At 50.1% G+C, this 115,343-nt stretch carries 107 protein-coding genes and 1 pseudogene (1 of these 108 cut by a window edge); 65 read left to right on the plus strand and 43 right to left on the minus strand.

The window, feature by feature from the left end:
* The 3 genes from CVU71_05420 to CVU71_05430 form a co-directional block, all read left to right on the plus strand.
* Positions 1 to 298, plus strand: partial view of an ABC transporter permease gene (locus tag CVU71_05420; GenBank protein ID PKN19807.1) — the final stretch only. Its footprint begins 623 nt before the window's first position; 298 of the gene's 921 nt are visible here — the last part of the coding sequence; its start codon lies beyond the left edge, outside the window; the stop codon is at positions 296 to 298.
* Positions 299 to 358: 60 nt separating this feature from the next.
* Positions 359 to 2,908: a hypothetical protein gene (locus CVU71_05425; GenBank protein PKN19808.1), complete on the plus strand. Its 2,550-nt coding sequence runs from the start codon at positions 359 to 361 to the stop codon at positions 2,906 to 2,908.
* A gap of 77 nt (positions 2,909 to 2,985) precedes the next feature.
* Positions 2,986 to 3,858: a hypothetical protein gene (locus CVU71_05430; protein PKN19809.1), complete on the plus strand. Its 873-nt coding sequence runs from the start codon at positions 2,986 to 2,988 to the stop codon at positions 3,856 to 3,858.
* Between the two features lie 198 nt (positions 3,859 to 4,056).
* On the opposite strand, the gene CVU71_05435 is transcribed toward CVU71_05430, so the two are convergent.
* The gene (locus CVU71_05435; protein PKN19810.1) at positions 4,057 to 4,374 is read right to left on the minus strand and encodes a hypothetical protein; all 318 of its coding nucleotides are present in this window, start codon (positions 4,372 to 4,374) and stop codon (positions 4,057 to 4,059) included.
* Positions 4,375 to 4,542: 168 nt separating this feature from the next.
* Between CVU71_05435 and CVU71_05440 the strand changes: the two genes are divergently transcribed.
* The 7 genes from CVU71_05440 to CVU71_05470 all read left to right on the plus strand — a co-directional run bounded on the left by CVU71_05440 (position 4,543) and on the right by CVU71_05470 (position 9,731).
* Positions 4,543 to 4,854 (plus strand): hypothetical protein, encoded by a 312-nt coding sequence (locus CVU71_05440; GenBank protein ID PKN19811.1) that lies wholly within the window; start codon positions 4,543 to 4,545, stop codon positions 4,852 to 4,854.
* Positions 4,855 to 4,876: 22 nt separating this feature from the next.
* Entirely contained in the window at positions 4,877 to 5,374 is a 498-nt protein-coding gene (locus CVU71_05445) for a rubrerythrin (GenBank protein PKN19812.1), read from the plus strand.
* 146 nt (positions 5,375 to 5,520) lie between these two features.
* Positions 5,521 to 7,143, plus strand: coding sequence for a hypothetical protein (locus CVU71_05450; GenBank protein ID PKN19813.1), 1,623 nt, complete (start codon positions 5,521 to 5,523; stop codon positions 7,141 to 7,143).
* Complete coding sequence (locus CVU71_05455) at positions 7,094 to 7,720, plus strand: hypothetical protein (GenBank protein ID PKN20087.1); 627 nt, start codon at positions 7,094 to 7,096, stop codon at positions 7,718 to 7,720. Before CVU71_05450 ends, CVU71_05455 begins: the two co-directional genes overlap by 50 nt.
* Positions 7,721 to 8,038: 318 nt before the next feature.
* Positions 8,039 to 8,848, plus strand: coding sequence for a hypothetical protein (locus CVU71_05460; protein ID PKN19814.1), 810 nt, complete (start codon positions 8,039 to 8,041; stop codon positions 8,846 to 8,848).
* A gap of 18 nt (positions 8,849 to 8,866) precedes the next feature.
* Positions 8,867 to 9,319: a hypothetical protein gene (locus CVU71_05465; GenBank protein PKN19815.1), complete on the plus strand. Its 453-nt coding sequence runs from the start codon at positions 8,867 to 8,869 to the stop codon at positions 9,317 to 9,319.
* 37 nt (positions 9,320 to 9,356) lie between these two features.
* Positions 9,357 to 9,731, plus strand: a complete 375-nt coding sequence (locus CVU71_05470) for a hypothetical protein (protein ID PKN19816.1) — start codon at positions 9,357 to 9,359, stop codon at positions 9,729 to 9,731.
* 380 nt (positions 9,732 to 10,111) lie between these two features.
* Here the strand turns inward: CVU71_05470 and CVU71_05475 are convergent, their stop codons facing one another.
* The 6 genes from CVU71_05475 to CVU71_05500 form a co-directional block, all read right to left on the minus strand.
* Positions 10,112 to 12,070, minus strand: a complete 1,959-nt coding sequence (locus CVU71_05475) for an ABC transporter ATP-binding protein (protein ID PKN19817.1) — start codon at positions 12,068 to 12,070, stop codon at positions 10,112 to 10,114.
* Positions 12,071 to 12,277: 207 nt separating this feature from the next.
* Positions 12,278 to 12,745, minus strand: a complete 468-nt coding sequence (locus CVU71_05480; GenBank protein PKN19818.1) for a chemotaxis protein CheX — start codon at positions 12,743 to 12,745, stop codon at positions 12,278 to 12,280.
* A 25-nt stretch (positions 12,746 to 12,770) separates the two neighbouring features.
* Positions 12,771 to 13,154, minus strand: coding sequence for a response regulator (locus tag CVU71_05485; GenBank protein ID PKN19819.1), 384 nt, complete (start codon positions 13,152 to 13,154; stop codon positions 12,771 to 12,773).
* A 399-nt stretch (positions 13,155 to 13,553) separates the two neighbouring features.
* Positions 13,554 to 16,301: a hypothetical protein gene (locus tag CVU71_05490; protein PKN19820.1), complete on the minus strand. Its 2,748-nt coding sequence runs from the start codon at positions 16,299 to 16,301 to the stop codon at positions 13,554 to 13,556.
* Positions 16,302 to 16,492: 191 nt separating this feature from the next.
* Complete coding sequence (gene rfbD, locus CVU71_05495; protein ID PKN19821.1) at positions 16,493 to 17,344, minus strand: dTDP-4-dehydrorhamnose reductase; 852 nt, start codon at positions 17,342 to 17,344, stop codon at positions 16,493 to 16,495.
* Positions 17,345 to 17,377: 33 nt separating this feature from the next.
* Positions 17,378 to 18,115, minus strand: a complete 738-nt coding sequence (locus CVU71_05500) for a tRNA pseudouridine(38-40) synthase TruA (protein PKN19822.1) — start codon at positions 18,113 to 18,115, stop codon at positions 17,378 to 17,380.
* Between the two features lie 175 nt (positions 18,116 to 18,290).
* Here CVU71_05500 and CVU71_05505 point away from each other — a divergent pair, with 175 nt between their 5' ends.
* Positions 18,291 to 19,862, plus strand: coding sequence for a methylmalonyl-CoA carboxyltransferase (locus tag CVU71_05505; GenBank protein PKN19823.1), 1,572 nt, complete (start codon positions 18,291 to 18,293; stop codon positions 19,860 to 19,862).
* A gap of 164 nt (positions 19,863 to 20,026) precedes the next feature.
* Here CVU71_05505 and CVU71_05510 read toward each other — a convergent pair whose 3' ends face one another.
* The 3 genes from CVU71_05510 to CVU71_05520 form a co-directional block, all read right to left on the minus strand.
* The gene (locus CVU71_05510) at positions 20,027 to 21,217 is read right to left on the minus strand and encodes a hypothetical protein (protein ID PKN19824.1); all 1,191 of its coding nucleotides are present in this window, start codon (positions 21,215 to 21,217) and stop codon (positions 20,027 to 20,029) included.
* Between the two features lie 72 nt (positions 21,218 to 21,289).
* A complete protein-coding gene (locus CVU71_05515; protein PKN19825.1) occupies positions 21,290 to 22,261 on the minus strand; it encodes a hypothetical protein in 972 nt (323 codons plus the stop codon).
* Positions 22,254 to 22,556 carry a hypothetical protein gene (locus CVU71_05520; GenBank protein PKN19826.1) on the minus strand — a complete coding sequence of 101 codons (303 nt, stop codon included), beginning with the start codon at positions 22,554 to 22,556 and terminating at the stop codon, positions 22,254 to 22,256. Before CVU71_05520 ends, CVU71_05515 begins: the two co-directional genes overlap by 8 nt.
* Before the next feature lie 40 nt (positions 22,557 to 22,596).
* Between CVU71_05520 and CVU71_05525 the strand changes: the two genes are divergently transcribed.
* The 10 genes from CVU71_05525 (at position 22,597) to CVU71_05570 (ending at position 36,107) form a co-directional block, all read left to right on the plus strand.
* Entirely contained in the window at positions 22,597 to 24,621 is a 2,025-nt protein-coding gene (locus CVU71_05525) for an acyl-CoA dehydrogenase (GenBank protein ID PKN19827.1), read from the plus strand.
* A gap of 453 nt (positions 24,622 to 25,074) precedes the next feature.
* Positions 25,075 to 26,745, plus strand: a complete 1,671-nt coding sequence (locus tag CVU71_05530) for a long-chain fatty acid--CoA ligase (GenBank protein ID PKN19828.1) — start codon at positions 25,075 to 25,077, stop codon at positions 26,743 to 26,745.
* A gap of 41 nt (positions 26,746 to 26,786) precedes the next feature.
* Positions 26,787 to 27,938, plus strand: a complete 1,152-nt coding sequence (locus tag CVU71_05535) for a 3-hydroxybutyryl-CoA dehydrogenase (protein ID PKN19829.1) — start codon at positions 26,787 to 26,789, stop codon at positions 27,936 to 27,938.
* A gap of 93 nt (positions 27,939 to 28,031) precedes the next feature.
* Positions 28,032 to 28,649, plus strand: a complete 618-nt coding sequence (locus tag CVU71_05540; GenBank protein ID PKN19830.1) for a hypothetical protein — start codon at positions 28,032 to 28,034, stop codon at positions 28,647 to 28,649.
* Between the two features lie 155 nt (positions 28,650 to 28,804).
* The gene (locus CVU71_05545) at positions 28,805 to 29,875 is read left to right on the plus strand and encodes a histidinol-phosphate transaminase (protein ID PKN19831.1); all 1,071 of its coding nucleotides are present in this window, start codon (positions 28,805 to 28,807) and stop codon (positions 29,873 to 29,875) included.
* Between the two features lie 99 nt (positions 29,876 to 29,974).
* A complete protein-coding gene (locus CVU71_05550; protein PKN19832.1) occupies positions 29,975 to 32,185 on the plus strand; it encodes a hypothetical protein in 2,211 nt (736 codons plus the stop codon).
* 75 nt (positions 32,186 to 32,260) lie between these two features.
* A complete protein-coding gene (locus CVU71_05555; GenBank protein PKN19833.1) occupies positions 32,261 to 32,884 on the plus strand; it encodes a peptidylprolyl isomerase in 624 nt (207 codons plus the stop codon).
* Positions 32,885 to 32,960: 76 nt separating this feature from the next.
* Positions 32,961 to 34,598, plus strand: coding sequence for an AMP-dependent synthetase (locus tag CVU71_05560; GenBank protein PKN19834.1), 1,638 nt, complete (start codon positions 32,961 to 32,963; stop codon positions 34,596 to 34,598).
* 348 nt (positions 34,599 to 34,946) lie between these two features.
* Positions 34,947 to 35,288, plus strand: coding sequence for a toxin-antitoxin system HicB family antitoxin (locus CVU71_05565; GenBank protein ID PKN19835.1), 342 nt, complete (start codon positions 34,947 to 34,949; stop codon positions 35,286 to 35,288).
* Positions 35,289 to 35,681: 393 nt separating this feature from the next.
* Positions 35,682 to 36,107 (plus strand): hypothetical protein, encoded by a 426-nt coding sequence (locus tag CVU71_05570; protein PKN19836.1) that lies wholly within the window; start codon positions 35,682 to 35,684, stop codon positions 36,105 to 36,107.
* On the opposite strand, the gene CVU71_05575 is transcribed toward CVU71_05570, so the two are convergent.
* Complete coding sequence (locus CVU71_05575; GenBank protein PKN19837.1) at positions 36,104 to 36,397, minus strand: hypothetical protein; 294 nt, start codon at positions 36,395 to 36,397, stop codon at positions 36,104 to 36,106. The two genes, CVU71_05570 and CVU71_05575, sit on opposite strands and share 4 nt — an antisense overlap.
* Positions 36,398 to 36,427: 30 nt before the next feature.
* Between CVU71_05575 and CVU71_05580 the strand changes: the two are divergent.
* The 7 genes and pseudogenes from CVU71_05580 (at position 36,428) to CVU71_05610 (ending at position 46,318) form a co-directional block, all read left to right on the plus strand.
* Positions 36,428 to 38,503: pseudogene (locus CVU71_05580) on the plus strand (hypothetical protein).
* Positions 38,504 to 38,730: 227 nt separating this feature from the next.
* On the plus strand, positions 38,731 to 39,630 hold the full coding sequence (locus tag CVU71_05585; GenBank protein ID PKN19838.1) for an MBL fold metallo-hydrolase: 900 nt from the start codon (positions 38,731 to 38,733) through the stop codon (positions 39,628 to 39,630).
* Between the two features lie 72 nt (positions 39,631 to 39,702).
* Positions 39,703 to 40,134 (plus strand): hypothetical protein, encoded by a 432-nt coding sequence (locus CVU71_05590; GenBank protein PKN19839.1) that lies wholly within the window; start codon positions 39,703 to 39,705, stop codon positions 40,132 to 40,134.
* A 15-nt stretch (positions 40,135 to 40,149) separates the two neighbouring features.
* Positions 40,150 to 40,584, plus strand: a complete 435-nt coding sequence (locus CVU71_05595) for a hypothetical protein (GenBank protein PKN19840.1) — start codon at positions 40,150 to 40,152, stop codon at positions 40,582 to 40,584.
* A gap of 80 nt (positions 40,585 to 40,664) precedes the next feature.
* A complete protein-coding gene (locus CVU71_05600) occupies positions 40,665 to 42,533 on the plus strand; it encodes a 4-hydroxybutyrate CoA-transferase (GenBank protein PKN19841.1) in 1,869 nt (622 codons plus the stop codon).
* A gap of 168 nt (positions 42,534 to 42,701) precedes the next feature.
* A complete protein-coding gene (locus CVU71_05605; GenBank protein ID PKN19842.1) occupies positions 42,702 to 44,885 on the plus strand; it encodes a CoA-binding protein in 2,184 nt (727 codons plus the stop codon).
* Between the two features lie 128 nt (positions 44,886 to 45,013).
* Positions 45,014 to 46,318 (plus strand): hemolysin, encoded by a 1,305-nt coding sequence (locus CVU71_05610; protein PKN19843.1) that lies wholly within the window; start codon positions 45,014 to 45,016, stop codon positions 46,316 to 46,318.
* Positions 46,319 to 46,336: 18 nt separating this feature from the next.
* On the opposite strand, the gene CVU71_05615 is transcribed toward CVU71_05610, so the two are convergent.
* The gene (locus tag CVU71_05615; GenBank protein PKN19844.1) at positions 46,337 to 47,044 is read right to left on the minus strand and encodes a hypothetical protein; all 708 of its coding nucleotides are present in this window, start codon (positions 47,042 to 47,044) and stop codon (positions 46,337 to 46,339) included.
* Positions 47,045 to 47,270: 226 nt separating this feature from the next.
* Here CVU71_05615 and trxA point away from each other — a divergent pair, with 226 nt between their 5' ends.
* Both trxA and CVU71_05625 read left to right on the plus strand, forming a co-directional pair.
* Positions 47,271 to 47,600: a thioredoxin gene (gene trxA, locus CVU71_05620; protein PKN19845.1), complete on the plus strand. Its 330-nt coding sequence runs from the start codon at positions 47,271 to 47,273 to the stop codon at positions 47,598 to 47,600.
* Positions 47,601 to 47,644: 44 nt separating this feature from the next.
* Positions 47,645 to 48,415, plus strand: a complete 771-nt coding sequence (locus tag CVU71_05625) for an outer membrane protein assembly factor BamD (GenBank protein ID PKN19846.1) — start codon at positions 47,645 to 47,647, stop codon at positions 48,413 to 48,415.
* A gap of 60 nt (positions 48,416 to 48,475) precedes the next feature.
* Here CVU71_05625 and CVU71_05630 read toward each other — a convergent pair whose 3' ends face one another.
* The gene (locus CVU71_05630) at positions 48,476 to 50,050 is read right to left on the minus strand and encodes a hypothetical protein (GenBank protein ID PKN19847.1); all 1,575 of its coding nucleotides are present in this window, start codon (positions 50,048 to 50,050) and stop codon (positions 48,476 to 48,478) included.
* A 168-nt stretch (positions 50,051 to 50,218) separates the two neighbouring features.
* Here CVU71_05630 and CVU71_05635 point away from each other — a divergent pair, with 168 nt between their 5' ends.
* A complete protein-coding gene (locus tag CVU71_05635; protein PKN19848.1) occupies positions 50,219 to 50,869 on the plus strand; it encodes a hypothetical protein in 651 nt (216 codons plus the stop codon).
* A gap of 66 nt (positions 50,870 to 50,935) precedes the next feature.
* On the opposite strand, the gene CVU71_05640 is transcribed toward CVU71_05635, so the two are convergent.
* The 5 genes from CVU71_05640 to CVU71_05660 form a co-directional block, all read right to left on the minus strand.
* Positions 50,936 to 51,199, minus strand: coding sequence for a hypothetical protein (locus tag CVU71_05640; protein PKN19849.1), 264 nt, complete (start codon positions 51,197 to 51,199; stop codon positions 50,936 to 50,938).
* A 24-nt stretch (positions 51,200 to 51,223) separates the two neighbouring features.
* Positions 51,224 to 51,508: a hypothetical protein gene (locus tag CVU71_05645; GenBank protein ID PKN19850.1), complete on the minus strand. Its 285-nt coding sequence runs from the start codon at positions 51,506 to 51,508 to the stop codon at positions 51,224 to 51,226.
* Positions 51,509 to 51,595: 87 nt separating this feature from the next.
* Positions 51,596 to 51,877 carry a hypothetical protein gene (locus CVU71_05650; GenBank protein ID PKN19851.1) on the minus strand — a complete coding sequence of 94 codons (282 nt, stop codon included), beginning with the start codon at positions 51,875 to 51,877 and terminating at the stop codon, positions 51,596 to 51,598.
* 274 nt (positions 51,878 to 52,151) lie between these two features.
* Entirely contained in the window at positions 52,152 to 53,852 is a 1,701-nt protein-coding gene (locus CVU71_05655) for a hypothetical protein (GenBank protein PKN19852.1), read from the minus strand.
* 166 nt (positions 53,853 to 54,018) lie between these two features.
* Positions 54,019 to 55,101 carry a hypothetical protein gene (locus tag CVU71_05660; protein PKN19853.1) on the minus strand — a complete coding sequence of 361 codons (1,083 nt, stop codon included), beginning with the start codon at positions 55,099 to 55,101 and terminating at the stop codon, positions 54,019 to 54,021.
* Positions 55,102 to 55,271: 170 nt separating this feature from the next.
* Between CVU71_05660 and CVU71_05665 the strand changes: the two genes are divergently transcribed.
* From CVU71_05665 to CVU71_05685, 5 genes are all read left to right on the plus strand, one after another.
* On the plus strand, positions 55,272 to 56,165 hold the full coding sequence (locus CVU71_05665; protein ID PKN19854.1) for an NAD(+) kinase: 894 nt from the start codon (positions 55,272 to 55,274) through the stop codon (positions 56,163 to 56,165).
* A complete protein-coding gene (recN, locus tag CVU71_05670; GenBank protein ID PKN19855.1) occupies positions 56,155 to 57,891 on the plus strand; it encodes a DNA repair protein RecN in 1,737 nt (578 codons plus the stop codon). Before CVU71_05665 ends, recN begins: the two co-directional genes overlap by 11 nt.
* Positions 57,866 to 58,324 carry a GNAT family N-acetyltransferase gene (locus CVU71_05675; protein PKN19856.1) on the plus strand — a complete coding sequence of 153 codons (459 nt, stop codon included), beginning with the start codon at positions 57,866 to 57,868 and terminating at the stop codon, positions 58,322 to 58,324. Before recN ends, CVU71_05675 begins: the two co-directional genes overlap by 26 nt.
* On the plus strand, positions 58,321 to 59,505 hold the full coding sequence (locus CVU71_05680) for a transglycosylase (protein PKN19857.1): 1,185 nt from the start codon (positions 58,321 to 58,323) through the stop codon (positions 59,503 to 59,505). Before CVU71_05675 ends, CVU71_05680 begins: the two co-directional genes overlap by 4 nt.
* Positions 59,506 to 59,584: 79 nt before the next feature.
* Positions 59,585 to 60,340 (plus strand): SAM-dependent methyltransferase, encoded by a 756-nt coding sequence (locus CVU71_05685; GenBank protein ID PKN19858.1) that lies wholly within the window; start codon positions 59,585 to 59,587, stop codon positions 60,338 to 60,340.
* Here the strand turns inward: CVU71_05685 and CVU71_05690 are convergent.
* The 4 genes from CVU71_05690 to CVU71_05705 are packed head-to-tail and all read right to left on the minus strand — an operon-like array spanning position 60,300 to position 64,988.
* The gene (locus CVU71_05690; protein ID PKN19859.1) at positions 60,300 to 60,800 is read right to left on the minus strand and encodes a hypothetical protein; all 501 of its coding nucleotides are present in this window, start codon (positions 60,798 to 60,800) and stop codon (positions 60,300 to 60,302) included. The two genes, CVU71_05685 and CVU71_05690, sit on opposite strands and share 41 nt — an antisense overlap.
* Before the next feature lie 31 nt (positions 60,801 to 60,831).
* Complete coding sequence (locus CVU71_05695; GenBank protein ID PKN19860.1) at positions 60,832 to 62,859, minus strand: hybrid sensor histidine kinase/response regulator; 2,028 nt, start codon at positions 62,857 to 62,859, stop codon at positions 60,832 to 60,834.
* A 3-nt stretch (positions 62,860 to 62,862) separates the two neighbouring features.
* On the minus strand, positions 62,863 to 63,399 hold the full coding sequence (locus CVU71_05700) for an O-acetyl-ADP-ribose deacetylase (GenBank protein PKN19861.1): 537 nt from the start codon (positions 63,397 to 63,399) through the stop codon (positions 62,863 to 62,865).
* Positions 63,400 to 63,404: 5 nt separating this feature from the next.
* The gene (locus tag CVU71_05705; protein PKN19862.1) at positions 63,405 to 64,988 is read right to left on the minus strand and encodes a phosphoglycerate mutase (2,3-diphosphoglycerate-independent); all 1,584 of its coding nucleotides are present in this window, start codon (positions 64,986 to 64,988) and stop codon (positions 63,405 to 63,407) included.
* Between the two features lie 82 nt (positions 64,989 to 65,070).
* Here CVU71_05705 and CVU71_05710 point away from each other — a divergent pair, with 82 nt between their 5' ends.
* From CVU71_05710 to CVU71_05750, 9 genes are all read left to right on the plus strand, one after another.
* Positions 65,071 to 65,556 (plus strand): hypothetical protein, encoded by a 486-nt coding sequence (locus CVU71_05710; protein ID PKN19863.1) that lies wholly within the window; start codon positions 65,071 to 65,073, stop codon positions 65,554 to 65,556.
* A complete protein-coding gene (locus CVU71_05715; protein ID PKN19864.1) occupies positions 65,556 to 66,209 on the plus strand; it encodes a protein-L-isoaspartate O-methyltransferase in 654 nt (217 codons plus the stop codon). Before CVU71_05710 ends, CVU71_05715 begins: the two co-directional genes overlap by 1 nt.
* Complete coding sequence (locus CVU71_05720; protein PKN19865.1) at positions 66,197 to 67,147, plus strand: hypothetical protein; 951 nt, start codon at positions 66,197 to 66,199, stop codon at positions 67,145 to 67,147. Before CVU71_05715 ends, CVU71_05720 begins: the two co-directional genes overlap by 13 nt.
* A 125-nt stretch (positions 67,148 to 67,272) precedes the next feature.
* Positions 67,273 to 67,758: a CarD family transcriptional regulator gene (locus CVU71_05725; protein PKN19866.1), complete on the plus strand. Its 486-nt coding sequence runs from the start codon at positions 67,273 to 67,275 to the stop codon at positions 67,756 to 67,758.
* 179 nt (positions 67,759 to 67,937) lie between these two features.
* The gene (locus CVU71_05730; protein PKN19867.1) at positions 67,938 to 68,954 is read left to right on the plus strand and encodes a PIN domain nuclease; all 1,017 of its coding nucleotides are present in this window, start codon (positions 67,938 to 67,940) and stop codon (positions 68,952 to 68,954) included.
* A gap of 99 nt (positions 68,955 to 69,053) precedes the next feature.
* Entirely contained in the window at positions 69,054 to 70,244 is a 1,191-nt protein-coding gene (locus tag CVU71_05735) for a bifunctional 2-C-methyl-D-erythritol 4-phosphate cytidylyltransferase/2-C-methyl-D-erythritol 2,4-cyclodiphosphate synthase (protein ID PKN19868.1), read from the plus strand.
* Complete coding sequence (locus CVU71_05740) at positions 70,216 to 71,688, plus strand: glutamate--tRNA ligase (GenBank protein PKN19869.1); 1,473 nt, start codon at positions 70,216 to 70,218, stop codon at positions 71,686 to 71,688. The genes CVU71_05735 and CVU71_05740 overlap by 29 nt, the downstream gene beginning before the upstream one ends.
* 18 nt (positions 71,689 to 71,706) lie before the next feature.
* Entirely contained in the window at positions 71,707 to 72,681 is a 975-nt protein-coding gene (locus CVU71_05745; protein PKN19870.1) for a hypothetical protein, read from the plus strand.
* A gap of 48 nt (positions 72,682 to 72,729) precedes the next feature.
* Positions 72,730 to 73,359: an SAM-dependent methyltransferase gene (locus tag CVU71_05750; GenBank protein PKN19871.1), complete on the plus strand. Its 630-nt coding sequence runs from the start codon at positions 72,730 to 72,732 to the stop codon at positions 73,357 to 73,359.
* A 33-nt stretch (positions 73,360 to 73,392) separates the two neighbouring features.
* Here CVU71_05750 and CVU71_05755 read toward each other — a convergent pair whose 3' ends face one another.
* Complete coding sequence (locus CVU71_05755) at positions 73,393 to 75,681, minus strand: hypothetical protein (protein ID PKN19872.1); 2,289 nt, start codon at positions 75,679 to 75,681, stop codon at positions 73,393 to 73,395.
* Positions 75,682 to 75,715: 34 nt separating this feature from the next.
* Between CVU71_05755 and CVU71_05760 the strand changes: the two genes are divergently transcribed.
* The 3 genes from CVU71_05760 (at position 75,716) to groL (ending at position 79,203) form a co-directional block, all read left to right on the plus strand.
* Positions 75,716 to 77,122 (plus strand): DNA repair protein RadA, encoded by a 1,407-nt coding sequence (locus CVU71_05760; GenBank protein ID PKN19873.1) that lies wholly within the window; start codon positions 75,716 to 75,718, stop codon positions 77,120 to 77,122.
* Positions 77,123 to 77,242: 120 nt separating this feature from the next.
* A complete protein-coding gene (locus CVU71_05765) occupies positions 77,243 to 77,533 on the plus strand; it encodes a co-chaperone GroES (protein ID PKN19874.1) in 291 nt (96 codons plus the stop codon).
* A 26-nt stretch (positions 77,534 to 77,559) separates the two neighbouring features.
* Positions 77,560 to 79,203: a chaperonin GroEL gene (gene groL / locus CVU71_05770; GenBank protein PKN19875.1), complete on the plus strand. Its 1,644-nt coding sequence runs from the start codon at positions 77,560 to 77,562 to the stop codon at positions 79,201 to 79,203.
* Positions 79,204 to 79,375: 172 nt separating this feature from the next.
* Here groL and CVU71_05775 read toward each other — a convergent pair whose 3' ends face one another.
* Positions 79,376 to 81,109, minus strand: a complete 1,734-nt coding sequence (locus CVU71_05775) for a hypothetical protein (GenBank protein ID PKN19876.1) — start codon at positions 81,107 to 81,109, stop codon at positions 79,376 to 79,378.
* Between CVU71_05775 and CVU71_05780 the strand changes: the two genes are divergently transcribed.
* Complete coding sequence (locus CVU71_05780; protein ID PKN19877.1) at positions 81,094 to 81,342, plus strand: hypothetical protein; 249 nt, start codon at positions 81,094 to 81,096, stop codon at positions 81,340 to 81,342. The two genes, CVU71_05775 and CVU71_05780, sit on opposite strands and share 16 nt — an antisense overlap.
* Positions 81,343 to 81,349: 7 nt before the next feature.
* Here CVU71_05780 and CVU71_05785 read toward each other — a convergent pair whose 3' ends face one another.
* The 6 genes from CVU71_05785 to CVU71_05810 all read right to left on the minus strand — a co-directional run bounded on the left by CVU71_05785 (position 81,350) and on the right by CVU71_05810 (position 85,286).
* On the minus strand, positions 81,350 to 81,967 hold the full coding sequence (locus tag CVU71_05785) for a glycerol acyltransferase (GenBank protein ID PKN19878.1): 618 nt from the start codon (positions 81,965 to 81,967) through the stop codon (positions 81,350 to 81,352).
* 177 nt (positions 81,968 to 82,144) lie between these two features.
* Complete coding sequence (locus CVU71_05790) at positions 82,145 to 82,807, minus strand: serine/threonine protein phosphatase (GenBank protein PKN19879.1); 663 nt, start codon at positions 82,805 to 82,807, stop codon at positions 82,145 to 82,147.
* Between the two features lie 332 nt (positions 82,808 to 83,139).
* Entirely contained in the window at positions 83,140 to 83,901 is a 762-nt protein-coding gene (locus CVU71_05795; GenBank protein ID PKN19880.1) for a hypothetical protein, read from the minus strand.
* 82 nt (positions 83,902 to 83,983) lie between these two features.
* Complete coding sequence (locus CVU71_05800) at positions 83,984 to 84,448, minus strand: hypothetical protein (protein PKN19881.1); 465 nt, start codon at positions 84,446 to 84,448, stop codon at positions 83,984 to 83,986.
* A 65-nt stretch (positions 84,449 to 84,513) separates the two neighbouring features.
* Positions 84,514 to 85,080: a hypothetical protein gene (locus tag CVU71_05805; GenBank protein ID PKN19882.1), complete on the minus strand. Its 567-nt coding sequence runs from the start codon at positions 85,078 to 85,080 to the stop codon at positions 84,514 to 84,516.
* The gene (locus CVU71_05810) at positions 85,077 to 85,286 is read right to left on the minus strand and encodes a hypothetical protein (GenBank protein ID PKN19883.1); all 210 of its coding nucleotides are present in this window, start codon (positions 85,284 to 85,286) and stop codon (positions 85,077 to 85,079) included. Before CVU71_05810 ends, CVU71_05805 begins: the two co-directional genes overlap by 4 nt.
* Positions 85,287 to 86,086: 800 nt before the next feature.
* Here CVU71_05810 and CVU71_05815 point away from each other — a divergent pair.
* A complete protein-coding gene (locus tag CVU71_05815) occupies positions 86,087 to 86,878 on the plus strand; it encodes a hypothetical protein (GenBank protein PKN19884.1) in 792 nt (263 codons plus the stop codon).
* A gap of 123 nt (positions 86,879 to 87,001) precedes the next feature.
* On the plus strand, positions 87,002 to 88,366 hold the full coding sequence (locus CVU71_05820) for a poly(A) polymerase (protein ID PKN19885.1): 1,365 nt from the start codon (positions 87,002 to 87,004) through the stop codon (positions 88,364 to 88,366).
* Here CVU71_05820 and CVU71_05825 read toward each other — a convergent pair.
* Both CVU71_05825 and CVU71_05830 read right to left on the minus strand, forming a co-directional pair.
* On the minus strand, positions 88,353 to 89,873 hold the full coding sequence (locus tag CVU71_05825) for an acetyl-CoA acetyltransferase (protein ID PKN19886.1): 1,521 nt from the start codon (positions 89,871 to 89,873) through the stop codon (positions 88,353 to 88,355). The genes CVU71_05820 and CVU71_05825 overlap by 14 nt on opposite strands.
* 17 nt (positions 89,874 to 89,890) lie before the next feature.
* Positions 89,891 to 90,148: a hypothetical protein gene (locus CVU71_05830; GenBank protein PKN19887.1), complete on the minus strand. Its 258-nt coding sequence runs from the start codon at positions 90,146 to 90,148 to the stop codon at positions 89,891 to 89,893.
* A 91-nt stretch (positions 90,149 to 90,239) separates the two neighbouring features.
* Here CVU71_05830 and CVU71_05835 point away from each other — a divergent pair, with 91 nt between their 5' ends.
* Entirely contained in the window at positions 90,240 to 90,869 is a 630-nt protein-coding gene (locus CVU71_05835; GenBank protein PKN19888.1) for a hypothetical protein, read from the plus strand.
* Between the two features lie 12 nt (positions 90,870 to 90,881).
* Here CVU71_05835 and CVU71_05840 read toward each other — a convergent pair whose 3' ends face one another.
* The 3 genes from CVU71_05840 to CVU71_05850 are packed head-to-tail and all read right to left on the minus strand — an operon-like array spanning position 90,882 to position 92,617.
* Positions 90,882 to 91,229: a hypothetical protein gene (locus tag CVU71_05840; GenBank protein ID PKN19889.1), complete on the minus strand. Its 348-nt coding sequence runs from the start codon at positions 91,227 to 91,229 to the stop codon at positions 90,882 to 90,884.
* 26 nt (positions 91,230 to 91,255) lie between these two features.
* Positions 91,256 to 91,798, minus strand: coding sequence for a hypothetical protein (locus tag CVU71_05845; protein ID PKN19890.1), 543 nt, complete (start codon positions 91,796 to 91,798; stop codon positions 91,256 to 91,258).
* Positions 91,799 to 92,617, minus strand: a complete 819-nt coding sequence (locus CVU71_05850; GenBank protein PKN19891.1) for a hypothetical protein — start codon at positions 92,615 to 92,617, stop codon at positions 91,799 to 91,801.
* A gap of 217 nt (positions 92,618 to 92,834) precedes the next feature.
* On the opposite strand from CVU71_05850, the gene CVU71_05855 reads away from it, so the two are divergent.
* The 6 genes from CVU71_05855 (at position 92,835) to CVU71_05880 (ending at position 98,125) form a co-directional block, all read left to right on the plus strand.
* The gene (locus tag CVU71_05855) at positions 92,835 to 93,185 is read left to right on the plus strand and encodes a transcriptional regulator (GenBank protein ID PKN19892.1); all 351 of its coding nucleotides are present in this window, start codon (positions 92,835 to 92,837) and stop codon (positions 93,183 to 93,185) included.
* A gap of 488 nt (positions 93,186 to 93,673) precedes the next feature.
* Entirely contained in the window at positions 93,674 to 93,928 is a 255-nt protein-coding gene (locus CVU71_05860; protein ID PKN19893.1) for a hypothetical protein, read from the plus strand.
* Between the two features lie 135 nt (positions 93,929 to 94,063).
* Positions 94,064 to 94,900, plus strand: a complete 837-nt coding sequence (locus CVU71_05865; protein ID PKN19894.1) for an arsenite S-adenosylmethyltransferase — start codon at positions 94,064 to 94,066, stop codon at positions 94,898 to 94,900.
* Positions 94,901 to 95,310: 410 nt separating this feature from the next.
* The gene (locus tag CVU71_05870; GenBank protein PKN19895.1) at positions 95,311 to 96,153 is read left to right on the plus strand and encodes an alpha/beta hydrolase; all 843 of its coding nucleotides are present in this window, start codon (positions 95,311 to 95,313) and stop codon (positions 96,151 to 96,153) included.
* A 20-nt stretch (positions 96,154 to 96,173) separates the two neighbouring features.
* Positions 96,174 to 97,469 carry a 4-hydroxybutyrate CoA-transferase gene (locus tag CVU71_05875; protein PKN19896.1) on the plus strand — a complete coding sequence of 432 codons (1,296 nt, stop codon included), beginning with the start codon at positions 96,174 to 96,176 and terminating at the stop codon, positions 97,467 to 97,469.
* Positions 97,470 to 97,549: 80 nt separating this feature from the next.
* A complete protein-coding gene (locus CVU71_05880) occupies positions 97,550 to 98,125 on the plus strand; it encodes a metal-dependent phosphohydrolase (GenBank protein ID PKN19897.1) in 576 nt (191 codons plus the stop codon).
* 39 nt (positions 98,126 to 98,164) lie between these two features.
* On the opposite strand, the gene CVU71_05885 is transcribed toward CVU71_05880, so the two are convergent.
* The 4 genes from CVU71_05885 to hrpB all read right to left on the minus strand — a co-directional run bounded on the left by CVU71_05885 (position 98,165) and on the right by hrpB (position 104,552).
* A complete protein-coding gene (locus CVU71_05885; protein ID PKN19898.1) occupies positions 98,165 to 99,865 on the minus strand; it encodes an acyl-CoA synthetase in 1,701 nt (566 codons plus the stop codon).
* A 603-nt stretch (positions 99,866 to 100,468) separates the two neighbouring features.
* Positions 100,469 to 101,233: a 4Fe-4S ferredoxin gene (locus CVU71_05890; GenBank protein ID PKN20088.1), complete on the minus strand. Its 765-nt coding sequence runs from the start codon at positions 101,231 to 101,233 to the stop codon at positions 100,469 to 100,471.
* A 55-nt stretch (positions 101,234 to 101,288) separates the two neighbouring features.
* A complete protein-coding gene (locus tag CVU71_05895) occupies positions 101,289 to 101,858 on the minus strand; it encodes a TetR/AcrR family transcriptional regulator (GenBank protein ID PKN19899.1) in 570 nt (189 codons plus the stop codon).
* A gap of 135 nt (positions 101,859 to 101,993) precedes the next feature.
* Positions 101,994 to 104,552 (minus strand): ATP-dependent helicase HrpB, encoded by a 2,559-nt coding sequence (gene hrpB, locus CVU71_05900; protein PKN20089.1) that lies wholly within the window; start codon positions 104,550 to 104,552, stop codon positions 101,994 to 101,996.
* A gap of 237 nt (positions 104,553 to 104,789) precedes the next feature.
* Here hrpB and CVU71_05905 point away from each other — a divergent pair, with 237 nt between their 5' ends.
* The gene (locus tag CVU71_05905; protein PKN20090.1) at positions 104,790 to 105,185 is read left to right on the plus strand and encodes a DUF2784 domain-containing protein; all 396 of its coding nucleotides are present in this window, start codon (positions 104,790 to 104,792) and stop codon (positions 105,183 to 105,185) included.
* Between the two features lie 240 nt (positions 105,186 to 105,425).
* On the opposite strand, the gene CVU71_05910 is transcribed toward CVU71_05905, so the two are convergent.
* From CVU71_05910 to CVU71_05920, 3 genes are all read right to left on the minus strand, one after another.
* Positions 105,426 to 105,677 carry a hypothetical protein gene (locus tag CVU71_05910; protein ID PKN19900.1) on the minus strand — a complete coding sequence of 84 codons (252 nt, stop codon included), beginning with the start codon at positions 105,675 to 105,677 and terminating at the stop codon, positions 105,426 to 105,428.
* A gap of 35 nt (positions 105,678 to 105,712) precedes the next feature.
* Positions 105,713 to 106,330 carry an RNA polymerase subunit sigma-24 gene (locus tag CVU71_05915; protein ID PKN19901.1) on the minus strand — a complete coding sequence of 206 codons (618 nt, stop codon included), beginning with the start codon at positions 106,328 to 106,330 and terminating at the stop codon, positions 105,713 to 105,715.
* Between the two features lie 83 nt (positions 106,331 to 106,413).
* Positions 106,414 to 106,944: a hypothetical protein gene (locus CVU71_05920; GenBank protein PKN19902.1), complete on the minus strand. Its 531-nt coding sequence runs from the start codon at positions 106,942 to 106,944 to the stop codon at positions 106,414 to 106,416.
* Between the two features lie 232 nt (positions 106,945 to 107,176).
* Between CVU71_05920 and CVU71_05925 the strand changes: the two genes are divergently transcribed.
* A complete protein-coding gene (locus tag CVU71_05925) occupies positions 107,177 to 108,637 on the plus strand; it encodes a transcriptional regulator (GenBank protein ID PKN19903.1) in 1,461 nt (486 codons plus the stop codon).
* On the plus strand, positions 108,621 to 109,142 hold the full coding sequence (locus CVU71_05930; GenBank protein PKN19904.1) for a hypothetical protein: 522 nt from the start codon (positions 108,621 to 108,623) through the stop codon (positions 109,140 to 109,142). The genes CVU71_05925 and CVU71_05930 overlap by 17 nt, the downstream gene beginning before the upstream one ends.
* A gap of 63 nt (positions 109,143 to 109,205) precedes the next feature.
* Here the strand turns inward: CVU71_05930 and CVU71_05935 are convergent, their stop codons facing one another.
* Complete coding sequence (locus CVU71_05935; GenBank protein ID PKN19905.1) at positions 109,206 to 111,038, minus strand: acyl-CoA dehydrogenase; 1,833 nt, start codon at positions 111,036 to 111,038, stop codon at positions 109,206 to 109,208.
* Between the two features lie 68 nt (positions 111,039 to 111,106).
* Here CVU71_05935 and CVU71_05940 point away from each other — a divergent pair, with 68 nt between their 5' ends.
* The 4 genes from CVU71_05940 (at position 111,107) to CVU71_05955 (ending at position 115,154) form a co-directional block, all read left to right on the plus strand.
* Entirely contained in the window at positions 111,107 to 112,105 is a 999-nt protein-coding gene (locus CVU71_05940) for a bile acid:sodium symporter (protein ID PKN19906.1), read from the plus strand.
* A gap of 84 nt (positions 112,106 to 112,189) precedes the next feature.
* Complete coding sequence (locus CVU71_05945; GenBank protein ID PKN19907.1) at positions 112,190 to 112,459, plus strand: hypothetical protein; 270 nt, start codon at positions 112,190 to 112,192, stop codon at positions 112,457 to 112,459.
* 52 nt (positions 112,460 to 112,511) lie between these two features.
* On the plus strand, positions 112,512 to 113,057 hold the full coding sequence (locus CVU71_05950) for a hypothetical protein (protein ID PKN19908.1): 546 nt from the start codon (positions 112,512 to 112,514) through the stop codon (positions 113,055 to 113,057).
* 285 nt (positions 113,058 to 113,342) lie between these two features.
* Positions 113,343 to 115,154 carry a phosphoenolpyruvate carboxykinase (GTP) gene (locus tag CVU71_05955; GenBank protein PKN19909.1) on the plus strand — a complete coding sequence of 604 codons (1,812 nt, stop codon included), beginning with the start codon at positions 113,343 to 113,345 and terminating at the stop codon, positions 115,152 to 115,154.
* Positions 115,155 to 115,343 lie beyond the last annotated feature (189 nt).

Raw genomic sequence — 115,343 nt, forward strand, 5'->3', positions numbered from 1 at the left:
GGGAAGCCGCGCCAACATGATTTCCCGCTCCGTCATGAAGGGCAATTCCAAACAGATATTTTACGCAACGATGGATGCGCAAAACGAATGTTTCGGCCATATTGAATGTGATGCCATTATTATGGATAACGGCACCAATGAAACCATGCCGTCGCTGAAAGCGGGACATCCTGATGCGACATTGACTCATGAAGCTTCTATCGGTAAAATTGCAAGTGATCAATTGACCAAACTGATGAGTCTGGGGCTGACATATGACCAGGCGGTCAACCGGATCATTCAGGGTTTCCTGAAATAGCCGGGTCTGACAGGCCATAGTAAAGTATGTATCCAAATTCAGAATAGAACGGACTTGATCATGCGTCATCCTTTTTTTCACCGCATGCAATGGTTTCTGTTGATGGGACCCCTGTTGGGACTATGGGGGTGCGCCAATATGATGGAAGCCCTGCCGGCCCCTCCGGCTTTTCTGGCTCCGGTTCAACTCAACGGCCCTTATGATGCGGATATTCCGATCCGTAACGCCGATCAGATCAAAAAGGCCAGCCTTGTGCAGGATGAGGCCGTGCCTTATATCTTTATCAGCGTGGGAGCCCATTTCGAGTCAGAAGGCGACCCGGTGCGTTCCATTCATTTCTTCAACCGGGCGATTGAGGAATTTCGCAAACGGAGCAATGCTTTCGGGGAAGGAACAGCGTTGGGGCGGAAAGTTGCGGCGCTCGAACGGTATGGCCGGACGGACGATGCCGCCCTGTGTATCCGGGATATGGAACGAAGGTGGCCGGGCGCGCCTCTCAACGCTTTTGCTTTTTATAACCATGGACATCATTATCTGCAGAAAGGCGACTACTCCAACGCCCGTAAATATTTCGGACAGGCCCTTGCGGCCAATTCCGGTTATCCCGGCAACCCTGATTTAATGGCGCTGAGGCGCGACACGGAATTGGACTACGGTAAAGCCCTGGTGCTTGCGGATTATTTTTCAAAAGTTTCCGGCAGATTAGTCCTTAAGGATTTCGATGAAGCCTTTTATCAGGATATCCGCCGGAACATTTCCGAGGGCCTGTCTCATCTGAAGCAGGTTGAGATTCTGAACAGGGATATTTTGAAGACAAAAGTTATCCGGTATTTCCCGGAGATTACCCCCTCATTTATCGAATGCGATGTGCGCAACTTTCTGGGACTGGCCTATGGTATTCAGGGACAGCCCTCCGAAGGCGTTAATCATCTGGAAGCGGCTGCCCGCATGGCGCAAAAAGCGGATTACCGCATTGGCGAAGCCGACAGTCTTTTCTTTCTCAATCAGATTTATTTGCTGGACGGCAATGTCCCAAAGGGTAAAAAAGCCGCTCATGATCTGGAAAGCATGGCCGATAAGTATCAGCTTTCTTCCTATGCCATCTGGGCCAAAATGATTCTTGCCCATCACGCCGGAAAAATCCGCGATGTCGATCAGGCTGTAGATTCCCTGAACAATGCATTGACGTTAATGGAGAGAAACGCGCTTTGGTTGAACAAGGATGCTGGCTTCAGGAGTATTGCTTTTTTCAAGCGTCAGGAACTCTACGAAGCCCTTCTGGATTCACAGGCCGGAAAGGCCGATGAAAGGGGCGCTTTTAAAACAGCTGAGCGGTCGAAAACAGCCCTGTTGGCGGATTTGCTGGCCGGCGAAATGATCGGGAAGAACCCGCCTGTATCAGCATCCGTAAAACAAATGCGCTTATACAGTGAACAGCTGTCGGGGGATTATATCAGATTATTATCACCGGTAAACGGGTCCGCCGTTTTCATGAATACGGTTGCAAAAATCGACCGGAACCGAAGGGCTTATGCAGATGCCCTGGCCAGGGTCAAAGAGCAGGATGAAGCGCTGCATTCGCTGATCGGTGTTGTGTCATCGGATGCGGGCGACATTCAGCGATTGCTGGATAACAATACAACCCTTTTTACCTATTATGTCGGTGAAAAACATTTATATGTCTGGGTGATCAGCAAAAATGGATTCCATCAGGAAAAAATAAGAATGTCCCGCAATGAGGTCGACCGACTGGTGTATGCCTATCGCAGCGCCATGATGTCTAAAGACAGAAGTCAGGCCAACGCTTTATCGGAAAAAGTTTATGATGCGTTTTTGAAACCGGTCATTCCTTTTGTTTACGGAGACCGGGTGGGTTTTGTGCCCCATGGAGCACTTTATAACCTGTCCTTTGCGTCGATGCGTTACATCAAGTCTTATCTGGTGGACGGTTTTACGATTTTCTATCTGCCCCATACCGGCCTGATCAGACAGATGGCGCCGGAAAAGTTAATAACGAAAACGAAAAAAACACTCATCATTGCTGATGCTCAGAGCACCGGAAAACAACGGTCTTCGCCGGACGACGGGGCGGAGATGGATATACTGAAAAAAATATTCCCGCAGGCGGATTATTATGTGGCGGAAAATATATCCCCGGCTGACTTGCAAAAGTTGACGGGAATCTATGACATCATCCATTTTGCGCCGGGCGATTATTTCATGAAAGAGACGCCCCTCGATCCGGGTTTGCCTCCGGATGCAGCCTGGCCGCGCAATGGATGCCGGAGCGGTCGTGATATTGCGCGCCTGCAACTTGCCGCGCGGACGACGGTTTTCGGCGGTTGCCGGCCGGAAAGAGTCGTCTCTTCGGCGGACACGGGAATGCAGTCCCTGGTTGCCGCCTGGCTTTATGCCGTCAGCCCGTCGGTGGTCGCAACACTTTGGCGGGTTGAGGATCAATCAAGAGCCGCATGGGTGGAAATATTTTATAAAAATCTGGAAAAAAACGACAATATGGCCGAAGCTCTGAGAGCGGCCCAGAATGAAATGATTCAAAAGGGCTATGGACCATCGGAATGGGCGGCATTTACACTGATCGGCCGTCATTAGAGGTGCAGGGTTACAACGTTTGACCGGACAAGGGGCCTGATAAAATGATTACTGTCGAATGAGAGGGGAATCATAACATGCAGCAGGAAGAAATACTGAGTATTCTCGATGAAATTGAAGCAAAAATGCTGGATGCGGAAACGCTCGGCTTTTCTCCGGATGTGCTGGCCATCCTGGATAATGTGGAGGCCAGTAACAACGAGATTGAAATGCTGAAATTCCGTATCGGTCAGGAAATTCTGGTCAAGATTTTCAATATTGCCAATTCTGCTTATTACGGGAGCTTGAAGAAAGGAGTCATTCACACCTTTTATGAAGTGGTGACCCGTTTGGGCATGAGCCATACCAAAGCGTTGATTTTTATTCTTGCTCAGCAGTTTCTTGCCCGTGACGACGAAAAAATCGAAGCTATTTTCGCGCGGAGCATCGCTTCATCCATCATTGGAAAGATATTGGCACAGCAAATGGGCTTGCGGGAAGATATGGCCAAGCGGGTTGAGCTGGGTTGTCTTTTTTCCGAAATCGGCCGGATGATCATTCACGTCTATAAAAAACTGCACGCTCCCGATGATGAAAGGATTGATGAAATATTTATTGAAAAATATCATCCCTATCTGACCGAAAGAATCATCGATATGTTCGGACTGCCCGACTATTTAAAGAAGATGATTTTTTGCGAAGGTATTGTGCTGGAAGCCAATTATATCACCCTGTCGGGTATTACAAGATTTGCCGTGAATTTTGTTGCCGCGAGCTTCATTAAATACCATAATCATCTGATTATTGAGCCCCTGCCGCTCCCTCCTTCTCATGATCAGGCGACATATCTGGATCACATCATTGCGGAACAGTTCAGCGCGCTGGGGCTCAGCAAATACCTCCGCATCGTCAGAAAGAGAGAGCGATTGCTGCCGGTATACGACGGAAAGAAAAAACTGACGGAGCTTTGATCATTTGCAGACAGCACGCAATATGCGTCTGCGAATATTCAATTTCCGTTAAAAACACCAGGCAACCGGAGTGGCAATGGACTGCCGCGTCAACGTCTTATCACTGCTGTACGCAAGGGATATCCTCGTTTTAACAACTGCCTGTGTCCGTAAGATATTGACAACGGCAGTATCGTTTCATAAATTACCCTTGTAGTTTCATCCTGTTTTTGTCAGGATGTGCCATCTAATAAAAGCGAATCCAAAGGAGTTGTTGCCATGTATAAAACAATAAATAAACGGTTGCTGATTGCTGTGTTTATCGGGATGTTGATCGCGGGATGCATGCCTTATGAAAGGCAGGTTGTGCCTTTTAAAACCCCTCAGAACAGCCCCAATGCCGTTCATGTTGGCGGCGCGGTCATCGCCGCCAAAAGTTTTACGGATGCCGATGAGGCCAAATCCGCTTTTGGCTTCGATATTCGTTCTGCGGGCATTCTTCCTGTGCAGGTGGTTTTTGATAATAAAAGCAATCATCCTTTGATGATTATTGCTGAACAGACATTTTTGATCGATGAAGAGAGCAATGTCTGGCCGATCCTGTCACAAAATATGGCCTATGACCGCCTGTCTAAAAAAACTGAACTGAGCAGAGTGGCCCCCGAAGCGGCTAAAAAAGGGTTGCTGTTCGGAGCGGCGGGGGCTGTGATCGGGGCGGCCATCGGCATTGTTACCGGAACCAGCGTGGGTGCGGCAGCCGGAAAGGGCGCGGCTGTTGGCGCGGCGGCGGGAGTGGCTGTCGGTGGCAGTCAGGCCGCCATGGATCCGTCGGATGTGCAGGCTAAAATTAAGGAAGATTTGCAGACCAGAACTTTGCATTACCGTGCGGTGAAACCCGGAGAGCTGGCTCACGGCTTCATTTTTTATCCGGGAGAAGTGAAAACGGCGAAGGTGCTGCGTTTGCAAATCAAAGAAACGGATACCGGTAAAGTATCCACGTTTGATATGAAACTGTAATAAAACAAAAAAGGAGATAACCATGTCGAAAACAGAAGATGCATTAAAAGAAGCCTTTGCCGGCGAGTCGCAGGCCAACCGCAAATACCTGGCATTTGCCGCCAAGGCGGACGCAGAGGGGTTTCCCCAGGCCGCCAGACTTTTCCGCGCGGCGGCGGAAGCGGAAACAGTCCATGCCCATGCCCATCTGCGGGCCATGAAAGGCATCCGCTCCACCAAAGAGAATCTGCAGGAAGCGATTGCCGGTGAAACGCACGAATTCAAAAGCATGTATCCGGCTATGATTGAGAGCGCCAAAGCGGAAGGGCACAAAGAAGCCGAACGTTCTTTTATGTATGCCAACGAAGTGGAAAAAATTCATGCCGGGCTCTATCAGCAGATGCTCGATTCTCTGGACGCCGCGAAAGATGCTTACAGTTACTATGTTTGCCCCGTTTGCGGTTTTACCGTGGAAAATGAAGCGCCGGAAACCTGTCCCGTCTGCGGCGCCAAAGGCAAAATGTTCAAAAAAGTTGATTGATGATCATCAAAAATAATCCTCCGGCGGCCTGTAATTTAAACCGGGTCTGCCGGGGGATTTTTTGCAGGTTTTCGGGATGAACGGGTTTGCCATTTTCTTTCTTCAAATATTTTAGCGCTTAAAACAAGGGTTGACAGGGCAGGGAAATGAAAGAGGTTCTCATCGCCGCAAGTGGTATTATCTTATTTCTGGTCGGTATGATCCGCCTTTCTTCCGTCGTTCGCCGCCTGATGAACGCCAGGATAAAAGAACTGGTCAAATATGCCGTGGATAAACCATTCTATGGGCTTCTCACCGGCGTCGCCTCTGCGATCGTTTTTCAAAGTTCTTCAGCGTCAACCGCGCTTACGATCGGCCTGGTCAGCGCCGGTTTGATCAGCTTTTACAGTTCGCTGGCCATTATTCTGGGCGCGGACATCGGCACCACCCTGACCGTGCAGTTTGTTATCTGGCGGTTTACGGAATTTTCTCCTCTTTTTGTTTCCATCGGGGGGCTTTTGTGGCTGACCCGCCGGGGACGATGGAAAACAGCCGGAGAGATGATCTTTTATTTCGGCCTGATTTTCTTCGGTCTGGAGATCATCAGTCAAACGGCGGCGCCGCTCAAACAATCACCGGTCTTTGTTCATTACTTTACTCAGGCCAAAAACCCTTTATTCGGACTGGGGCTGGGGATCGTGGTGACCGCCATTGTCCATGCCTCCGCAATACCGATCAGTATTCTGGCCGTTTTGGCGCAGCAGGATCTGGTCGGGTTGGAAAACGCCATACCCGTTGTTCTGGGCGCGAATATCGGCACCACCGTGACGGCGCTTCTGGCCGGAACGGTTGCGAATGTCAGCGGGAAGAGAACCGCCGCGTCTCACCTGATTTTCAAATGCGTCGGTGTTTTGCTTTGTCTGATATTGTTTCCGCTTTTCCTCGACCTCCTTCGAAGCATGTCCGCAAGCGTTGCCCAGCAGATCGTTTGGGCCCATTTTTTATTGAACCTGTTGATCGTTGTTGTTTTTATTTTTTTTCTGCGGCCTTTCGCAAAGCTGATGAAGAAAATTCTTCCCGGGGAAGACGACGTCCTGCCTATCTGGCCGGAATATCTTGACCGTAAAGATTTAATGGATCCGGTCAAGTCGCTCACTCATGTGCAAAAGGAGCTCCAGCGCCAGCTAAAACTCGTGCAAATCATGTTTGCCAAAACCGCCGGCCTGCTGTCCCGCTATGAAGAGGGAAGAGGCAGGGACATTGCTTACATTGAGATGGTGGTCAACAATTTGCGTGCGCAGATTGTCCGGTTTCTCTGGAAGGCATCGGGCCACGAGTTGTCCGCTGAGCTTTCCAGAAGGGTCTTTGCCTATACGGCCATGGCCGGAGACATTAAGAGCATCGGCAATCATCTCCAGTCGATCAGCGTTCTTGCCGGTGAGCAGGCGTTAAGCAAAATCAAATTCAGCGACTGCGGTGAAAGAGAACTTCAGGAAATCCTGGCAATGGTCGAGAAAAATCTTACGGACGCATCAGCCCTTCTGGAGATTTTTAATACGGAAATCGTAAAGGCCGTTTTCAGCCGCGAGGAGGAAATCGATGTCCGGGTCAAGGAATCACTGGAAAATCATCTGAAAAGATTTCATTTGCGCGAATGCAGCCGGGAATCCGGGCCGATATTTGTCGAAATGCTGGGGCATCTGGAACGCATCTCCGATCATTGCAACAATATAGCGGAGTATGTCCGGGATATCTATCATGGAAGCCCTGGTGAAAAACGTATTGCCTGAATCGGCAATATCTTCTATAATGCTTCACAAATGTGATCATCCGCCTAAGGGGGTATTCATGGATAAAAGAATCAACGCGTTGGCTTTTGCTTTGGAAAATGAAGAAAAAGAGCGCGAGTTTTACCTGGCGCATGCCCGGAAAACCAGGAATATGGCGGGCAAAAATATGTTCAAACAGATTGCCGATGAAGAAAAGGAACATTTTGAAGTTCTGAAAAAGCTCCATGATAAATGGGCAGAGCAGAAGAAATGGCCGGCAACCGTTCCCCTGAAAGTGAAGAAATCATTAGCGGGGACGATCTTAAAATCCATGTCCGGCAAAAAATCGGCCCGGATGACCGGCACGGAAGAGGAGCTCAAAGCCGTCCGCACGGCGATTGATTTCGAAGCTCGTGGTGTCGCGCTGTATACCAAACTGGAAAAACAGTGCACGGACCCGAAGGAAATAGCGTTTTTCAACATGCTGGCCGGGGTCGAGCGCGAGCATCTGTTGTCGCTTAAGGATACAGAAGAATTTCTGGCCGATCCGGCTACCTGGTTTCAGCATGTGGAGCGATCAGGCCTGGACGGGGCATAGGACTGTGCCGCAGGGGAGAAATTTTTATTTTACAGCACGTGCAGTACGGTTATAAATCGTTGCCGTTTGTCCGCAAAAAATGATATCTCCTCAGCCGTAAAATATATCGTTCACAAGCGTTGTGTTTCAATCGACAAGGCTCTGTTTTACCTTGCATTGTTTTCAATACATTGTATTATCCGACACGCATCATAAAAAGAATATTAACTCGAATTACAAAACAGACATTTCACAGCCTGATTATTCGCCTGTGCTGACTTGGACCGGCGGATTTGACGAAACGCCGGCTGATTTATTTCATTATGCATAGGAGATTGAATGAGATTTAAAATAATTGTTTTGGTTCTGCTTGTATCCCTCCCAACAATCGCAAATGCGATGAAGAACGAAATATTTCAGGAAATGCTCCACAAAATAAGTGGTGGTGATTTTGTGACCGTAGAGAATTTCCTGGAAAAAAACCGAGATACTTACAAACAAGACCCTGAATACTATGTAATCCTGCTCAATTATTCTTTCTCAAAAGAAACACGGAACGAGACTGTTATTGCCAAGGGAGAACCCGGGAAAGGCGACTTATCACTGTGCGACACCACGACTGGCGAAGTTGTCGGGTTCATTGGCGAGCGCAACAGGCCTGACAATAAACTCATCGTAAAGAGCATTCAGGAAACGGAAGATGCTTTGAAATACTTCAATGATCGTTTGGATATCCATTTTGGTATTGCGCACATTGCATTTGAAACGAAGCACTGGGAAATTCTAAGCCGGCAGTTGCTCGAAATACTGAAGGTATCAAAAAACATAAACAATAACTGGAAATGGGGTTTGGTAAACGCTATGGAGGGAGATCCGAAGGACTTCATGCTCAACAATGTCCAAGCGAAGATAAATGGTCTGTTCTATGTCGATAGCAGCGAAACAGATAAAGTCGTGGAAGCAGTATCAGCTGCCATGATCAGGGAATATCCCGGTGTCATATATGGCTATTCCAATTTAGGTGTTCTCTATCTGGCGCAGGAGAAATACGACTTGGCAGAAAATTACATCAATCAGGCTTTGGCCATCGATCCAAAAGATGAAATAGTCAGCGGAAATCTGAAACTGCTTAGAGAAAAGAAGAAATAGGTATATCAAAGTCAATGCATCCGCGCGCTACTCCGGTTTCATTGTTTTATTAAATTGGTGATAGAAGGGGGAAATTATTGCCAACGTCTGTCTCACAGTATTATTTTTGCTGCATTACTTGGCATAGTAGCCTTAATATTTATTTCTGAGAAGTCCATAAAAAGGAAGTGTCTTTACTTCTGTATGTTTTTTGCAAGCGGAATGATGCATGATATTTTAGATGCCATGACCAACGGCGGTCTAGGCGTTGCATTCTTTTTTCCCTTTAGCGACACAAGGTACTTTCTGCCTTGGCAGCCAATTGAGGTATCGCCACTCGGCTTGAAGCGGTTTTTTACTCTCAGGGGGGGCATCAGGAGTGAAATGCTTTGGCTCATATTACCCTCGTTATGTTTCATGGTTATTGCGGTATTTTACAGAAGGAAAAAGAGTTATAGAAAAATTTATCAGATCACAACTGCCGATTGCTGAGCTTCGGCCCAGTTTTTCGATGCAATTCCGAGGCAATATGAAAATAAGTATCTTTAAAACTGTCATATTGGCATTAACATTAGTTTTGACCTGGAGCTTGGTTTACGCAATCGAGCCGATAGAAAAAGACAAAATAGACTATTTGATAAACTCCGTAGAAAAAAGTTCGGATATTTTATTTATACGAAATGGATCGGCGCATAACGGGAAGGAAGCGGCCAGTCATTTAAGGGCCAAACTTCAAAAAGCAGGAAACAGCATTAAAACGGCCGATGATTTTATAATATTGTGCGCATCGAAATCATATATATCAGGCCGGCCGTATTTAATTAAAATTTCTAACGGAAAGACCATCATTGCAGACGTATACTTTAGGAATCTTTTAAAAGGCTATAAAAGAGATTTGAAGTAAACACACTCAGGGTCGAACAACCATGCTGGTTGCTCCGAAATATTTTGATTCAAGCGAAGGACGATTGAACCAGCGTAAATCAATGTTCTGAACATTGTGAGGCATTTTGAGATATCTCCCGTTGGTCGATATGACGAGATGGGGGAAAGGCAGCACACCAGCGCTCGTATTCATCAATAAAACTTTAATCCCGCTGCTGCGGGACGAGCGTTAATTCTCCGTAGCTTGCTGCGATATAAGCACGTTCATTTCATGCCTCGACAGTTTGCTGCGAGGTGGTTGATTCAGATGACATGTTCTTTGTCACTTCGGCTGCAGCGAGAAGTCTTTATCAATTTGAATCAGTAGTGGGTAAGACAATGCCGGCGTGAGGCGGAAAACTATCCATTGCTTGCCGGTGTTTCCTCTTCCAGCTTGCAACTCAGTTCCGTCCATAAATGGTAGGCTTGTTCGAGGTCATTTTCGACAGTCTTGAGCTCCATGGCGAGTTCTTTAATTTTAACCGGGTCTCTGTGCGTCTCCGGATCACACAGGGCTTGTTCACCGGCGGCTTTTCCGGCTTCCAGTCTGGCGATTTTTTCTTCCACCGCGGCCAGTTCTTTTTTTAATGCGTTTTTGATTTTCGAGAGGCGATTACGTTCCTCCGCTTCGATTCTTTTTTTGTCTTTCAGTGAAAGGGTTTTATCCGAGGTTGCTTCCCCGCGATTGTCTTTCAGTGAAACGTCCGCCGCCATCTGAGAGCGTTTTTCAATAAAGTAGGAATAATTGCCCGGATAATCAAAGATCCTGCCGTCCTTGAGTTCAAACACCTTGTTGACCAGATGATCCAGAAAGTAACGGTCATGGGAGACGATGGCCACCGTACCGAAATAATGGATCAGTGCGTTTTGAAAAATATCTTTCGTCTTGATGTCCAGGTGATTGGTGGGTTCATCCAGAATCAAAAAGTTGGTGTCCAAAAGCATGATCTTTAAAAGGGCCAATCGGGATTTTTCGCCACCCGACAGAATGCCGACGGATTTAAAAATGTCATCGCCGGAAAAAAGAAATGCGCCCAGCAGATTGCGCTTGTCCTGATCGTCGGCGGACGTCGGGACGGAATTGACTTCTTCCCAGATGGTATTTGAGTAGGTAAGGTTTTGTGAACTTTCCTGCGAGAAGAAAGCCATGTTGACCCCGTCGCCGTATTTTACGGCGCCGGAGGTGGGTTCCTCCGAGAGGCTTAAAAGCCGCGAAAGAGTTGATTTGCCTGAACCGTTCACGCCCACGAAGGCGACCTTGTCACCGCGGAAAAGTGAGAAATTCAGCCCGGAAAAGACCGTCAAGTCGCCATAGGCGTGGCCTAGTTCGGAAACACGGACAACTTCCTTGACACTTTTTTTGCCTTCCGGAAATTTCATGGCAATGCTTCTGCCGTTTCCGTCCAGCTTGATGTCCTTGAATTTTTCCAGCATTTTAACCCGGCTTTGCACCTGGGCGGCTTTGCTGGCCTTGTAGCGGAAGCGCTCTACGAATTCCTCAATTTTTCTGATCTGCGCTTTTTGCAGTTCCATTTCTTTCTTCAGCGCTTCCAGCCGCCGTTCTTTTTCGGCCAGATAATAGGTATAATTGCCTTTATAAATATGAATATGGCGGTTAGAGAGCTCCGCGATTTGCGTGGCGATTTTGTCGAGAAAAAAATGATCATGGGATATCACCAGAATGGTTCCGGGGTAATCTTTGAGGTAACTTTCCAGCCACTCCATGCTTTCCGTGTCCAGGTGGTTGGTGGGTTCATCGAGCAGCATGATGTCCGGCCGGGCCAGCAGGATGGAGGTCAGCAGAATCCTCATTTTCCAGCCGCCGGAAAACAAATCACAGGTTTTGGCAAAATCGTTTTCACGAAACCCGAACCCTTTGAGAATTTGCTTGGCGCGTGCTTCAAAAGCGTAGCCGTCGCGGGTTGAAAACTCGGCTGTCGCGTCGGCATAATGGCGGGTGAGTTCGCTGTATTCGTGCGTGTTGGGTCTGGCCTGTGAAATTTGCTGTTCCAGACCGCGGATGGTATTTTCCAGTTCCTCTATGCCGCTTTTCTTCCGGAGATAGTCAATCAGGCCGGTGGCTTCCAGTTCAACCAGATCCTGCGGCAGATAACCGATCTTTTTCTGCTTCCGGTCGGGAATATCGATAAAGCCCGAATCGAGATGCACCTGATCCAGGATAGCCCGAAAGAGCGTGGTTTTCCCCGTACCGTTGTCGCCTACCAGACCGATGCGGCTCTTCGGATGGATCGTCCAGTTAATTTCATCAAACAGTTGCCTGTCTAAAAAAGACAGACTCACATTACGGAAATAAATCACTTACGGCTCCCTGCGGTTGAATCTGCGGGACTATAGGAAAATTGGATATCGATGTCAATGGAATATAACAGGGACTGACCTGAATTGGATTTGACAGAAAGTGTCCCAAAGAGGCTTGTCTTCACGACCATGGCACCTGCAAAGGCGCACATGACTTTTTCCTGAAAAACATCGATTGTTATTTATATGTGCGGAAATTTGCAGGCGCTATTTCTTTTGTTGAATATTGAAATCCCCTACAAATGAGCCGAAGGTCGTATTAAAAGGGATGACAATGCTTGGGCCCTCAAGGGTATGGATGATTTCATGATTTTTACCGGAAAATACGGAAGGGATTCCGGCGGTTACTATGAGGCCTTTGCTTTGCATTCTCTTTCTTGCATCGCCGGAAATCATGTTGGTGAGTTCGCCTGCGGCATCCAGAACTAATTGATTGATGGCGCTGACGTCTTCACCTATCATATTGGATACTATTTTGAAAATGCAAGCCTCGGAAAAACTTAAGGCCAGCGACCCCGTCATGGATCCTGAAAAGACGATGATGCCGGAAACATCACCCATTGCCAATTTGTCCTTTTTTAAAAAGGGTTTTCCCGCGTTTGCATCGATAAATGCCATGACTTTTAAAACATGAATTGAACCATCCACAAAGGCATTAATGAGATCGACATTCATGATTCAAATACTCCTGAAATACGGTTCAATGGGCTTGCCCCATAACCCGGGCAACGCTGTCCGTCAGATCTTTGACGTTAAATGGCTTGGTAATAAAATCATTGGCGCCGCTTTTGAAGGCCTGGTCTATCGTGATATCGAGAGTCTCAACAGATAACATGATAAAAGGAATTTGAGAGATTTCCTGGTCTGCCCGAACTTTTATCAGAAGTTCAATCCCCGTCATTCCCAACATATTCCAGTCGGAGATGATGAGATCTATCTTTTGAGCCTTTAAGATCTTGTAGGCCGAAACACCATCTTTCGCCACGATGAAATGTTTATAGCCTTCCTGCTCCAGGATATTTTGGACAAGCATCCTGATGAGTTCACTATCATCGACGATCAGAATGGTGGTTTCTTCATTCATGGCTGTGCCTCGTTATTTGAATCGAATGATGTTGTTGAAAATGTTTTTCAATCTTTATATCCTGTTTTCCCGACTGTGATGAAGTATTTCAACCATTAGCATTGAAGATATAGCATAATATGCCAAAATGTAAAAGTAAGGTGTGCAGGAAAAAAGTGACCGGGGAATTTATCATCTACTGTTAAGCGGGGGGTAATTGTCAGGGTTGTTATTATCAAATGTCAAGTCAGCATTCAGCCATTTTTGGCTTGTATCCGGTTGAAAGTTTCCGATTGCGATGCAAACTCTATTTTAAAAAAATTAGTGAGATGTTTGGAAGTGTGTAAAACTGATACATCCGTCTTCCCCGCAGAGTTCTGCGGAGAAGACGGAGTATAGAGATGCCATTGCTTTCCGGTATCAGCGGATTTCCCGGAAAGCGCGGGGGTTTTCTTTTTCCAGCCAGGGTTTAATGTTGATGTTTTCACCCCAGAATATTTTGGGATCGGGAGGCGTTTTTCCCCACCAGTTATTCCGGGCGTCAATGTAAATGGACGAGAAGCTCTGAATGGCCACGGTGTTGTCGATAAAATTATTTTGAAAAATTTTGGGATTGGCCGAACCGACGCACGTAATGGCGCCTTCACCCTGATTTTCCGTAAAAGTATTGTAGGAGATTACCGGTGTGGCGTCCTTGCGGCAATAAATGGCATTCTGGGAAGAATTCGCAATGTGGCTGTGAGATATTTCCGGCGATCCGGCGTAAATATCAAAGGCGGTCGCCGCATACTTTACAATGCAGAAGGCAAAGGAGCTGTTGACTTTGGTTGCTTCGGAAAACCGGACGGCACTGGTGTATAAGCCCGGTGCAGGCGAGGAGGAAGCGGCGGTAAACGTAATCGGCTTGTCTTTTGTGCCCCGCGCGAAAATGCCGCCGTTTACAGTGACGAAAGACGTTTTGGCATCAAATTCCAGAACGACGCCCGGCTCAATGGTCAGCGTCGCCCCTCCGTCTATGATCACGTCTTTCGTGATGCGGTAGGGGCTGTTCGATAAGATCAGATAAGAATCCGTCTTGATCGTGCCGCCGAGAATTTTGTCCATGATGGATGCGGGCAAAACTTTTCCCTGCGGATAGGGGCCGTCAAGAACGGAATGAACATCAACGCGCCCCTTAATGCCTGCCAGGATATCCGCCATTTTCGAGCTGCCCCACCAGTTATCCAGTGCTTTTGCAGAAGCCCCTCTCATTTCACCGGCCAGATTGTAGGGCTGATTATCAACCAGGTTGTTTTGCCGGATGACCGCCTGCGAGCCTCTGACCACAATCCCGCTGTTCTTGTTCCGCATGATCGTATTTTGCACAATTTCCGGTGCGGCGGACTGTACCATCAAACCGGTATTGTCGTTGTCATTAATCGCGTTTTCCAGAATCCGCGGTGCGGCGCCGTCGCTGACCGATATGGCGGTTCCCCTGTTTTTGTAAAGGGTGTTCCTGCTGATCGTCGGCTTGGAAAACGCACCCTGAATTTTAATGGCCTCATTATTTTGCGTGAATTCGGACTTTTCAATAACCGGTGAAGACGCCTGACAATTGACGGCTGTTTTCGCGTTTTTGATGTTGACAAACGACAGTTTATTTTCCCGGTCTTTAACGTTGGCAAAGGTGATCCCCGTCCACGGCTTATCCTCCTGAACCGAGTCAAAGCGGATAATACGATCGTTGTCGCCCTGGGCTGAAATCCGTCCTTCAATAATCAGTGCGCCGCCTTTGGATTTGATTTCCGTTCCCGGTTCGATGGTCAAAAGCGCTTTATCTTTGACCGTTACATCCGATTCGATAATATAAGGACTGGCGCCGGCGTACCAGGTGGCATCCGAATCAATCAGACCGGAAACCGCTGTCGGTCCCGGCGCAACCGGCATGCCCTGCGTCTGTGCCATCTGGCTTTCATTGCCGGCAAAGTCCACAGCTGTCACCCGGTAATAATATATTTTCGCATTGACCAGATTTTTACCGGTATCGGTAAACGTGTTTAATTCCGTTTTGCCGATCTGGATGTAGCCTGTGAGCGGTGTTTCGGAACGGTACATGATATAACCGGCCAGGTCCGCTTCGGGGGATTTATCCCAGCGGAGTTCGACCAGCTGATTGCGGCCGGTGCCGGTTACGTGAGCGGGTTTTGCAGGCGGTGTGGTATCGAGAGTGACGGATCCTATCGCATCCACCCATTGGGAGGTGTTTCCGGAATCATCCGTCAGATAACCCGTCACGATGGCTTTTTCGATATTGTCTCCCGGTACAACTTTATAGACGCCGTAATAACCGCCCGGTTCGACTTCCTGCATCTCAATGCGCTTCCGGTATTGACCGATGTCAAACCAGGCCTGCATTTTCGGCGCGCCCTGAATGACCACCTTGATTTCCTTGCCCGCGTTTTTCGGCAGTCCTTTGGAATCCTGGGTTAACAGGGTGATGACCGGCGGACGTTTGGCTTCGGCCAGAGACGGGGTGGGAATCGTTTTGACCATGTCGCGGAACAGATCATCATTGGCTCGCAAAAGCTGGATATCGCGTACATTCATTGCCGTTGCAATGACCGTGGCGATGATGCCCACCGGGTTGGTGGATATGCCGCCTTCGTGCTTGCGCACCTTGTGTTTGCCGCTCCAGAGGAAATGGCCGGTTTTCGCGTCAAACATTTTAACTTCCGCGCCGACGGCAACCTGTGAATAGAGAACGGCAAAATATTTGTCGAAATCGGATATCTCTCCGAAAACGACCGCGTCCACTCCCAGGATTTCGCCCAGCTTCTGCGGCGGTGTTTTCCGGATGACGTCCGGATCGGTCAGCCCCGCTTTGGCCAGCAAATCGTCTACTTTATAGAGTTCCATGTCTTTGAAGGGAAGCGAACTGAAATGGTTATAGAAACCCCGCCGCATAGCCTTTCCCCCTTCCTTGCTGTCGGATAAATCCGTAAAGGGCAGGACGGCGACATACAGGGGAACATGATCTTTCATGGCGTCATCAATTTTATACTCCCCTTCATACAAAGACCGGATTTCGGGTGTGATGAGGGTGGATGACGTGGAAACCAGACAACTCTGAAGCATCAGAGCCAGAATAAGCATCAAACAACAGTATAAACGCTTGAAAAGGGTCCGCATGGTGCAACCTCCATTTCGGTAGGATTCCTGATGATTATATCACATACCCCGCAGAAATTCATTTTGAAAAAAATCATCTTTTCTATCACATGCTTTGATCGTTACCCCTGGCAAATCAAGCACCGTATTTCCCGGTTGTCGCAAACAGCCGGGACCGGTTGCTCTATTGCGTTGAGGATGGTCAGGTCGAATTACTTTACGGTAAGACTTGATTCGCTGCAACAGGTGCGGCTGGTAATCAATTTATAGTAATCCGAAAACGCCAGCTGCCAGGGCTGCATGCTCTTGCCGGTTGTCGTGACAAATTTTTTTGCACTCAGCACGCTATAAGCCGGTCGTTTGGCCGCCCGCTTTAATTCAGTGGTTTTCATCGGCAGTAATTCAACCGTATCCAGGCGCGCCTCTTTTAATATTTTTTTCGCAAAATCATACCAGGTGCAATTTCCACGGTTGGTGACATGGAAAATGCCCCGGGCGTTTTTATCCACCAGCAGTTCGGTTGCCGCCGCCAGATCCCGCGTGCAGGTGGGTGATCCCGTCTGGTCGTCCACGACGGTCAGTTTGCCGGTTGTTCTGGCCTTCTCCAGAATCGCCTGCACAAAGCTTTTCCCCTTTGCGCCGTAAAGCCAGGCCGTGCGGATCAGAATGTAATTGTCGGTGATCGTCCTCAGATAATTTTCGCCGGCCAGTTTGGATGCTCCATACATGTTCATCGGATTGCAGGCATCTTCTTCCTCGTAGGGGCGTCTGCCGGTTCCGTCAAATACATAGTCCGTGCTGAAATGAATAATGGTAATATTTTTGCCGCGGCACGCTTCGGCAATGTTCTTTACCGCTTCGGCGTTTGCGGCAAAGCATTCCTCTTTGGCCGTTTCGCAGCCGTCCACGTTGGTATAAGCTGCGGCATTGATGACCAGCTGCGGCTGCGTTTCCAGAACCGCCTTCCGGCAATCATCCGCGCGGGTGATATCGATATCGCCCAGATCCATGCCGGTAACGTCGTGCCTGTAACGAAACTGTGCGGCGAGGTCGCTTCCCAGCATTCCTTTATGTCCCAGTAATAATACTTTCAATGTTCAGTATTTAACCTCTTTCAAAAAAAGGCCGCAGGCGGGTGCGGTAACCCCCGCGATGTTGCGGTCGCGGGAGTCTATAATTTCCCGCATCTCTTCCGGCTGCCGTTTGCCGCGGGCGACTTCCGTAAGGGTTCCCACGATATTGCGCACCATATACTTCAAAAACCCCTTCGCTTCCACTGTAATTTCGATTAACCCGTCGGAGCCGGTCTTAATGGTGATGGCGGTGATTGTCCGCACGCGGTCCTTAACATCCGTACCGGTGGCGCAAAAACAGGAAAAATCATGGGTGCCCGGCAGGTACCCGGCTGCTTCCCGCATCTTTTCAATATTCAGTGGATAACGGATGAACCAGCAGTATTCGCGTCCCAGCACCGGTCTCAAGTTCTGATTGCAGATCCGGTAAACGTATATCTTGCTTTTGACATCGCGCTGGGCGTGAAAATCGATGGGAACTTCTTCGAGATGTTTGACTACCACATCCGGAGGCAGGATACTGTTGACGCCCCGGAAGATCTTTTCAGCAGGGAGCGATGTCAGGCTCTTAAAGTTGGCCACCTGATTAATGGCATGCACCCCGGCATCCGTGCGCCCTGAACCGACCAGGGTTACCTTGCCCGACGTGATTCTGCCCACGGCCTCTTCCAGAATCTGCTGAATCGAAATCCCGTTAGGCTGCCGCTGCCAGCCGCAATAAGCGGCGCCGTCATATTCCACAATGATTTTAAAGTTACGCATGGTTTATTAATCGTACTTGCCAGTTTTTTCCAAAAAGGATAAGCAAAAAACCGGTGCCTTTCATCCGGTGCCATGTCTAAGCCGTGTTTTAATAATTGTGATAGTAACTTACACGAAAAAGCGGGTCAAGACAAAAACAAACAAAAAAATATATAAAATATAAAGGAGACAACCGATGAGCGACGAAGTAAAACAGACGACAACTCAGGGGAAAATTCAGGATTTTGAGGCCAGGGTTCAGACGTTGATGAAGATGGGCGGTGAAAAGCAGGTTAAAAAACAGCATGACGGCGGCAAAATGACTGCCCGCGAACGCCTGGATTATTTATTTGACAAGGGAACCTTTCAGGAAGTTCAGCTTTTCGCGAAGCATCATTCAACCCTTTTCGGCATGGATAAGAAAGAAATTCCGGCTGACGGCGTCATTACAGGGTTTGGCAAAGTCAATGGCCGCACAGTTTTTGCCGCTTCTCAGGATTTCACCAGCGCGGGCGGCACCCTGGGCGAAATGCACGCTAAAAAGATCTGGAAGGTGATGGACATGGCCATTGCCGCGCAGAAACCCTTTATTGCCATTAACGATTCCGGAGGCGCCAGAATTCAGGAAGGCGTCCCTTCTCTGGAAGGCTACGGCGGCATCTTTTACCGTAATACGATCGCTTCCGGCTATATCCCTCAAATTACCGCAATCATGGGACCAACGGCGGGCGGCGCTGTTTATTCGCCGGCACTCACCGACTGGATCTTCATGGTGAAAAACACATCTTATATGTACATCACCGGCCCGGAAGTCATCAAGGCGGTAATCGGCGAAGACGTGAGCCAGGAAGACCTGGGCGGCGCCGTGGCTCATGCCTCAAAAAGCGGGGTCTGCCATGTCGTGACGGAAAACGACGCGGACTGTCTCGATAAAATCAAAATACTCCTGTCTTATCTGCCCGACAGCTGCAATATCCCCCTGCCTGCCGCACCGTCAACCGACAGCCCCGACAGGGAATGCCCCGAACTGGATAAAGTGATTCCGGATAAGGCAAACCGCGCCTACAACATGAAAAACGTCATCAAATCGATAGCCGACCATGGTGAAATGTTTGAACTGCACGCCCAATGGGCGCCAAACATCATTGTTTCCCTGATACGCATCATGGGCAAGCCGGTGGGTGTGATTGCCAATAATCCGATGGCTTTTGCGGGCGTCCTCAACGTCAACGCTTCGGACAAGGCGTCGCGTTTCATCCGATTCTGCGACGCCTTCAATATTCCGCTTCTGACCTTTGCCGATGTTCCCGGCTACATGCCCGGCACCGATCAGGAATGGGCGGGCATTATCCGCCACGGGGCGAAACTGCTGCACGCTTATTCGGAAGCGACTGTCCCGAAAATTACGGTGGTGACCCGCAAAGACTATGGCGGATCTTATATCGGCATGTGCTGCAAGCAGTTAGGGGCGGATTACGTCATGGCGTGGCCGACGGCGGAAATCGCGGTGATGGGAGCCGAAGGCGCCTGCAACATCATTTACCGCAGCGAGATTAAAGCGGCGGACGATCCGGCCGCCAAACGGGCCGAACTGATCGCGGGATACGAAGAGAAATTCAATAACCCGTATTTTGCGGCGTCACTGGGGGCCATTGAAGAAATTATCCTTCCCCGGGAAACGCGTAAACGCGTCATTGCGGTGCTCGATGCCATGAAGGATAAAAAAGAGGCGCGTCTGGAAAAGAAGCATAATAATATACCGCTGTAAAATAAGGTTCGGGGTTCATACCCTAAAGAGCACTCGTAACCCTGCGGGTCACCTTACCCCCGCGGGGCACAAGCAATTTAAAGTTGCAAAGGCAGGGAACGGTTTAGTCGCCGTTCCCTGCCTTTATTTCAGCTTGCTTTTCTTATGCAGATCATCTTCCGCTCTCATGTTGACCTTTGGCGGCTCATCACGGATATGATTTGATTGAGAAGCCACTCAAAGCTGTATTTGCCGTGGGCTTTGTCCCAAAGTTTTAAGATGGGGTAATAGAGAATCACGAGCAGAACGGCGAGGGCAAGGGCGACAGGCGTGCTGGTCAGTTCCCGCAGATAGTATTTCCCCGTTGATAAATGGATGAGGCGCAGGGGGATGAAGAATAAGGCAAAGTGGGTAATATAGATGGTCAGTGAGTATTTGCTGATCTGCCGGCAGTAGGTCAGGAATATGCCAGGTTTTGCGGTTTTGCCGGGCTGCCGGTCGAAGATGTTCCACAGCACGGTGAAAAGGATCAGCACAACGCCCAGAAGAAACAGATTCATGCTGAACGACAGGGGATAAAACGACAGCGGCGTGATATGTTCTTTTTGCACGAAGAACGGCGGCGTGATCGAGCCCGCATAGGCGGTAACCATCCCCATAAAGGCAAACATGATTCCGATAATGATCAGAAACGGGGTATCGGAACCGAGGCGGTTTTCCGTCAGCCTCCTGCCGATGATGAAACCGATAATCGGATAGATGATCCAGGGGAGCAGGGGGAATTGTCCGGTCAGGAAAAATCCTATGAAGTTGTTGAGAAATGATGGCCCGCCGTCGTAGTCCTTCAGGGGATCAAAAAGGAGATTGGGAAAGAAATCCGATATCCACCGGACGCTGACGAATTGGCCCCCGTAAAACTGAGCGATATCGGTTAAGGATCGAAGCAATGGTGTCGTGAAAAGAACGGCTGTGCAGACCAGAAGCAGCGCCCAGGACGGTACCCGGCGGCAATACAGCAAGACAACGGTCATAAAACCGATGAAGGTTAGAATATCCCAGTCCCACATTTCTTCATAACCCTGAACGATCAGCAGAAATAACAATCCGAGGATGAAAATAGCCGTACCGCGAATCCATACCCGGCTGTCGTTTAATCCCTGATCGGCGCCCCGTTTTTTTGCTGAGATGACCTGACTTAAACCGACAAGGAAAACGAACCATGAAGCGCCGAAATCACCGCCCAGCAGGTGATTGGTCAGAAAGTACAGCATGGCATCCGTTCCTTCGCCGCTCGACAGAAAGATGGGATAGTGGCAAATCACCATGGCAATCAGGGCCAGCGCCCTCAAAACATCGACGGAATCCAGTCTGTTCATATTTCATCGCCTCGAAAGAGTTTTTCACCAAAAACAAATTGCGTTAACCATCAGGTATCCGCCATGGCCGGGCTATGAATCCGTGCCCCTGGTTTTATTTGCGTAATCCGCATTTGAAGAGTTGAGAGTCCCGTTCACGGCGGCATTCTTGACGGCAAATTCCAGCAGAACGTCAAGCTCCGGTAGTTCATGTTTCAAGTCTGATTTAATATCATGACGGATTTTATCGATGGTTTTGATGTCATAATCCTGTTGTGCTTCAAAACGGACGTCCATGTATAATCTTCGTCCGGACTTGCGCAATCTCAGCCACTCAACGGCGGCCAGCCCGTGCTTTTCACAGCAGAATTGGGCCAGACCACTGACCCTGTCCATGATTTCCTTGGGCGGGCAGGCGTCGGTCAGATCGGACAGGCTGTTCCTGAGAATCTTGAACGGCGAGACAATGAAAAGCAACGCGATGGCAATGCACGTCAGCGGGTCCACATAGGAGGTGTATTGTTCCCAGTTCGGATACTGTTTCATGATCCAGCCGATACTGAAGGCCGTGCAAACGCCCAGGCTGACCGTCCCCTCCATTAACCACAGTTTGCTGTCGGTGACCAGTATTTCAGAACGCCACTTCTTTCCGGCATACCGCATGTACAACCCCATTCCAAGACAGAGGAAAACGCTGATTGCCGTAAACACCAGAATGGCGCCGACGTGTTCTACCGGATCCGGGTGGATCAGATCCTGCACAGCTAAAGTGATGCTCATGAAACACAGGAACAAGAGCAGCAGACCGTCCGCTGCGGTCATGAGAGGCTCGAGCTTGGCATAACCGAAATGATATTTTTCGTTGGGCGGTTCATTCAGCTTTCGCACGACGAGGACCGCCGCGAAAGAGACGAACATGTCGATCACGCTGTAGGCGCCGTCAAGCAGCATCGTCATCGAGTCGCTGATGAGGGCGATGATTACGGCGGCAACAGCATAGACGACCGTTAATCCCGTTGCCACGTTGAGAAGCCGCAATTCATTTCTCTTGTAAGATTCATTCATGGCAGTTACATCTTCCGGTAAAGCGATGTCGCATTGCAATAAAACGGCTCAATTGCCAGGATGACATTCCGCATCTGATCATTTCCGTTTTCCGGCAAATGATAACCGGCCTGTCCATGCCTTTACCATATGTTAACTTAGTGTTCAGCTGTTTTTTGACGATGCTTATCTGCAATCGGGCTGTTTCCGTATGGCCTCCAAGATTTAAAATATATTGATTTTTACAATATTTTTCGGGCGAGTTTAAGGCCCCTGCTGAAAATATGCGCGAGCATGAACAGATTTCATAAAACATTAAGTATTTAACATAATTATAAATATTTCTTGCAAATAATATGGTATCTGCTATGGGAAATAACCAACGTTCAATGTATTCTTCTGAGCGTTTTGCTGCCGCGGATGTGATTCAGGCGTCCTGTTGCAGTTTAAAAAATAAATATTCGAAGAGTGGATCACTCATCGATAAAAAACAAAAAAATTTTAAGGAGGCAAATATGTCGTTAAATCAGTTAATCGATTCACGTGATGTCCGTTTTACCCTGTTTGAAATGCTGGAACTGGAAAAATTGAACCGGTTTGATGCATTCAAAGATTTTGACCGGAGCGTCTATGAAGATACGCTCGAACTGGCGGAGAAGATTGCCATACAGCAGTTTTACCCGACCAATGCCGAAGGGGACAAGACGGGCCTGAAGTTCGATGCCAAAACGGGCGAGGTCAAGGTTCCCGAATCGTTCAAAAAGGGATTCAATGCCTATATCGAGTCAGGATTTCATTCCCTGGCCCTGTCTCAGGAAATGGGCGGAATGGGTCTCCCTCAGAGTATTTCCATGGCCTGCGCCGAGTATTTCAATGCCGGAAACACAGCCCTGACGATGTATTGCGGCTCGATCACCGGGGCGCTCGCCATCATCGCCCCCTTTGCCAATAAGGAATTGTATGACATGGTCGTTCCCAAGCTTCTGGAAGGAAAATGGGGCGGCACCATGTGTCTGACCGAACCCTCCGCCGGATCCGATGTCGGGGCTCTCAAGAGCAAGGCAGTCAAGCAAGCCGACGGCACCTATCTGATCACCGGCTCAAAGATCTTCATCTCCAACGGCGAACACGACATGAACGAGAACATCATTCACCCGGTCCTCGCGAGAATCGAAGGCGATCCGGAAGGAACGAAGGGCATCTCGATCTTCGTCGTTCCCAAATTCCTCATCAACAAGGACGGCTCCCTGGGCGAGCGCAACGACATGATCTGTTCCGGCATCGAGCACAAGATGGGCCTTAAAGGAAACGCCACCTCATCGCTGAATTTCGGTGATAACGGCAAGTGCATAGGCTACCTGCTGGGTAAAGAACGCCAGGGGATGCAGATCATGTTCCATCTCATGAACGCAGCCCGCATCCACACAGGCGTCCAGGCCCTGGGTTGCTCCAGCGCCGCTTACCTGCACGCTGTGACTTACGCCCGCAACAGGGTACAGAGCGCTCTCATTACGAATCCCAAGGGCGGCCCCGTTGCCATTATCAATCACCCCGACGTCAAGCGTATGCTCCTTTACATGAAGAGCAACGTCGAGGGGATGAGTATGCTGTGCCTCTTCCTTGCCTATCACGAGGATATCATGCATGCATCGAAAGATCCCGAAGAAGTGAAAAGAGCGACCGGCATCGTCGAAATCCTGACTCCGATCGTGAAGGCCGGCATCTCCGACGCCTCCTGGCTCGTCACCGCCGAGGCGATGCAGGTTTACGGCGGTTACGGCTTCTGCCAGGAATACCCGGTCGAACAGTACGCTCGCGACACCAAAGTATTTTCAATTTATGAGGGAACTAACGCCATCCAGTCGCTCGACCTGGTCATGCGCAAGATTCTCATGAATCCCGAGATGTACAACTACTCTCAGCTCAGGGAATGGATGAATGGCACGATTGCGAAGGCCAAAGGCGTCGTCGACGATAAGTATGTCAATCCGGTAATCGATGGCCTGGCAAAATTCGACGAGATGATCGAGATGATGAAAAAGCAGCTGGGCGAAATGAAGATTCTCCTCCTGCTCAATAACGCCACCCCCTTCCAGCAGGCCATGTATCCGCTGATTCTGGCCTGGCTGCATCTGTGGAGCCTCACGATCACCACGCCCAAAGCCAAAGCGCTTCTGGGCGATGCCAAGGGAGCGGATCGCGCGAAGATCATCGCGGACAACCCGGAAGCAGCCTACTACAGCGGCCGCGTGCTGTCGGCGCAGTTTTACATCGGCGCGGAATTCCCCAAATTCTACGGCCGCATCGCCTGCATCATGAACAATGAAGGCGCGGTACTGAAGGTAGAGTCGGACAACTTTACCGGAGCATTGAAAGAGTAAGGTTTCAGGTTCAACGTTCACGGTTCAATAGCAAGGATTTAATAAATCAGCGATTGCTCCATTAACAGGAGCAATCGCTGATTCCAATATTCCCACAGAATGGGCAATCAGAATCTGGCCGGACGATATCAAAGACCTGCCCGAGATAAAGCTATCCCTCCTCTCACAGGAGGGGACATTAACCATTTAACGCATATTCATCGGAATAAAGACAACTTGCACAAAAGGACAAGTCCCGCATGCTCCGCCTGGAGCCTGGTGCCTGTCATGACGGCGGTTCAACGATCAGGGAGCAGATCACTACCACCACACAATAAAATATCAGATCGAGCCGGAAACAGGTAAAACACATTACCGGCATGAGCTGCGGCAACAGGGAAGCATAGAGTAGCACTTCACAACCAAGAAACACGTTTGACAATTCAAACAGACTGGCGAAGGAGGTCAACCAATATGACAACGAAACCCTGGCATAAATTCTACGATTACTACGTTCCCCACTCCATCAGTTACCCTCACTATCCGGCGCAAAGGATTTTTCAACTGACCGCCGGAGCGCACCCGAATAAAATCTGCACTGTTTTTTATGGAACGGAGCTGACCTACTGGCAGGTTCGCGAGCAGGTGCTGCGTTTAGCCAACGCCCTGGCCGCAAGCGGCGTGAAAAAAGGCGACCGTGTGGGCATTCATCTGCCCAACTGTCCGCAGTTCATTGTGACCTATCTGGCCGTTATGCATCTGGGCGGCATAGTCGTGAATATGAATCCGCTCTATACGGCAACCGAACTGAAATTCATCATTGAGAACACCACCATGGAAACCATGATTACCTTTGACATGGTTTTGCCTGCCGTGCGGCCGGTGGTGAAGGAAACCGGACTGAAACGCGTGATCGTTACGAAGATCACGGATTACATCAATGGTCTGGGGGTGAGTACGGCCAAAAGTCTGGAACTGGAGGAAGGCTGGCTGCACTTTTCCGAACTCATTGAAAACTGCAAGGACACGCGTCTGCCCCGTATTCCGATCGCGCCTTCCGATCCGGCGATGATCCAGTTTACCGGCGGGACGACCGGCTTTCCCAAAGGCGCGCTTCTGACGCACGGCAATCTGGTGGCTGCCACTTTCCAGGCGGGCATGTGGGCCTCTCCTGGCGCATACTCGCCTCTGGCCATGTCGCAGCAGGATCGCAGCGCCTTGTGCGTGCTGCCGTTTTTCCATGTGTACGGCAACATTGTCGCGATGAACTGGTCGTTTTTCGGATGCGCTACGCAAATTCTCGTGCCGCGCTTTGATATTGACGAAATTCTGGATACGATCATCAAAGCCGGCCATATTACCTATTTCCCGGCGGTGCCCACGATGATCACCGCCATTGTCAATCATCCCAAGGCGGCCAGCCTCGATCTGGGCAAATATCTCGGACTGCTCAATTCCGGAGGCGCGCCCATGCCTGTCGAATTGATCGAACGCGTGATTGATCTGGGCATTACATTTAATGAGGGGTACGGGCTCAGTGAAACCAGCTCGATTACGATTGCCAACCCGATTGCCTATAATAAAGTCGGTTCCATCGGCATTCCGATGGCGGACAATGATTTCCGCATCGTGAATGTGGACAACGGTACGGAAGACGTCAAACCGGGGGAGGCAGGCGAGCTTCTGGTCAAGGGACCCACCGTTATGAAGGGTTACTGGAATAATCCCGAAGAAACAGCCAATCAGTTAACGGACGGCTGGCTGCACACCGGTGATATTGCGCAGGTGGATGACGACGGGTTCATCTTTATCGTGGATCGCAAGAAAGATATGATCATTGCCAGCGGCTTTAATATTTATCCGCGCGAGATTGAGGAAGTCCTCTACGAACATCCCAAAGTGTCGGAGGCGGTGGCGATCGGCATTCCGCACGATTACCGGGGAGAGACTGTGAAGATTTTTGTTGTCCTGCAACCCGGTGAAAAAGCCACCGAACAGGAGATTATCGATTTCTGTAAAGTGAAGATGACGGCCTACAAGGTGCCCAAGATCGTGGAATTCCGCGAGGCCGTTCCCAAGTCGGCGGTCGGCAAGATTCTGCGCAAAGTATTGCGGGATGAAGAACTGGCGAAATTAAAGAAATAATCAATACGGATTTATCATACTTTAACGGAAGGAGACAAAAGATGAAAGCTGAAGACGTAAAGAAGATTGCGATGATCGGCGCCGGAGATATGGGGCACGGGATTGCCGCTGCCTGTCTGCTGGGAGGCTACAGCGTTGTCCTGCGGGATATCGAACAGAAGTATGTCGATAAGGGCGTTGCGGGAATCATCGCGAGTCTGGAAAAATTCAAGGAGAAAGGCAAGATAACACCGGATGCTTTTGCCAATGCGCTGGTGCGTCTGACCCCGATGGTTGATTTGCAGACTGCCGTGAAGGATGCGGATTTTGTCATTGAAGCCGTGCCGGAAAAGCTGGAACTCAAACAAAGCGTTTTTGCCGATTTGGATAAATTTGCGCCTCAGCACGCCATTCTGGCGTCGAATACATCCAATATCAGCATTACGGACATTGCGGCAGCCACCAAAAGACCGGACAAGGTCATCGGGTATCATTTTTTCAATCCCGCCCTGCTCATGAAACTGGTTGAAGTCATCAAGGGCAAACAGACATCCGACGAATCCATTCAGATCGGCTATGATATCGCCAAACAAATCAAAAAAGTTCCCGTTATTGTAAAGAAAGACTCTCCGGGTTTTATTTACAACCGGGTGAACGAACCCACGCTGCTTTTGCTCTCCAAAATTCTGGAAGCGGGGCATCCCTCGCCTGAAGAATTTGACGCGGCATTCAAACCTGTTATGGCCATGGCGCCATTCGAACTGGTGGATTATGTCGGCATTGATGTGGCCGCGCACGGCCTTGAGTATTTTGCGCAGGTGCTTTCCAAAGAGTATAAACCATCGGATGCGATGATGGCCTATCTGAAGTCCGGCAACCTGGGCAAAAAAACGGGGAAGGGTTTTTATGACTGGTCCAAAGGAAGGCCCGCCATTGATCTGGGCAAGGCCACAAAGGAATTCGACCTCAATCAACTGATTGCCCTGCAGGTCAATGAAGCCACCAAGCTCCTGGAGGAAGGCGTTGTGGATGATCCTAAAGAAATTGATCTGGCGATGGCCAACGGCGGCGGTTCGCCTTTCGGACCCTTTGCGCTGGCGCAGGGCATCGGTTATCCGGAACTGGTCTACAAACTAAACGAGCTGCACAAAAAATTTCACCTGGATATATTTAAACCCACCAAAACACTGAAAGAGGGCAAAATCAAACTGTGATTTGATGGCAAAGGCACAGAGGCACAGAGGCACACAGAAGAGCATAACAAAGGGGGGAGCCACTCCCCCCTTTGTTTGTTGAAAGAAGGAAACATGTGCGGACGATTTGTTTTACTCGTTGATTTACTGGCCATTGCCCGGGAATTTGATATTCCCGGACTATCCGTCCATTTTTCACCAAGCCGCAATATCTGTCCCGGTCAGCATATTCCCGCGGTTGTCAGGCGGAACGGCCAAAACGTGTTGGAGTCTTACCGGTGGGGACTGATTCCCTGCTGGGTAAAAGATCCGTCCATCGGCTCTAAGCTTTTCAATGCCCGTGCCGAAACCCTTGCCGAAAAACCAAGTTTTAAAAATGCTTTTACCCGGAGAAGATGCCTGATCCCCGCCGACGGATTCTACGAGTGGAAAAAAGAAGGAAATAAAAAAATCCCATATTCCTTCGGCATGAAAACAGGATTGCCCTTTTACTTTGCCGGACTTTACGAAACCTGGACGGCGCCGGATCAGAAAAAGGTGGAAACCTGCACCATCATTACCACACAGGCCAATGACATTGTTGCTCCCATCCACGACCGTATGCCGGTGATTGTTCCGAAGGTTGCGCAGGAACTCTGGCTGAATCCGCAAATCAAAGACCCGTCAGAATTACTGGATATTTTAAAGCCGTATCCTTCCGGAGAAATGACCTGCGAACCTGCCAGGTTATAGTTTGTTAAATATTTGCGCAGTCAAAGTAACACCCGCCATCGCCCGAATAACTAACGCAAAACACTGACGGCAAAAATTAAAAATGGAAATTCCTGAACATTTCATATATTTAAAATAAGCATATTTTAAAGTTTAGAAAACAAGGATGAACATCTATGAGCCGATACTGGAGTCAAACGGTTAAAAACATCAGGCCTTACGTTCCGGGCGAACAGCCGAAAGACCGGAAGTATATCAAACTGAATACCAATGAAAACCCTTATCCGCCGTCTCCCAGAGTCATCGAAGCCATCAAAAATGCGGCCAATGAAACGCTGCGGCTTTATCCGGATCCGTCAGGAGACGAACTCAGAGATGCCATTGCCGGAGCCTTCGGACTGAAAAGGGACAATGTGTTTATCGGCAACGGTTCCGATGAACTGCTGGCGTTTTGTTTCCCGGCCTTTTTTGAACCCGCGGGTCTTCCCGTACTTTTTGCCGACGTCACATACAGCTTTTATCCGGTGTACGCGGAGTTTTTTCGCACGCCTTACCGGTTGATCGAAGCGGATGATGAATTCAATGTGCCGGTTGAAGGTTATCTTCGGGAAAACGGCGGCATCATCATCGCCAATCCCAATGCGCCCAGCGGAAGAGGTGTTTCACTTGCCGACATCGAAAATATTTTGAAACAAAATGAAAACAGCGTGGTGATTCTTGATGAGGCCTATGTTGATTTTGGCGGCGCTTCCGCGGTCGGGTTGATTAATCGTTATCCGAATTTGCTGGTGATCCGGACGTTGTCCAAGTCCTATTCACTGGCCGGACTGCGGGTGGGATTCGCTTTAGGCGACCGGGGCCTGATTGAAGGAATCATCAGGGTAAAAGATTCGATCAATTCCTATACGGTTGATCGTCTTGCCCAGATAGGCGCACGGGAAGCCATTAAGGATGACGATTATTTTCAGCAGACAAGATCTAAAATCATCAGGACACGGGAGCGTGTCTCGGCAAGACTCAAAGAAATGGGTTTCAACGTCATTCCTTCTGCGGCCAACTTTGTTTTTGCCAGCAACCCGCAATGCCCCGGACGTGTCCTGTTTCAGCAGCTTCGGGAGCAGGGCATTCTGGTCCGCTACTTTGACAAGCCTAAAATTGACAATTTCCTGCGTGTGACGATTGGAACAGACGAGGAAATGGACCGCTTTCTTTCCGCCGTTGCCGTTATTTGCGAAAAGCGGATATAAAGTTTGCTCACGCGTCCGGACGATGGCGTGGCGGGAATGGAAAGCCCTCCGTGCCTGCTGAACATTCAGCTCCGGACATAATAGAAGGAAAAGTAAAATATGTTACGAGGGATCACCATGGGTGGATCGCGGTCAAGTAAAATGATGGGTTTCCTGCTGGGCTTCGTAATGCTTGCGGGCTGGCATTTGTCTGCCTTTGCTCAGGAATCGCCCGTCGTCTTGCGCGAGGCATTTTCAAAAATCATGGAAGACTATGTTGAACAACCCGATCCTTCTTATCTCGCGTCATCGGCGGTCAATGGCATGGAAGTGTTTCTTAGTTCGGTTAACCGGGATTTCCCCAAAACTGACATCGATTACAGTACGGTCGGTATCGACGCAAAAAAGGCTGAAAACCTGGTGGCGGATCAATATCTGATCTGGTCAAAATCAACCCCTTCTGATCCCCGGAAATTGGAATACGCCGCCATCGACGGAATGCTTGCCGCCCTGGACCCGCACAGCGGCTTTCTGACACCGGATGCTTACAAAGAATTACAGACCGAAACGCGCGGAAGCTTCGGCGGCGTGGGTCTGGAAATTAACGCGGATAAAGGCATCCTGACAGTCGTGTCGCCGATTGAAGATACTCCCGCATATCTGGCGGGAATAAAGGCAAGAGACCGGATCACGCACATTGACGGTGTATCCACGCAGGGCATCACCGTTTGGGATGCGGTAAAAAAAATGCGGGGGCCGAAAGACTCCAAGGTGACGCTCACGATCATGCGCAGCGGTTTCGAGCAGCCCCGGGAGTTTCCTTTGGTCCGGGCGATTGTTTCCGTGAAGCATGTAAAATTCAGAGAGCTGCATGGGGGCATCGGATATTTGAGGATTGCTTACTTCTCGGAAAACACGGCTCGTGACGTGGAAAACGCCCTGAATCATCTCCGATCGAGATCCTCTAAATTCACAGGTTTGGTTCTTGATCTGCGCAACAACCCGGGTGGATTGTTATCCGCTGTGGTGGATGTGGCCGGCAAATTCGCCGGAGCCGGCACGATTGTGACCATACGCGGCAGAAGCGCGGGGTCGGAGCGTAAGTTTGAAGGCAGGACAATCGGCACGCAACCCTTCTATCCGATGGTCGTGCTGGTCAACGAAGGTACGGCAAGCGGCGCTGAGATACTGGCCGGCGCCCTGCAGGATCAGGCCAGAGCTCTTTTGCTGGGCAAACATACCTTTGGCAAGGGAAGCATTCAGACAATATATTCTCTCAGCGATGGGGCGGCCCTTAAAATGACCACCGCAAAGTATTATCTGCCTTCGGGCAAAACGATCCAGGGCAAAGGCATTATTCCTGATGTGGAAAGTGAAGAAACAGAGGGTCAGGACAATCCGCTGGTCATTGCGGAAGCGGCCATAAGTTCGGCAAAAGCCGGCGGCATCTCGAAGGTCAGCGATAAGTTCAAATACATCCTGATGGCCGCTCAGAAAAATAAGGGAGTACCCGCTCCGGCTCCCGGCTCGCTGCCGTTATTGTCGAAGCCCGCCAAACAGGACATTGATATTCTTCCCCGCAAGTCCGTGCCCCTCAGGAAGAACAATTACGCTATTGTGATCGGAATTGAGACGTATCGCCAGAAATTACCCAAGGCGGATTTTGCCGTAAGCGATGCAAAACTGATGAGCGAATACCTTTCCAAGGTGATGGGTTATCCGGAAGAAAATATTGTCACTTTGACCAATGAATATGCAACGAAGAGTGACTTTGAAAAATATTTTGAGCAGTGGCTTGTGAACCATGCTGAAAAGGACAGCACGATCTTCATTTATTACTCCGGTCATGGCGCTCCCAATCCCAAAAACGGCGATGCTTATCTTGTTCCCTACGACGGAGATCCTTCATTTATCGCACAGACGGGGTATCCTTTGAGGAAGCTCTATGAGGCCCTCCGAAAACTGCCCGCCAAACAAATCATTATTGCCCTTGATTCCTGCTTTTCCGGCGCAGGGGGAAGAAGTGTTCTCGCGAAAGGCGCGCGGCCTCTTGTGATGAATCTCAAGGACAACATGGTTCTGTCTGCTAATATGACGGTTCTTTCCGCCTCGTCAGGAGAACAGATCAGTTCGACCTATGATGAAAAAGGACATGGTTTGTTCACCTATTTTATGCTCAAAGGGATCAAGAGCGAAGACATTGTCAAGCCGGATGGTTCCGTTGCAATAGGTGATTTGTTCAATTATTTGAAACCGCAGGTGGAACGCATCGCGAGGAACCAATACAACAACGAGCAAACGCCGCAGTTGATGAAGGCAAAAAAGAATTAAAGAAACGCATCGCTTTCAGGCGAACGTATTGTTAATTGCGGATAGGTAAAACTGCAACCAAACGGGAGAGGAATCATGAAACAGACGAGATGGGGTTTTTCAACAGTCGTTCTTTTGCTGCTTATTTTCACGGCGGGTGAGAGCCTTTGCGCTGAAAAACCGTCGCTTGCCGACGGGCTCTATGCAAAATTAACTACTTCAAAAGGCGATATCCTGATTCAACTGGAATTTGAGAAGACGCCCTTAACCGTCGTGAACTTTGTCGGCCTGGCCGAAGGCACTATTATGTCGACGCGGGGCAAGGGTGTCCGCTTTTACAATGGACTGGCCTTCCATCGCGTCATTCCGGATTTTATGATTCAAGGCGGCGGCACCGGCGGTCCGGGCTATAACTTTCCCGATGAGATTGATGCAACGCTTAAACATGATGCCCCGGGCATCTTATCCATGGCTAACGCGGGTCCCGGCACCAATGGAAGTGAATTTTTTATCACGCACACAAAAACCCCCTGGCTGGACGGCAAACATACGGTCTTTGGTCATGTGGTAAGCGGACAGGATGTTGTCGATGCCATCCGGAAGGGGGATACCATCAAAAATATTAATATCATCAGGATAGGCGTCAAGGCCAATGCGTTCAAAGCGGATCAGGAAACATTTGACACGCTGCTGGCCGGACTGAAACAAAAAAAGCAGTGACCTGGAAGTGGTATGACAGGATTCCCGTGTCATGCCGGAGTAAAGCAGTAAAAGTTAAAAAAAGAAGGAATAGAAAATGCCCATTACAGAAATTCTTGCCGCGAACGCCGCCCTCCATGGCGATGAAATCAGCCTGATTGAGATCAATCCGGAAATCAAAGAGACTGCCGCAAACTGGAAAGATTATGAACTTGTCGAAACCGATCCCGAGAAGCGGTACCGGCGGGAGATGACCTGGCGTGAATTCGACGACAAAGCCAATCGTTTTGCCAACTTTTTGCTGGGCAGAGGATTGCAGAAAGGCCACAAGGTCGGGATTCTGCTGATGAACTGCCTGGAGTGGCTGCCGATTTATTTCGGTATCCTGAAAACCGGCGCCATTGCGGTGCCGCTTAACTACCGCTACACGGAAGATGAAATCAAATACTGTCTCGATCTGGCCGAATGTGACGTTTTGATCTTCGGACCGGAATTTACTGAAAGGGTTGCTGCGATCCGCGAACAGATTCCCAAGGTAAAAATACGTCTGTTTTTAGGGCAGGACTGCCCCGCGTTTGCGGAAAGTTATTATGCGCTCACCGCGTGCTGTTCCTCCACGGCTCCAAAAATCACGCTTTCCGACGACGATGACGCCGCCATTTATTTTTCATCCGGCACCACCGGTTTCCCCAAAGCGATCCTCCATGCACACCGCGCGCTGATGCTGTCCTGTGAAGTCGAAAGGGAGCACCACAAGCAGACTAGAGAGGACAATTTCCTCTGTATCCCGCCTCTTTATCACACCGGCGCGAAAATGCACTGGTTCGGCAGCTTCCTGGCCTGCAGCCGCGCCGTTCTGCTCAGAGGCGTCAAGCCGGAATGGATCATCAAAGCGGTTTCCGAAGAGCAGATCACCATCGTCTGGCTGCTGGTTCCCTGGGCGCAGGATATTCTGGATGCCATCGAACACGGAGATTTAAAACTGGAAAATTACAAGCTGGATCAATGGCGGTTGATGCACATCGGCGCGCAGCCGGTTCCACCCAGCCTGATCAAACGCTGGAAAAAATGTTTTCCGAAACACGACTACGACACCAATTATGGCCTGTCGGAATCCATTGGCCCCGGCTGCGTCCATCTTGGCATCGAAAATATCCATAAAGTCGGCGCCATCGGCAAGGCCGGTTACAAGTGGGAGGTGCGGATCGTGGATGAAAACGGCAGTCCGGTCGCACAGGGCGCCGTGGGCGAGCTTTGCGTAAAAGGCCCGGGCGTGATGAAATGCTATTACAACAATCCCGAGGCTACCGCCGAATTGCTCAAAGACGGCTGGCTGTATACGGGTGATATGGCGCGCATGGATGAAGACGGATTTATCTATCTGGTCGACCGCAAAAAAGACGTCATTATTACGGGCGGCGAGAACATCTATCCCGTGCAGATCGAGGATTTCCTGCGCACGCACAATGCGATCAAGGATGTGGCGGTGATTGGTCTTCCGGACCATCGTCTGGGTGAGATCGTCGCGGCGATCATTGAACTGAAGCCGGGATTTTCCTGCTCTGAAGCCGAGATCGCCCAGTTCTGCACCGCGCTGCCGCGCTACAAACGTCCGCGCAGAATCATGTTTGATAAGGTGCCGCGCAATCCCACCGGAAAAATTGAAAAGCCGCGGCTCCGCGAAAAGTATTGCGGCGATGAAAGCCTTGTCGAAGCGCAAACCGAAAGCCATTGAGCAGAATAATCCGGAAGGTTTTTCTCCGGCATTCGCGTACCCGACCCGTAATCCTCAGGTTCGATGATGTTGAAAAAACAACCATCGGATGTATCGATCTATCTTTTCTGAAATCGGTAAAACGCCCGTTTCAAAACTATGCTGATTAATTATTGTATCATTTATATTGAAATTGGTTATATAGACAACACAACCTGTTCCGAACCTGTCCGCCGGAATGTGAAATAACTGAAATCAAGGCTTTGTTTCCTGCAATAGTCGTGAACGGACAGATGGCAGGGTTAAAAAGATGATTGGCCCCGCCGGCAGGAACAGCGTGTAAATTCGGGATCAACCGGAGGTGAAACCATGAATAAACCAATGACGTATAAAGGCTATACCGCAAAGATTGAATACAATGAAGAAAAAGAATGTCTTACGGGTTGTATTTCCGACCTTCACCATATCATAACTTTTCAGGGCGCCTCCGTGCAGGAGGTCAGGCAAGCCTTTGAGGAAGCCGTTGACGGTTATCTTCATGGTTGCGCCGAAAAAAATGAAGAACCGGAAAAGCCTTCCGACGGCCCTTCAGTTGTACGCATCAGTCCGGCGCTGCATAGTGTGATCGCTTTAGCCGCCAGGCGCGAAAACAAGACCATCCAGGAATGGCTTGCCGAAGCCCGCAAAAAGCCGGGCGGCAAAGAGAAGTAAGCGTCATCAGGTCCGGGATGATGGTTGCCAGGTATTAAAAACGGCGATAATTTGTTCAGTTTTGATCTGTTATTTCTCTCATCCGGTTATCCGGACGGAACTGTTTCGCAAATAAATAATATCATTATGTTTTATTCCGTATGGTGAAAAAAATAATTGACAGACAAGATTGGTTTGCATATACATAACCAACCGCAAAGCAAGCTTTTATTGAAATCCTGTTTCTTCTGACCATCCTCCAGAACCAGATCAGTATGAGATAATAAGAGCCTGGAAAAATATTCCACTCTTGATAAGAGTGTTTACATAGAGGAGCTACGGGTAGGCAAAGGTAGCCATAACCCAATCTGTGCAAAAGAGTGATTTTACTCTTTTCAACACAAGGAGGTCATTATGACAAGAATAAACCTATTAGTAGCAAGAGTTGTGCTTTTAGGAGTTTGCATCATGGGTATTTCATCCGTCAGTGTATGGGCGGAAGAAAACAAAATATCAGTGACGGCATACACGTTGAAGGAATGTTACCATAATAAAGGCAAAACGGCTTCCGGAGAGTTTGTCAGAACCGGGATCGTAGCTGTTTCACCGGACTTGGAACGTCTCGGGCTTAAATTAGGAACCAGAATCAAAATAAGTGATATGGGAACCTTTATAGTCAAAGACCGGACAAATCGCAGGAATCGTGGTAACATCGACATTTATATGCCTTTATACGAGGAGGCATTACAATTTGGAAGACAATCCTATACTTTAGTTCAAAACCGGAAAGACTTAAATCTGTTAAATGGCAAGACAAAGTATATCTGTATTCTGAATTAATTGATGTAGATTTTAAGTAAATTACCATCCAGGGGGATATGCTCCTCTCCCCTGGATGGTAAATACTTATCAGCAATTGATTTCTTTTTCGCAGCACCCCCGGCAATTTCATGCGCCTTCAGTTCAGCATCAAAAACAGCATGACAGAATTTATTTTCATCTGATCCTCCATTCCAATGCAGGAGAAGACCGGTTTTCTTATTGAAACAAAACTGAAAAGGCTTTATGCTTTCAGCAGTAGAACTAATTTCAAATTGCTTCAATGATCCGGCCGAAGACGGCTCAAGCACATTTTTTCTTTTGTAAAAGGGGGATGAACAATGGCGGCACAGCACATCTGGAAATTCTTTCGCGCCGGCGGTTTTGATCAGGTCCAGCTGGATTCAGGCGCCGATCTGATGGCGCTCGATGAACTCGATCAGAAGTTGTGGGTCGCGCTGGCCTGTCCGACGACCGGCCTGGAATTCGATTCCGGCACACTCGCCTTCATCGACACGGATAAAGATGGCCGCATCCGCGCGCCGGAGCTGATTGCCGCCTTTCAATGGGCGGGAGAGTGCCTCAAAAATTCCGATGATTTACTGAAGGCCGCGCCTGAACTGCCGCTTCGCGCCATCAATGATGCCACCCAGGAAGGCAGGCGACTGCTGGCGGCCGCAAACCGGATCCTCGCCAATCTTGGCAGGAAGGATGCCGCCGTCATCACGCTTGCGGATTTAGCCGATACGGCGGAGATGATTGATCAGACCCTGTTCAACGGCGACGGTGTCATTACCGCTGATTGCGCTGAAGAGGACGCAACCCGGATGGTCATCAGGGATATCATGGCCTGCACAGGTCCCCAGACGGATCGCAGCGGCAAGCCCGGCGTGGATCAGGACAAAGTCGATCAGTTTTTTGACGAAGCCCGTATTTACTATGATTGGATGAAACAAGCCGAAAATGATGTGAACATTCTGCCTCTCGGCGATTCGACTTCCACGGCCGCAATCACTTTTCAGGCTGTTCAGTCGAAAATCGACGACTACTTCACCCGCGGCAGGCTGGCGGCTTTTGATCCCAATGCAACGATTGCCTTGAACCCCGACGAGAAGGATTACCTTGTTTTCTTCGGGCAGGATCTGAACCCGGCATCCAGCGGGATTGCCAATTTACCGCTGGCAAAGATCGGCATAAAAAAACCGCTGCCGCTAAGAGATGGTCTCAATCCCGCCTGGGCCGGCGTCATGGCGGATTTTGAAAACAGAATTGTCAAGCCCTTGTTCAATGAGCAGGCTGCTCTTACCGAATCACAATGGACGGCCATAAAAACCAAATTTGCCGCTTACACGGAATGGACCGCGACGGGGGCCGGCGGCAACGTCGTCAATCTTGGTATTGAACGGGTAAGGGAAATTCTTAACGGCAAAAGCAGAGAAATAATCACGGCGCTTATCGAACGGGATAAGGCCTTCGAATTTGAATTCAATGCGATCACCGATGTGGAAAAACTGATCCGTTACCATGGTCATCTTTATCAGCTGGTGAATAATTTTGTATCTTTCCGGGATTTTTATTCCCGCAAAAACAAAGCGATCTTCCAGGCCGGTACGCTTTATCTGGATCAACGGAGCTGCGACCTTTGCCTTGTTGTGGAAAATGTTGCCAAACATGCGGCCATGGCAGGTCAATCCGGAAGCTACCTCGCTTATTGCGACTGCATCCGGAAAGGCACGGGCGAGCAGATGCAGATTGTCGCCGCTTTTACCGACGGCGATTCGGATAATCTGATGGTCGGCCGAAACGGCATATTCTATGATTGTAAAGGCCGGGACTGGGACGCGACGATCACGAAACTTGTTGAAAATCCGATCAGCATCCGGCAGGCCTTCTGGTCGCCTTACCGACGGGCGGCCCGCATGATCCAGGAGTTGATCGCCAAACGCGCTGAGAGCGCCGATCAGGCGGCAACTTCCGGTCTGGTGCGGAAAGCTGAAACAATGGGGCAAGGCGCCGTGAAAGGTCCTGCCCCGGCGCCTTCGCCTGCCGCCCCGACAAAGATTGACACGGGTCTGATCGCTGCATTGGGGGTCGGTGCAGCCGGCCTCGGCGGCATGCTGGGGGGCATGTTGAGCGGCTTTCTGAATCTCAAAGCCATGATGCCGCTCGGTGTACTGGCTGTCATTCTCATTATTTCCGGTCCTTCCATGATCATGGCCTGGCTTAAAATCCGCAAACGCAACCTTGGTCCCATCCTTGATGCCAGCGGCTGGGCCGTGAATGCGAAGGCAAAGATCAATGTTCCCTTCGGAGCTTCGCTGACCCGGCTTGCGGTGCTTCCCCCCGGCGCCAAGCGCGACCTGGTGGACCCTTTTGCCGAAAAAAAACGCCCCTGGGGCTGCTACTTTATTTTACTGGCTGTGATATTGTTAGGCCTGGGCTGGACGTTCGGGAAATTTGACGGAATATTATCGTCCCTGTCTCCCAGAATCACCAGTTCCTGGATCATTCATGATAAGCTTCCATTGGAAAGCAGCGCGGCCGTGCACAAGGGTGAATCGTTGGCGGAGCAAAAAAAATAGGATTGGTTCGTACGTTCTGATGTTTTCCATATTCAGAAATAACTATCCGGGGAGTGACGTTAATGCAGGATTGTCAGTTCGGCCGTGTTCGTTTTGTCTGCGGTGAAAACGGAGGCAGGTATCCTTTCAGCCATTCATTGTATCTGCAGGGGGACAAGACAAAAGTTGTTCTTGATCCCGCCTGTTCTCTTTCTAAATTGACGCGCTTAAAAGACGAAGGGGTCGATTGTGTCTGGCTCTCCCACTGGCATGAAGATCACATCCGCTATCTGAATATTTTTGAAACTTGCCCGCTATGGCTCTCGGAAAGAGACTTTCCGCCGCTGACGGATCTTAATGTCTTTCTGGACTGGTATGACATTCAAGAGACGGGGGCTCGTGCCTACTGGGAAAAAGAGATGCGGGAAACCTTTAACTACCGCCCGAAAGAGAAAGCTCGTTTTATTGCGGATGATGAAATTATCGACCTGGGCGGCCTTTCGGTTCAGGTGCTTGCCACACCGGGTCACACGCCCGGACATCTGTCTTTCTTTTTTCCCGATGAAGAACTGCTTTTCCTGGGTGATTACGATTTGACGTCTTTCGGTCCCTGGTATGGCGATCTGTATTCCAGCATCGATGAAACCATTCAATCCATCCGCAGACTCAAAGCGGTGCCCGCGAAACTCTGGGTGGCCGCGCACAACGCGGGACTTTATCGGGAGAATCCGGCCGGGCTCTGGGATAACTATGAAAATGTCATCTACCAGCGTGAGGAGAGAATCCTGGACTACCTTGATGAACCGAAAACGCTGACGGAAATTTTATCGGCCTGGCTGATTTACGGCCGGCCCAGGGAGCCGAAGGAGTTTTATGAATTCAACGAAAAGGTTTTAGTCGGTAAACACCTGGAATATATGGCGCGGCAGGGGATGATTGTGCTGGAAAAGGACCGTTACGTAAAAGTCCGGCCGGAGATTTGACTTGCTAAAATGCCGCCGGAATTGTACAAAAGATGCCAATGACGACGTCCCGGAGGATGAGAGGAGAAAATTATGATTGCTTATCAGCTTTCCGTATTTGCAGAAGATAAACCGGGGAAACTGGCCCATGTGACAAGCGTTCTGGCCGGGGCCGGCATCAGCATCCGGGCGACCACCATATCGACTTCCGATACGTTCGGGGTAATCAATTTGATCGTCAACGACCCTGCGCGCGCAGAAAAAGCACTGACGGAAGCGGGAATGACCGTTCACCTTAAAAATGTTCTGGCCGTGCTGATTCCCGATCAACCGGGCGGTTTGGATAAGTTGATGCAGCTTCTGTATCAGGAAGGGATCAATATCAACAATGCTTGCGGCTTCGTCCTGGAAGCCTCGGAAAAGGCCGTCTTTGTTGTTGACGTGGATCAGATCGAAAAAACGGAGAAGCTCCTGGAAAAGAACGGATTTAAAACGCTCGATACGGAAGCGCTGTCACGCTTGTGAAAGAGAGGAAAAATCATGACACACGTGGACAAAGGAAAATATTTTAAAAAACATCCGGAAGGCACGAAAGTAGCTGAGGATTTGAAGCAGGAAATTCTCAAACAAACCAAAGACAATAATATTTCCTGCCTCGCTGCGGAAAAGATTTCTCAGAATAAGAATACGCCGCTTGGTGAAATCGGCGTGGCGATAGATATGCTCAATATCAATATAGCCCAATGTCAGTTGGGGCTTTTCGGCTTTGACGGCAAGCAAAAGCGCGTTCCCGCCGCGGCTGCAGTCGCCTCTGATCTGGAGGCCGCCATCCGGGGATCGCTCGCGGGCGGCCGGCTGCCCTGCATTGCGGCCTGGGATCTCGCGGACCGGTTCAAGATCAAACGGCCGGATGTCTGCGCCGCCTGCGAAAAACTGCGAATCAAAGTCAAACCCTGTCAACTCGGCGCTTTCTGATGTGCAACGCATAGAGGCTGTTCATATCACGTTCCGGACGGCCTTTCATATTTGTGGCGCAACAAGAAGAGACAATCGATATGATTCTCGACTGGCCAAAAACCTATAAGGAAAAGCTCACGGACGCGCAAACCGCTTTGTCGCGAATCCGGCGCGGGGCAAGGATATTCATTGCATCCGCCTGCGGAGAACCGCAGTTGCTGGTTAAGACGCTCCTGGACATGGCGCCGAGTTTCTCCGATGTGGAAATCATCCATTTTCTCGATCTGGGTCTCACCGATTATACGACGGAAATCTATACCGAGCATTTCCGGCATAACGCGCTATTTATCGGCGCCAACGCCCGCGCGGCCATCAAGGCGGGCCGCGCCGACTACACGCCCGTCTTTCTCTCTGAAGTGCCTCTGCTCATGCAGCGGGGGTCCATGCCCATTGATGTTGCGCTGATTACCGTCTCGCCTCCGGATATGAACGGCTATGTCAGTTTGGGGATTTCCGTGGATATCACCAAGACGGCGGCTGAAACGGCGCGTTACGTCGTGGCGGAAGTCAATCAGAACATGCCCCGGACGCTGGGCGACAGTTTTCTGCATATCAGCCAGATTTCCGCGCTTGTGGAAAACAACACGCCGCTTCTGGAGTTTGAACAGAAATCCCCCGGCAACATTGCCCAATCCATCGGTCAATGGATTGCCGATTTGATTGACAACGAATCCACAATCCAGACCGGCGTGGGTAAAATTCCCAACTCGGTGTTCCCGTATCTGAAAAATAAAAAGGATCTGGGCGTCCACACGGAAACCTTTACCGACGGTTTGATTGATTTGATCGAAAGCGGCGTGGTGACGTGCCGGAAAAAAACGCTCCATCCGGGAAAGGTTGTCGCGGCCTTCTGTATGGGCACAAGGCGTCTGTATGAATACATCAACAATAATCCGCTGTTTGAGTTCCGTCCGTGCCAGTATGTCAATGACCCCTACGTGATTGCCCAAAACGACCGGATGGTGTCCATCAATTCCGCGCTGACCGTCGATCTGACCGGGCAGGTGTGTTCGGATTCCCTGGGCTTTGAGTTTTACAGCGGCATCGGCGGGCAGGTGGATTTTGTACGCGGGTCGGCCATGTCGAAGCGCGGCAAGTCCATCATGGTGCTGCCTTCCACGACGGAAGACGGGAAGATATCGCGCATCGTCCCCTATCCTTCGCCTGGCAGCGGTGTGGTTGTGACGCGGGGCGATATCCATTATGTGGTGACGGAATACGGCATAGCCTATGTGCACGGCAAATCCATCCGGGACCGGGCCATGATGCTGATTAACATCGCTCACCCCGACTTTCGCGATGAGCTTCTGGAGGCGGCCCGCAGGCAGGGCTATATTTACCGGGATCAGACGCTGCCGGTGGTTTTGTATCCAAAAGAATATGAAATCAACTGGGTTGACAATCAGGGCACGCCGGTCTTTTTCCGTCCCGTGAAAGCCACGGATGAGCGCGCCATTCAGGATCTGATTTACGGCCTGCCGGAACAGGACATCTATACCCGTTTTTTCCATAGCCTCAAATCCTTTTCCCATAAAGTCGCCATGCCGCTTGCCGCAATTGATTACGACAACAAGATGGCCATTGCCGCGGTGATCGGAAAAGAGGAGCCGGAGGGCAGGGAAGAGATTGTGGCGATCGGGCAGTATATGAATAATTCGAACACCCGTTATGCCGAAGTCGCCTTTACCACCCATCAGGACTGGCAGCACCGGGGTATTGGAACGTTTTTGCTGAGGTATCTGATCCGCATCGCCAAGGAGAAAAATATCGAGGGATTTACGGCGGACGTATTGTCCCGCAACAGGTCGATGATGCGTGTTTTTTCCAAGTCCGGCTACCCCATGACAACGCACCTGGATACGGGTGTTTACGAGCTGAAAATCAGCTTTGCTAACGAAGAGGCATGAAAAGACGTTTGCGCTTTAATGTTTATCGGTCACGCCCCGGCAGGCGAAACGCTGCCATGAGCCTGCCTCATGCTTGATGGAGAAAATCCGCTGTAATTAATTCATGAACACCGGATACGAGCCGCATGACCATCGTATCCCTGGTGATGCCTGACAGGAGGCTGAAATATGGATATCAAAAATATGCTGGAACAGGCAAAAAAGGAAGGCCGGAAAGCTTTGACGGAAGCGGAGGCCAAGGAAGTTTTGAACCTCTACGGCGTTCCCGTTGTCAACGAATCCGTGGCGGCAACGCCTGAGGAAGCCGTCCACCACGCCCGGACGATCGGATTCCCTGTAGTCCTCAAGGGCCTGGGAGCAAAATTGACGCACAAAACGGAACGGGGGCTTGTCCATCTGAACCTCAGAGATGCCGAGGCGGTAAAGGGAGCGGCCGAAGCTATCGCTCAATCAGCGGGCGGCGATCTTGCGGGGTATCTGGTGGCGCCCATGCTTCAGGGAAGGCGCGAATTTGTTGCCGGCATGTTTTGTGATCCCCAGTTCGGCCCGATTGTCATGTTCGGCCTGGGGGGCATCTTTACAGAAGCCGTAGGTGATGTCGTTTTCCGCGTGGCTCCCCTGGATGAAAGAGAGGCGGAGTCGATGCTTTGCGAACTCCGGGCGGCAAAACTTCTCGATGCTTTCCGCGGCGAAGCGGCCGTTTTTCGAAAAGAGATTGTCAAGACCCTGGTCGCCCTCTCCAGGCTGGCCCTGGACTGGGAGAGCATTACGGAAGTGGACATTAATCCCCTGCTCGTAGGTGTAGACGGCCACGTAACAGCAGTCGACGCGCTGATCATCCTCGGAGAGAGGCCGGTGGAGGTGGCGGCAAGGCCGCCCGTTGATCCCCGGGAGATCGGAAAAATGTTTAATCCCAAGTCGGTAGCTTTTATCGGCGCATCCGCCCAGCTTGGAAAATGGGGGAACATGCTGATGACCAATGTCCTGGCCGGCGGCTATGAAGGCGACGTCTATCTGGTCAACCCCAAGGCCTCCGAAATTGCCGGACGCAAGGTTTATAAGACCATCCGTGACATTTCCGGCCCGGTCGATTTGGCTGTTGTAACCGTCCCGGCCCTCCAGGCGCTGGCGCTGATTCCCGAGCTCAAGGCCAAAGGCATCCGGTACATGCTCCTCATCTCATCGGGCTTTGGTGAGGTCGGCCCCGAAGGCCGCGAACTGGAAAAGACGCTGGTCCGTTCCGCAGCCGAAGCGGGCGTTTCCGTTTTAGGGCCCAACACGATGGGGATATGCAATCCTCATATTAAATTCTATTGCATCGGGACGCCCTGCTGGCCCAAGGCCGGGTCCATCGGTCTTTTGTCCCAGTCGGGCAATCTGGGAACGCAGTTGATGGCTTTTGCCGAAGCGGAAGGCATCGGCATCCGTTCTTTCTGCGGATCAGGCAATGAAGCCATGATAACCATCGAGGATTATCTGCGCACCTCCGCCCTGGACGACGTCACGAAATCCATTATCCTATATGTGGAAAGCATCAAGGACGGTAAACGGTTTTTCAAGACGGCGCAGAAGGTGTCCCGCAGGAAACCCGTGGTTCTTCTCAAAGGGGGGCGGACGGCTGCCGGAAGCCGCGCCGCGGCAAGTCACACGGGCGCCATGGCTTCGAATATCAGGATTCTCAATGCGGCGTGCCGTCAGGCCGGCGTAGTGCTGGCGGACCAGCCGATGGATCTGCTGGATCTCTCCGCCGCCTTTTCCTCACTGCCCCTGCCCAGGGGGAGGCGCATCGCCATCATGACTCTGGGCGGCGGCTGGGGTGTTGTGACCACGGATCTGTGTATGGAGAATGGTTTGGACGTCCCTCACCTGACACCCGACGTGATCGGTGAGATCAATCAGATCCTTCCGCCCTTCTGGAGCAAGGAAAATCCCGTCGATCTTGTCGGTGAGATGGGAGCGGAAATTCCGGCAAAGGTTCTGGAAATCCTGGCCAAGTGGGACGGGTGTGACGCCGTCATCCATCTGGGCGTTGTCGGAAGGCTTCGCCTGATCGACACGATGGTGAAGGCGGCCCGCGACTCCGGACAAGAGGTCCCGCAGGAGTATTACGATATGGGGATGAAGATGTATCAGGATTCGGAGGCGGAAGTATTCAAGTACAGCGCCGAACTGATGATGAAATACGGGAAGCCCATCCTGGGGGTATTTCTCGACGACGTCCACAGTAAGACGATCACCGAGGTTCCCGGAAGTCCGTATTGCGGAATTGCCTTCCTCACGCCGGAGCGGGCCGTCAAGGTGCTTTCCCGGATGGTCTTCTATCAAAACTGGCTTGCGCGGGAAGGTATTTAATCCCGCTCAGGCGGGACGAGCGTTCATTCGCCCAAAGTTTGCCGCGGGGTGGTTGATTATTTTCCCGGGCAGGGTGATATCCGTCCGTTCATAACGTAACAATACATTTCCGGAGATGAAGAAACATCATGGAAGTGCTCATCATAACCCTTTTGCTTCTGTTAAACGGCCTTTTCGCCATGTATGAAATTGCTCTGGTTTCGGCGCGCCGCTCCGGCCTGGAAGAAGCAGCGAAATCCGGACGGATGGGCGCCCAAACGGCGCTGGCATTGCTTGCCGAGCCGGAAAAAGTTCTTTCCGCCATTCAGGTGGGCATCACGCTCATCGGTGTCGTGTCCGGCGCCTATGCCGGCCTGGCTCTGGCGGAAGATGTCGCGCCTTTGTTTAAAAATATCGGCTGGCTGTCTCCATACGCCCATACGCTGTCTGTGGTCATCGTCGTGGGGATCATTACATACCTTTCACTGATCGTCGGGGAACTGGTGCCGAAAACGATTGCGCTGAACAATGCTGAAATGATTGCCATCGTCCTTTCGCCGCCGATGAAAGCATTCAGTAAGGCTGCTTATCCCGTGGTGTGGATTTTAAGTGTTTCCACAAAGCTGGTACTGAAATTTTTCGGTGTGAAAGATCGCCGGGAAGCCCCTGTCACGGAAGAAGAATTGCTCCATCTCTTGAAGAAAGGCTCCGAGTCCGGCGTCATTGAAAAAGAAGAATCGAAAATGATTAATGAAATAATCCGTTTTGGCGATAAACGCGCCAATGCCCTGATGACGCCCCGCATCGATGTGGACTGGATCGATATTACGGAGAGCGAGGATAAAATCATGGCCAAGGCGCTGGCGTCTCCTTATCCCCGGATGCTGGTGTGCGAGGAGACTATCGACAACATTAAAGGCGTGGTGAACATCAAGGATGTGCTTTCCCTTTATATCACTCAACACCGGTTGCGTCTTATGGATATTCTGTTTGAGCCCCTTTATATCCCTGAACAGGCGCAGGCATTGAAAGTGCTTGAGCTGTTCCGCAGCACGAAAAAGCATTTCGGCGTGGTCATTGACGAATATGGTTCCACGGAGGGCATCATTACGCTGCATGATCTTACGGAAAACATTATGGGCGATCTGCCCGCGACCTATGAAGCGGGTGTGCCGGAGATCTTCCGGCGCGATGATGGTTCTTTTTTGATGGATGGCGCCATGATGATTGAAGATGTCGAGGATTTTCTGAAGGTTTATTCTCTTTTTGAAGGCGAAGATGAGAGGCCGGACATCAATACCCTGGGTGGATTCGCGATGTACAAACTCAACCGGCTTCCCAAAACAGGGGACAAGTTCAGGATCGGCGGCTACGAGTTTGAAATTGTCGATATGGACGGCAACCGGGTCGATAAATTACTGATCAAGCCGGTCTTGCCTAAAGCCGGCGGATAATCTCTGTAAAACCAGGCGCTACGACTCTTCGACATAACGCTCCAGAAGTCTCATCATCATGTCCGCGTTTTTGCGCGTTCCGGTGATAATTTCTTCCATACTGAGCGGCTTTTCCACAAGCCCGTTGCCGTAATTGTCAATGGAACAGGCTGAGGCGTAAGGCAACCCCAATTCCAGGGCGATGACCGCTTCGCTGGCCATCGTCATACCGACCACGTCGGCAAAATTGGCCATCATCCGGATTTCCGCTCTGGTTTCCAGGCGGGGGCCCGTGACCTGCCAGTAGGTTCCTTTTTCCACAACATCCGGATGGCAGCTCCTGGCCGCCGTGATCAGCCGCCGGCGGACAGTTTCATTCAAGGACGGCGTGATATGGACGGCTTTATTCTGATGAATGGAGGGGGTTGCCGTGAGTGTGATAAAATCATCGGGAATGACGATCATGCCCGGACTCAGGTCTTTTCGCAATGATCCTGTCGAGTTGATGCCGATGACGCAGGTGACGCCGAGATCCTTCAGTGCCTGAAGATTGGCGCGGTGATTGATTGCGTGCGGCAGAATGTATTCGGCGGGATCATGGCCGTGACGGATTATAAAAACCATCTTGTCGGTTACGATTGCCTCCACGTCGCCATATGGGTTCTTGATCCGTTCTGTGCCGCCTTTTTGGATCAGATGGCTTCTTTCCATCATGATCGTGCCTGCCAATACCCCCACGCGTCCCATGTCAACCTCCTGATGTGTGCTGATTCATAGCAGATAAATGATGCACAGTCAAAAAAATGAAAGGATTATTTCCGGCGCGGGAAAAAACTCCGGATGGCTGTCGGATATTTCCGGTTTTCAGATTCCTGATTCGTTATCGATTCAGACAGGCGGGGTAAATAGCATTTGACTTTTTTTGCTGCGCTGTGACATATAGTCGGCAAATAAAAAAAGGAGGGCGTATTTGATGAGCAGCCAATTTCTCGGTGCAGCCACTGATGATAATTTTGAAGGGGAAGTCCTGAAAAGCGACAAACCGGTACTCATTGATTTCTGGGCGCCCTGGTGCGGGCCGTGCAAGGCCATCGGTCCGATTGTGGAAGAAATTGCCGCCGAGTATCAGGACAAAATCAAAGTCATGAAGCTGAACGTTGATGACGCTCAGAAATCGGCGGTTACTTACGGTGTTCGCAGCATTCCTACCCTGATGATATTCAAAGCCGGGAAAGTGTCCGATACGCTGATCGGTCTTGTGCCTAAAGAGAAACTCGAAGAGTTTATTAAAAAAAGCCTGTGATATTCGTTCCGGCGGATAGATCAGCGTGATAGGAGCTTCCAATTTTGGACAGGTATTTAGTAAAAATAAAAAACATCAGCATGATTCTGGCTTTTCTGCTTATCTGCAGCGGTTGCTCATTTAATACATCGGCCATCGTGTCATTCTTTAAAAAGAGCCCGACAGTCCGGTCAAGCCCGGAAGGTCTGTATTCTCAGGGTACAATTGAATATCAGAACAGCAATTACAAAAAGGCCCGGGAATACTATACCCGTCTGAAAGAAGAATATCCGCTGCATGAACTGGCTGTCCTGGCTGAGCTGGGTATTGCGGATTCTTTTTACAGCGATAAGGAATACGCCGAGGCGGAACTGGCCTACCAGGATTTTACAATGCTTTATCCAACCAATGAAAATGTTCCCTACGCGTTTTATCAAAAAGCCATGTGCCACTACGTGCAAATCGGGGCGATTGACCGCGACCAGACGGAAACCATCAAGGCCAAAGGCGAATTTGAAAGGCTGATCGCCCGCTTTCCGCAAAGCAAATTTTCCATCCTGGCGGAAAAAATGATCCGGGAATGTAAATTAAAGCTGGCTGAACATGAGTTTTATGTGGGTAATTTGTATTTCAAAATGAAAAAGTACGCCGCCGCTCTGAAACGTTTTGAAGGCATCGCACGGGATTATGCCGGCGTGGGTCTGGATTTGAAAGTTGAAACCTATATTGCGCAAACCAGAATCCGGCTTGCCGAAGAAGAAAAAGAACAGAAACTGAAAGAAGAAAAAGAAAAAGCAAAGGCGAAAGCGAAAGATAAAAAAGCTTCCAAACCGTGAACGATCCACCCCGGCGGCGACCGTCTGTCAGGTCGTCGCCGCCGGGGGATGGATACCCATCTATAATTCAGCCATCTTAATTGCGCGAACAATATTCCGGCGGAGCGTTTCCGGGTTGTCCGATGTGTCGACTTTAAAAAAGCAGGCAGCGGGGAATTCGTTTATTTCTTCGTATTGGTTTTTCTGCTCCTGCAGGATTTCCCAGCGGCCGTCTGACGGATTATCGTTATCCAGCATTCTTTTTTCCAGGCGTATTTTAACAATGTCATCGGGGCAGGTGCATTCAATGATGTAAAAAGGCACCTGAAGCCTGTGGGCCAGATTGACGGCCAGTGCGCGGTCTGACCTGTTTTTGAAAGACGCGTCAATAATGACCGGCTTGCCCTGCGCAATTTTTTCAGCGGCCAGTTCGACGGCTTTTTCATAGGTTTTCCGGGAAATGTCACTGGCGTAAATACCCTGGCCGAAAGATTCATGATGTTTTTCAGCAGGCACGATATTCAGTAATTCCTTGCGCAGGACATCCGTGCGGATGACGTCCGCTCCGAAACGCTCCGCCAGGTTTCGCGCCTGGTAGCTTTTGCCGGAACCAATCAGCCCCGCGGTCAGAATCAAAACCGGTTTTTCCAGACGCGCCGCATAGGTATAAGCCAGATCAAAATATTTCGATGCGGTTTGCTTTATTTCGGTTCGCTCGGCGTCCGGTATCTCTTTTTGATCCAGACGGAAGCTGATAACCTTCCCGCGAACGTAAGCATAGTAGCAGCGGTAAAAATTTAGAAGCGTGTGCATATCCGTATCGCCCGAATATTTCAAATAGGAGCGTACAAAGTCTTCGGCCTGGCGGAAGTAACCGTTAAAATCGAGATCCATCGTCAGGAAAGCCACCTCGGCCGCCACATCGGCGAATCGGAAGCGTTCATTGAACTCAATGCAGTCAAAGACAATAATGTCATCGGCGATGCAGATATGCTCCAGGTGAAGGTCGCCGTGGCAGTCCCGGATTTTATGCTGAGCGACCCTTTTTTCCAGAAGGTGAATGCGTGCGGCAAGAAATTTCTCCACATACTCTTTGATAAACCGGTACTGGTAGGCGGGGATGGTGACATCGAGATATTTTTCGGTTTGCGCAAAATTTTCTTCGTGGTTGCGGCGGATGGTTTTGATGGACCCCATCTCGTCAATCGTGCCGCCGGTTTCCGCCAGTTTGTGAAATCCCGCGATTTTTCCGGCCACGGCATCCATGATTTTTGCATCAGCCTGGCCCCGGGCCAGCAGAATTTTGAGCATATGATCCAGCGGCAGTTTTTTCATCCGGACGGCGTAGTCGACGATTTTCTGCGTGCCATCAGGCGAAAGGCGGCCCTGATCATCCTCGGTAATCGGCACGACATCAAGATAGATGCTGGGGGCAAGGCGCCTGTTCAGACGCAGCTCCTCTTCACAGTAAAATTTTCTTTTTTCGAGCGTGGTGAAATCAAGAAAACCGAAATTGACCGGTTTTTTTACTTTATAGACATAATCGCCGGCGATGAAGACATAGGAAATATGCGTTTGCACCAGTTCAACCGTCTGAGGGCGGTGCGGATAAAAAGCGGGGCGGGTCATGTTTTCAATGATGCTGGGCTGGCTCATGAAATTCCTCCGTATCCGGCGGGTATAAATTTCAGCGGCAGTTTCCCGTCGATAACTGAGAGAATGTTTAAACAATCATACGCCGATAATCAAGCCAAATATTAATTTACCCTTGCAGAGAAACGCTATCCATGATTATTCTGCGCCCGATCCACGAAGGAGTTGACGATGTTCAAGAAGTTGCGCCGGTTGGCGGCCGTTAAATTTGGCGGAAGTATTTTTTACTATTTTGTCCGGATGTATGCGGCGACTTTCCGGCTGAAGCTGGAAAATGAAGCCGAATGGCGGGCCTACCTGGAGCAGGGCGGGAAAGTGCTGATCTGCTGCTGGCATCAGCAGTTTTTTATCGGTGTCCGTCTGTTTCTCCGTTATCGTAAATATTCCCCCAGCGTCATGATCTCTAAAAGTCTGGACGGTGATATCGCTTCGAGAATTGCCGAGAAGTCGGATATCTTCCCTGTCAGAGGATCATCATCACGCAGCGGCGGCCGGGCTTTGAAAGAAATTATTGCCCGGTTGAATCACGGCCGTCTGGCGGCTCATCTGCTGGATGGCCCCAGAGGACCGGCGGGCGTCGTCAAAGGCGGCGCCATCTCCATTGCTTCCGGTGCGAATGCCGCCATTGTTCCCACCTATGTCACGGCCGATCGCGCTTTTTACCTGAAAAGCTGGGACCGGTATATGGTTCCGAAACCTTTTGCCCGTGTCACGGTAAGGTTCTACCCGCTGATGGAACTGCCGCCCATCAGGGATAATAGTGATTTTGAAGAACAAAGGCAGATACTGGAAAAAACGCTCCAGCCGCATTTGAAGCGTTAATTAGAATTCCGCTCTGAAATTGATTTAAAAAAGAAACGGCCTGCCATGGCAGGCCGGATAAAAAAGCTATTTTGTTTCTTTAAAGAAATCTTCCACTTTTTGAAAATTGTCATCTACGACGTTCTTAAAATCTTCACAGCCTTTTTTATAGGCCGCCATCCAATCGGATATTGCCTTTTTTCCTTCTTCCGGAAACATCGGCGATTTTTCCCAGAACTTGCTGACCAGTCTTTCAGTTTGTTCCTGTAATGCCTGCATTCCGCGGAAATTATTGTCAAAGGCTGTTTTGTTGAAAACAATCATTTGCTTGGCGATTTGTTTCGGGTCCATTGCCGCCTCCTTTATAAAATTCTTTTATTTTTTTGTTTTTTGCTGTTTTTCCGCCTGAGCGAAGTATTCGGCAACTTTCTGATAACTTTCATCGGCGGCGGCTTTGAAATCCTGACGGCCTTTTTTATAGCTTGTGACCCAGTCATTAACGGCCTTCTTCCCTTCCTGCGGGAACCAGGGCGCTTTATCCAGAAAGCTAAATACCAGTTTTTCAGTTTGATCCTGAAGCGCGGACATTGCGCTGAAACTGTTGTCAAAAGCCGTTTTGTTGAATTCCATCATTTGTCTGGCTATTTGTTTTTGCTCCATCACAGGTCACCTCCCTTATGTTTTATGGTTATTTTTTACAGTTTGTAATCTATTCGGTAGTTTAACGATTTAATTCCATTTGTAAAGTCATTTATTTCCGTAATGAAAATGGCTGCGCATTAAGTAATCCGGAACTTTTTCATTTCCCTCATCGACATGCGTTTGAAAAGCGAACCTCCTTTTGTGCGAGGCAAGAAGATATTCATGGATTGCCTCTTTCGAATTGTCCTGAAACAGGGGATTTTTATCGATGAAACTGAAAAAGAAGCTTTCAGGAGTCTCCTTGCGCAGTGCCGTCGTGTTGGACGTACTATGGAAGACTGTTGTGTTCAAATCCATCAATTGTTTTGCGGTTTTTTTGTGATCCATGGCATGTCCTCCAAAATCATCAGTTGTTTGGATGCAAACGATATCATCGTTTCGAACATTTGCCCGCCGTGACGCCCTAGCCTGTTCTTTCCTGAAAAAAAGCGAAATCTGAATTCATTTACTTCTGATTCTATCAGGTTGACTGTTTAAAAGCAACGGATGTGCCAGTCATCAAAGCATGTGTGCTGATCATAATATCCTGATGTCCGGCGAAGGATTTAAACGGTCAAAAAAGGTTGAAAGAGCGATAATGAAAATCAATTAAACTGCATTCTTAGTTGACTAAACGGATGAAATGCTGGACATCATTGGACCAGATGACCTGCAGACGGGGAAACGCTTTTTTTAATTCATCAAAATTTTCCTTCTTGGCCGTAATGCAGTAGACAGAGCCCTCTTTTTTTCTTACGAGATGAAAGAATTCCTGCTGCACCAGAAAATACCGTGATTTCTCGCCTGCTGAAAGTTTTTCCATGCCGAAACTCATCTCACCGAAGCTGTCCACCACAGGCGTTCTGAGGTTCGTGTAGGTTTCCACGCCATAAAGGAAAATCTTGTACTGATAAAGTTCCTCGCCGGCAGGAAGATGGGCTTTGATGGCCTGGGACAGCGGATAGGAAGTCTTATACGGCGTCAGGAAAGCGGAGATCGGATAGATCAGAGAAAGCAGAAAGACCGCGGAAAGCAGATACGCCGTCACAAACCAGCCGGAATTGAACCGTCGCTTGATCATTCCGGGCAGAAAAATCATGAGCAGCAGCGTGATCATCGACGGAAGAACCAGCCACATCCAGTTGCGGGGATGAATAATCACCAGATCGCCGCCCAGTTGAGCGTTCTCCGGCAGGAAGAGAGGCCCAATCAGCACTGCGATAAACAGGAGAGACTGCAGGGCAATGGGCAGGTAGTGAAAAAACCTGTCCGTTGTTTTCGTGAACGGCGTCCAAGGCAGTTCATCGTATCCTCTGAGCAGATGGCCGAGAAGGACGGCGACGGGCAGGAAGAGCGGCGCAATGTAAGGAACCAGCTTGGAGGATGAAACGGAAAAGAAGGCGAAGATAAAGACAATCCAGGTGACGAGAAAGTACAGGTTCGTTTTTTTAAAGACAACGTTATACAAGCCCGCCCGTCTGGCGCGGATCGCCTGGATCAGATAAGCAAACCAGGGAAGAACACCCAGCAGAACGACAGGCAGATAGAACAGGACGGACTGATAGCGTCCGTGAACTTTTGTCGTATAGCGGAGAAAGTGCTCGTATACGAAAAAAAACCAGAGGAAATCCTTGTTTGCCTTCTGGACAAGAATGATCCACGGGGAGACGATGGCGATCAGGATAAGCAGCCCCACGGGAGAAAAGAGTTTGAAAATATCCCGCCACCTTTTTGAAATGAGCAGCCATAAGACGAGGATGGCGAACGGAAAGATTATTCCGATCAGCCCTTTCGTGAGGAAGGCCAGGGCGCTTGCCGCATACAGAAGATAGATCCATCCTTTCACCGTTCTGTTTCCGGCCATGTAGCGGTAACCCGCCCACGTGGCCAGGCAGACGAAGAAGGCCAGGGGAATATCCAGGATATTCATGCGTCCCAGGACAAAGATATAAAGGAAAGTACTCAGCATTCCCGCCGAGTAGAGGCCTGTTTTTCTGTCGTATAAAAATGAGCCCATGGCAAAGGCAAGAAGGATCAGTCCCCAGGCGCAAATGCCGGGAAAGAAACGGGCGGAAAATTCATTTTTACCGAATATTTTGACGGCGCCTGCCGTTACCCAGTAGGCGAGCGGCGGTTTTTCCAGATAAACGACATGATTGATATGGGGGGTCACATAATCCCCGGTGTCAACCATGTAAGCCGGTATTTCAATGTAGCGGGATTCATCGGGATCAAGAAGCGGCATAATATGCAGTGTCGACACATACAGAATAATGGGAACGATCAAAAGAAATAAAATTGCGCTCTTTGTTGTGTCTGACAAGATATGAATCCCTCGAGAGTTGGTGAACTTTTTTATTGAAAAATATTATTTTACTTCCCGGGATTAGTCAAATTTATTTTAATCAACGGATTGATATTGAAAAGTGCGGATGCCGGTTAAAATCGGTAGAAGGCTCTTTTCCGTCAACAGGGATTACCGTCTTTTGCTATTTCAACCATCTGGTAAGCGCCGGTTTTTCCTTTTCCGTCCAGTCGGTGGAAAAACGCACCGCCAGAAATGATTCATAAATTTTATCGATGGTCTTGACCGCATTTTCGATCAGATAAATACGCTCCAGAAGGCTTGCGGAAGGATCTTCCGGGGTTTCCCGCCAGTCCACAACGGGCATTTTCAGAGACTGGAAATAAAAAGTATCGGCTTTGAAATTAAATTCCCATTCATTCTGGTCACGGTGGAGCTTCATGCCGGTCTCTTTGACCTTTTTGCCCTGACGAACGGCTTCCTTGCCTTCTTTAAGCTCGGCATGCAGGCCCGAACAAACAACGCCCTGCGAATATTCTCCTTCTCCGGCTTCCAGCGCGATCCGTTTGAGAAAATGCAATTCCACCTCTTCCGTTTTGGACAGGGCGATGGTGCCGTTTCTCTCCTCGGATTTGAACCACAGCCAGGTAAGAAACTCGCGTCCGATTAAGGAAATGTCCTCCGCGGCGACGTCACCTTTCGTTTTGCCGGCCTGTGCCAGCGGATGTTCCTGGGGGAGAATCCGCTTCAGGCCCAGTGAGAAAGTTTTTTTGAACAAATCAACAAAATCATCCGCGACCTTGTCGGACAGACATGAAAAATATACTTTATTCTGTCCCACTGCCCAGAGGACGTCGTAGAAGGAGGGCACGGGATCGCTTTTCGTCAAAAGCTCCAGTTTGACCTTTTCTTTGATGCCTTCATTCATGGATTTGCCGATGCGGGTCTGGCCGTGCTCGGTCAGAAACCGCCTCTGCTCTTCCATTAAACGGACTTTCATCAATTTCGGGGAAATCAATTTGCGATCGATGCGCAGAGAGAAAATCAGATAATCGCCCAGCGCGTAATTTGCCTGCTCAAAGTCGGCGTCCAGGATATCCGTGGCCGACACCCAGCCCATCCGTTTTTCTTCCGTGGAACTCCGCGCCTCCCGAAACGAGTTCGCCTTGATCCGGTTGCTGATAAAAGTTGTAAACGCCTGCGGCAGTTGGCCGTCCACTGCAAACTGTATAAAAGAGAAATTGCCCTTGATCAAACCCATCTTCATCACCTCACTTCGCGCGCACCGTATCTTATCGGAAGCGGTCCTGTCAAGGATTTATGTTCTTAAAATGCCTTTATAAATCATAGAGTTTTCATCGATACCCGAAAAATATTTATCATAGACAGCATCTTTTTTTTATGTTACGAAATGCCATCTTTTTGGAGCTAATCATCATGAAAATTAAGAAGGTCGGCATTATTGCCAACATTGAAAAAGAAAATATCGCCGGTTTTGCAGGCGCCTTGAAAAAATGGCTGGAAGACAGAAAAATTAAAGTATCGCTCGAAGCGAACATCGCCGCCGCCATCGGCAAAAGCGGCGGCTTCAAAATCGAAGATCTGGCGTCCCGGGTGGATTTGATCGCCGTGCTTGGCGGAGACGGCACCATGCTGCGCACGGCCCGCTACGTCGCTCAGCAAAATGTGCCCATCGTCGGCATCAACATGGGGACGTTCGGTTATCTGACGGAAGTCAACCTGAACGAAACATACGCGGCGCTGGAATTGATTCTTAAAGGCGATTTTCTGACCGAAAAAAGGATGATGTTGGATGTAAAAATCCGCAGGGGCAATAAAATCATCGGTTCGGGCATTGTCTTAAATGACGTGGTGATCAACCGCGGTAATCTCTCCCGCATTGTGGAACTGGAAACGTCCATCAATAACCAGTATCTTGCGACGTATAAGTCCGACGGCCTGATTATCTCCACACCCACCGGTTCGACGGCTTATTCGCTTTCCGCCGGCGGTCCGATTGTTTTTCCCGGCAAGGAATTGATCATTATTAACCCGATCTGTCCCCATACGCTGACGAACCGGCCGATTATCTTCCCCGAAACTTCCGATTTGCAGATTACCATGTGGTCGAAAGAAAGCGGCGCGACCGTGACGCTGGACGGACAGGAGTCCTACCGGATCAGCTCCGGCGATATCATGACCATACGAAAATCAAAATATTATACAAGACTGGTTCTTTCGCCGCACCGGAGTTACGGAGAAATATTGCGTTCCAAACTGGGTTGGGGCAGTCTGCCAACAGGCACTGGAAAAAGAAAAAATGCTTCATGAACTGAGCATTACCAACTTTGCCATCATTGACGAACTTCATGTCTCTTTTGATGAAGGTTTGAATATTATTTCGGGAGAAACCGGCGCCGGAAAATCTATTTTGATCGGCGCTGTCAGCCTGCTTTTGGGGGACCGGGCCACGGCGGAGATGATTCGCACACAGACGGACACCGCCACCGTGGAAGCGCTGTTTAACATCAGAAACAATCCGGCGCTTCAGGAAAAACTGGCCGGGATGGGGTTTGGAGCGGGTGAGGAACTTGTCATCCGGCGGGTGATTTCGCGAACCGGTAAAAACAGGGCGCAAATCAACGGGCAGATGGCGACGCTTGCGAATCTGGCCGCGATCAGTGAATCGCTGATCAACATCTGCGGGCAGCATGAACATCAGATGATCCTCTCAGCCGAAAATCATATCGACATTCTCGATGAATTCGGCGGCTGCCTTTCTGCCCGCGGGGCGTTTGAAGCCGTTTATCTGCGGTATCGCGAGCTCTGCGACCGGATGGAAAAGCTGGATAATCTGCGCCGTCATCGTGCGGAAAAAATCGATCTGATCCAGTTTCAGCTCAAAGAAATAAACGACCTCAATCCCCTCGCGGGTGAGGACGCGGCGCTTTCCGATGAAAAGAAAGTGCTGGCCAGCGTGCAGAAGCTTGCGGACTGGGGCAACCGGGCTTACGCGCTGCTTTACGCCGATAACGGCTGCATCAATGATCAGCTCAAGGAAGTCCTGACGCAGATCAAAGAGATCCGGAAGATTGATCCGGGATTGAATCTTCAGCCGTCCGATGTGGAAGGCAGCTACGTTGTTTTGCAGGAAGCGGCGCTGACGTTGCGCGATTACACGAAGAAACTGATTTTTGATCCCGAACGGCTGGCCCTGATTGACGAGCGGCTGGATGCCATCAACCGGCTCAAACGCAAACACGGCGGGACAATGGACACTTTGCTCAACCGCAAACGGGATATGGAGGAAGAGCTTAAACGTGTTTCCGGGGTGGCCCAGGAGCTGGAAAATCTCACGAAAGAAAAAGACGCCGTTGCGGCCGGTTTGCGGGAAAAAGCGCTGGCGCTTTCCAAACTGAGATTGCGGGCGGCCGGTTTGCTGAAAAAAGCGGTCGATGCGGAAATACAGGGCTTGAATATGCCGCATGCCTGCTTTTTTGTGGAGTTTCTGAAACGCTGTTCGGAAGCGGAGAATACTTACGGCCCGAAAGGCGGCGATGATCTGGAATTTTATCTGGCCGCAAACGCCGGAGAAACGCCGAAACCCCTGAACAAAATCGCGTCCGGCGGCGAGCTGTCACGCATCGTGCTGGCGCTTAAAAATGTTCTGTCACGGACCGGATCGGTGGACACGGTTGTGTTTGATGAAGTGGATTCGGGCATCGGCGGCGCCACGGCGGAAATCGTCGGACGCAAATTAAAGGAAGTATCGGCCCATCATCAGGTTATTTGCATCACGCATCTGCCGCAGATCGCCAGCTTCGGAGGACCGCATTTGCGGGTCAGCAAACAGGTGGCCTGCGGCCGTACCTCCACGGTGGTGGAGAAGATCGATGACGAACAGAAAATAGAAGAGATCAGCCGGATGCTGGGCGGCGTGGATGTGACGGACACCGCGAGAGAACACGCCCGCGCGATGCTTGCCGCCGCCGGAGCGGCGCGTGTTGCGGCTGATGCAGAAAGGAGCAATCATGCTGAGAAAAGCGCGCATCGGTGACGTCAAGACCATTCACCGTTTAATTAATCAATCGGCGGGGAAAGGTGAAATGCTGCCCAGGTCTTTGATGGATATCTATAATTCCGTGCGGGACTTTATTGTTTATTACGATGAGGATGAACAGAATATCGTCGGAATCTGCGCGATGAATATCATCTGGGAGAATCTGGCGGAAATCCGCTCTCTTTACGTGGATGACGCCTACCGGAAAAAAGGGATCGGCAGAAAACTGGTTGAATTTTGCATTTCCGAAGCCATTACGCTGGAGCTGTTTCGAATATTTTCACTCACCTATAAGAAAGAATTCTTCGCCAGGCTCAATTTCAAGGAAGTGGACCGTTCCACGCTGCCGGAAAAAATCTGGTCGGATTGTTTCCGCTGTTCCAAATACCCCGATTACTGCGATGAAGTCGCGATGATTATCGAACTATGAAAAATGGATTGAAAATTTTTCTCCTGACGCTGATCGTCATGCTTGCTTTAGCCGGCTGCGCGCGAAAAGCCGTGGTTTTGCCGGTAACGACGCCGGAGCGCGCGCTTGCGGAAGTGTCCGCGAAACAATTGAACTTTGATGATGATCTGGATACGGCGCCGCTCCTTCTGGCCATTGACCGCAGCTTGAGCTATTACGACGGCGCCGGCCGAAATCAGTTGTTCAAGGTGACGGACCGGCTGGTTGACACGAAGCAGATGAAAAAAACACTGATCACTTTCCGCGAAATTCTTCAATCCAATGCAAGCCCGGAACAGAAAAAGAAACGGATTGCCGATGATTTTCTCGTGCTGCGCGCGGCGGGTGTGAACGGCGACGGCGCTGTTTTGTTCACCGGTTATTATGAACCCCTCCTGGAAGGATCGCTGACCCGGACGGACAAGTATAAATACCCGCTCTACCGGCCGCCGCCGGACATCGTCATGGAAAGAATATCCAAAAACGATACCAGGATCAGCCGGAAGGAAAACGGCCGGACCGTTCCCTATTATACGCGCCGTGAAATCGACGTTGACGGTGTGCTGAAGGATAAGGGGCTTGAACTCATCTGGGTGTCCGATGCGGTCGAATTGAATTCTCTGCACATCCAGGGTTCGGGAAAAATAAAGCTGGAAGACGGAAAAATGTTAACGGTCAGCTACGCCCAGAATAACGGCCGTCCGTTCAGTTCCGTAACGCAAAACATGCTGAACCAGAACAAAATCGATAAAACCGATACCACCTATCAGGGTTTCAAAACCTGGCTGAAAAGCAAAAGTGAAAAGGAAATCTTTGATATTCTCAGCCACAATGAGCGCTATATTTTCTTCCGGTTTGTGGACCGCGAGCCGGTCGGTTCGCTGGGGCAGCCGGTGACGCCTGACCGGTCGATTGCCACCGATCCGGCTTATTTTCCCCAAGGCGCGCTGGCGTTTATCCGATTGCGCAAACCGGTGCTGGATGAGGATTATAACGTTGCCTCGCGTGTCGATTTTTCACGCTTTGTTTTAAATCAGGATAAAGGGTCGGCGATCAAAGGCCCGGGGCGCGTCGATCTTTTCTGCGGCTTCGGCCCCCAGGCGCAGGCCACTGCGGGAAGTCTGAAAGAAAAAGGCGAACTGTATTTTCTGCTGATCAAATAGTTTATTTGCACCATTGAAGCAGCGCCGGTTTTTCAAACAGCCTCCGGGAAAAGATGCCTGCTGCGACGGGAGTGATGCCATGACGGATGAAGAAACGGTTGATGAAATTCTGGATGGCAGCTTAAAGATCCGCCAGAGCAAACGCGGCTACCGGTTTAATCTGGACTCGCTCATTCTGGCGCACTTTGTGTCTCTGAAATCCCGTACCGTCAATCTGGATCTGGGCTGTGGCAATGGCATCATTGCGCTGGTGCTGGCCAGGCGTTACGGGCAGTCGCGCTGGCATGGTCTGGAGGTTCAGGATGGCCTCGCCTGGCTTGCGCAGAAAAATGTTGAACAAAACGGTCTGGACCGTCGCGTGGTGATTGACAAAGGGGATGCACGGGACATTAAAAAAATCTACCAGCCCCATGTCTTTGATCATATCGTTTTTAACCCTCCCTACCGCAAAATCAATTCCGGACGGATTAATCCCTTGCCGGAGAAAGCCATCGCCCGTCATGAAATCAGCGGTTCACTCGGCCACTTTCTTGCGGCGGCCCGATACGCGCTCAAACCAAAAGGGCGGGTGTTTACGATTTATCCGGCAACCAGGCTTACGGAGTTGATCAGTTTGTTTCGCAAGCAGGATATTGAACCCAAAAGAATGAAGCTGGTATTTTCGGATGCCGCATCGGATGCGAAGTTTGTTCTGGTGGAGGGGCGGAGCGGTTCACGCGAAGAACTGAAAATAGAGCCGCCACTTTTTATTTATGAAGAAGCTAAAAAATACACGCAGGCCATGAAAAATATTTTCAGCGAACTGGCTTTGCCTCCTGAAGCCTGCGGCGGCTGATTTCCTTTTTCATCACCCTTTTTACGATTTCGGCCAATTCCCGGTCAGCCAGCGTTTCCGTGCATTCGGCGATCATTTTTTTATCCCCGTCCCGGAGAACAATCTTTCCTGTTTCCACGGCGCCGGATCCGGTGTTTTTGGATGCCGGGCTGTATCCGGTGGTAAACATGATTTCCTGCACGGTCTGTTTTCCGGAAAGCTCATTTATCTTTTGCCGGATGTCTTCTTTCATGAAGTGAAGCTGTTGCACCCAGACGGAAGAAGCGGCTTTTACAAACAGGGTTCCTTCGCGCCAGCCGTCCGGCTTTGTTTGCGCGGCAATCCGCTCTCCAACCGCTTTCGGCCAGAGTTTAAACAGAGCGCTTTCTTCCGGTCTGGCGGCCAGGCCTCTTTTTTTCAAGGCGGGCAGCAATATGTCGCCGATGGATTGTAATTGCCTCTTTGAATATCTTCTTCTCATGGTCTTGATGTGACACAATTTGAGTGGCGGATCAAGGTAAATCAAAAATCGGCAGAGGGATTTGCGTGGATTTTTTCAGGGTCTGCTGCTGGGGCTGCTGGCTGAGAATCATTCGTAATTGCCTGGAAATATCGCCAATGGTGAAAGGCTTCTGAATGAAACCGTCACAGCCGCGTGCGATGATTTTGCTGGCCTTGCCGTTCAGACTGTAACCGCTGGACAATAAGACTTTGGCCTGCGGATTGATTTTTTTGATTTCGTCGAAAATTTCTCCGCCGTTCATATCCGGCATCACCATATCCAGAATCACCAGATCAATCTGGTCCTGTTGCTCTTTGTATAAATCGACCACCTTCGGACCGTCCTGAGCGGTGATGACGGTATAACCTAATGATTTGAGCATATCGCCGGCTACTTCCAGAATGATGGCTTCATCGTCAACCAGCAGGATGGTCTCCGTGCAGGGCGACATCTGGATTGCGATTTCGGCTTCCGGATATTTTCCTTTTTCATCTTTTTTATCGGAGACGGGAAGGTAAATGTTAAACGTCGACCCCTGACCTTTTTCCGAATAGACATTAATGAAGCCGTTATGATTTTTAATGATGCCGTAAACGGATGCCAGACCGAGGCCGGTGCCGCGACCCATCTCCTTGGTTGTAAAGAACGGTTCAAAAATTCTTTCCCTGGTTTTCTCATCCATGCCGACGCCTGTGTCGGTGACGGAAATTTTGACATAGCGGCCGGCTTTGCCGTTGTGATGCGTGAAACGATTCTCGTCCAGCGTAATATTCGTCGTTTCGATATAAAGATCCCCGCCGCCAGGCATCGCCTGCCAGGCGTTGACAAAAAGGTTCAGGAGAACCTGTTCGATCTGCCCCTGGTCGACATCCGTAGGCCAGAGTTTGTCTTTGAAGTAACGATGAATTCTTATTTCTTTTTTGGTGCGGCCGATGGTTTGGGATGTTTTGTCAATCAGAGCGTTCAAATCCACTCTTTTGACTTCATATTTGCCGCCGCGGGCGAAGCCGAGCAGTTGTTTGGTCAGGTTGGCGCCGCTCATGACCAGGGTTTCGATCGTCTTGATATGCTCATAGTGAGGAGCGTCTTTATCAAGTTTCAGCAGGGTCAGAGAAGCGTGTCCCTGAATACCCATCAGCAGATTATTAAAATCATGGGCAATCCCGCCGGCCAGCGTGCCGATGGATTCCATTTTTTGCGCCTGCAGCAGTTTTGTTTCGGTTCTTTTCTGTTTGGTAATATCGCGCATGAAGTTTAAAGTCGCGGGGAAATTATCCCACAGGATCATCACGCTGTTGGTTTCGACCCAAAGGGTTGATCCTTCCTTGTTCACCACGCGGAAAATATGACTGGCTGCCGAGTCATTGCCCTGGAGAATGGCTTTTTGACGCTCGGATACCATGTCCCGGTCTTCAGAAATCACCAGGTCGAGAAAAGGAATAAACTGGAGATCGGCCGCGGGATAACCGAGCATTTTTTCGATGCGATTGTTGGCAAAGTTGATGGTTCCATCGATGATAATGAAAATGGCTTCGCTGGAATGTTCAATGAGCTGGCGGTATTTTTCCTCGGATTTCTGAAGCGCTTCTTCCACTTCTCTTCTTTTGGTAATATCCTTGGACACAACCGATACGGCGATGATTTTCTCCGGGTTGGCTGAATCTCTCACGGGACTGAAGGTACGCAGAAAATATCCGCCGTCCCGGGAACTTTGATGTTCGTCATGAGTCGAGACGCCCGTTTCATAGACCATTTTAACCTCAGCTTCAAATTTGGCGTATTGCTCAGGCGAATGAAAATCTTTGTAAGAAAGCCCCGTGATTCTTGTTTTCGATATATTTAAACGCTGCATGTGGTTGTTGTTCATGAAAAGATAGCGGCAGTCGGCGTCAACAAGATAAAGCGAGTCGCTGGTGGAATCGACAAGATTGCGGTATTGATTTTCGATCTCAAACTGCTCGTGCAGTCTTCTGGATAGCTCAGCGTTTTTTTGTTCAAGTTCTGCGTAGGTTGGTTTTGCTTCCATGGCGCACCGCATCTTTTAAAGCTGAATTAATTTACCAAATTCCTGAGTAAAAATGTCATAGATTCGTTGATCAAATAAAACGTGGCGGATGAGTTGAATCTCCGTGTGCTTCCGGGCAAATTCCATGCAGGAAGCGAGCGCCAGATGAGCGGCTTCCTGCGTTGGATAACCATAAATGCCGCAGCTTATAGCCGGAAAAGAAACGCTTTGCAAGCCATACTTTACGGCCAGCTTCAGACTGCTTGTGTATGCCGACGCCAGCAGCTCTGCTTCGCCATGGCCGCCGCCCCGATAAATCGGCCCGACCGTGTGAATGACGTATCGCGCCTTGAGGTTGCCGCCTGTTGTGATGACGGCATGGCCTGTCGGACAGCCTCCTATTTTGCGGCATTCCTCCATGATGGCCGGCCCGCCGGCGCGGTGAATGGCGCCATCGACGCCGGCGCCTCCCGCGAGACGGCTGTTCGCGGCATTGACGACGGCATCCGTATGCTCCTCCGTGATGTCTCCTGTGACCAGTTCGATGAGCGTTTGATGAAATGTTGCCTTCATTTATTTCACTCTATGGAGATTTTGTTTCCTTCCCCGTAAACCAGCATCCGGTAAGTTTTTTCAATCCGGTCCCAGTTGTCTTCTCGATCCATGGACCAGTAGCGGCCGATGACGGATACCACCTGACCCAGCTCAAGCGACAGACATTTTTCTTCCACCTGATGAATATAGTTGGCGCCGCTTTGGGCCTGTTCGCCGCGCCGCCCCAGCATGCCGTGAATATACAGTCGCGGGACGCCCTGCTTCCTGGCCATCTCCATTAAGGCAAAGAGATGTTCAATGGAGCCATGTGAACTGAAAAAAGAGACAATACCCATCAGATGGAGGGCCGTGCCGTTTTTTTTCGCCAGGTTCATTACGTTCATGAAGGCCTGGTTTTGATGAAAATCGCCGCAGGCGATGGACTGATCAATATTGAGGCGGTCGGAATAAATCCGGCGGCCCGCGCCCATATGCAGATGCCCGGCTTCGGAATTACCCACCGTTTTCGGAGGTAATCCAACGGCAACGCCCGATGCGGCCAGCAGCGCCGAAGTATGGTTCTTCCGTAAGGCGTCCATTACCGGTGTTGCGGCGCAGGCGATTAAGTTGCCTTTTGTGTTTTCACAAAAGCCCCAGCCGTCGAGAATAATCAGCAACAAACGCGGGACCGGTACGAATGATTTTTTGTCCTGTCTGAGCAGTGAAGCACCGGTCATTGAAGCGGGCGTGGGCAAACCCAGAATATCCAGAATGGTCGGAGCGATATCCGTCAGCTCTCCTTCCGGCTTCAGGGTCAGCGTTTTATCCGGGTGCAGCAGAATAAACGGTACGGGGCTGTCCGTGTGTCCGGTATCCACGCCTCCGTCCGGATACAGCCATTTTTCCACCGTGCCGTGGTCGGCCGTGACGATGACCGCCACATTCTGTTTCCGCGCTTCATCAATCAGGAGGCCTGCATGCCGGTCCACTGCCTGGATGGCCCGGAGCACCGCCGATTCATTTTCAATGTGGCCGACAACATCCACATTCGGGAAATTCACGACCGTAAAATTGCAGCGAGGATCTTTAATTTTTCCAACAGCCGCACGTGTTATTTCTTCAATGGACATCTCCGGCGCTTCATCAAACAGTTTGACATCCTTGCGCGTCGGGATGACGATTCTTTCTTCTCCCGGCAGCGGGTCGGATTTCTTGCCGTTGAAGAAAAAGCTGACGTGGACGGCTTTTTCCGCTTCCGTTATTTTAGTCTGGGTTAATCCATGTTCTGCAATAACGTCGCTCAGCGTATCGGAAAGAACGCCCTGGGGCGGAAAAGCAACTGCGACGTTTAATCCTTTCTGATACTCGATCATGGTCGCAAAGTTAACCGGGAGGTTTTGATCAACCGGGAATTCACGGAAAGTTTTTTCCGTAAAGCTGCGGGTCAATTCAATTTCGCGTTCACCGCGGATATTGTAAAAAATGACTGAATCACCCGAATGGATTCTTCCCAGAGGGTCGTTTTGCCGGTTGACCAGGACCAATGGAAGGAGGGTTTCGTCTTCTTCGCCCCGGGTATAGGCGTTACGGACTGCAAGCGACATAGGAAACTTGTTTTCAGAGTGCATGAAGATACCAGTTTATCCATTTAGAAGTGTTATTTTGGGGTGAATATCTAGCGAAATAATTCCAACCTGTAAAGGAAAAAGATTGCCGCCCTGCGGAGGGAAAAGCCTTTTTAACTTGAAAATTAAACGCTTAAATGATAGATGCCCCGAAAGTATTATCCGTAAGGAATGCGGCATGCAAACCATCGTACCGGGAAAAGAGAATCAACACGAAAGTTTATGTGAAGAACTATTGCGGGAAAGAGCTGCTGTTTTGAGCCGGGCCGGTTTTGCCGTAGAAGATGCACTGGAAATGTTAACGAAGGTTGAGCGGCAGATTGAGCAGAAGATCGAACAACTGCAACTGGTTCAAAATGCAGATTCCCATCTGCCGGACGCCAATGATCAACGGTCAATTTTTGAAGAAATTAATTCAATTATCGATCAATTCAATGCGGTGCGTCAGAAAGCCGAAATTCAATATTATTACCTGATTGTGACTCGTGAAGCACTGGGACTCAGAAGACATGAAACAGTTCAACGATTATACCGGATTCCTCCGAAGAAGAAAAAAATGCAGGCTATTTAATGGATAGATACAAAAAACAGCGCACACGGATGGTGGAGACTCAGATTCGCGCGCGGCAAATAAGCGATGCCCGTGTTTTGAAAGTGATGGAAACCGTTCCACGTCATCTTTTTGTGGATGAAGGTTTAATCGATCAGGCCTACAGCGACAACCCGCTGCCTATTGGAGAAAAACAAACCATCTCGCAACCCTATATTGTTGCCTTAATGACACAGGCTCTGGAGTTAAAAGGGCGGGAGCGTGTTCTGGAAATTGGTACCGGATCAGGTTACCAGACAGCAATTTTAGCAAAGCTGGCGGACCGGGTTTTTTCTATCGAACGTGTGGCCGCACTTGCCACCCGTGCGCGAAAGATACTGGACCGGCTCGACTGCTATAATGTTGCCATTCGTGTGGGTGACGGCTCTTACGGCTGGAGAGAAGAAGCGCCTTTCGACGCAATTATTACAACGGCCGCCGCCCCGCAGGTTCCACAGTATCTGGTCGAACAACTCAGTCCCGGAGGCAGGCTGGTTGTTCCGGTCGGCAGCCGCGACGTCCAAACTCTTTATAAATTCACCCGCTCAATAGAAAATCCGGCGGAACTGAAAAAAGAAGATCTGGGTGGCTGCCGGTTTGTCAGCCTGATCGGGGAGAGCGGATGGAAGGAATGATCCGGCGTGCCGGTGCCAGGCGCAGCGACTCCGGTATTCATCGTTCACATTTTCCGGCATGCGTTCTTCCGATGATCTTTGCTTTGTTTCTGCTGGTTTCCTGCGCTGGCCCGGACGTGCAAAAAAGTCCGGCAAAAGGTGTTTATCATATCGTCAAAAAAGGTGAGACGGCCTACCGTATTGCCCGCGCCTATTCAATCAGTTTGCAGGATTTAGCAGAAGCCAATAATATTACTGATATTTCAATTATCAAAGAAGGGTTTGTCATCTTCATTCCTGATGCCGATCAGGTGATTGAAGATGTCATGGTTTCTCCTGGAAAGGCCGTCCTGGACGCCAAACGGGATGACGGATTAAATGATCGGAAGCCGCTTGATCAGGCTAAGCCTTCCGAACCGGCTGAAATGACGAAATTGCCGAAAAAATCATCGCCGGAGAAGCCGGTTTCGGCCGGAGTGTTGCCGCATCAGCCTCTGGGTCAGAAGAAAGGGCTGAAAGTTGAAGAAAAACAACCAGTAATTTCAAAAAAAGATGAAATTAAACCGGGTAAGGGGAAATTTATCTGGCCGGTTAAAGGAACGGTAAAAACCCGTTTTGGAATTCAACCGAACAAAACATACCACAACAATAGCTGGATTAAAATTGTGTGTCCTGCGGGAACTCAGGTCAAAGCCGCCGCGGGCGGAACCGTTATTTATTCAACAAGCCTGAAATCAAGCTTGAAGTCTTTTGGCGAAACCATCATTATTCGCCATGACAATGATTTTGCGACGGTCTATACACATCTCAAAAAAAGATACGTAAAACAGGATCAAAATGTTAAAAAAGGCCAAGTCATTGCCCTGGTCGGGGAAATTGACGAAGCAGGCGACGCTTATATCAATTTTGAAATCCGTTATAAAAGCAAACCCCGGGACCCGCTCTCCTACCTGCCCTAGATACCCATTTTGTTGGCGTATATATAGCATTCATGAAGTATTTCAGTAAATTGTATTAATCATTGACTATATAGAGGAAAAGTGGTAATCTGCTACGTTATTATAGAAAGGCAGGGGTATAGCAAATGTTTAAAGTAGGGGATTTGGCCGTATATCCGGCTCAAGGGGTCGGTGTCATTGAAGCTATTGAAAATAGAGAGGTAATGGGGAAGAAGCAGCCTTTTTATGTGATGAAAATTATGGGGAACGGAATGAAGATCATGATTCCGACCAATTCAGCCAAGGCTGTAGGGCTTCGCGAGGTTATTCTGGAAAAGGAAATTCCCAAGGTTTATGAAATTCTGCGCAATAAAGATGTGACCATCGACAAGCAAACCTGGAATAAGCGCTATCGGGAGTATCTGGAGAAGATTAAAACCGGATCTGTTTTTGAAATTGCCAGTGTTTTGAGAGATTTATTTATCTTGAAAAGCGATAAGAACCTCTCCTTCGGAGAGCGGAAAATGATGGATACTGCAAAAAATCTGCTGGTTAAAGAAATATCTGTCGCCACGAACGCGCAGGAAGCCAACGTTGAGCGTGATCTGCAGATGATTTTTACGGTTCAATAGCGATTTATAATTTATTCATTGATTTCGCGCTCTTTGAAAACTGAAAAGGACGGATCAGCTCTCCTTGATCGGGGGAAAAGTATGACCTCCCTGTTTAATCTGTGATTTATCATCATGATTATTTATTAATATTATATATTTAATATCAACTTTATTTTTATGGAAAGGGGGTGAGGTAGTTGATCGTAAGAGCATTATTAGTTTTAGCCTGTTCGGTTAGCGGCTATTTTATCGCCTATCACATGATGGCAACGACGAGTTCATATGCTGTTTTTCAGGCAATTATCGGCTTTATAATAGGTTTAGTCGTTGCGCTGCTGGTCATCAAAGTTGAACAGGACATCCGCAAGCTTTCCCTGAGAGTCATCGCGGGCGGTGTTGTCGGCATGGTTGTCGGATTGCTGATTGCGCTGATTCTCGGCTTTGGCCTGAACATGGTAATCAAAATTACTCAAAATCAGCAGGTTGTTCCCTGGATATATCTGCTGCTGACGGGTATTCTGGGCTATCTGGGGCTTGTTCTGGGATCCAAAAAGGTTGAGGAAATCAATTTTCGCGCTGCCGAGGGCAAAAATGCCGCGGATCATCGCCTGCTGGATACCAGTGTGATTATTGATGGCAGAATCGCGGACATTTGCGATACGGGTTTCATGGATGGAGAATTGATTGTTCCGCGTTTTGTACTCAATGAACTTCAATTCATTGCGGATTCTTCTGATTCGATGAAGCGTTCCCGGGGCAGGCGGGGTTTGGACGTCCTCAACCGCATGCAGAAAAGTTCCACTATCAACATTGAAATCATCGAACAGGATTTTCCGAAAATAAAAGGCGTGGACGGCAAACTGGTGGCTTTGGCCCAGAAATTAAACGCCAAGCTCATGACCAACGATTATAACCTGAACAAAGTTGCAGAATTGCAGGGCGTGCGGGTACTGAATGTCAACGAACTGGCCAATGCGATGAAGCCGGTCGTATTGCCCGGAGAGCAGATGCTGGTCAAAATCATCCGGGAAGGTAAGGAGCAGGGGCAGGGTGTCGGTTACCTGGATGACGGAACCATGATTATCGTGGATAGCGCGCAGAAAATGATTAACATGAATGTTGACGTTGTCGTAACAAGCGTGCTGCAAACGACAGCCGGCCGGATGATTTTCACGGAGTTGAAAGAAGCCGCCGAAAAGAAAAGTAACAGTTAATATCATGGATTCATGTTATCTTTTTTTGCCGGAAAGAAATATCTTTGGCGAACGGGCCCGGGAAAATAATTTTCCGGACCCGTTTTTTTGTGAAGATGAATTATGAAAACAGCAGCCATTATTCCCGCGGGCGGTTCAGGCAGAAGATTGGGCGGCGGTATCGCCAAACAATATCTTCTTCTGGATTCGCTGCCTGTTCTGGTTCATACGATCCGTGTGTTTCAGAAATCGGATGTTATTTCAGAAATCGTTCTGGTTGTGCCGCAGGATGATATAGCGTATGTCCGGAAGCAGATTGTCGAAAAATATGATTTGACAAAAGTAGCGGCTGTTGTTGCCGGGGGCAACGAACGGCAGGATTCGGTTCGCAATGGTCTTCGGGCGATTGCCGTGCAGTGCGATGTTGTGATGGTCCATGATGGTGTGCGTCCTTTCGTTACTGAAGCAATGATTGCTCAGGTTGCCGCCGCGGCGTTTGACGGCGGCGCTGCTTCGATGGGCGTTAAAGCCAAAGACACCATCAAGGAAACAACCGATGAAAATATGGTGACGGGAACGCTTCCCCGCCGCAACTTGTGGCAGACGCAGACCCCCCAGGCTTTTCAATATGGCCTTTTATGCAGGGCTTTTGAAGCGGCCGCCCGGGATAAATTTTATGGAACGGATGACGCGTCCCTGGTCGAGCGGACCGGCGCAAAGGTCCGGATGATTGCCGGTTCTTATGGAAATATTAAAATAACGACGCCGGAAGATTTGCTGGTGGCGGAAGCCTTGATGATGGAAAAAATGAAGGAACAGATTATTATGCGGAGCGGCTTGGGCTACGACAGCCATCGGTTTGCGCCGGATCGGAAACTGATTCTGGGCGGCGTTGAAATTCCCTTTGACCGGGGGCTTGCGGGCCATTCCGACGCTGATGCGCTTTTACATGCCGTTTGCGACGCCCTTTTAGGCATGGCCGGGGCGGGAGACATCGGCAGACATTTTCCGGACAGTGATCCTGCTTACAAAAATATCTCCAGCCTGATTCTTTTAGAGCGGGTCAAACAAATCATTGAGGCGAAAGGGATGAGCATCAATAACATTGACGTCACGGTCATGACGGAGAAGCCCAGACTGGCGCCTTATGCGGAAGCGATAGCAGCCAGTATCGCGGGGACTTTGAATATTCCGGAAGCAGTTGTCAACATTAAAGCTAAAACCAACGAGAGTATGGGTTTTGTAGGCCGCGAAGAAGGCATTGCCGTGCTGGCCATAGCCAATGGTATGGAAAGGATCGTCAATGCTTGAAAAACCGAGAGTACGATTCGCGCCGTCGCCTACCGGAGAGCTGCATGTCGGCAATGCGCGGACGGCGTTATTTAACTGGATGTTTGCCCGTCATTTCGAAGGCAGCCTTGTCTTGCGCATCGAAGATACGGATGAATCCCGAAGCGCTCTTTCCTATCAGGTTAACCTGCTTGATGATTTAAAATGGCTGGGGCTTACCTGGGATGAGGGGCCGGAAAAAGACGGCGCGTACGGTCCTTACAAGCAGAGCGAGCGGCTGCATCTCTATGCCGATCATCTGAAAAAGCTGATTGACGCGGAGCTGGTGTATCCCTGTTACTGCACGGAAGAAGAACTCGAAGAGGAACGTCAGGCGCTTATTTTGAGCAAGCGCATGCCCCGCTACATGGGCAAATGCCGCAACCTGACTTGTGGCGAGCGCGAAGCGCTTATGGCTTCCGGCCGAAAACCGTCTTATCGATTTAAAGTACCGCAGACCACCATTGAATTTGATGATCTGATCCGGGGGCCGATCAAGTTTGAGAGCGAATCCATCGGGGATTTTATCATTGTTCGTTCCAACGGCATGCCCGCCTATAACTTTGCGGTGGTGATCGACGATCATCTGATGGCGATTACGCATGTCATCCGGGGCGAAGATCATCTGTCCAACACGGCTCTGCAGATTATGCTGTATCGGGCGTTCGGGTTTGAACCGCCGGTCTTCGTTCATCATTGTCTGATTCTGGGCAAAGACCACGCCAAGCTCAGCAAGCGTCACGGTTCCGTATCCGTGGGCGAATTCCGCAGGCAGGGATTTCTGCCCGAAGCTCTTATCAATTATTTAGGGCTTCTGGGAAGCTCTTTTGGCGACGGACGGGAAGTTCTCTCGCAGTCCGAAATGGTTGCGGCTTTTTCTCTGGAACGTGCGTCCAAAAGCGGTGCAGTCTTTGATGAAGAAAAGCTCCGCTGGCTCAATGCTATTTATATCCGGAGCTTGACCATCGATGATTTAATAAAGAGGCTTGAGCCGTTTTTGCATGAGGCAGGTTATCAGACGGATGCGCTGGATCCCCGGTGGCTGAAAAGTGTGATCGAGACCGTTAAAGATGAATTGACGACGCTTGCCGACATTGGCGGCCACATTGATTTGTTTTTTGATGATCGGTATGAAATATCGTCTGATGCAAAGCAGATGCTTGCATCCGAAAACGCCCGGAAAGTGATCGGGTATTTTAGAGAATATCTGGAACAGGCTGCCGGTTTGCCGCAGGATATTTACATCGCGGCGATCAAACACGCCAAAGAAAAATCCGGTGTCAAAGGCCGGGATTTATTTATGCCCGTGCGGGCGGCGCTGACCGGTAAAACCAAAGGCCCCGAACTGGATAAAGTATTCGCGATTCTGGGTAAAGATGACGCTCAGAAACGTCTGCAGCGGATAGATTCATTAATTCAACAATGATGAAGGGATAAAACGCCTATTAGCCTGCTTGTCGTCGACAAATTGTTTTCGGGTAGGAAGATATCCCGGCACAAGGCGGCAGCCTTCTGCTTCTGTCTGGCTTTTTGCTTTTTATTCGGCTTAGTAATACCCCATCCGGCTTGGGCCGCTGATCAACCATCAAAAGAATTGCAGCGATTTCTGGAGACTCTGGATCAACAGAACACGCGCTATGGTTGGAAGGACATCAAGTGCGGCGGCATTCCGTGGGAATATCACAGGACAACCCGGAACCATCATCCCCTGATTTTCGCGCACTTTGGCAAACCGTCGGGCAATTGCATTTTGTTTTTAGGCGGTGTCCACGGCGATGAATTGCCGACGGTTTATCTGATGTTCAAGCTGGCGCATTACATTAAGGATCATCCCGATGTGGTTAAAGATAAATGCATCGTGATCGCGCCGCTGGTGAATCCTGACGGATATTTGTCGTCATTGCCGACTCGTGTTAACGCCGGCGGCGTGGACCTTAACAGAAATTTCCCCACCAGGCGCTGGCATCCCGAAGCGCATCGCCAATGGCAGATCAAGGGCAAAAAAAACAAGCGCTACTACCCCGGTCCGAAAGCAGGCTCCGAGCAGGAAACGCTGTTCCAGATCGCGCTTATTAAAAGATTCAAACCGCAGAAAATTTTAAGCGCCCATTCGCCGCTGAATTTTTTTGATTATGACGGCCCGTCATCCGACCTGAATTCTTTTGAACAATGGATGGAAAAAATATCCAGAGAAGCCAATCATCCGCTGAAAAAATTCGGCTACTTTCCGGGTTCCCTGGGAAATTATTCGGGACATGAACGCAATATCTTCACGCTCACGCTGGAACTGCCTACATCCGATCCCAGGCAGGGGGGCGAGTATTTTCGCAAATTCCAACCCGCATTTCTGAAGTTCATTAATCTGCCGGTTACCGGCACTCCGCCTTATACAAGGCTGTTGAAAAGTAATAAAAGCTGAACATAGTGCTTATGGCAGCTCTGCTCATGCTGCGCAGGAGAAGCCGGAATGAAAAATGAGAAACACAATTTCGATCAGGACGCTGCGTTGTGGGATCAGAATCCCGGGCGCGTGAAGGTTGCGGCGGATATTGCGCAGACGATCATCAGAGCAGTCCATCCCGATTCAACCATGGATGTGCTGGATTTCGGCTGCGGAACCGGATTGCTTGCACTGGCCTTACAGCCCCTCGTTCATGCCATTACCGGCGTTGACAGCTCACGGGGAATGCTCGATGTTTTTCACCGGAAGATTTCGGACCGGGGTTTGACAAATGTCAGCGCCCAATATCTTGATCTGGATCAGGGTGATGTTCTTACCGGTTCTTATCATCTCGTTGTCAGCAGTATGACGCTGCATCATATTAAGAATGTTGATTCCCTGCTGCGTCAATTTCACCAGATTCTCCGCCCTTCAGGCATGCTGTGCATTGCTGATCTGGATGCGGAAGGCGGCCGGTTTCATCCGGACAATGACGGTGTCTTTCATTTTGGCTTTGACCGCGAAGAAATGAGACGCCTGTTTGCGCAGGCGGGATTTCATGATATTCGGGTGACGCAGGCGGCGCAGGTTGAAAAGCCGGTTGAAGACGGCGCCATGCGATTGTTCACCATTTTTTTGATTACCGGGCGTCAATAACCATCAGGCGCCTGGAGAAGTATGGCGATGCCGTTATTCTCCGCTGCCGGTCAGCACGAACGCCGCCCAGAAATAAGGGTGGGGATACCGCTTTTTAACATGGATCTGAGCCTGCCTCAGCGCCTCGTCTTTTTTCATTTCTTTGAGGTTGGAATAAAAACTCACCATCAGATCGCGGGTGGCCCGATCGTCAACCTGCCACAAACTGGAAACGAGCGAATTGGCCCCGGCGTAGAGAAATCCGCGGGTGAAACCGACGACATCATCCCCCGTGGCCACTTTACCCAGGGCCGTTTCACAGGCGCTCAGGGTGACCAGATCAGCATGGAGGGAAAGATTGTAAAGATCGGCAGCCCTCAGCAGTCCGTTATGGTTTTTGTCCGGAGCGAGGAGCAGGGCGGAAGCGAGCGGTTCATCCAGATTAAATGTGCCGTGCGCGGCCAGATGGATCAGGGGATATTGGTCGCCGTAATGCATTAAATAAGAAGCCGTTGCCTCCGAACGTAAAAGGACTTTGGCACCCGGTAAAATTTTTTCGATGGCCAGAGCTTCATCCTGCGCAAACGCCAAATCGTATTTCGGATCACTCAACTTTGGGTTGCCTAAAATTAAAGCTTTGCGGGCCGCAAACTTTCCGGTGCGTGATTGGAGGAAGCTCAGCACACTGGCGCTGGGTAATGTCCGGATGCTGTAATGGTCAATCAGAAAATCTTTTCCGTCAGCAAGGGCGCTGATGGGCAGGTAATGCAGGGGACCGTGTCCAACCACAATTAACTTTTTTGTTTTGACTAGGGGAATGATGGGCGCAAAAAGCTGCCGATAAAGAGCCTCGGCATAAGGTTTATAAGCGCCGGATGCATGGAATGTAATGGTCCGCCGCAAATCATCTATATCTTTCACAAGATTATTTGCCGTCAATTTCTGCGCCGTGATGGTTGCCGGCGTCAGGATAAAAACATACCAGCTTTTGCCTGTCGTATAATATTCAAGTAAGGTTTCGTCCGGTTTGAGCTTGCTTTGAATTTCGGCTGCGGTCGGCACCTGAACGGTAACGAGAGCGGCTGTTTCCGGCGCTTTTTCCAGCAATTCTTTTTTGAGTGTCACAATTACGGATCGGGTTTTGTTTTGAATATCCCTGCTTTCACCGGATGATACGACGGCCAGTTCATTTTCCGCCTGAGCCAGTTGATTCAGATTTGTTTTGACCTGCTGAATGTTTTCACCGCGAACCGGGATATTCTTTTGCGAAGCGAGCAAATCAACCAGGGCGCGGGCTTTGGCGCGTTCCACATAGGCAAATGCTTCCGGGTAGCGGCCGGTGGCCAGCAGCAGATCGACTAATTGCGCGTAGGCATCCTGTTTGTCGCCGACAAAACCGATGCGGCCCGCTTCCGAATTGATCGAAGAACGTTGCTTTTCGATTACCTCAATGGCTTTTTTCAGCAGGTCTTCGGCTGTCTTTTGCTGGCCTGTGGCTAAAGCAATTTTGGCGCGATCCAGAAGTACCACCCAGTAAATCCCGCCGATTTGCTCAATCTGCGGGTGTCCTAAAAGCTGATCATATCCTTCTCTGGCTTCCGGAAGGTTTCCGGTTTCAAAAAGGCTTTTGGACAGGATATAGAGTTTGGGGATTTCCTGAAAGGTCTGGTCATAAAAAGCAGTGAGCATTCCGGCAACTTTTGCTTCAGGGTTTCTAACGGAGGCCAGGGCATTGGCATAATCTTTTTTGGCCATGTAGATCCGGGCCAATGCGATGTATTTTTCCGGGGCAAAAACCTGGCCGCTGGAATTCACGTTATGGAGAATATCAATTAGCTTTCGGGCCTCTTCCTTCCTTCCCGTGAGTTCCAGGGCAACGCCCCAAAAATCACAAATGCTGATGAGTTCCGACCGGTAGAAATTTTGCCGGTCGCGGCCTTCCGAATGCAGCAGTTTGAATGCTTTTTCACCTTCGCTGACCGCCTTTTGCGGTTCACCCTGGTCCAGATAAATATATCCGCGAAAAACATGGGGATAAACAGAGATGTCCGCCCCATAGGCTGATCTATCGCCCTGATCAACCCGTTTTTGCATCAGTTCGATGGTGGTAATCGCCTTATGGTAGTCTCGTATTTCATAATAAGCGCCGGCCAGAAAAAAAAGACGCCAAGAGGAAAGCTGATCACCCTGATCAAGGGATGGCTGGAGCATCTTAATGATTTCATGGTGTTCTTTTTTCTGGGCGTGCCGGGCAAGTGTAATGTCGTCGAAAATACCGAATCCGGGAAGGAATAAGGATAAAATTAAAATGGCTGATAATACGAGGAGATTTTTGCGTTTCATATGATTTTCCCTGTTCAAATCGTGTTGGCATTTTATGAAAAAATATGCTCTTGTGGGGTATCCAAGTCAAGGAGAAATCAGGTTGAAAAAAAGTAAAACGAGTTTCTTCTGTCAGCATTGCGGCTATATGTCGCCAAAATGGCTGGGCAAATGTCCGTCCTGCAACGGCTGGAACTGCTTTGCCGAAGAACTGGTTTGCGAACCGGAATCAGGCCATCGCGCCGACCTGACTTTTGACGGCATGCCAATGCCTATTGAAGAGATATCGGCCGAGGAGGGGGAGCGGACCATTACCGGTATCGCAGAAATTGACCGGGTGCTGGGCGGAGGTATTGTGGCCGGGTCGGCTATTCTGATCGGTGGTGAGCCGGGCATCGGCAAATCCACACTCATGCTTCAGGTGATGAAAAACCTGGCTTCAGGAGGCCGCAAGGTTCTCTATGTTTCCGGTGAAGAATCCGCCCATCAAATCAAACTGCGCAGCAACCGGATCGGCGCCGCGGCCAAAGATTTACTGGTGCTTGTGGAAGTGTCTCTGGAGAAAATCCTGGGGCAGATTAAAAAGATTGAACCGGCCATCGTGGTGATTGATTCCATACAGACGGTTTATTCAGGCGATTTGATGTCCGCGCCGGGGAGCGTGGGGCAGGTTCGCGAAGCCTCGTCAAGACTTATTCTCTCAGCCAAGAAAAACGGAATTCCTGTTTTTTTAATCGGGCATGTGACCAAAGACGGTTCTATCGCCGGGCCCAAGGTGCTCGAGCACATGGTCGATACCGTTTTATATTTTGAAGGAGATTCCGGGCATGCCTACCGGATCATCCGCAGCATCAAGAACCGCTTCGGCCCCACCAACGAAATCGGTGTTTTTGAAATGGGCGATAAGGGGCTCTCCGAAGTCCCGAACCCTTCAGCTTTCTTTCTGGCCGAGCGGCCGCAGAATGCTCCCGGTTCGGTGGTGGTAGCCAGTCTGGAAGGTACACGGCCGATTCTGGTCGAAATTCAGTCGCTGGTGAGTGTTTCCAATTTAGGCATGCCGAGGCGCACGGCAATCGGTGTGGATCATAACCGGGTGTCTCTGCTGGTGGCGGTTCTGGATAAAATTTGCGGTCTGCATCTGAGCGGATCCGACATCTTTATTAATGTTGCCGGAGGCGTCCGTGTGGATGAACCGGCGGTTGATCTGGGAGTTGTCGCGGCGATGGCGTCGAGCTTTCTGGATCGTCCGGTTGATGCCCGAACGGTTATTCTGGGGGAAGTAGGGCTTACCGGTGAGGTACGGGCTGTATCCCAGATGGAAGTCCGGGTGAAGGAGGCGGCGCGTCTGGGCTTTAACCGCTGTATCGTACCCAAAACAGATACATCTTTATTATCTAAAACAGCAAAAATGGAAGTCTGCGCGATTCGCTCCCTTAAAGAGTTACTGGAAAACCTCTTTTGAAATCAAATCAATAAAAATTTTTCTAAAGCCTTGACAGAGGTGAAATAATGCATAAAATAGCGCGGCTTACACAGCATTTATAAATAACATATCAATAATGAAGAAAGGAGAATAAAAAGCATGAAAATCAGACCTTTACAGGATCGAATCATTGTAAAACGTTTGGAAGAAGAAACCAAGACCAAGGGAGGCATCATCATCCCTGACTCAGCCAAGGAAAAACCGATTGAAGGTAAAATAGTCGCAGTCGGCAAAGGCAAAAAGACAGACGACGGCAAGTTGATTGCCTTGGACGTCAAAGTAGGTGACAAAGTCCTTTTCAGCAAATACGGCGGCACCGAAGTCAAAATCGATGGCGAAGAGTTACTGATCATGAGAGAAGACGACATTCTGGGCGTTATTGAAAAATAAGAAAACTACAAGGAGGAAACTATACAATGGGAGCAAAAATACTTCTTTACGATGAAGAAGCAAGAAAGTCGGTTTTGAAGGGTGTCAACACCCTGGCCGATGCTGTGAAGGTAACTCTCGGCCCGAAAGGCCGCAACGTTATTATTGACAAGAGTTTTGGTTCACCTACTGTAACAAAAGACGGCGTAACCGTTGCCAAGGAAATCGAACTGGAAGATAAATTCGAAAACATGGGCGCGCAGATGGTCAAAGAAGTCGCCAGCAAAACCAGCGACGTAGCCGGTGACGGCACCACCACCGCAACGATTCTGGCACAGGCCCTTTACCGCGAAGGCGTTAAAGCCGTTGCGGCAGGTTCGAACCCCATGGACATCAAACGCGGTATCGACAAAGCCGTTGAAACCGTTGTCAAAGAGCTCAGCAAGATGAGCAAACCCACCAAAGATCAAAAAGAAATCGCCCAGGTCGGCACCATTTCCGCCAATAACGATGAAACCATCGGCAGCATCATAGCAGGCGCCATGGACAAAGTCGGCAAAGAAGGCGTTATCACCGTTGAAGAAGCCAAAGGCCTCGAAACCGAACTGGAGATCGTCGAAGGTATGCAGTTCGACCGCGGTTATCTTTCTCCCTATTTCGTGACCAACGCCGACAAGATGCTGGTCGCCCTGGATGACGCACTCATCCTGATCTACGAAAAGAAAATCAGCGGCATGAAAGATCTGCTGCCGATTCTGGAACAGATTGCCAAGATGAGCCGTCCGCTGCTCATCATCGCCGAAGACATCGAAGGCGAAGCACTGGCCACCCTGGTGGTCAACAAGATCCGTGGCACCCTGCATGTAGCAGCCGTCAAAGCCCCCGGCTTCGGCGACCGCCGCAAGGCCATGCTTGAAGACATCGCCATCCTCACCGGCGGCAAGATGATCTCCGAAGATATGGGCTACAAGCTGGAGAACGTGAAGATCGAAGACCTTGGCCGCGCCAAGAAGATCACCATCGATAAAGACAACACCACCATTATCGACGGCGCCGGAAAGCGCGCTGATCTCGAAGGCCGTGTCAAACAGATCCGCGCCCAGATCGAAGAGACCACGTCTGATTACGATAAAGAAAAACTTCAGGAAAGACTGGCCAAACTGGTTGGCGGCGTTGCCGTTATTAAAGTCGGCGCAGCTACCGAAACCGAAATGAAAGAAAAGAAAGCCCGCGTGGAAGATGCTCTGCATGCCACCCGCGCCGCCGTGGAAGAAGGCATCGTTCCCGGTGGTGGAGTTGCTTATCTGCGCACCCTGCCCGCGCTTCTCAAACTGGCTTTGGAAGGCGACGAGCAGATCGGTGTTAACATCGTAAAGAAAGCGATTGAAGAGCCGATCAAAATGATCGCCTGCAACGCCGGCCTCGAAGGCAGCATCGTTGTAGAAAAAGTAAAAGAGAAGAAAGGTTCCTTTGGTTTCAACGCCCGCACCGACGTGTATGAAGACATGATCGCAGCCGGTGTCATTGATCCGACCAAGGTTACCCGTTTTGCTCTGCAGAACGCAGCTTCGGTTGCCGCTCTGCTTCTGACCACCCAGTGCATGATTGCCGACAAGCCCGAAGAGAAGGGTGCAGGCGGCGGAATGCCCGGTATGCCTCCCGGCGGCGGATATCCCGGAATGGGAATGTAGTAAATTAGATTGAAGATTAAATGATGAAAGCCCCCTGTTCGGAAGGACAGGGGGCTTTTTTATGAGATCCAGTCTTTGGCATCGTCATGACGGTGGCGTCCGGTGTTCGGCATCCGGTCAGGTTGGCGGAAACCTTCATCCCCTCTTATTCCCGTTTCTAATAGGGTTAATATTATACCCTGCGAAGCAGTTCAAAATTGCAGATGCGCACTTCGGGCAGATGGTCTTCCGTCGTGACGATATTGTTTTTACTGTCGAACGACACAATAAGATCGTTGGCTTCAAGCAGGGACCCGTCAATGCCGACGTCGCTAAGACGCGCAATCATTGCTTCGAGGAGGAGGGCCTTGCTTTTGCCGGAGATGATTCCTTCCGATTCGGCTTGTATCAGACTCATTGGTTTTAAAAGTTCATGGGAACCTGCCACCCAGCTGTCGGTGCCGTTAAAGAAACCGCGGATCGATATGAAATTCCGGTCTTCGCGCAGCAGTGGTTCTCCCTGGCTGTTTACCAGATGGCTGTGCGATTCATATTTTCTTCTATCGGTGGATTGCTCTGTTTTGGCGCTGCCGGTCATGTAAATTGCACGCACATAGACGGTGGGAATGCCCCTGAAGCTCAGGTATTGGGCAATTGAAAATTCCTCAAAAGGGCTGTTGAATCCGTATTCCGCGGTTTTTTTACTTTGGTTGTCATTGTTTTGCAAAACAACCATTTCGCCCACGCGGGAGATTTTCCACACAATATGAATATGGTCTTTGGTAAAAGTATAATAGGTGTCGGTTTTCTCGGAAAGTTTCCAGGAATGTGTTTTGCGCCAGCGTTCAGGCAAAAAATAATCGAAAAGGCGCGCGTTTCGGCCAACCACCCACAAGTGTCCCCCTGTGCTTTCGGCAGGCCCGTGGATATAGGGTACGCCCATTATCTCAACGATGCCCAGATGGCTGGGCAGTTCAGTAGGGCGCCAGCGGTGGCACTGGTCATCGTGATAGGTATGACGCTTGTGGCTTTTCACCTTTTCTTCGTGCTCGGGGGTTCGGATCAGGAGCTCGTAATCAATGACGGAATAATCCCCTGCCTCGATTATGCCGGTAACAAGTTCGGTTTGCGCCTTGAGTCTATCGGGTGTTTCAGCCGGAATACTCTCAAAAAGATTTACCTGTTTTTCTTCCAGAATAATGTGCACGGGTTTCATGTCCGCTACATAAAAACCTTTTTGTGCCATATCTGATATGACTTTCAGGGTAACAGGCGAGACGACGGCGTCTGCTGCCTCTCCCGTTATGCCTGAGTCCTGAAGCATTTCTACAACATCCTTACCGCGTATCCACTGGTAGATGAGTTTATATTGCTTGAGGATGTCAACATCAATTCCCGGATGTTTTGCATGGATGCGGTTAAGTTTATCTATCGAACGTCCGCTCTGCCAGAGTTGCATGGTTTCGGGCGGTACATAGATGGCGAGCGGCAACTGGGTTGATATGGCAATTTCCCGGGGGCCGTATCTTCCTTCGCGCATTTCAAAAACGAGAGAAAATTCCTCCCACGGGCTGTTGAATTCGGTATTCATGAATTGCATAAGCGTGTGCGTATCCAGCGGCACGTCTTCTCCCACCCGGCAATTTTTTACGACAAGATCCAGTGCAACGCCGTCCACCATTTTAGTCGGCACCCTGTACACGGCACTGGTGCCTTTCAGCCTTTGGCGTTTGTTCGAAAACCAGGGGTCCTGGTACCAGTTGGAAGGTTCTAAAAGTCCGGCCACGGGAAGGCCGAATTGTGTAAGATAAATATCTCCGCCGTTGCCGGTTTTTCGGTGAACATAGACCACTCCCAGTACGGTGACCAGTGTTTCGAAAGCGGCATGACTTATTGATGGCGGCAGTGGCGATGTGGTGGAAGGCATTCGATTCAGATACCTCGATATCTCAGTTACAAAATGCAAAGTTGAAACCGGGAAGAATAATACAACGTCTTGAAAACAATGCAAGAATAAAAATAGTTTATGACGAGCGGGCGACCCTGAAAGATTGCCTGCATCCCTGGCCGCATCCGGCACCTTACCTTAATGCCCTTGATCTGAACGGCTTCGCACCGGAAGTATGTCCGGTCATTGAAGCCATGCCGCGTGGGTGTTGAGGCAAAATCAGTTTGGGGTTTTTTTGCCGTCAGGGCTTATTTCGGCGGGATTGTAGTCATCAGGATATTTACCGGTTATGCCGGCATAGAATGTTTGAATGATTTTCATATCGGCATTGATATCGCCTGAAGGCCAGACAACGGGTCCGATCCCGCCTGTCTTGTGCGCAAAGTCCAGGAACCCCAGGACAATCGGCACGCCTGCTCCATACGCGATGTGGTAGAATCCCGTCTTCCAGTATCTGACTTTTTTGCGGGTGCCCTCCGGAGGGATAATCATGACGAGGTGATCGTTTTCTTTAAAGGCCGCAATGGATTGCTCGACCATGTTATGGACTTTGGATCGGTCGATGGGGATGCCTCCCAGCCACCTCATGAGCGTTCCAAAGGGCCGTTTAAAAATGGTGTCTTTGCCCATCCAGTATACTTTTACCCTGAACGAGAAGGCCAGTGCCAAAGTTACCGGCATGTCCCAGTTGGATGTATGGGGCGCGGCAATCATGACATATCGCGGCATCTCAGGAAGCTGCCCGACACGGCGAAAACCGAGAATTTTAAGAAAAATCACCGATATCAGGTAAAGCAACGTCCCTAATACGGGCGTATCAAACAGCGTTTTGTTCATAGGTTTTTCCTTTGCTGCATCTTCTTAAAAAGTTACCCGGAAGAAAATGCACTTTCTGTATAGCATAAATCGAAGAAAGTAATAGAGCGCCACTTTGTTTTGGAGCAGACGGGACCAGGCGTCCTTCATTACGTTGTGCACCCATCAGGGTAGAGTGTTTAGTGAGCGCAGCAAAGATCAATGATCGTCAATGTTTTCCTGAATATAGAGACGGCCGTCATCCAGACCGTATGCCAGCAAGTGACCGTATCCTTCCTGGCGGTAGCAGCAACCATTGTCAATGTTGATTCTATTGGTCTGCATGCTGGCGATGATCTTTTCCAGTTTCAGGGGGGTATGGCCGCAAATAACCCGCTTTTTTCCCGAATAAGTCTTTCCGCGACCCCAAAGCATGGATTCCTCGCCCATTTCGCCGAACGGATCCGTAAGCGAAAAGTCAAATTCTCCATGGACAAGCAGGTAATCATCAAGCTCAGCATACAGGGGGAGGGTGCCGAGAAAATCCAGATAGGGGCGGGGGTCCGTCTGACCGAAACTGTTCAGCCCCGCCACAATGCCGTCTTCCATCCAATAATTGTAGTGGAAAAAACGTCGACGGTCCAGACCGGCACCGGCTGTTTTCAACCAGAGATCTTCATGGTTGCCGCGAAGGGCCACCATGCGGCAGCTAAGGTTCATCATCGTATCGAGGACGCCCTTGCTGTCGGGACCGCGATCGATATAATCTCCCAGCAAATAGAGTTGATCTGTTTCCCTGATCTGTATCTTATCGAGCAAGCCACGAAAGGTTTTGCAGCAACCGTGGATGTCGGCAATAGCGTAGCGCATCTTTAACATCATCCCCGAAATTCAAGGCGCTTCCATATCACATCTTGCAGCGTTTTGCATGTGAAACGACAATCGGTGAACCATCATGCCGGGGAAGGTCAGGTCAGTGAAAGAATTGGGTAGGGCCGTCTGATCGCGTTTTACAGGCTTGCGCAATGTTGTTTTGTAAATATTCAGGAACTCTCGGAGCCATCATGCGAAGGGCTGTTTACTTATTCAGATGAAGACATAGAAAAGATGGATTCCAGCCATTCAGACCGTGTCGCAATTCTGTGTTGTCATTACGCGACGCCTCTCAGGCGTTGTGGTAATCTCATGCATACAGCAACTGACGAGAACTCTGTTCAGTCCTCGAATATAAGGGCAAACACAAGATAGGAATTATAAAATGTGTGAAACTGAAATTCTCGCTTGGACGTTGTCATTTGGATACTTCCCTTACTGACATCTTCCTTAGACACTGAGAAAACCTGCTTCGCAAGAACATGGTTCTCTTGGAATATCTGATCCTTTTGGAAATACTGTGGTTTATACTTTTTTATCCATGATGGCGATGCAATTTGTGACTTTATCATTAAACATCGATTTCCATCTTCATCAACTCTACTAACTAATATTAGAAGATAACATACCTTCATTGATGTCAGAACATATTGGATGGCAGAAGAGTGTATTGAACCTTTTGATAATTGACTTAGCTGAAGCACTGTTTCCATAGCCATCGGGTATTGTTGATGAATATTATTCATTAGAGTTGACGGATATAAGACCTCAGAGGCGAATACATTAGCCTCATATTCCATCTCGGCTCTGGTATTAGGAGATAAATCGTGTTCAGAGCAAACATAAAATATTTCTCGATGTTCGGGGATAATGTGGTGACCGAGCTCATGTGCTTGGCCAAATGGCTTCCTTGCATAGTGCAATTCTTCATCAATGAGAACCAATCGCTCGGGAACCACAATGGCGGCTTTAATATATTTGATTACTTTTTTTAAAGGTTCTGTGATGTATCTTCTTAAGATACTATCATCGGACAGATCATATTCAACATACGATAGTCCCTCTTTCTCCATCAAGAATTCTGGCGAAGCCCCCCATTCCATCGCATTATGCTTCCGGCGCAGTACTTCTGCCAAGGTTTTAATTCTGTTTTTATTGCTTTCTGAATAGGTATCCAATGATATCCTACCTCTTTAGTTTTTTACCATTCGCAGTTTCTATAATCTTCTTGAAAAGTTGCTCGAGGTCAATTTTTTCTTTAGTCTTTAGTTCTGGTCCTGAATACTGTGCGGCTAGACCCAGCTCATATGATGTGTCCGATGCTTTATTTGCATTTTCCATAACATGCCCCAATGAAGTCAATAACATCTTCAAATCAACCTTATAGATTTTCGCAAGCTTCGGAACCAATTGAAAGGGCACATGATCATCACTATTTTCAATTTTTTCCAATTCTCGTTCTGTAATACCCAATTCTTTTGAGACTTCAGATAAGCTCTTATTTGAATAAATCCTCAGTATTGTCAAAACATCATTACGTTTCTCCAAATAATCGTCCAAAATTTCGTTAAGTTCCATACCCTTTGTAAGACCGGTTTCTAACGCTGCTTCGTGGATGCCGTCCCTCAATCTATCACGATTCTCTGTCATGGCTAAGCCTCCTTCTTTCTTGCCATTCTAATTCTTCAAAAGCTTTTTAATACAGCTATTATAAATCATTCTCTAATAATGTATTTCTTAAATTTTTCTTCGAAAATGTACGCTTCCTCTTTTGACATATAATACTCTTTTAGTCCATGATCGTTTGCTTTGCCTGTTTGAACCATCCCTATATTCTGGTAAAATTTTTCTGCGGTAGGCAATGCATTTAATAGAAATTCACCACGTAGCCCAATATATTGACTTGTTTTAATGGTGTAATAAATAAGACCTTCACCGATTCGCTTCATCTTTCCAGTGCCAAGCTTATAATAATTCCAAGGTGCTGTGGCAATAAAATCTATGTGAAGGATTTTATCATCTTTACTTAGGCAAAGCATTCCGTCAATTCTTTGATTTGTGATAGCACAGTAGCATTTATGCCCAAATCCCATAGTAAGAGATGTCTTAATGATTTTATTCCATTTGAATAATGGATAATCAAATGCTGCGCTTGAAATAATTTTTTGAATCGTAAATGTAACCCAAGTATTAGTGAAATCTTCAATATCTGAGTCTTTAGCATATCTGATTTGTGTTTCTTTTTCTATCCTTTCTATGTTATCGTAAGATGTGAATATCATGGCAATATAATCTCCTTCTCGGGCTCACCTCCATCTTTTCTGAGGAACAGCTTATAACCCATGTCGCTATACTCGTTAATTATCATATACAGACGAACACTTTGGCGTAGCAATTCTGATAAAGTAATATCCTTATCCTTTGAGTATGCTTCAATATCTTGGCGCACCTTTTCTGGGAGTTGGAACTGCATTAGTTTCTTTGCCATAATGATCCTCTAGCATCTTTTTTTAAATTGCTACTATAATGTTAAGTAATAGTCAAGTATTAATTTCATGAATAATACATTATTTATAACTTAACATTTGCATGCCTTTCAACTACTAAAAAAGCATTAGAGAAGTTTGCTATTGGAGGAACAGAGGGCCGCTACCGCATTACATGCCACCTCAACACCCGCCCCACTTGCTTTCTGACTTCCTTCACCCGCCAGGTAAAATAGTGAAAATGCGGGACGTACTTCAAAATATGAATCTAATAAGGCATTACGTCATATTTGATCTTTCTATTTACTGCAGGTTCTATTCTTTTCGACCAGTCATCTAAATATCCAGCAGTTGCACCGGGGCGCGACTTAAGCGAATCATGCCTGAAACGTTGTGGCGCTTAGCGAAACGGAGCATCAGACAGCCAAACTGTTTGAGCCGCAGGTGAGTTTTTGGCTGTCGCGGAATGAGCTTAGCGCCACAGTTGAGGGCATTGAGCAAAGGCACGCCCCGGTGCAACTGCCACCGCTCTAAAATCCTAGATTTCCAGCTGCGCGGTTTTGTGTCGCAATGTCGTCGCAAGGGAGTGTAGTGATCGAAGTAATCTGACAATTCTGAATGAACAAGATTACCACGCGGCCTGACGCGTGCCCTTTAGGTTGAGGCGGCTCGTAATGACATAACTGGATTGCACTACAGTCGATTCACTGGATGTCCCTCCGTCATAGAAAAATATTGACAAACAAAATGCGATGAGCAAGGGATGTTGCGCAATAGCAAATAAAGGGAAGGAACATGACAAATGCTTCGGGAAAACAATCAGTCCAATCTGAAAACTCTATGCGGCGTTACCATCCCATCCAAATATAAAGGCCCGCCAGACATTGCGAACGGTGGTTATGTTTGCAGCCTCTTTGCCGAATATATCGACGGCGTGATCGACGTCATGATTAAACGCCCCACGCCGCTTGACCGGGAACTGCAAATTTGCACAGGTGGCGACGGGATTTATTATCTGATGGATGGCGATCAAATGATCATTCAGGCCAAGCCGGGCACCATGGACCTCGCGGTACCGGATGCTCCGACATATGAAGAAGCCGTCAGGGCCGCTGCTGCGTCCATTGCCCTGAAACCGACGCCTTATACCCACGTAACCGGACACGGCATTCATCCTATCTGTTTTTGCTGCGGCGCCGATGTGCCGGAAGGCGAAGGCCTGAAGATTCACCCCGGCCAAGTCTTGGGCACCAACATGGTTGCAGCTCCCTGGACACCGTCCATGGAGTATGGCGATAAGCAGGGTTATGTCCTGCCGGAATTCATCTGGACGGCATTGGATTGTCCGGGGGCCTATGCTCTTTGGGAACTGACCGATGCGAAACCAGGGTTTTTGGGAAGGTTGATCGGCCAGATCGAAAAGCCCCTGTGCTGTGACGAGCCATGTGTCGTTGCCGCCTGGCCTACGGGGAGCGATGGCAGGAAGTTATACACCGGAACGGCCCTGTTCGACTCGCAGGGACACATCATCGGCCGGTCGCTTGCGACCTGGTTTCTCATGCCGCCGGAAATGCTGCGGTACCTGGCGAGTTGATGGGTCGTGCTTCCTGATTTAAGATAAGAAGGGGACCCTGTTCCCCGATAATTATCAGCGGCATTCAATATTCCAATCCATGGTCAATGACGCTGAAATCTTGCTTTTTCGATTTGGTGTGCTATGTTGCAAGCCATGCAGCCACTAATCATTCCCCGCAAGGAACACCGGATCTCCCGGAAAAAGATAAACCGGAATGTTCTTAACACACTTTACCGGCTCCGCGACAACGGCTTCATTGCCTATTTGGTGGGGGGATGTGTCCGCGACTTGCTCCTGGAGCGCGCACCCAAAGACTTCGACATCGTAACAGACGCAAGACCCGGTCAAATCAAACGGCTCTTTCGCAATTGCCGGCTTATCGGCCGCCGCTTCAGGCTGGCCCATCTGCACTTTGCAGACGAAATTCTCGAAGTTTCCACGTTTCGGGCTGATGCTCTCCCTGATGAATCGGACATGGAGAAGCCGCTTCCCGATAATCAGAAGCCCCGTCACCTTAAGGATGATTCCGGAATGGTACTTCGCGACAACGTCTTTGGCACACCGGAGCAGGATGCCCTCCGCCGCGACTTTACGATCAATGCCCTTGCCTATAATATCGCGGACTATTCGGTCATTGACTACTCGACGGGCCTTGGCGACCTCCGCGAGGGGCTCATTCGCCCCATCGGCGACCCGACCGTACGATTTACGGAAGACCCGGTGCGCATGCTTCGCGCCGTTCGTTTCGCGGCATCCCATCATTTTGTCATCGAACCTGTCGCGTGGGAGACGCTCTGCGAGTTGTCATCCACCATCTCCCGCGCATCGCCGGGAAGGCTCTATGAAGAGATGTTGAAACTCTTCCTGTTCGGTTCTGCACGGCCGGCTTTCGGTCTGATGCACAAAAGCGGGCTCCTTGCCGCCCTCTTTCCCATGCTCAGTCTGTGGCTGGGCGAAAGCGCCCATCGTCTGAACATCATGAACACTAATCTCGGGCAGCTCGACTGGCGATACCAGACGGGAACGCCGCCATCCCCGGCGCTTTTCCTTGCCGCATTCTTCGGTCCCGTCCTGAAGGAAGCAGCACAGGCCGGCCGCCGGGATGGCATCTCTGGCCGGTTGATACGGGATGCCGCCTTCACCGATCTGATTAAAGAGTGCTCGAAGACCGTGAGCATTCACGGAAAGGCGGCAAACCAGCTGCACAACATTCTTGCCATGCAGCGCCTGCTTCACAACGTGCCGCCGCGTCGTCCTTCCGTCATCGTCAAAAGACCCGAATTTACAGACGCCCTGGCGTACCTGCATCTTGAAGAGGAGTCGGGAGGGGACAATCAATCCGCCCGGGTATGGTGGGATGCCTTTCTTTCACGGGAACCTTCTTCTGTCACTACAGAAACGCCGGCTGATGAAGCGCCGGCAAAACGGCGCAGAAGACGGAAGCGCCGACATCGCCCTGCTGATAGACAAGCAGGACGAACGTTACCGATATTCAATCGGGGTTGAAGACGTTGACCTTGTCTCTGGAAGCAACCATGCCCGTGATGCCGCAAAAGTCTTCCTTTTCCATTGCTGAAAACAGCGATGGGTCGGATGGCGTAAAAGCCGCAAAGCGTTTTCCGTTTTCTTTTTTTCCGATGACAACACCCTTGCCCGGTAAATTATTCCGGTCATAAATCACGGTAAAGGTTTCCACTGTTCCCCGCCCCTCGGGCTGCGGATCAATCTCGTGTTTGGGCCGCAGGTCAACGGCTTTCTGGCAAACGCTTGTATCGGCTGTAGCCGCCGCATTGTCTTTGGGAGGCGTGGTGGCGCACACGGCCGCCGAGTGCTTGGTCATGTAAAAAGAATTACCGGTGACCAGGACCGTCTTGCCGGGATGACGGCGCAGCACCTCAACCATTTGCGCCATGGCGTGCATGACGTAGTTGTTGCCCGGTCCTCCGAAATAGGGAAGCCCTCCGGTAACGGTGAGCGGCCGGGGATCGTTTTCGGCAATGCCCAGCATGTCGCGCGTCACCTGGACGGCAACCGGAAAGCAGCTGTACAGATCGAAGAAATCAATGTCTTCAATGGTCACGCCGGCCTGCGCAAGGGCAGACCGGCCGACGATTTCAATAGCCGGGGAAAAACCGTAGGCCTCTCTTTCCAGGATATGCCAGTGATCCGAGGCTTCGGCATAGCCGTGCACATACACCCATTTGGACCGGTCAATGCCCATCTTCCGGGCCTGCGCCTCCGATGTGACGATGAGGGCGGCGGCCTGGTTGACCCCCAGCATGGCATTCATGCGCTTGGTATAAGGGAAAGCCGTGTTGCGGTTGAGATCCGAAACGGTGATGATTTCTTCGGGCGTGAACGATTCCTGAAACCAGGCCAAGGGGTTTTTGGCCGCGACGAGTGAAAAGCGGCTCATCAGCTCGCCCAGCTTGCGGGTATGATCCGCAATCGTGCGCCCATAACGCCTTCGCAGGGCGTTTTCAAACATGGGATAGCATGTTGAGGGAAGCGAAAGTCCGTGGATGTGTTCTGTTTCGCAGGCTCCGTCAAAGAGCCCCAGAGCAGTCAGCGGGGGAAGGCCGGGGCGCCCGGATGTTACGTTCCAGCCGGTAAATGTCCCGGAATTTTTCGCCTGCTGCATATTGTACTGAGCCTCGGCCCCGGTCAGAATCACCAGACCGGCTTTGTTTTCGGCGACAGACTTCATGGCATGGTGCAGCATGGCGTGCGGCATGATGCCGCCAAATCCGGAAACCATGCACCGTGCATCGGGAAGACTCAGTTTATCGGCCACGGAGCCCGGTGGGTTGATAATCCCGTCATCGGAAAAAAGCGACGTGGTAATGAGCAGGTCGGCCTTTTGAAGGCATTGCATCGTCAAACCGCCGTCTTCTGCCGCAACTGTGACGGCCTCGGCCATCAGGTCCACAGGCGAACCGCAGATCACAGGCGCCGCTTCCTTTTTTGTCAGCTGACCTGCACCGATAATTACGGGGATGTTTTCAGAAGCCATTTTTGATTTCCCTTTCTTTATATTGGTCTCTGTTCAGGAATGTCTGCAGCGTGTTTGCAGCCATCATGGTGGAAAATTAGCAGAAATTCGTCGTTCCGTCGATGAGAAAAGCCTGAGGCATAGGATGCGGCTTTTTTGTGGCTGGTACCGGTTGACCTTATAAGATCAGCGGTGTAGAGTGCTGAAACATCCTGCGTCGTTTCCGCCAACTGTATGGGTTGATAGTTTCGACTGGCAAATATTACATCACTATATTTGTAATATTTAAGTTTCATTACTCAGCTCCTGAGATAGTTCGACTGGCGTTTCGAGCGTCACATCGTTCGCTCTCAACGAGTCTCACTAAAAGAGGGAAGCAAGGCTTCGATGATCAAGGCAATTTTCTGGGACAATGACGGTGTGCTGGTCGATACGGAAGGCCTCTTTTTCCGGGCCAATCAGGAGACGCTGGCGGGTATTGGCATTCCCCTGCGGTGGGAGCAGTTTGAAGAGATCTCTCTTGCCAGGGGGGAAAGCGTGCTGCGGCTGGCGGCAGATCCGGGGACGGATGTATTTAATAAACTGCGGCGTGAGCGGGACGACCGTTATGCCGACTTGCTGACCCGTGAGCCGCTGGTGATTGACGGCGTCCGGGACGTGCTGGATGAGCTCCGCGGAAAATACGTCATGGGAATCGTAACGAGTTCCGGACAGGAGCACTTTGAAATCATTCACCGGCAGTCACAACTCCTGCCTTACTTTCAGTTTGTTTTGACCCTGAAAGACTGCCAGCATACCAAGCCGCATCCCGAGCCATATCTGAAGGCCCTGGCGCTTGCCGGTTTCGCGCCGGAGGAATGCCTGGTCATTGAGGATTCGCCGCGCGGTCTTGCCGCAGCCCAAGGCGCCGGAATCCGATGCATCATGATCCCAAGCAAATTCACCCGTAGTCACAATTTCTCGGGGGCCTATAAGATTTTGAACAGTGTCAAAGAACTTCCGCAGGCGTTGGTATGAATTTCTGTTCCTTTATTTCATCTCCAGGCGCTTCAGCCGTATCTCATTGGACAGCATGTACCAGTGCTGCACGCCATTTTCCAGACGGTAATAATGAAGAATGTAAGCGGCGGAAAGAATCAGAAACAGGGCTGTCAGCAGGATATACGGCACCGTGAAATGCACCAGCGTCCATCCGAAAGACAAAAGAAAAAAAAGGCAGACGAACATCATGGTGATCAGATGCGCCAGTCTTTCGGCCTGCATCCAGGCAATCTGCTTGTCATGATACGCCAGAAGTTCATCCAGCGCTTCAGAATCGGGGTGGCTATCCAATAACTCTCTGACATAGCGTTCGTGCCGCCGGATATATTCAATCATCAGTCATTTCTCCATTTCTCGGGAATTTACCCTATCTTGGGAAGAAACATCGGTGTTCTTTTCTTATAATTTACATATTCCTGTCCCAGTCTCATTTCCAACTCCGGTTCTTCTATCGCTTTCAATTCCATAACGTTCACCAGGATAAAAAGGGGTGTAAAAATGAAAATCAGGCCGATGGACTGAAACGCCGTGCCCAGTCCGAAAAGAAAGATGAAAACACCGCTTAACATCGGGTTGCGAATGTAAGCGTAAGGGCCGGAAGTAACCAGTACGGGCGGCGGATTAAAAGGCACCGGTGTTCCTTTTATTCTTACAAAATGAAACACGCACCAGAAAGCCAGAGACAGCCCCGAAATGATGAAGAGAATGGACAGATAGAAATGAATGGGCGCCGAGGGAAACTGGGGAAAATGAAACAGGCGGTCGATCAGGAAAGCGGCGATGACGAACAATGATGCAAAAAGAAAATAGGACAGACCGACAATTGGGGTAAGGAATATCCGAATCTTTCGGCTGCCTGTTGCTGCCTCGTAGATAAGACCGATCCACTTTGTTTTCAGGCTCATCTAGGATTCCTCTTTTTCCAGGTATGCCCTGTCAGTCATTTTCTCGACACGTTTTGCCGGGTCCTGGCCGTAAAATTCTTTCAGCACGCGGTAAAGCTCCGGGGCGGATTTAACCATCCGGCGGGGCCGGCTGAAAAAGTGTTCCGTGGCGACGGCGAAAAATTCCACTTCGTCTGTTGCGCCATATTCATCAAGGAATGCTGGTTTGCCTTGATGAATATCTTTGAGGAGCCGGATGTATTCACGCGAGCAGGTCTTAATCCAGTCGCGGTATTCTGCGCGGTTTTGCAGTCTTGGCGTACCGTCCGCGCCCCCGTCCTGCATATCCAGTTTGTGGGCAAATTCATGGTAGACCACATTAAAGCCGTATTCCGGCTGACGTCCCCCTTGCAGCACCGCGTCCCACGCCAGAATCACCGGCCCCTGTTCGAAGGCCTGACCGGAGACGGGGGAATCCGGTTCCAGAGGCTCGAGGGCGTTTTCAAAAAAGCCCAGCTTGCGCTCAGGCAAGACGACATCAGAAGGATAGACAATCACTGTTTCCACGTTTTCGTAATAGTTGTGGGGAATATTCAAAAGGAGAAGGCAGGCCTGGGCCGCAATAGTCACGCGGATTTCATCGGTCAGTGCCAATCCTCCGCAGCCTTCCCAGATTTTTTCAGCGATGAAGACCCGGATCAGTTCCTGCAGGTGCATCCGTTCAGCTTCATCCAGCAGGCCATAATCAATCATGTTGCGGCGAATCATGTCTTCCCATCCGGAAGGAAAAGGCAGGGCCATGAGTTTCTGACGCCGTTTTTTGGAAAACCAGCCAAACATCTTGATTCCTTTGATCAGTCTTGTGAAAAATATGTACCATAAATAACTTGATATGAAAAACGACATTTTGGAGGAAACACTCTTGCCGGCGGAGACGCAGGATCATTTTGATCCGGCGGAAGGAGAGGATGCGATATGATGGTTGACAAAAAAACAATCCATCATTATAAAGATATTTCAATAAGTATATAAACATCTAAATTAAACCGAAAGGTTCATGGCTATGACGGAAAAAACAAGAAAATCGAAGAACAGTAAAGAGACGGAACGTATGGCCCGCATATCTTCCGCCTTTAAGGCCCTGTCCAATGAAACACGCCTGGCGGTTTTTGAGAATATCCGTCTTGGCCAATGCAAGGAGTCACTGGATGAAAAAAACCGGCCATCCGTATGCTGTGTCGCGAGTAATTTTGACATATCCCTTTCCACAATTTCCCACCATCTGAAAGAACTGCGCAATGCCAAACTCATTGACTGCGAAAGAAAAGGCCAGTCCATTTTTTGTCAGCCCAATGAAGACACCGTTAAGATGATGATTGAATATCTCACGTCTGTTATGAAGAAATAGACCGGACTCTTTGGCGGCCAAAGGGTAAATACCTCCTCTCTCCATACTGTTTTTTTGTATCTTAAGTGCTCATTCTTTAAAGAGAAATAGCGCGGCCGGCGTGTTTTTTAAAAAAATACTTGACAAAAGAATAGTGAATATTATATTTCGAAATATATCGAAATATAGATATATAGAAATATCTAATTTAGAAAAGAGGAGGTGTCTTATAGCGGCAAAAGAGGAAACACGAAGCAATGATGGTTTGGGGTTCTGTCAGTCCTTTATGGCTCAATGCTGCAGCCCGGGATCAGCGGAAGAAGAGAAAAAGGAGAAGTTTTATTTTAAAAGTTGTGAACCAATGATGAAACAGTTCTGCGCCGGAAAAGACGGGACGTTTGATTTTGACACGTTCCGGTCGAAAGCCGAACAGTTTTGTCAAAAGATGAACATCAAAGAAAAAAAATAATTAAAAAGAAAACGATTCAAGAAAAGAAAGGAGTTGCGACATGACGGAAAATGAAAATTCGAAAGCGTCCTTAGTCAGAAGACATTGCTGGCACGGAATGTGCGGACGGCGGGACAGCGGCCTCTTTTGGGGAATATTCTTTATCATCGGCGGACTTTTCTGGCTGGGGAAGAAAGCAAACTGGTTTCCCGCTGAATGGCTTGAAATGTTCTGGCCGGGGGTGCTTATCTTTATCGGGGTATGGATCATCACGTCTGCATTGATGAGAAGAGATGATCGCCGTTTAAATGAGTAAACATGATGACGGGCAAAATCACGGGAAGGCTGATTGGTCTGGTGAAGGCATTGTGTCAGGGATCATCACTCGCGGCGCCGACAAGATTATTTCGGCTGGATAAATTTTAAAAAATAGGGAAAGGAGATCAGGATTATGAAACAGGAAGAAATCAAAAAAGCAGTCAGGGAAGGTTATGGAAAGATCGCTCAAAAGGGTGGTTCGTGCTGCCGTCCTTCAACTTCAGGCAGCGGCCCTGATATTAACGTAGTTCAAATCAGTCAGAACGTCGGTTACCGTTCAGAGGATCTACAGTCCGTCCCCGAAGGAGCCAACCTTGGCCTGGGATGCGGAAATCCTGTTGCGCTGGCCTCCCTGAAAGCGGGAGAGACGGTCGTTGACCTGGGTTCGGGAGCGGGCTTTGACTGCTTTCTTGCCGCAAATGCCGTCGGAAAAAAGGGCCGCGTCATCGGAGTGGATATGACGCCGGAAATGCTCGATAAAGCGCGGGAGAACGCCCGCAGGGGAGGCTACAGCCAGGTTGAATTTCGCCTGGGTGAGATTGAGAATCTGCCTGTTGCGGACAATACCGCGGACATTATCATCTCCAACTGTGTCATCAACCTGGCCCCCGACAAAGAAAGAGTATTTGCCGAAGCTTTCCGCATCCTCAAACCCGGTGGCCGTCTCATGGTCTCCGATCTCGTTCTTTTGTCGGAATTACCCGCATCGCTCAAAGAATCAATCTCCGCCTATATCGGGTGTGTCGGCGGTGCGATTGGAAAAGACCTTTATCTCGGCGCCATAAAAAAAACCGGATTTCAGGACGTGAAAGTGATAGATGAAACAACCTACCCGATAGAGGATCTGATCAGCCATCCGGCGGCAAAGGATACGGGTGTTGATTCGGCTACTCTGGGTAAAACGTTGTCCAAACTATCGGCAGCCGTTGCCAGCATCAAGGTATATGCCGTCAAACCGGAGATGCATTAATCTTAAGGGAGGATCACCCATGAAAGAAAGTAAATGTTCCAACTGCACGATGAGATCACGCTATGATCGAAATCCGCATTCCATCATCAGCAAAATATGGAAATGGCATACCACCTGGTGCCCGGGATGGAAATCGTATCTTAAATCGTTGCCGGCAAATGAAAAGGATGAAATATTAAGGAAATACAGCTGAAAAAAATAGAGGAGGGTTGTTGACGCTATGCATCATGCTTTTATTCATCTCTCCGGGTTGCCATTAAAATAATAAGTTGGTAGTATAGCCGCGTATGGATCCGGAAGCATATCATGATAAGTAATTCCGGCAGGCAGTAGGAAGTATGCGGGGACGATTGACTAAAAAGATGGATTCTTCCCCATTCTTTTATGTTTTCATCAGGGAGGTCCTGTAAATGCCCGCGGTTAAAGTCAATGGCATCAGCATGTATTATGAAATTCATGGAGAAGGCATTCCCCTCATCCTGATCATGGGGCTGAGACGAAATCTGGAATGGTGGTATTGCCAGATCCCGGAACTCTCGAAGCGCTTCCGGGTAATTGCCTTCGACAACCGCGGGGCGGGACGGTCAGACAAGCCGGATATGGAATACTCCATTCGGCTTTTCGCCGATGATACCGCCTGCCTGATGGACGCGCTGGAACTTCCTGACGCGCATGTTCTGGGCATCTCGATGGGCGGATACATTGCTCAGGAACTGGCCATTAATTATCCCGACAGGGTGAGAAGTCTCATTCTGGGCTGCACCGGCTGCGGAGGCAGGCGAGCCGTGCTGATGAGCCCGGAGCGGGTGAAGAAATTTACGGCCAATGAAGGCCTGACGCCTGCCGAGATCCTGCGCAAAGACATGGATATTTATTTTTCCGATTCATTTGTTGCTGGCCATCCGGACAGGATTCAAAACTTCATCGATATCTCCCTCAAGTATTACCAGCCCGCGGACGCCTTTCTGCGGCAATTTGCGGCCTGCCAGAAACACGACACGGTGGATCGGCTGGGCGGCATCCGGGCTCCCGTTCTTCTGGCAACCGGCGATGACGACCCCCTCGTACCGTCGCAAAATTCACTGATCTTGAAAGAGCTGCTGCCCGTATCCAAGCTTGCGCTTTTCGAGCATTGCCGGCATGCCTTTTTTATTGAAGAAGCGGCCCGGTTCAACCGCATGGTCATGGAATTCATTCAATCCCGCTCAGGCGCGACGGATGTTGATTCTCGGTACTTGCTGCAAGGTGGCTAATTCCCGAAAGGAGTCAATTTATGAAATGGCAGGATGTGTATCAGCAGAAACTTACAACCGCTGCCGAAGCCGTGGCGCACATTCAATCGGGAAACAGGGTGGTAGTCGGACATGCCTGCGGATCGCCGGAAACCCTTTTGGCGGCGATGGTCGCCAATAAGGAAGCGTATCGGGAGGTGGAAATCGTTCACATGGTTGCGATGGGCCCCTCCGAATATTGCCTTCCGGAAAACAGCCGGCACTTTATCCACAACTCTTTCTTTGCGGGGCAAACCACCAGAAAGGCCATCAATGAAGGGCGGGCCGTTTTTACGCCCAGCCATTTCAGCCTGATCCCCAAGCTGTTTACGGAAAAAATTCTGCCGGTGGATGTCGTGCTCTGCATGCTTTCCACACCCGATGAACACGGTTACTGCTCTTTCGGCATTTCCGTGGATTATACAAGGCCCGCGGCATACAGTTCCCGATTGGTTATCGCCGAGGTAACGCCGCATATGCCCAGGACGCTCGGCCAGTCGTTCATCCATGTGTCCCAGATTGACTACCTGGTGGAGTGCGATGCCCGGCCGATTACCATGCCCCCTCCCCAAATCACGGCGGCCGATGAAACCATCGGGCATTACTGCGCCGGGCTGATCCAGGACGGGGATTGTCTGCAATTAGGTATCGGAGCCGTGCCGGATGCCATTCTGGGATTCCTGAAAAAAAAGAGGCACCTCGGCGTTCACACGGAGATGTTTTCAGACGGTGTTGTTGATCTGGTCAATGAATCGGTGATCGACTGTTCGAAGAAGAATTTTCACCCCGGCAAAATGATCGCCACTTTTTTTATGGGAACCGAAAAACTTTATTCATTCGTTCATAATAATCCGATGGTCGAAATGCACAGCGTGGATTACACCAATAACCCGGCCAACATTGCCCAAAATGACAACGTGGTAGCCATTAACTCCGCCCTGGAGGTTGACCTGACCGGACAGATCGCCGCGGATACGATCGGCTACAAGCAATACAGCGGCACCGGGGGGCAGGCGGATTTTGTCCGGGGCGCTGCCTGGTCCAGAGGCGGACGCTCCATCATCGCCCTTTATTCCACGGCGGCCGAAGGAAAAATATCACGAATATGTTCCCATATCACCGAAGGTGCGGCCGTTGTGACCAATCGCGCCGACGTTCATTATGTGGTTACAGAATATGGTGTTGCGGATTTGCGGGGAAAGTCCGTGACAGACCGGGCGAAGGCTCTGATCGCCATCGCTCACCCGGATTTCAGAAATACTCTGAAAGAAGACTTCCGGGTGAACAGAGGAAAATAACGGAAGAAAATAATTGCGGGAGATTCCGGCGGAAACCTGCAATTTCAGTGGCGTCCCGCTCTTGCTCTGACAAATTAAACATGAACCGGACAGAATATTTTATGCAAAACAATACCGACAGAATTCCCAGCCGGGCCGAATGTGAAGACCTCATGGCACAGTACACCATGCTGCCCAATATCGTTGAACATTCCTTTCAGGTGATGCACGTGGCCCTGGCCATCACCGACAATCTTGCAGATGATGTTTCAATCAACCGGGATGCGGTTATTGCCGGAGCGTTGCTTCACGATATTACCAAGACCCGGTCACTGCAAACAAAAGAAAAGCACGCGGCTTCGGGTGGCGCTCTTTTGCGCGAACTGGGATTTCCGCTGATTGCCGGGATTGTTGAGCAGCATGTCGTTTGCGACCTGAATCCGGCAGGGCCCATCGTGGAAACAGAAATCGTTTATTACGCCGACAAGCGGGTGATGCACGACAAAATCGTGACCCTCGAAGAAAGGGTTCAGGATTTGCTGATTCGATACGGAAAGACGGAAGAGTTACGCAACCGGATTCTTGAAAACCTGCAGCACGTCATTCCGATCGAACGCAAGCTGAACCGTTTTATGAAAACCGACATCCATGATGCAATAAAGAAGATAGCCGGATAATCTCCATTAAAGTCAGAAAAGATGACAGCCTCTGCGTTCCTATGTTTCCCGCAGCTCCCGTTTCAGCACTTTCCCCGCCATGCTGACCGGAAGCGCGCTGACAAAAACTACCTTGCGGATTTGCTTATACGGGGCAACCTGGGGGTTGACGAAGTTCATGATTTCATCCGCCGTCGCTTGATGATCGGGGGATAACTGGACAAACGCCACGGGGATCTCGCCTCCCTGTTCGTCGGGCCTGCCCACGACGGCGCATTGCAATACCGACGGGTGCGTAAAGAGGATCTCCTCCAGTTCTTTCGGGTAAACATTATACCCTTTATAGATAATCATGTCCTTCTTCCGGTCGGTGATGAAAAAGTACCCGTCGGCATCTTCGCAGCCGATATCTCCGGTGTGCATCCACCCGTCGATGAGGACATCCGCGGTTTCCCGCGGCTGGTTCCAATACCCCTGCATGCATTGAGGCCCCCGGATGCAGAGTTCTCCGACTTCGCCCTGTGCCACGGGCTTTCCCGTGGTCAGGTCGACGACTTTCATTTCGGTGTCGATAATCGGCATGCCAATGGAGCCGATCTTGACCGCCGGGCGTGAGGAGGGATTGGCCGTGGCCGCCAGGGTCACTTCGGTCATTCCGTAGCCTTCCGTAACCACTCCCGGAAAGGCCGACAAAAGCCTTCGCATCACTTCCGCAGGCAGCGGCGCCGCCCCGGAAATGACGGTCTTAACGGATGATAGATCGGTGCGGGCAAAATCGGGATGCGCGATCATGGTGATGAAAAGCTGAGGCGCCCCGCCGATGACTTCCGCACGGTACTTCTCCACCGCGCGGATGAAGGGGCCGGGGTCAAACCGGGGAAACAGGATCATCGTGTGTCCCGCGTAGAGCTGGAGGTTCAGATAGGCGATGGTGCCCATCGCGTGAAACCAGGGCACGACGATCAGGGTTGTCCGTCCGGGCTTCATGCCCAGATCCGCGTCAGCCGGAATATCCGTAAGGTCGTAGGCGATAAGCCCCTGGTCCATCGCCGGCTTGCCGCCGGTATAAAAGTGGAAGCACTGCAAAACATTGACGACAACGTTGTAATGGGTCAGCATCACGCCCTTCGGCAGGCCCGTGGTGCCCCCCGTATAGGCCAGATGGGCCAGATCAAGCCGTGGATCAACAGGAACGCTTACTGGATCGGGGCTTCCCTCTTCAAGAAGACGGATAAAGTCCTCGCCCTGATCGATCGTTATCTTGCGCAGTGGTTTGGTCGTGATGGAAAGAGCGGGAAAGTTGTCCGCAAGGCTGGTGACGATCAGATTTTTCACGGGCACCTGCGCAATCACTTTTTGGGTCCCTGCAAAAAACAGGTCGAGCGTAATCAGGGTTTCGGCGCCGGAGTCGGTGAGTTGATGCTGGAGTTCGCGCTCCGTCAAAAGCGGGGAGCATGGAACGAAAATAGCGCCGAGCTTGAGCGCCGCGTAGTAGGCAATTGCAAATTGCGGACAATTGAGGAGGTGGATCGCCACCCGGTTCCCCTTCCGGACGCCGCGGGCTTTGAGGGCGTTGGCAAACCGGTGCACAAGAACAAGAAGTTCGCCATAAGTAATTTCCATACCGGAAAAACGCATGGCCACCCGGTCGGGAAAACGAACGGCTGCCGAGTCCAGAAAACCGTACACGGGGATCTCGGGGTAGGTCAGCGTCCGGTGAACTCCAACCGGCCATCGTGAAAAATTCTTTTCTTCGCCCATCTGTTCCTCCGTAAAGAAATTTGTATGACTTACGGGCACTGTTCCATGCCCTGTGTCCGTTTATGACGGAGCGTACAGGAAACGCGGTTTCGCTGTCAACGAAAATTGAAAAACAAGGAAGGTAAACGACGGGGGAACAGGGATGATACCAGTTCTTTCAAAACAAAGTTAAAAACTAGAGTAGTGCGTCTAACGCTTCTTTACATAAGCACTAAGTGCTGCGCCTCATGCAAATGTTCTTTTTCGTCATTCCGGACTTGGTCCGGAATCCAAAACGTTAAAAGACTGGATTCCCGCCTACCAGACTGTGCCGCAATAGTAACAATTGTCATTCCGAATCCCGATGTGTCGGGATGAGGAATCTTAATGTCTTGAATTTATTAAAAGCAAGATTTCTCGCTTTGCTTCGAAATGACATGAAAATGAAATGCGACACAGTCTGTACGCGGGAATGACAAAATGGAATGAATCCGGTAGAAAAGGACTTGTGACGCACTACACTGGAATGGAGCCGTACTATTGCCCTTCCGTTCGGTCTAGTCTTTTTGACTCGACCGAACAAGGCTGGAACGTTTAAACAATGGCTCTAAACGTTAGTGCTGTTTACCGTTGCCCCACGGGGCATGAACTATAACACTTAAAGCAGAAGTATTGAAAACCGATAAAGCTCGCCTGGTAGGTCATAAAGAAATCTTTTGTGAAAAGCATCTTTATTTGTTCATCGGGTGATTTGCCCGCCCATTTCATCCAGAATCCGATGATCTTTGCCAGACCGTATGGCTGAGAAACCTTGATACATTTTCCGAAATCCGTCTGGCCTTCAACATTCAGAGCGGCGGCCGGGCAGCTCTCCACGCAGATATTGCATTGGGTGCAGAGATCCTCCGTGCATGGCGGATCTGAAGGGAGTGCCAGATCAGTGAGCACCGCCGTGAAGAGAACGCGCGGTCCCAGGCGCGGATGGATCACAAGGTTGTGGCGTCCGAAAACGCCAAGGCCGGCCGCCACGGCGGCATGTCGGAGCGATACATCCGCGACACTTCGGGAATTTTGCGGGTCCATATTTAAAGGATAAGAAAGAGGCACACTCATGGCGCGGGCGCCGCAGTCCTTTTCCAGAAACCGCGAAATTTTGTAATTGGTCGAGCGCGCGTATTCCATGATGTCCAGCCGCCCGTTCATGGCGATTTGCGGATTGGGACTTTCCACATGGGACATCTCTTTAACGCAAGCCACGACAATCGATTTCGCTCCGGGGAATATCGTTTCAATCTTCGGACTCTGGGGGCTTTGGTAATCGGCCACTGCCGCAAAGCCGAAATCGTCAACTCCCAGACTCAATGCGTAATTTTTGATTTTTTCTTTCAGTGCCGTACTCATAAGTAGCCTCCCTGTTTTCTGATTAAAAATATCGTCCAATAAATTATGCGCCAACAGAGCGTTTGATTTGCTTCACCGTCGAATCAAAAATGGCCGGTGATGTTACCCGGACAATTTGAATAATCCCCTGAAGGCTGGAAATAATCAAAAGCGCCTGATCTTTCGCGGTCCCCGGAAAATTGAAATCTCCCTTTTTCTTGCCCGCTGCCAGAAAACTCTCCAACCACTGATACACGGTGGAGGTAAAATGACGTGTTGCCGCCTGCATCTCTTCAGGAAGGGTCTTGAAATCCGTTTCCAGTGCGCCGCCCAGACAAACCTGCTTGCGATCCACAAATATTTTGAATAACTGACAATACGCATCCAGCTTTTTTGAATTGGAGAAATCATTGCTGTTTATATCGTCTGCCCATTTCCGGAAGCGATGGATAGCGCGCTGAATTATGGCTACACCCAGATCGGTTTTTTTAGGGAAGTGATAATGGATGGATGCGTTCCTGATATTCAAGTCGGCGGAAATATCTTTGTAGCTGAAGCCATTATAGCCCCGGTCAAGAAGAAGATTCTCGGCGATATCCAGAATCTGTTTTTTTGTGTCCATTTTTGTATCCATACTATTTTCAATCCGTAAACTTTTGATTACTTATACCTACTAGTAGGTAGGTTGTCAAGGATAATATTTCAACATAAAAAAATTGATGGGGCAATTCAGGGGGGATAAACCATTTAATCATCCATTATTTTCTTTTCAGGTCCGCCCTTTTGTCCTTCTTGTCGGAAGAGCATTCCAGGGGTCGTCGGGCCAGGGATGTTTCGGGTAGCGGCCCTTCAACTCTTTTTTCACCTGCGGATAGCCGGTGTTCCAGAATGCTTTCAGATCCCGGGTGATCTGAACGGGCCTGCGGGCGGGCGAGAGAAGATGGAGCAGCAATTTAATCCTTCCGCCTGCTATGGCCGGTGTGTCGGCAAGCCCGAACATCTCCTGGAGCTTGACGGCCAGGACCGGAATTTCGCCTGAAACATAATCAATCGGGATATTATGGCCGCTGGGGACATTGATGGTTACAGGAGCGCGATCATTAAGAAGACGCCGCTGGTCCCATGTGAGCTTCTCTGTCAGCGCAGCCCCGATGTTCAGGGCGGCAAGCTGCCCCGCGCTGCGGACCCCGGAAAGCCAGGGTAAAAGCCACTCCCGGGGCGCTGCAAGAAGTGTTTCATCAGAGAAGTCCGGCCAGTTTTCTTCGGGAAAGGTTTGTTGCATCAGGCGTATCCGGGCCTGCAAGGTTTGGGCCTCCCGGCTGAAGGTGATCCTGGCTGTCCTGGACCGGATGGCTTCACAAAGGGCCGATACGACTTCCTCCTCCGGCGGATTCACCTGCCTGGCCGAAAGCGTGATCACCCCCAAACGTTCTTCAAGGGCAGCGACAATCCGGCCTTCCTGCTTGTCCCAAACGACAAGCCGCCGGGTTTCAATCTGATCGGCCAATGTCTCGCGAATGAGTTCCTCCGTCAGCGGTTCGACCAAATGCAGAGTGCCTTCCGCCTTTTCGCCACGGTCGATCACGGGAGCAACGATATAGGTGCTTCCGCGTTGGTTAATCTTCGCGGACAGCCTCGCCCCTCTTCCCTGACGCAAAACATAGCGGCCGCCTTCATCTTCGCGCCGCTTGGCGATGCGGTCGGGAAAGGCGGAAAGAAGCAGACGGGGGATCATGCTGCCGGTTTCTTCTTCTGCGGCTTCGCTGGTTTTCCCCATCAGGCGCCGGAGTTGCTGAGATGTTTTATCTACGGCGCGCAGTGCCAAAAGATCGGCCTCCCCGGTCAGGTTCTTTTTCTGTCGCCATTGCCGCAGCAGCATGATGCGATCGCTGAGATCTGCGCCGCCGGTCGGATCATTGAAAGAAGACCCGGAACGACGGATAATATCCCGCTCGGACAGGAGGGCGGCCAGATCCGCGCCGAGCAACACGCAGTGAAGTTCCGCCGCTTTCAGAAGCAGGCGGCCGAGGCGCGGATGGAGCGGCAGGCGCGCCATGGCAACGCCTGCCGGTGTCATCGAGCCTGTTGCATCCAGGGCGCCCAGTTCCATAAGCAGTTCAGACGCGGCACGAAAGGATGCATTCGGAGGTGGATCGAGCCAGGAAAGCCCGTCTGGGTTTTTGACGCCCCAGGCGGCCAGATCCAGAACCAGAGACGATAAATCGGAAATGGCGATTTCCGGCGGGGCAAAAGGAATCAGGGATTGGAAGGTATGGCGGCTATACAGTCGATAGCAGACGCCCGGCCCCAATCGGCCCGCCCGGCCCAGGCGCTGCATTGCTTGCGCCTGTGAAACCGTGACGGTAACCAGACGGTTCATGCCCGTTCCCGGATCGTACTGGAGTCTTCGGGTTAATCCGCCGTCAATCACCACACGAACGCCTTCAATGGTCAGGCTGGTCTCCGCGATGTTTGTCGCGAGGACGATCTTGCGGTGAGATGCCGGAAGGATCGCCCGTTCCTGCTCAGCAAAGGGCAAATCGCCGTAAAGGGGATGGAGTGATATACCGCTTATCGCTTTGTCCTGAACTGTTTCAGCGAGGGCATTGCTCACGGCGCGAATTTCCCCGGCCCCCGGCAGAAAGGCAAGGATATCGCCTGACGTCTCACGGAGCGCCCTTTGGACAACATCGGTCATTCGCTTTGTCACGGATTGATCCGGGTTATCTCCGCAGTAGCGCTCTTCCACAGGGTAGGCTTGACCCTGCGAGGTAATGACGGCCGCCCCATCCAGGAGGGCTGCAACCGGCGCGCCGTCCAGTGTGGCGGACATCACGAGAAGCTTAAGATCTTCGCGCAGGGCGCGGCGGATATCGAGACAAAGAGCAAGCGCTAAGTCCGTCTGAAGGCTCCGTTCATGGAATTCGTCAAAAATTACCATGGCAACGCCCGCCAGATCAGGGTTGGCCAGAATGCGTCTGGTAAGAATCCCCTCCGTCATCACTTCGATGCGGGTGTCTTTTGAGACCCGGCTGTCAAAACGGATGGAATAACCCAGGGTCTGGCCAATCTCTTCGCCCAGGGTTTTGGCCATCCACCGGGCGGCGGAGACGGCGGCAATCCTCCGGGGTTCCAGTATGAGGATGCGTCCCTTTTCAGGCCCGATGACATCCAGGAGCGCCAGAGGCACCCGCGTCGTCTTGCCGGAACCGGGCGGAGCCTGAAGAACAACGGCGTGACGCTCACGAATGGCTGCCTGCAATTCCGGGAGGATGTGATCGATGGGGTAGGACGCGGGAATTTGTCCGCTCTTGATATTTTTCTGCATGCCGGAAGTATAGAGGGGGCGATCGTTCATGTCAACACTATCGTGCCTCGATGGAAAAAATGATAATTCAAAGGAAGCTATCTGTATTTTATTGATTGAAACCGCGTCGTAATGGCGATAGCATACGCATTACATCATGATCTTGTCATGCCGGCCGGCGGGAGATATCTTAATATTCCGCGCGATGCCCGGGAATTGGATTTTTCGCTTCGCAAAGACATGTTTTGTGGAGAGGATATGTATTTACTACTTGCCGATGCGGTGATTGTTTTTCATTTTCTGTTTATTGTGTTTGTCGTTGCGGGCGGTCTGCTGGTTTTGCGCAGGCCCCGGCTGGCCTTTCTGCATCTGCCGGCAGCCTTCTGGGGCGCCTTTATAGAATTCAGCGGCGGGATCTGTCCGCTGACGCCGCTTGAAAATCATCTGCGGCTTCTTGGCGGCGGCAGCCGCTACAGCGGTGACTTTATCGTACAATATCTTATTCCGGTAATTTATCCGGCAAATCTCACCGTTTCTATCCAATATGTCTTAGGAGGCGTGGTTATTGCGGCAAACCTGATGGTCTATCTGTTTATCATTCGAAAAAAATCATTCTTCAGCCGGGTAAAGGATAAAATCAGGGGCAAAAGTTGACCACCAGCGGCTCCTTGTTTGTTAAAGTTTTACATTTGATGCCTTACGATGGATGCAGTAATGTGAATGCTCACGGCATTCAATCTACCCTCACCCATACCATGGTTTTTCGTCTGTTTCGACTTGCAACCCATCCATCAGTTTGTTAAAGCCGCTGAACAGATCCACAACCGCCATAAGTTCCAGCACTGCCTCGTCATCGAGTCCTAACTTCTGCACCGCAGAGGTGTGAACCCCAAGTCAGTAATGGCTGCCAAGCACTGCCGAAACAGCAACAGCGATAATTTCCTTTGTCATGCGGTCGAGCTTGCCTGGCTCTACCATGACAGCTTTCACTTTGTTCCAGTTCGCTTCCAGATAGCCGGGTTTCGAAGCCATCACTTTGTAGAGGTTGGGAACAAAATCAATTCCGAGGTGTGACTTGATGTCCTCGTAAACTTCTTTGACCTTGCCGACGGCTTCTTCTTCAGAAACCATTTTGATGGATGCCATGGTTGTTTCCTTTTTTGAACGGGCGTTTCGTCCGATTATTTTTTTATCAAAGAAAGTATCCGGTCTTTTCCGATGAATGAATCATGCTTCTGCTCACAGGCAAACTCATTGCGTTCGTCCCGATACAGGATGCATTGTTTGGAGAGCGCTTCTTTCAATTTGAGTCGGGCCCTGTGCAGTCTTATCTTGACTGTTTCCAGCTTGAGCCCCAGTATGACGGCGATGTCTTCATTTTTCAGGCCTTCAAATTCGCTCAGCACGATGACCGTCCGGCATGCTTCGGGAAGCCTGGAAACCACATCGCGAATACAACTGTTCATTTCCCTGCGAATGACATGATTCTCCAACGCGAGGATTTCTCCCGTCCAGACATTCTGGTCCGCCATTTCTTCCGCAACATCGAGCCCGAGATCATGCCCGGCAAGTTTATTTTTTCTGATTCTATCAATGGCGGTGTTTGTGGCAATTTTATAGAGCCACGTCCAGAGGCTGGATTGCCCCCGGAAATTTTTCAGCGACCGGCTGACTTTGGCGAATGTTTCCTGCGTCAGATCATCCGCTTCGTCAACTCCGGCAAGTTTTTCCAGGTAATGCCTGATTCGCGGCGCATAAGTGTCGTGAATTTTTTTAAAGTCCGGTTCCTGTTTGGCCATTGCAACCCTTTTGAAAAAAATCTATTTTGAATCAACGGGATTCCCTGTTATTTTACTATAACGCTGCCGGCGTCACAAGCAATTTACCCGCAGGAACAAGCAGACGCCCCTTTGGTGTTTGTTGTGCCGCAGCCGCATGCGCCCTGGATATCCGTTTCGTGGCAGCAGAATTTGTCTGAGATTTCCTTATCGGAAAACCCCATGGCATGTGTCCGCACCATTTTAGCCGTGGCCAGGCAAAGCTGTATTTGTTCGCCGGTCAAGCCCTTCGGCATCACTTCTCTGATTTCCGCAAGGCAATCGGGCGCGGAATTAGCGGCCACAAAAGACGCGATGCGAATCATGGAAGTCAGATTTTCAGAAAAATCTGCAGCATCGCCTGCCTGTCCATCCATCAGAGCTGAAACTTTATCGCGCATGGTTTTAACGGCCGCCGCTTTGGCGTCGAGCCCCAGCAGAAATGCTTTGAGCATTTCCGCTTTCGGGATATTCAGTGATACCGCTCCATTGTAAAGTTTGTCGGCGCAAGTCCGGCAACCTGCACCCATGGCCGCACCCATCCCGATCAGTGTTTTTTCCTGATTTGATAATTGGCTTTCCTGTCTGTTTTCCATTTTTATACTCCTTTTTTTGACTTGTTGACTGTTTAGACGGATAAGGCATCAAAAAAGATACAAAAAAATGATTTGAGGATAACCGCCAGTAATTCATATAGTTGTCAGAAAAATATGAAAAATGGCGAGGTGCGGAGATGTGTGGAATGGACTTGATGGCTGATCAATCCGGTTCAATGATGATGTCCGAAAACGGCTGGCACAAATTTTGATAAACGGGTATGAAGCCTTCATGACATCCGAACACAAAAAATATTATGACGCCATGCTGGCGCGCGACTATCGCTTTGACGGCAAGTTCTTTGTCGGCGTCAAAACAACCGGCATCTACTGCCGGCCGATTTGCCCGGCCCGGCCGAAGATAGAAAATGTGGAATTCTTCCCGTCGTCAGTAATGGCGGAAAAGGCCGGCTATCGCCCCTGTCAGAGATGCCGGCCGGAGGCCGCCCCGTTGTCGCCTTTCTGGTATGGAAAATCAGCGATTGTCCAGCGATCGCTGCGGGCGATCATCAATGACGGGTTAAACGGTTTGTCTGAAGAGGAATTTGCCGGGAAATTCGGCGTAACGGCCAGACATCTGCGACGGCTGTTTGTTTGTGAAATCGGTAAAACGCCCCGTCAGTTTTACGAGCAGCAAAAATTAAACCTTGCCCGGAAAATGATTGTCGAGACGCGCCTGCCGGTAACCGACATTTGTTTTGCGGCCGGTTTTCAGTCACTCAGAAGATTCAACGCCGCCTTTAAGGCCCGTTTTTCCAAGCCACCCGGTGTTATCCGCCAAGCGGTGCGCGGCACAACGGACGTGCCGTCGTTGACCGGCATCAGTTTGAGTTACCGGCCGCCCTACAACTGGGAAGCCCTGATGAAATATTTAATGCGTCATCAAACGGATCAGATTGAAGAAATCAGCCCGGATTCGTATATCCGATATTATGCGACCTGCAAGGGCATGGGGCGGGTGATTGTCAATAATAATGAAGCGAAATCCTGCCTTGTTGCTTATTTCGATCATTTCGACCACGAACAGCTTTACAGGCTGATTCAGAACATCAGACGGTTGTTCGATCTGGATGCCGACCCGCTCCTGGTTGCGACGCAATTTGAACAGGTAAAAATTCTAAGAAAGCTCGATCAAAAATCGCCGGGCGTTCGGGCGCCCGGCTCATGGGACGGATTCGAGACCGCCGTCGGCATTATTCTGGGACAGGTGGTTTCGATGGAGCAGGCGCGCCGGAATATGCGGCATCTGCTGCAGCATTACGGTGAAGAACGCCTGTGGCAGGACAAAAAGGTCTTTATCTTTCCCGATGCGGCGAAACTGGCCGGGGCCGATTTGGCGAGCCTCCCCGTAACGAAAATCAGAAAACAGACCATCCGGCTGTTGGCCGGGAAAATTGCCGCCGGGGAGCTGTCGCTCAACGCGCATCAGGATATGGCTAAACTGAAAGAACAACTGATGGCCGTCCCGGGAATCGGCGGCTGGACGGCGGAATATATCGGGATGAGATGCCTCAGTGACCCGGACAGCTACCCGGCGACCGATTTGATATTGAAAAGGATCAGTGATGTGGAGCCGGGGCTGGATTTGGAAAAGGCCAGGCCGTGGCGGGCTTACGCAGCCTTCCTGCTCTGGGATGCCTATGCGGGAAAACTTGTCAAAAAAAGGGGGAAGCAAGATGGAGCTATACGTTAAACGCATGCAGACGCCGATCGGGGAGATTGCGCTTTATGCCAATGAACGGGCCCTGGTCGGACTTTACACGGGTAAATATAACAAGAAAGGATTTCCGGTCCGTTTTCAATCCGCCCGGGAAAAAGATACCCCGGTTCTTTTGAAGGCTCAAAAAGAAATCGACGCCTATTTTGCGGGGAAACTGAAACAATTCACCGTGCCCGTGGAATTTTCCGGAACGCCTTTTCAAGAGGCCGTATGGCGTTCTCTTCTCAAAATCGGCTATGGCGAACTGCGGACATACGGAGATGTTGCCGCCAGTGTCGGAAATCCGAAAGGCTCCCGGGCAGTCGGCGGGGCGGTCGGCCGGAACCCTGTTTCGATTATCATTCCCTGTCACCGGGTCATCGGTTCGGATACAACCCTCACCGGATTCGGAGGCGGTCTGCCCGCCAAGACGCGCCTGCTGCAAACCGAGGGACACCACGTAAAAAAATCAAAAGTCAATCCATCAGGACGCGAATGATTGTGACGAGGCGATAAAAAAAGGGCGGGAGTTTATTGGCTCCCGCCCTGAACGAAAGATCTGCTATTCCAGCATGTAAGACGCTTCAGGAATTTCCATTACCGAATTATCGCCTTCCTTGATGACCCGCAGGATCATGCCGACATTGGGGAGAATATTGTGGGCGAAGAATTTGGCCGAAGCCACCTTACCCGCGTAGTACGGATATTCGAAATGCTCCTTGCCAATCGCGTCAATCTTTTTGAGTGCGATGAGCGCGTGCTCCAACAGCAGTTTCGTGCCGTAAATGTAGCCGGTCGCATGCAGAATCCGTGTGGCGAAGAAACCGATCATGCCGAACTTGCCCTGGCCCAGGTATCCGGCCATGGTGTTCTGAATGTCTTTGTACTGAGCGAGCGCTTCGGCGAGCAGCGCCACTTCCGCTGCCACAGCCGCATTGTCCTTGTTGTCCGCTGCGAATTTTTCCAGTTCGGCAAACCAGGAAGCAAACACCTGCCCTCCGGCCATCATCCACTTGCGGCCGATAAGATCCATGGACTGGATGAAGTTAGTGCCTTCCCAGATCGGGTAAATCCGGCAGTCGCGAAGCTGCTGCGCGATGGGGTACTCTTCGGAGAAGCCATAGCCGCCGTAACATTGCATGGCTTCGGAGATGCTCAAGAACGCCAGATCCGAACACCAGGCCTTGACGATCGGAATGTTGACTTCCACAAAGGCCTTGGCGCGCTTGCGTTCGTTTTCATCCTTTGTGTTTTCCATGACGTCCATGCAATAGTAAGACATGGCAATCATGGCCCGGCTGGCCTCGGTGATGGATTTCTGATACATCAGCATCCGGCGGACATCTTCGTGATGGATGATGGAAACACGGCCCGCCTTGGGGTTGGTGATCTGACGGCCCTGGATGCGTCCGGCGGCATACAGTGCCGCGTTGTTATAAGAGACGGTCGCAGCCGCGAGCGCTGCCAGACCCGTGACGGTGCGTTCTTCGTTCATCATCTGGAACATCTGGGCCATGCCCGCGCCCTTGCCGTCCACAGGAACGTCGCCCAGCAGATAGCCGCGGCACTTGCCTTCTTCGCCGAAATTGATGATGCTGGTGGCCGATCCGCAAAGTCCCATCTTGTGTTCGACGCCGCCGCAGTTCACATCATTGAACTCGCCTTTTTCACCGTCTTCGGTATGCCAGTACTTCGGTACGACGAACAGGGAGATGCCCTTGGTGCCGGGCGCGCAGCCTTCAATGCGGGCCAGCGTCAGGTGGACGATATTTTCTGTGATGTCCTGATCGCCGCCGGTGATGAAGCACTTGGTGCCGACAATATTGTAAATACCGGGTTCAGAAGTCGGGGTGGCCTTGGTGATGATGTCGCCCACGTCCGAGCCGCTGTTGGGTTCGGTGAGGTCCATCGTGCCCGCCCATTGGCCGGAAAACATTTTGGGCAGGAAAATATTTTTAACTTTATCGCTCGCGAAGTCACGGATCAGACCGGACGCGCCGGTGGTGGCCATGACGTAGGGGCCGGATGCGGCATTGGCGGCTGCCAGGTATTCATTGGTGCAGCCCATGAGGCACAGGGGCAGGGCGCTGGGGTCGGAATGATCGGCATTGCTGGAACCCAGACCGTTTTCCTGAACCGTCCAATAGGGCTTCTTGAACGATTCGGGTGTGGTGACCTTGCCGTTTTTATACACGGCATGTTGTTTATCTCCGTCTTCGTTTGTCGGCGCCACGACTTCCTTGGCGATCTTCAGAGCATTTTCAAGGATCGAATCAACGTCGTCAAGCGAATAACCGCCTTCGAATCGTCCCTGACCGAAGATCCTGGACATGTCGAGCCATTCTTTCAGAATAAATTTGTGCTCGCGTGTTGAATAAACAAAATTTGCTGCCATAATTTTGGTTCTCCTTCCTTATGCCGTGTGGGATATAAAACTTTCAGCAGCGGGCATTATAACAAAAAATGACCGTAAGTCAACATATTACAAATGTGAAAGATCTTGCTAAGATAGCTGCTATCTGGTATTCAAATGCCATGCAAACGCCTTTTCGCCTGAACGATATTTTGCTCATTGTGGTGGTCATTACATCTATGGCCGCAGCCATTATTTTCCCCGATTTCGGGGCGCGTTTTCAGGCGTTGCCCTTTTATTGTCTGATGGTCAATTTTTTTCTGAGTTATCTTTCCATTGATCTGGCGGATGTCTGGAAGGCGTTGAAAATCCATAGCAGGGATATTCTGGGTTTTACCGTGTTGAAGCTCGCCATTCTGCCGGTCCTTATTTATTTTACCTTTTATTTTATCGCACCCCAATACGCTCTGTCTGCAATGCTTTTGACGGGTGTTTCCACCGGTGTGGTTTCGCCGATGATTTCGAATATGGTCAAGGGCAACTCATCGCTTGTTCTGGTGGTGGTGGTGATCACATCCATCCTTGCGCCTTTTACACTGCCTGCACTTATCAAGATTGTCATTGCCAAAGAGGTGACAATTTCTTTTCTGGCGATGCTCAAAATGCTGGCGACGCTTATTTTTATTCCGATCGTCCTGGTTGAAATCATCCGCTACCTCACGCCGCGGCTGGTCGCGCCGATTTTGAAGATCCAGTTTCCTGTCTCGCTTTTAATGTTTGCTTTTATTAATCTGGGTGTGTTTTATCGCTACACGTCTTTTTTCAAAAAGGAACCGTCCGTGATTATCATGGCGACCATTGTTGTCTTTGTCCTGGCGGCAATTTATTGCGCTGTTGGCATATTCTTCTTCCGGAGGGGTCCCCTGCATAATCATCTGGCCGGCGCGGTCATGCTTGGAAACATCAATAACGTGCTGGTGATAGTTTTCTCGTCTGAGTTTTTCGGTCCGGTCGAGCCGCTGGTTGCGGCCATGTATATGATTCCCTTTTTCGTTATCGTAATACCTCTGCGTTATTACCGCTACTGGAAAACCAGGGTGGTACAGTAGGACTGGCTGGGCAATATCCTGCCTTTGATTTAATCCTGCTGCTGCAGGACGGGCGTTGATCCGCCGCAGCTTGATGAAAAGCGGTTGATCTGTTTTGTCGGCAATGTAATTCACTTGATTACGGGATCAATAAAGATTAAATTAATTGCCATGATGAACTTTTTACAAATCAATTATATCCGGATTATCCTTAAACTCTGTTGCCGTTTATTAATTTTTCATCCTGACCATCTGCCTGTTTGTAAAAAAAAACTTGCTCAGCTTTCCGTTTATGATCAGGTTTTTATTCTGTTGATCAGCAACGCGGTACAGAACGCCATGGCGGGTCCTGAAACTTTTACAATGGAGGAATAGAATCATGATTAACTTCAGAATTTTTTCCGACTACATCTGACCCTTCTGCTACATCGGCAAGGCTATTGTCGATCAGTTGAAAAAAGAATATTCGATTAATGATCAGTGGGTAAGCTACGAACTGCATCCGGAGACGCCGCCTTCGGGCATGCTGCTTTCCGAGCGATTTAAGGGCCGGGACCTCACGCCGTTTTATGAACAACTGCGCTCGCGGGGCAAAGAGCTGGGCATCGTATTTAATAGCCACACGCTTCTTTCCAACTCCCGGCTGTCATTGATGGCTTCTGAATATGCCCGCGATATGGACAAGTATGAAGCTTTTCATCAGAATATCTTTCAAGCCTATTTCACGGAAAGTCTGGATATCGGTAATCCGGACATCATTGCCGCCATTGCCGGCAAAAGCGGTCTGGACGCCAAAAAGATGCTTGCCGCGGTTAACGACGGCCGTTATGCGTCACGTCTTGATGAAGCCTTAAGGGAAGGGCAGCAGCTGGGCTTAACGGGTATTCCGCTGTTTGTGGTCAACAGCAAATATAAAATCGTCGGCGCTCAGCCGTTGGAGGTCTTCAGGGATTTTCTTGATAAACTGAAATAAGTGTGTTGAACATGGTTGTCATGTCGACTGCAGGGAGACATCTTCACGTTTGTCTTTTACGCTTGTGTCCGCGCGCCACTTCATCATCAATATATATCCTGATCCTTTTACCATTGCTGTATCCGCCCCATCGACATTCGTTTCAATCGATAAATATTCGTTGCTTTTTTGGTAATTTTTTACTAACTAGGCCTACTTGGTATTTCTAGGCGTTTCACTTTGAAAACATGTGATAACTTTCTGAGTAAAAACCAATAATATTGAAAAAATAAAGGAGACAGCCGAATGAACGACAGCAGCATGACAAAAAACAAAAAACTCATCCAATGGGTGGATGACATGGCCAAAATGTGCAAACCGGAGAAGATTTACTGGTGCGATGGCTCTCAAAATGAATACGATGCCATGATAAAAATCATGGTCGATTGCGGACTGGCCACACCTCTCAACAAAAACAAGCGCCCGAATTGTTTTCTTTTCCGATCCGATCCTTCTGATGTGGCACGCGTGGAAGACCGGACCTATATTGCATCCAAAACCAAGGATGAGGCGGGTCCGACCAATAACTGGATTGACCCGGAAGGCTTAAAGACGACCATGAAAGGCCTCTATGACGGCTGCATGAAGGGCAGAACGATGTATGTCATCCCCTTCAGCATGGGCCCGGTCGGTTCCCCCATCGCCCAGATCGGCATTGAAATTACCGATTCACCTTATGTTGTGGCAAACATGCACATCATGACCAGAGTCGGTTCGAAAGTGCTCGATGTTCTGGGAGAAGACGGCGTATTCATCCCCTGCCTGCATTCGGTGGGCAAACCGCTGGCCGAAGGCGAATCCGATGGTTCCAACTGGCCCTGTGCCCCGATTGAGAAAAAATACATTTCCCATTTTCCTGAAGAAAAAACCATCTGGTCATACGGCTCCGGATACGGCGGCAACGCTCTTTTGGGCAAAAAGTGTTTTGCCCTGCGCATCGCATCGGTCATGGCCAGAGAGCAGGGATGGCTTGCCGAGCATATGCTGATTCTGGGCATCACCAATCCCGAAGGCGAGAAAAAGTACATTGCGGCGGCTTTCCCGTCCGCCTGCGGCAAGACCAATCTGGCCATGCTCATTCCCACCGTTCCCGGCTGGAAGGTGGAGACGGTCGGTGATGACATCGCCTGGATGAAGTTCGGCGCAGACGGCAGGCTTTACGCCATCAACCCCGAAGCCGGCTTCTTCGGCGTCGCGCCCGGCACGTCGCTGGATTCCAATTTCAATGCCATGAAAGCAATTGAGAAAAACACCATTTTTACCAACGTTGCTTTGACCGAAGACGGAGATGTCTGGTGGGAAGGCATCGGGTATGATGCGCCGGCAGGCAAGATTATCGACTGGACCGGCAAGGAATGGACCAAAGACAGCGGCAGAGTTGCGGCTCATGCCAACTCCCGGTTTACGGCTCCGGCAAAACAGTGCCCCGCTATCGACGCAGACTGGGAAAATCCGAAGGGCGTTCCCATCAGCGCGATCCTTTTCGGCGGCCGACGCCCCTCCACCATTCCGTTGGTGCATCAGGCGATGAGCTGGAATCACGGGGTCTTCATGGGATCGATTGTCGGTTCCGAAATCACCGCCGCCGCCATTTCCGCAAACATCGGACAGGTCCGGCGCGATCCGTTTGCCATGCTGCCTTTCTGCGGATATAACATGGGCGATTATTTCCAGCACTGGATTAACATCGGCGCGAAATCGACCGAAGATAAGCTGCCGAAAATCTTTTATGTCAACTGGTTCAGAAAAACGGCGGACGGCAAATGGCTCTGGCCCGGATACGGCGAAAACAGCCGCGTTCTGAAATGGGTCTTCGAGCGGGCGGCAGGCACCGGCAAAGCCAAGGAAACCCCGATTGGCTATATGCCGACGGAAGATGCCATTGACACGACCGGTTTGGATGTGACCGCCGCTGATATGAAGGAGCTGCTGAACGTCAACAAAGACGAGTGGAAAAATGAACTGGCCGGCATCCGCGAACATTACGCGAAGTTCGGCAGTCGTTTCCCCGCTGAATTGAATAAAGAACTCGCCGACCTGGAAAAAAGGCTCGGCTAATAAAAAATCAGGCATTGTTTGACGCCGGACAGCGAATAAACAAAAGGGCAGGTTCATCTTTGACTATTTAGCTTTGGTCACGGACAGCCTGCCTTTTTTGCTTCCCCGGACAGGATCGTTTAGCCGGGTTAATATCAGTAAACGGATCAGGCTTTTGGCAGGCAAGCAACAAACCCATTCCATTCAGGC

It is taken from the genome of Deltaproteobacteria bacterium HGW-Deltaproteobacteria-6 (assembly GCA_002840435.1).
Lineage (GTDB): Bacteria > Desulfobacterota > Syntrophia > Syntrophales > Smithellaceae > UBA8904.

What these genes read in the sequence shown, in the direction of transcription:
- CVU71_05425 (PKN19808.1), top strand. Translation starts at nt 359, where the DNA reads ATGCGTCATCCTTTTTTTCACCGCATGCAATGGTTTCTGTTGATGGGA.
- CVU71_05430 (PKN19809.1), top strand. Translation starts at nt 2,986, where the DNA reads ATGCAGCAGGAAGAAATACTGAGTATTCTCGATGAAATTGAAGCAAAA.
- CVU71_05435 (PKN19810.1), bottom strand. Translation starts at nt 4,374, where the DNA reads ATGATTGCTTTTATTATCAAAAACCACCTGCACAGGAAGAATGCCCGC.
- CVU71_05445 (PKN19812.1), top strand. Translation starts at nt 4,877, where the DNA reads ATGTCGAAAACAGAAGATGCATTAAAAGAAGCCTTTGCCGGCGAGTCG.
- CVU71_05450 (PKN19813.1), top strand. Translation starts at nt 5,521, where the DNA reads ATGAAAGAGGTTCTCATCGCCGCAAGTGGTATTATCTTATTTCTGGTC.
- CVU71_05455 (PKN20087.1), top strand. Translation starts at nt 7,094, where the DNA reads ATGTCCGGGATATCTATCATGGAAGCCCTGGTGAAAAACGTATTGCCT.
- CVU71_05460 (PKN19814.1), top strand. Translation starts at nt 8,039, where the DNA reads ATGAGATTTAAAATAATTGTTTTGGTTCTGCTTGTATCCCTCCCAACA.
- CVU71_05470 (PKN19816.1), top strand. Translation starts at nt 9,357, where the DNA reads ATGAAAATAAGTATCTTTAAAACTGTCATATTGGCATTAACATTAGTT.
- CVU71_05480 (PKN19818.1), bottom strand. Translation starts at nt 12,745, where the DNA reads ATGAATGTCGATCTCATTAATGCCTTTGTGGATGGTTCAATTCATGTT.
- CVU71_05485 (PKN19819.1), bottom strand. Translation starts at nt 13,154, where the DNA reads ATGAATGAAGAAACCACCATTCTGATCGTCGATGATAGTGAACTCATC.
- CVU71_05490 (PKN19820.1), bottom strand. Translation starts at nt 16,301, where the DNA reads ATGCGGACCCTTTTCAAGCGTTTATACTGTTGTTTGATGCTTATTCTG.
- rfbD (PKN19821.1), bottom strand. Translation starts at nt 17,344, where the DNA reads ATGCTGGGAAGCGACCTCGCCGCACAGTTTCGTTACAGGCACGACGTT.
- CVU71_05500 (PKN19822.1), bottom strand. Translation starts at nt 18,115, where the DNA reads ATGCGTAACTTTAAAATCATTGTGGAATATGACGGCGCCGCTTATTGC.
- CVU71_05505 (PKN19823.1), top strand. Translation starts at nt 18,291, where the DNA reads ATGAGCGACGAAGTAAAACAGACGACAACTCAGGGGAAAATTCAGGAT.
- CVU71_05510 (PKN19824.1), bottom strand. Translation starts at nt 21,217, where the DNA reads ATGAACAGACTGGATTCCGTCGATGTTTTGAGGGCGCTGGCCCTGATT.
- CVU71_05515 (PKN19825.1), bottom strand. Translation starts at nt 22,261, where the DNA reads ATGAATGAATCTTACAAGAGAAATGAATTGCGGCTTCTCAACGTGGCA.
- CVU71_05520 (PKN19826.1), bottom strand. Translation starts at nt 22,556, where the DNA reads ATGTTTTATGAAATCTGTTCATGCTCGCGCATATTTTCAGCAGGGGCC.
- CVU71_05525 (PKN19827.1), top strand. Translation starts at nt 22,597, where the DNA reads ATGGTATCTGCTATGGGAAATAACCAACGTTCAATGTATTCTTCTGAG.
- CVU71_05530 (PKN19828.1), top strand. Translation starts at nt 25,075, where the DNA reads ATGACAACGAAACCCTGGCATAAATTCTACGATTACTACGTTCCCCAC.
- CVU71_05535 (PKN19829.1), top strand. Translation starts at nt 26,787, where the DNA reads ATGAAAGCTGAAGACGTAAAGAAGATTGCGATGATCGGCGCCGGAGAT.
- CVU71_05540 (PKN19830.1), top strand. Translation starts at nt 28,032, where the DNA reads ATGTGCGGACGATTTGTTTTACTCGTTGATTTACTGGCCATTGCCCGG.
- CVU71_05545 (PKN19831.1), top strand. Translation starts at nt 28,805, where the DNA reads ATGAGCCGATACTGGAGTCAAACGGTTAAAAACATCAGGCCTTACGTT.
- CVU71_05550 (PKN19832.1), top strand. Translation starts at nt 29,975, where the DNA reads ATGTTACGAGGGATCACCATGGGTGGATCGCGGTCAAGTAAAATGATG.
- CVU71_05555 (PKN19833.1), top strand. Translation starts at nt 32,261, where the DNA reads ATGAAACAGACGAGATGGGGTTTTTCAACAGTCGTTCTTTTGCTGCTT.
- CVU71_05560 (PKN19834.1), top strand. Translation starts at nt 32,961, where the DNA reads ATGCCCATTACAGAAATTCTTGCCGCGAACGCCGCCCTCCATGGCGAT.
- CVU71_05565 (PKN19835.1), top strand. Translation starts at nt 34,947, where the DNA reads ATGAATAAACCAATGACGTATAAAGGCTATACCGCAAAGATTGAATAC.
- CVU71_05570 (PKN19836.1), top strand. Translation starts at nt 35,682, where the DNA reads ATGACAAGAATAAACCTATTAGTAGCAAGAGTTGTGCTTTTAGGAGTT.
- CVU71_05585 (PKN19838.1), top strand. Translation starts at nt 38,731, where the DNA reads ATGCAGGATTGTCAGTTCGGCCGTGTTCGTTTTGTCTGCGGTGAAAAC.
- CVU71_05590 (PKN19839.1), top strand. Translation starts at nt 39,703, where the DNA reads ATGATTGCTTATCAGCTTTCCGTATTTGCAGAAGATAAACCGGGGAAA.
- CVU71_05595 (PKN19840.1), top strand. Translation starts at nt 40,150, where the DNA reads ATGACACACGTGGACAAAGGAAAATATTTTAAAAAACATCCGGAAGGC.
- CVU71_05600 (PKN19841.1), top strand. Translation starts at nt 40,665, where the DNA reads ATGATTCTCGACTGGCCAAAAACCTATAAGGAAAAGCTCACGGACGCG.
- CVU71_05605 (PKN19842.1), top strand. Translation starts at nt 42,702, where the DNA reads ATGGATATCAAAAATATGCTGGAACAGGCAAAAAAGGAAGGCCGGAAA.
- CVU71_05610 (PKN19843.1), top strand. Translation starts at nt 45,014, where the DNA reads ATGGAAGTGCTCATCATAACCCTTTTGCTTCTGTTAAACGGCCTTTTC.
- CVU71_05615 (PKN19844.1), bottom strand. Translation starts at nt 47,044, where the DNA reads ATGGGACGCGTGGGGGTATTGGCAGGCACGATCATGATGGAAAGAAGC.
- trxA (PKN19845.1), top strand. Translation starts at nt 47,271, where the DNA reads ATGAGCAGCCAATTTCTCGGTGCAGCCACTGATGATAATTTTGAAGGG.
- CVU71_05630 (PKN19847.1), bottom strand. Translation starts at nt 50,050, where the DNA reads ATGAGCCAGCCCAGCATCATTGAAAACATGACCCGCCCCGCTTTTTAT.
- CVU71_05635 (PKN19848.1), top strand. Translation starts at nt 50,219, where the DNA reads ATGTTCAAGAAGTTGCGCCGGTTGGCGGCCGTTAAATTTGGCGGAAGT.
- CVU71_05640 (PKN19849.1), bottom strand. Translation starts at nt 51,199, where the DNA reads ATGGACCCGAAACAAATCGCCAAGCAAATGATTGTTTTCAACAAAACA.
- CVU71_05645 (PKN19850.1), bottom strand. Translation starts at nt 51,508, where the DNA reads ATGGAGCAAAAACAAATAGCCAGACAAATGATGGAATTCAACAAAACG.
- CVU71_05650 (PKN19851.1), bottom strand. Translation starts at nt 51,877, where the DNA reads ATGGATCACAAAAAAACCGCAAAACAATTGATGGATTTGAACACAACA.
- CVU71_05660 (PKN19853.1), bottom strand. Translation starts at nt 55,101, where the DNA reads ATGAAGATGGGTTTGATCAAGGGCAATTTCTCTTTTATACAGTTTGCA.
- CVU71_05665 (PKN19854.1), top strand. Translation starts at nt 55,272, where the DNA reads ATGAAAATTAAGAAGGTCGGCATTATTGCCAACATTGAAAAAGAAAAT.
- recN (PKN19855.1), top strand. Translation starts at nt 56,155, where the DNA reads ATGCTTCATGAACTGAGCATTACCAACTTTGCCATCATTGACGAACTT.
- CVU71_05675 (PKN19856.1), top strand. Translation starts at nt 57,866, where the DNA reads ATGCTGAGAAAAGCGCGCATCGGTGACGTCAAGACCATTCACCGTTTA.
- CVU71_05680 (PKN19857.1), top strand. Translation starts at nt 58,321, where the DNA reads ATGAAAAATGGATTGAAAATTTTTCTCCTGACGCTGATCGTCATGCTT.
- CVU71_05685 (PKN19858.1), top strand. Translation starts at nt 59,585, where the DNA reads ATGACGGATGAAGAAACGGTTGATGAAATTCTGGATGGCAGCTTAAAG.
- CVU71_05690 (PKN19859.1), bottom strand. Translation starts at nt 60,800, where the DNA reads ATGAGAAGAAGATATTCAAAGAGGCAATTACAATCCATCGGCGACATA.
- CVU71_05695 (PKN19860.1), bottom strand. Translation starts at nt 62,859, where the DNA reads ATGCGGTGCGCCATGGAAGCAAAACCAACCTACGCAGAACTTGAACAA.
- CVU71_05700 (PKN19861.1), bottom strand. Translation starts at nt 63,399, where the DNA reads ATGAAGGCAACATTTCATCAAACGCTCATCGAACTGGTCACAGGAGAC.
- CVU71_05705 (PKN19862.1), bottom strand. Translation starts at nt 64,988, where the DNA reads ATGCACTCTGAAAACAAGTTTCCTATGTCGCTTGCAGTCCGTAACGCC.
- CVU71_05715 (PKN19864.1), top strand. Translation starts at nt 65,556, where the DNA reads ATGGATAGATACAAAAAACAGCGCACACGGATGGTGGAGACTCAGATT.
- CVU71_05720 (PKN19865.1), top strand. Translation starts at nt 66,197, where the DNA reads ATGGAAGGAATGATCCGGCGTGCCGGTGCCAGGCGCAGCGACTCCGGT.
- CVU71_05725 (PKN19866.1), top strand. Translation starts at nt 67,273, where the DNA reads ATGTTTAAAGTAGGGGATTTGGCCGTATATCCGGCTCAAGGGGTCGGT.
- CVU71_05740 (PKN19869.1), top strand. Translation starts at nt 70,216, where the DNA reads ATGGTATGGAAAGGATCGTCAATGCTTGAAAAACCGAGAGTACGATTC.
- CVU71_05750 (PKN19871.1), top strand. Translation starts at nt 72,730, where the DNA reads ATGAAAAATGAGAAACACAATTTCGATCAGGACGCTGCGTTGTGGGAT.
- CVU71_05755 (PKN19872.1), bottom strand. Translation starts at nt 75,681, where the DNA reads ATGAAACGCAAAAATCTCCTCGTATTATCAGCCATTTTAATTTTATCC.
- CVU71_05760 (PKN19873.1), top strand. Translation starts at nt 75,716, where the DNA reads ATGAAAAAATATGCTCTTGTGGGGTATCCAAGTCAAGGAGAAATCAGG.
- CVU71_05765 (PKN19874.1), top strand. Translation starts at nt 77,243, where the DNA reads ATGAAAATCAGACCTTTACAGGATCGAATCATTGTAAAACGTTTGGAA.
- groL (PKN19875.1), top strand. Translation starts at nt 77,560, where the DNA reads ATGGGAGCAAAAATACTTCTTTACGATGAAGAAGCAAGAAAGTCGGTT.
- CVU71_05780 (PKN19877.1), top strand. Translation starts at nt 81,094, where the DNA reads ATGTGGTGGAAGGCATTCGATTCAGATACCTCGATATCTCAGTTACAA.
- CVU71_05775 (PKN19876.1), bottom strand. Translation starts at nt 81,109, where the DNA reads ATGCCTTCCACCACATCGCCACTGCCGCCATCAATAAGTCATGCCGCT.
- CVU71_05785 (PKN19878.1), bottom strand. Translation starts at nt 81,967, where the DNA reads ATGAACAAAACGCTGTTTGATACGCCCGTATTAGGGACGTTGCTTTAC.
- CVU71_05790 (PKN19879.1), bottom strand. Translation starts at nt 82,807, where the DNA reads ATGATGTTAAAGATGCGCTACGCTATTGCCGACATCCACGGTTGCTGC.
- CVU71_05795 (PKN19880.1), bottom strand. Translation starts at nt 83,901, where the DNA reads ATGGAATGGGGGGCTTCGCCAGAATTCTTGATGGAGAAAGAGGGACTA.
- CVU71_05800 (PKN19881.1), bottom strand. Translation starts at nt 84,448, where the DNA reads ATGACAGAGAATCGTGATAGATTGAGGGACGGCATCCACGAAGCAGCG.
- CVU71_05805 (PKN19882.1), bottom strand. Translation starts at nt 85,080, where the DNA reads ATGATATTCACATCTTACGATAACATAGAAAGGATAGAAAAAGAAACA.
- CVU71_05810 (PKN19883.1), bottom strand. Translation starts at nt 85,286, where the DNA reads ATGGCAAAGAAACTAATGCAGTTCCAACTCCCAGAAAAGGTGCGCCAA.
- CVU71_05815 (PKN19884.1), top strand. Translation starts at nt 86,087, where the DNA reads ATGCTTCGGGAAAACAATCAGTCCAATCTGAAAACTCTATGCGGCGTT.
- CVU71_05820 (PKN19885.1), top strand. Translation starts at nt 87,002, where the DNA reads ATGTTGCAAGCCATGCAGCCACTAATCATTCCCCGCAAGGAACACCGG.
- CVU71_05825 (PKN19886.1), bottom strand. Translation starts at nt 89,873, where the DNA reads ATGGCTTCTGAAAACATCCCCGTAATTATCGGTGCAGGTCAGCTGACA.
- CVU71_05830 (PKN19887.1), bottom strand. Translation starts at nt 90,148, where the DNA reads ATGAAACTTAAATATTACAAATATAGTGATGTAATATTTGCCAGTCGA.
- CVU71_05835 (PKN19888.1), top strand. Translation starts at nt 90,240, where the DNA reads ATGATCAAGGCAATTTTCTGGGACAATGACGGTGTGCTGGTCGATACG.
- CVU71_05840 (PKN19889.1), bottom strand. Translation starts at nt 91,229, where the DNA reads ATGATTGAATATATCCGGCGGCACGAACGCTATGTCAGAGAGTTATTG.
- CVU71_05845 (PKN19890.1), bottom strand. Translation starts at nt 91,798, where the DNA reads ATGAGCCTGAAAACAAAGTGGATCGGTCTTATCTACGAGGCAGCAACA.
- CVU71_05850 (PKN19891.1), bottom strand. Translation starts at nt 92,617, where the DNA reads ATGTTTGGCTGGTTTTCCAAAAAACGGCGTCAGAAACTCATGGCCCTG.
- CVU71_05855 (PKN19892.1), top strand. Translation starts at nt 92,835, where the DNA reads ATGGCTATGACGGAAAAAACAAGAAAATCGAAGAACAGTAAAGAGACG.
- CVU71_05860 (PKN19893.1), top strand. Translation starts at nt 93,674, where the DNA reads ATGACGGAAAATGAAAATTCGAAAGCGTCCTTAGTCAGAAGACATTGC.
- CVU71_05865 (PKN19894.1), top strand. Translation starts at nt 94,064, where the DNA reads ATGAAACAGGAAGAAATCAAAAAAGCAGTCAGGGAAGGTTATGGAAAG.
- CVU71_05870 (PKN19895.1), top strand. Translation starts at nt 95,311, where the DNA reads ATGCCCGCGGTTAAAGTCAATGGCATCAGCATGTATTATGAAATTCAT.
- CVU71_05875 (PKN19896.1), top strand. Translation starts at nt 96,174, where the DNA reads ATGAAATGGCAGGATGTGTATCAGCAGAAACTTACAACCGCTGCCGAA.
- CVU71_05880 (PKN19897.1), top strand. Translation starts at nt 97,550, where the DNA reads ATGAACCGGACAGAATATTTTATGCAAAACAATACCGACAGAATTCCC.
- CVU71_05885 (PKN19898.1), bottom strand. Translation starts at nt 99,865, where the DNA reads ATGGGCGAAGAAAAGAATTTTTCACGATGGCCGGTTGGAGTTCACCGG.
- CVU71_05895 (PKN19899.1), bottom strand. Translation starts at nt 101,858, where the DNA reads ATGGATACAAAAATGGACACAAAAAAACAGATTCTGGATATCGCCGAG.
- hrpB (PKN20089.1), bottom strand. Translation starts at nt 104,552, where the DNA reads ATGCAGAAAAATATCAAGAGCGGACAAATTCCCGCGTCCTACCCCATC.
- CVU71_05905 (PKN20090.1), top strand. Translation starts at nt 104,790, where the DNA reads ATGTATTTACTACTTGCCGATGCGGTGATTGTTTTTCATTTTCTGTTT.
- CVU71_05910 (PKN19900.1), bottom strand. Translation starts at nt 105,677, where the DNA reads ATGGCATCCATCAAAATGGTTTCTGAAGAAGAAGCCGTCGGCAAGGTC.
- CVU71_05915 (PKN19901.1), bottom strand. Translation starts at nt 106,330, where the DNA reads ATGGCCAAACAGGAACCGGACTTTAAAAAAATTCACGACACTTATGCG.
- CVU71_05920 (PKN19902.1), bottom strand. Translation starts at nt 106,944, where the DNA reads ATGGAAAACAGACAGGAAAGCCAATTATCAAATCAGGAAAAAACACTG.
- CVU71_05925 (PKN19903.1), top strand. Translation starts at nt 107,177, where the DNA reads ATGACATCCGAACACAAAAAATATTATGACGCCATGCTGGCGCGCGAC.
- CVU71_05930 (PKN19904.1), top strand. Translation starts at nt 108,621, where the DNA reads ATGGAGCTATACGTTAAACGCATGCAGACGCCGATCGGGGAGATTGCG.
- CVU71_05935 (PKN19905.1), bottom strand. Translation starts at nt 111,038, where the DNA reads ATGGCAGCAAATTTTGTTTATTCAACACGCGAGCACAAATTTATTCTG.
- CVU71_05940 (PKN19906.1), top strand. Translation starts at nt 111,107, where the DNA reads ATGACCGTAAGTCAACATATTACAAATGTGAAAGATCTTGCTAAGATA.
- CVU71_05955 (PKN19909.1), top strand. Translation starts at nt 113,343, where the DNA reads ATGAACGACAGCAGCATGACAAAAAACAAAAAACTCATCCAATGGGTG.